At 41.0% G+C, this 115,343-nt stretch carries 84 protein-coding genes, 1 tRNA gene, 1 other RNA gene and 3 pseudogenes (2 of these 89 cut by a window edge); 38 read left to right on the plus strand and 51 right to left on the minus strand.

Going from position 1 to position 115,343, the window contains the following annotated elements:
* Both V7K32_RS26975 and V7K32_RS26980 read left to right on the plus strand, forming a co-directional pair.
* Window positions 1-1,244, plus strand: partial view of a glycoside hydrolase family 10 protein gene (locus V7K32_RS26975; protein ID WP_334997730.1) — the 3' portion only. 19 nt of this gene lie to the left of the window's left edge; the window shows 1,244 of its 1,263 coding nt (coding positions 20-1,263); its start codon lies off the left edge, out of view; it ends in the stop codon at window positions 1,242-1,244.
* A gap of 349 nt (window positions 1,245-1,593) precedes the next feature.
* Window positions 1,594-2,772: a hypothetical protein gene (locus tag V7K32_RS26980; RefSeq protein ID WP_334997732.1), complete on the plus strand. Its 1,179-nt coding sequence runs from the start codon at window positions 1,594-1,596 to the stop codon at window positions 2,770-2,772.
* A 419-nt stretch (window positions 2,773-3,191) separates the two neighbouring features.
* On the opposite strand, the gene V7K32_RS26985 is transcribed toward V7K32_RS26980, so the two are convergent.
* The 4 genes and pseudogenes from V7K32_RS26985 to V7K32_RS27000 form a co-directional block, all read right to left on the minus strand.
* On the minus strand, window positions 3,192-3,737 hold the full coding sequence (locus tag V7K32_RS26985; RefSeq protein ID WP_334997734.1) for an RNA 2'-phosphotransferase: 546 nt from the start codon (window positions 3,735-3,737) through the stop codon (window positions 3,192-3,194).
* A gap of 69 nt (window positions 3,738-3,806) precedes the next feature.
* On the minus strand, window positions 3,807-5,123 hold the full coding sequence (locus V7K32_RS26990; RefSeq protein WP_334997736.1) for an amino acid permease: 1,317 nt from the start codon (window positions 5,121-5,123) through the stop codon (window positions 3,807-3,809).
* Window positions 5,124-5,598: 475 nt separating this feature from the next.
* Entirely contained in the window at window positions 5,599-7,140 is a 1,542-nt protein-coding gene (locus V7K32_RS26995; RefSeq protein ID WP_334997738.1) for a hypothetical protein, read from the minus strand.
* A gap of 101 nt (window positions 7,141-7,241) precedes the next feature.
* A pseudogene (locus V7K32_RS27000) lies at window positions 7,242-8,218 on the minus strand (threo-3-hydroxy-L-aspartate ammonia-lyase).
* Between the two features lie 205 nt (window positions 8,219-8,423).
* Here V7K32_RS27000 and V7K32_RS27005 point away from each other — a divergent pair.
* Window positions 8,424-9,236 carry an SDR family NAD(P)-dependent oxidoreductase gene (locus V7K32_RS27005; RefSeq protein ID WP_334997740.1) on the plus strand — a complete coding sequence of 271 codons (813 nt, stop codon included), beginning with the start codon at window positions 8,424-8,426 and terminating at the stop codon, window positions 9,234-9,236.
* A 578-nt stretch (window positions 9,237-9,814) separates the two neighbouring features.
* Entirely contained in the window at window positions 9,815-10,015 is a 201-nt protein-coding gene (locus V7K32_RS27010; RefSeq protein ID WP_334997742.1) for a heavy-metal-associated domain-containing protein, read from the plus strand.
* Window positions 10,016-10,295: 280 nt separating this feature from the next.
* Here V7K32_RS27010 and aroF read toward each other — a convergent pair whose 3' ends face one another.
* The 17 genes from aroF to scyA all read right to left on the minus strand — a co-directional run bounded on the left by aroF (window position 10,296) and on the right by scyA (window position 34,021).
* Window positions 10,296-11,396, minus strand: coding sequence for a 3-deoxy-7-phosphoheptulonate synthase (gene aroF, locus V7K32_RS27015; RefSeq protein ID WP_334997744.1), 1,101 nt, complete (start codon window positions 11,394-11,396; stop codon window positions 10,296-10,298).
* Window positions 11,397-11,687: 291 nt separating this feature from the next.
* Window positions 11,688-12,779, minus strand: a complete 1,092-nt coding sequence (trpD, locus tag V7K32_RS27020; protein WP_334997940.1) for an anthranilate phosphoribosyltransferase — start codon at window positions 12,777-12,779, stop codon at window positions 11,688-11,690.
* A gap of 185 nt (window positions 12,780-12,964) precedes the next feature.
* Window positions 12,965-14,206 carry a tryptophan synthase subunit beta gene (gene trpB / locus V7K32_RS27025; protein WP_334997746.1) on the minus strand — a complete coding sequence of 414 codons (1,242 nt, stop codon included), beginning with the start codon at window positions 14,204-14,206 and terminating at the stop codon, window positions 12,965-12,967.
* A 50-nt stretch (window positions 14,207-14,256) separates the two neighbouring features.
* A complete protein-coding gene (locus V7K32_RS27030; protein ID WP_334997748.1) occupies window positions 14,257-15,510 on the minus strand; it encodes a tyrosinase family protein in 1,254 nt (417 codons plus the stop codon).
* A gap of 184 nt (window positions 15,511-15,694) precedes the next feature.
* Window positions 15,695-16,537: a tryptophan synthase subunit alpha gene (gene trpA / locus V7K32_RS27035; protein ID WP_334997750.1), complete on the minus strand. Its 843-nt coding sequence runs from the start codon at window positions 16,535-16,537 to the stop codon at window positions 15,695-15,697.
* Between the two features lie 415 nt (window positions 16,538-16,952).
* On the minus strand, window positions 16,953-17,786 hold the full coding sequence (gene trpC / locus V7K32_RS27040) for an indole-3-glycerol phosphate synthase TrpC (protein WP_334997752.1): 834 nt from the start codon (window positions 17,784-17,786) through the stop codon (window positions 16,953-16,955).
* 177 nt (window positions 17,787-17,963) lie between these two features.
* A complete protein-coding gene (locus V7K32_RS27045) occupies window positions 17,964-20,165 on the minus strand; it encodes an anthranilate synthase (protein ID WP_334997754.1) in 2,202 nt (733 codons plus the stop codon).
* Between the two features lie 385 nt (window positions 20,166-20,550).
* Entirely contained in the window at window positions 20,551-21,747 is a 1,197-nt protein-coding gene (locus V7K32_RS27050) for a 3-dehydroquinate synthase (RefSeq protein WP_334997756.1), read from the minus strand.
* An 8-nt stretch (window positions 21,748-21,755) separates the two neighbouring features.
* Entirely contained in the window at window positions 21,756-22,388 is a 633-nt protein-coding gene (locus V7K32_RS27055; protein WP_334997758.1) for a DsbA family oxidoreductase, read from the minus strand.
* A gap of 12 nt (window positions 22,389-22,400) precedes the next feature.
* Entirely contained in the window at window positions 22,401-23,480 is a 1,080-nt protein-coding gene (gene tyrA / locus V7K32_RS27060; RefSeq protein ID WP_334997760.1) for a bifunctional chorismate mutase/prephenate dehydrogenase, read from the minus strand.
* Window positions 23,481-23,490: 10 nt separating this feature from the next.
* Complete coding sequence (locus tag V7K32_RS27065) at window positions 23,491-24,843, minus strand: glycosyltransferase family 4 protein (RefSeq protein WP_334997762.1); 1,353 nt, start codon at window positions 24,841-24,843, stop codon at window positions 23,491-23,493.
* A gap of 574 nt (window positions 24,844-25,417) precedes the next feature.
* Window positions 25,418-26,614, minus strand: a complete 1,197-nt coding sequence (gene scyF, locus V7K32_RS27070; RefSeq protein WP_334997764.1) for a scytonemin biosynthesis PEP-CTERM protein ScyF — start codon at window positions 26,612-26,614, stop codon at window positions 25,418-25,420.
* Window positions 26,615-26,860: 246 nt separating this feature from the next.
* Complete coding sequence (locus tag V7K32_RS27075) at window positions 26,861-28,237, minus strand: ScyD/ScyE family protein (protein ID WP_334997766.1); 1,377 nt, start codon at window positions 28,235-28,237, stop codon at window positions 26,861-26,863.
* Between the two features lie 72 nt (window positions 28,238-28,309).
* Window positions 28,310-29,590 carry a ScyD/ScyE family protein gene (locus V7K32_RS27080; protein ID WP_334997768.1) on the minus strand — a complete coding sequence of 427 codons (1,281 nt, stop codon included), beginning with the start codon at window positions 29,588-29,590 and terminating at the stop codon, window positions 28,310-28,312.
* An 87-nt stretch (window positions 29,591-29,677) separates the two neighbouring features.
* Window positions 29,678-30,646: a scytonemin biosynthesis cyclase/decarboxylase ScyC gene (gene scyC / locus V7K32_RS27085; RefSeq protein ID WP_334997770.1), complete on the minus strand. Its 969-nt coding sequence runs from the start codon at window positions 30,644-30,646 to the stop codon at window positions 29,678-29,680.
* A 25-nt stretch (window positions 30,647-30,671) separates the two neighbouring features.
* Complete coding sequence (gene scyB, locus V7K32_RS27090; protein ID WP_334997771.1) at window positions 30,672-31,733, minus strand: tryptophan dehydrogenase ScyB; 1,062 nt, start codon at window positions 31,731-31,733, stop codon at window positions 30,672-30,674.
* 401 nt (window positions 31,734-32,134) lie between these two features.
* The gene (gene scyA / locus V7K32_RS27095; protein WP_334997773.1) at window positions 32,135-34,021 is read right to left on the minus strand and encodes a scytonemin biosynthesis protein ScyA; all 1,887 of its coding nucleotides are present in this window, start codon (window positions 34,019-34,021) and stop codon (window positions 32,135-32,137) included.
* A gap of 1,793 nt (window positions 34,022-35,814) precedes the next feature.
* On the opposite strand from scyA, the gene V7K32_RS27100 reads away from it, so the two are divergent.
* Complete coding sequence (locus tag V7K32_RS27100) at window positions 35,815-37,794, plus strand: scytonemin biosynthesis sensor histidine kinase (RefSeq protein WP_334997775.1); 1,980 nt, start codon at window positions 35,815-35,817, stop codon at window positions 37,792-37,794.
* A gap of 141 nt (window positions 37,795-37,935) precedes the next feature.
* Complete coding sequence (locus V7K32_RS27105; RefSeq protein WP_334997777.1) at window positions 37,936-38,835, plus strand: response regulator transcription factor; 900 nt, start codon at window positions 37,936-37,938, stop codon at window positions 38,833-38,835.
* Between the two features lie 98 nt (window positions 38,836-38,933).
* Here the strand turns inward: V7K32_RS27105 and V7K32_RS27110 are convergent, their stop codons facing one another.
* The 3 genes from V7K32_RS27110 to V7K32_RS27120 all read right to left on the minus strand — a co-directional run bounded on the left by V7K32_RS27110 (window position 38,934) and on the right by V7K32_RS27120 (window position 44,597).
* Window positions 38,934-40,136, minus strand: a complete 1,203-nt coding sequence (locus tag V7K32_RS27110) for an AAA family ATPase (RefSeq protein ID WP_334997779.1) — start codon at window positions 40,134-40,136, stop codon at window positions 38,934-38,936.
* 957 nt (window positions 40,137-41,093) lie between these two features.
* Entirely contained in the window at window positions 41,094-42,608 is a 1,515-nt protein-coding gene (locus V7K32_RS27115; protein ID WP_334997781.1) for a hybrid sensor histidine kinase/response regulator, read from the minus strand.
* Window positions 42,609-42,620: 12 nt separating this feature from the next.
* Window positions 42,621-44,597 carry a PAS domain S-box protein gene (locus V7K32_RS27120; RefSeq protein ID WP_334997783.1) on the minus strand — a complete coding sequence of 659 codons (1,977 nt, stop codon included), beginning with the start codon at window positions 44,595-44,597 and terminating at the stop codon, window positions 42,621-42,623.
* Window positions 44,598-46,405: 1,808 nt separating this feature from the next.
* On the opposite strand from V7K32_RS27120, the gene V7K32_RS28935 reads away from it, so the two are divergent.
* The gene (locus tag V7K32_RS28935) at window positions 46,406-47,260 is read left to right on the plus strand and encodes a WGxxGxxG family protein (protein ID WP_442938811.1); all 855 of its coding nucleotides are present in this window, start codon (window positions 46,406-46,408) and stop codon (window positions 47,258-47,260) included.
* A gap of 249 nt (window positions 47,261-47,509) precedes the next feature.
* Here the strand turns inward: V7K32_RS28935 and V7K32_RS27130 are convergent, their stop codons facing one another.
* On the minus strand, window positions 47,510-48,280 hold the full coding sequence (locus tag V7K32_RS27130) for a glucosamine-6-phosphate deaminase (RefSeq protein ID WP_334997785.1): 771 nt from the start codon (window positions 48,278-48,280) through the stop codon (window positions 47,510-47,512).
* A gap of 357 nt (window positions 48,281-48,637) precedes the next feature.
* Here V7K32_RS27130 and V7K32_RS27135 point away from each other — a divergent pair, with 357 nt between their 5' ends.
* Window positions 48,638-49,324, plus strand: coding sequence for an HAD family hydrolase (locus tag V7K32_RS27135; protein ID WP_334997787.1), 687 nt, complete (start codon window positions 48,638-48,640; stop codon window positions 49,322-49,324).
* A 56-nt stretch (window positions 49,325-49,380) separates the two neighbouring features.
* Here the strand turns inward: V7K32_RS27135 and V7K32_RS27140 are convergent, their stop codons facing one another.
* Window positions 49,381-50,004 (minus strand): PadR family transcriptional regulator, encoded by a 624-nt coding sequence (locus V7K32_RS27140; protein ID WP_334997789.1) that lies wholly within the window; start codon window positions 50,002-50,004, stop codon window positions 49,381-49,383.
* 162 nt (window positions 50,005-50,166) lie between these two features.
* Window positions 50,167-51,105, minus strand: a complete 939-nt coding sequence (locus V7K32_RS27145) for an AraC family transcriptional regulator (RefSeq protein ID WP_334997942.1) — start codon at window positions 51,103-51,105, stop codon at window positions 50,167-50,169.
* Window positions 51,106-51,268: 163 nt separating this feature from the next.
* Between V7K32_RS27145 and V7K32_RS27150 the strand changes: the two genes are divergently transcribed.
* Entirely contained in the window at window positions 51,269-52,003 is a 735-nt protein-coding gene (locus V7K32_RS27150; protein WP_334997791.1) for an SDR family oxidoreductase, read from the plus strand.
* 445 nt (window positions 52,004-52,448) lie between these two features.
* Entirely contained in the window at window positions 52,449-52,907 is a 459-nt protein-coding gene (locus tag V7K32_RS27155; protein WP_334997793.1) for a helix-turn-helix domain-containing protein, read from the plus strand.
* A 115-nt stretch (window positions 52,908-53,022) separates the two neighbouring features.
* Here the strand turns inward: V7K32_RS27155 and gatA are convergent, their stop codons facing one another.
* Window positions 53,023-54,483: an Asp-tRNA(Asn)/Glu-tRNA(Gln) amidotransferase subunit GatA gene (gatA, locus tag V7K32_RS27160; RefSeq protein ID WP_334997795.1), complete on the minus strand. Its 1,461-nt coding sequence runs from the start codon at window positions 54,481-54,483 to the stop codon at window positions 53,023-53,025.
* 158 nt (window positions 54,484-54,641) lie between these two features.
* Window positions 54,642-55,844, minus strand: coding sequence for an acyl-CoA dehydrogenase family protein (locus V7K32_RS27165; protein ID WP_334997797.1), 1,203 nt, complete (start codon window positions 55,842-55,844; stop codon window positions 54,642-54,644).
* Between the two features lie 555 nt (window positions 55,845-56,399).
* Here V7K32_RS27165 and V7K32_RS27170 point away from each other — a divergent pair.
* Window positions 56,400-56,531, plus strand: a complete 132-nt coding sequence (locus V7K32_RS27170) for a hypothetical protein (protein WP_334997800.1) — start codon at window positions 56,400-56,402, stop codon at window positions 56,529-56,531.
* Window positions 56,532-56,588: 57 nt separating this feature from the next.
* Here the strand turns inward: V7K32_RS27170 and V7K32_RS27175 are convergent.
* Window positions 56,589-56,662: transfer RNA gene (locus tag V7K32_RS27175), tRNA-Val, on the minus strand.
* A gap of 285 nt (window positions 56,663-56,947) precedes the next feature.
* Between V7K32_RS27175 and V7K32_RS27180 the strand changes: the two genes are divergently transcribed.
* A complete protein-coding gene (locus tag V7K32_RS27180) occupies window positions 56,948-57,364 on the plus strand; it encodes a DUF1636 domain-containing protein (RefSeq protein WP_334997802.1) in 417 nt (138 codons plus the stop codon).
* Between the two features lie 2 nt (window positions 57,365-57,366).
* Window positions 57,367-58,110, plus strand: coding sequence for a cobalt-precorrin-6A reductase (locus tag V7K32_RS27185; protein ID WP_334997944.1), 744 nt, complete (start codon window positions 57,367-57,369; stop codon window positions 58,108-58,110).
* A 241-nt stretch (window positions 58,111-58,351) separates the two neighbouring features.
* On the opposite strand, the gene V7K32_RS27190 is transcribed toward V7K32_RS27185, so the two are convergent.
* Window positions 58,352-59,494 carry a BMP family ABC transporter substrate-binding protein gene (locus V7K32_RS27190; protein ID WP_334997804.1) on the minus strand — a complete coding sequence of 381 codons (1,143 nt, stop codon included), beginning with the start codon at window positions 59,492-59,494 and terminating at the stop codon, window positions 58,352-58,354.
* A 407-nt stretch (window positions 59,495-59,901) separates the two neighbouring features.
* Between V7K32_RS27190 and V7K32_RS27195 the strand changes: the two genes are divergently transcribed.
* Both V7K32_RS27195 and V7K32_RS27200 read left to right on the plus strand, forming a co-directional pair.
* Window positions 59,902-60,483 (plus strand): DUF411 domain-containing protein, encoded by a 582-nt coding sequence (locus V7K32_RS27195; protein ID WP_334997806.1) that lies wholly within the window; start codon window positions 59,902-59,904, stop codon window positions 60,481-60,483.
* 395 nt (window positions 60,484-60,878) lie between these two features.
* Window positions 60,879-61,496 (plus strand): hypothetical protein, encoded by a 618-nt coding sequence (locus tag V7K32_RS27200; RefSeq protein ID WP_334997808.1) that lies wholly within the window; start codon window positions 60,879-60,881, stop codon window positions 61,494-61,496.
* A gap of 603 nt (window positions 61,497-62,099) precedes the next feature.
* Here the strand turns inward: V7K32_RS27200 and V7K32_RS27205 are convergent.
* A complete protein-coding gene (locus V7K32_RS27205) occupies window positions 62,100-64,634 on the minus strand; it encodes a CHAT domain-containing protein (protein ID WP_334997810.1) in 2,535 nt (844 codons plus the stop codon).
* A 735-nt stretch (window positions 64,635-65,369) separates the two neighbouring features.
* Between V7K32_RS27205 and V7K32_RS27210 the strand changes: the two are divergent.
* Window positions 65,370-66,032, plus strand: a pseudogene (locus V7K32_RS27210) (hypothetical protein); the annotation flags it as partial.
* Window positions 66,033-66,167: 135 nt separating this feature from the next.
* Here the strand turns inward: V7K32_RS27210 and V7K32_RS27215 are convergent.
* The 3 genes from V7K32_RS27215 to V7K32_RS27225 all read right to left on the minus strand — a co-directional run bounded on the left by V7K32_RS27215 (window position 66,168) and on the right by V7K32_RS27225 (window position 68,979).
* Window positions 66,168-66,863, minus strand: a complete 696-nt coding sequence (locus tag V7K32_RS27215; protein WP_334997812.1) for a pentapeptide repeat-containing protein — start codon at window positions 66,861-66,863, stop codon at window positions 66,168-66,170.
* A 225-nt stretch (window positions 66,864-67,088) separates the two neighbouring features.
* A complete protein-coding gene (locus tag V7K32_RS27220; protein WP_334876589.1) occupies window positions 67,089-67,271 on the minus strand; it encodes a hypothetical protein in 183 nt (60 codons plus the stop codon).
* A gap of 190 nt (window positions 67,272-67,461) precedes the next feature.
* Entirely contained in the window at window positions 67,462-68,979 is a 1,518-nt protein-coding gene (locus tag V7K32_RS27225) for an aminotransferase-like domain-containing protein (RefSeq protein ID WP_334997814.1), read from the minus strand.
* A 216-nt stretch (window positions 68,980-69,195) separates the two neighbouring features.
* On the opposite strand from V7K32_RS27225, the gene V7K32_RS27230 reads away from it, so the two are divergent.
* Window positions 69,196-69,411 (plus strand): hypothetical protein, encoded by a 216-nt coding sequence (locus tag V7K32_RS27230; protein WP_334997816.1) that lies wholly within the window; start codon window positions 69,196-69,198, stop codon window positions 69,409-69,411.
* A gap of 401 nt (window positions 69,412-69,812) precedes the next feature.
* Here V7K32_RS27230 and V7K32_RS27235 read toward each other — a convergent pair whose 3' ends face one another.
* Window positions 69,813-70,976, minus strand: a complete 1,164-nt coding sequence (locus tag V7K32_RS27235) for a choice-of-anchor tandem repeat GloVer-containing protein (protein WP_334997818.1) — start codon at window positions 70,974-70,976, stop codon at window positions 69,813-69,815.
* A gap of 1,276 nt (window positions 70,977-72,252) precedes the next feature.
* Here V7K32_RS27235 and argC point away from each other — a divergent pair.
* From argC to queF, 10 genes are all read left to right on the plus strand, one after another.
* Entirely contained in the window at window positions 72,253-73,245 is a 993-nt protein-coding gene (gene argC / locus V7K32_RS27240) for an N-acetyl-gamma-glutamyl-phosphate reductase (protein WP_334997946.1), read from the plus strand.
* Window positions 73,246-74,341: 1,096 nt separating this feature from the next.
* Window positions 74,342-74,983, plus strand: coding sequence for a hypothetical protein (locus V7K32_RS27245; protein WP_334997820.1), 642 nt, complete (start codon window positions 74,342-74,344; stop codon window positions 74,981-74,983).
* Window positions 74,984-74,993: 10 nt separating this feature from the next.
* A complete protein-coding gene (locus V7K32_RS27250) occupies window positions 74,994-75,800 on the plus strand; it encodes a pentapeptide repeat-containing protein (protein ID WP_334997822.1) in 807 nt (268 codons plus the stop codon).
* Between the two features lie 556 nt (window positions 75,801-76,356).
* Window positions 76,357-77,700 (plus strand): calcium-binding protein, encoded by a 1,344-nt coding sequence (locus tag V7K32_RS27255; RefSeq protein ID WP_334997824.1) that lies wholly within the window; start codon window positions 76,357-76,359, stop codon window positions 77,698-77,700.
* A 145-nt stretch (window positions 77,701-77,845) separates the two neighbouring features.
* On the plus strand, window positions 77,846-79,291 hold the full coding sequence (locus tag V7K32_RS27260) for a PQQ-dependent sugar dehydrogenase (protein WP_334997826.1): 1,446 nt from the start codon (window positions 77,846-77,848) through the stop codon (window positions 79,289-79,291).
* Between the two features lie 89 nt (window positions 79,292-79,380).
* Window positions 79,381-79,647, plus strand: a complete 267-nt coding sequence (locus V7K32_RS27265; RefSeq protein ID WP_334997828.1) for a YciI family protein — start codon at window positions 79,381-79,383, stop codon at window positions 79,645-79,647.
* Window positions 79,648-79,685: 38 nt separating this feature from the next.
* Window positions 79,686-79,782: signal recognition particle sRNA small type (gene ffs / locus V7K32_RS27270), an RNA gene on the plus strand.
* Window positions 79,783-79,807: 25 nt separating this feature from the next.
* Window positions 79,808-80,194 carry a phasin family protein gene (locus V7K32_RS27275; RefSeq protein ID WP_334878306.1) on the plus strand — a complete coding sequence of 129 codons (387 nt, stop codon included), beginning with the start codon at window positions 79,808-79,810 and terminating at the stop codon, window positions 80,192-80,194.
* Window positions 80,195-80,350: 156 nt separating this feature from the next.
* Window positions 80,351-80,749 carry a hypothetical protein gene (locus V7K32_RS27280; RefSeq protein ID WP_334997830.1) on the plus strand — a complete coding sequence of 133 codons (399 nt, stop codon included), beginning with the start codon at window positions 80,351-80,353 and terminating at the stop codon, window positions 80,747-80,749.
* A 97-nt stretch (window positions 80,750-80,846) separates the two neighbouring features.
* A complete protein-coding gene (gene queF, locus V7K32_RS27285) occupies window positions 80,847-81,260 on the plus strand; it encodes a preQ(1) synthase (RefSeq protein ID WP_334997832.1) in 414 nt (137 codons plus the stop codon).
* 405 nt (window positions 81,261-81,665) lie between these two features.
* On the opposite strand, the gene V7K32_RS27290 is transcribed toward queF, so the two are convergent.
* The 3 genes from V7K32_RS27290 to V7K32_RS27300 all read right to left on the minus strand — a co-directional run bounded on the left by V7K32_RS27290 (window position 81,666) and on the right by V7K32_RS27300 (window position 86,245).
* The gene (locus V7K32_RS27290) at window positions 81,666-83,846 is read right to left on the minus strand and encodes a choice-of-anchor Q domain-containing protein (RefSeq protein ID WP_334997834.1); all 2,181 of its coding nucleotides are present in this window, start codon (window positions 83,844-83,846) and stop codon (window positions 81,666-81,668) included.
* A gap of 230 nt (window positions 83,847-84,076) precedes the next feature.
* Window positions 84,077-85,474, minus strand: coding sequence for a cytochrome c biogenesis protein (locus V7K32_RS27295; RefSeq protein ID WP_334997837.1), 1,398 nt, complete (start codon window positions 85,472-85,474; stop codon window positions 84,077-84,079).
* A gap of 30 nt (window positions 85,475-85,504) precedes the next feature.
* Complete coding sequence (locus V7K32_RS27300; protein ID WP_334997839.1) at window positions 85,505-86,245, minus strand: cytochrome c biogenesis protein CcdA; 741 nt, start codon at window positions 86,243-86,245, stop codon at window positions 85,505-85,507.
* 181 nt (window positions 86,246-86,426) lie between these two features.
* Here V7K32_RS27300 and V7K32_RS27305 point away from each other — a divergent pair, with 181 nt between their 5' ends.
* The 4 genes from V7K32_RS27305 (at window position 86,427) to V7K32_RS27320 (ending at window position 94,078) form a co-directional block, all read left to right on the plus strand.
* A complete protein-coding gene (locus V7K32_RS27305) occupies window positions 86,427-86,792 on the plus strand; it encodes a hypothetical protein (RefSeq protein ID WP_334997841.1) in 366 nt (121 codons plus the stop codon).
* On the plus strand, window positions 86,731-90,027 hold the full coding sequence (locus tag V7K32_RS27310) for a GAF domain-containing protein (RefSeq protein WP_334997843.1): 3,297 nt from the start codon (window positions 86,731-86,733) through the stop codon (window positions 90,025-90,027). Before V7K32_RS27305 ends, V7K32_RS27310 begins: the two co-directional genes overlap by 62 nt.
* 586 nt (window positions 90,028-90,613) lie before the next feature.
* Window positions 90,614-93,196, plus strand: a complete 2,583-nt coding sequence (locus V7K32_RS27315; RefSeq protein ID WP_334997845.1) for a GAF domain-containing protein — start codon at window positions 90,614-90,616, stop codon at window positions 93,194-93,196.
* 390 nt (window positions 93,197-93,586) lie between these two features.
* The gene (locus V7K32_RS27320) at window positions 93,587-94,078 is read left to right on the plus strand and encodes a hypothetical protein (protein ID WP_334997847.1); all 492 of its coding nucleotides are present in this window, start codon (window positions 93,587-93,589) and stop codon (window positions 94,076-94,078) included.
* Between the two features lie 370 nt (window positions 94,079-94,448).
* Here V7K32_RS27320 and V7K32_RS28940 read toward each other — a convergent pair whose 3' ends face one another.
* Together V7K32_RS28940 and V7K32_RS27325 are read right to left on the minus strand one after the other, a co-directional pair.
* Window positions 94,449-94,718 (minus strand): transposase, encoded by a 270-nt coding sequence (locus tag V7K32_RS28940; protein ID WP_442938814.1) that lies wholly within the window; start codon window positions 94,716-94,718, stop codon window positions 94,449-94,451.
* A gap of 35 nt (window positions 94,719-94,753) precedes the next feature.
* The gene (locus V7K32_RS27325) at window positions 94,754-95,071 is read right to left on the minus strand and encodes a hypothetical protein (RefSeq protein ID WP_334997849.1); all 318 of its coding nucleotides are present in this window, start codon (window positions 95,069-95,071) and stop codon (window positions 94,754-94,756) included.
* Between the two features lie 1,287 nt (window positions 95,072-96,358).
* Here V7K32_RS27325 and V7K32_RS27330 point away from each other — a divergent pair.
* On the plus strand, window positions 96,359-97,441 hold the full coding sequence (locus tag V7K32_RS27330; RefSeq protein ID WP_334997851.1) for a response regulator: 1,083 nt from the start codon (window positions 96,359-96,361) through the stop codon (window positions 97,439-97,441).
* A 55-nt stretch (window positions 97,442-97,496) separates the two neighbouring features.
* On the opposite strand, the gene V7K32_RS27335 is transcribed toward V7K32_RS27330, so the two are convergent.
* Window positions 97,497-98,468, minus strand: a complete 972-nt coding sequence (locus tag V7K32_RS27335; protein ID WP_334997853.1) for an SGNH/GDSL hydrolase family protein — start codon at window positions 98,466-98,468, stop codon at window positions 97,497-97,499.
* A gap of 470 nt (window positions 98,469-98,938) precedes the next feature.
* Between V7K32_RS27335 and V7K32_RS27340 the strand changes: the two genes are divergently transcribed.
* Window positions 98,939-100,288, plus strand: coding sequence for a helix-hairpin-helix domain-containing protein (locus tag V7K32_RS27340; RefSeq protein ID WP_334997855.1), 1,350 nt, complete (start codon window positions 98,939-98,941; stop codon window positions 100,286-100,288).
* Between the two features lie 201 nt (window positions 100,289-100,489).
* Complete coding sequence (locus tag V7K32_RS27345; protein ID WP_334997857.1) at window positions 100,490-101,086, plus strand: hypothetical protein; 597 nt, start codon at window positions 100,490-100,492, stop codon at window positions 101,084-101,086.
* A 178-nt stretch (window positions 101,087-101,264) separates the two neighbouring features.
* On the opposite strand, the gene V7K32_RS27350 is transcribed toward V7K32_RS27345, so the two are convergent.
* The gene (locus V7K32_RS27350) at window positions 101,265-101,993 is read right to left on the minus strand and encodes a response regulator transcription factor (RefSeq protein WP_334997948.1); all 729 of its coding nucleotides are present in this window, start codon (window positions 101,991-101,993) and stop codon (window positions 101,265-101,267) included.
* Window positions 101,994-102,680: 687 nt separating this feature from the next.
* Here V7K32_RS27350 and V7K32_RS27355 point away from each other — a divergent pair.
* A pseudogene (locus V7K32_RS27355) lies at window positions 102,681-103,127 on the plus strand (rhodanese-like domain-containing protein); the annotation flags it as partial.
* Window positions 103,128-103,795: 668 nt separating this feature from the next.
* On the opposite strand, the gene V7K32_RS27360 reads toward V7K32_RS27355, so the two are convergent.
* The 4 genes from V7K32_RS27360 to trpB (V7K32_RS27375) all read right to left on the minus strand — a co-directional run bounded on the left by V7K32_RS27360 (window position 103,796) and on the right by trpB (V7K32_RS27375) (window position 107,852).
* Window positions 103,796-104,425, minus strand: coding sequence for a ribonuclease H-like domain-containing protein (locus V7K32_RS27360; RefSeq protein WP_334997859.1), 630 nt, complete (start codon window positions 104,423-104,425; stop codon window positions 103,796-103,798).
* A 93-nt stretch (window positions 104,426-104,518) separates the two neighbouring features.
* On the minus strand, window positions 104,519-105,073 hold the full coding sequence (locus tag V7K32_RS27365; protein ID WP_334997861.1) for a CAP domain-containing protein: 555 nt from the start codon (window positions 105,071-105,073) through the stop codon (window positions 104,519-104,521).
* A gap of 334 nt (window positions 105,074-105,407) precedes the next feature.
* Window positions 105,408-105,932, minus strand: a complete 525-nt coding sequence (locus V7K32_RS27370; protein WP_334997863.1) for a CAP domain-containing protein — start codon at window positions 105,930-105,932, stop codon at window positions 105,408-105,410.
* Between the two features lie 684 nt (window positions 105,933-106,616).
* Window positions 106,617-107,852: a tryptophan synthase subunit beta gene (gene trpB / locus V7K32_RS27375; protein ID WP_334997865.1), complete on the minus strand. Its 1,236-nt coding sequence runs from the start codon at window positions 107,850-107,852 to the stop codon at window positions 106,617-106,619.
* A gap of 346 nt (window positions 107,853-108,198) precedes the next feature.
* Here trpB (V7K32_RS27375) and V7K32_RS27380 point away from each other — a divergent pair, with 346 nt between their 5' ends.
* Together V7K32_RS27380 and V7K32_RS27385 are read left to right on the plus strand one after the other, a co-directional pair.
* Window positions 108,199-108,546, plus strand: coding sequence for a translation initiation factor (locus tag V7K32_RS27380; RefSeq protein ID WP_334997867.1), 348 nt, complete (start codon window positions 108,199-108,201; stop codon window positions 108,544-108,546).
* A gap of 141 nt (window positions 108,547-108,687) precedes the next feature.
* Window positions 108,688-108,846, plus strand: coding sequence for a YqaE/Pmp3 family membrane protein (locus V7K32_RS27385; protein WP_012410519.1), 159 nt, complete (start codon window positions 108,688-108,690; stop codon window positions 108,844-108,846).
* Between the two features lie 372 nt (window positions 108,847-109,218).
* Here V7K32_RS27385 and V7K32_RS27390 read toward each other — a convergent pair whose 3' ends face one another.
* The 4 genes from V7K32_RS27390 to lpdA form a co-directional block, all read right to left on the minus strand.
* Entirely contained in the window at window positions 109,219-109,887 is a 669-nt protein-coding gene (locus V7K32_RS27390; RefSeq protein WP_334997869.1) for a carbonic anhydrase, read from the minus strand.
* A 699-nt stretch (window positions 109,888-110,586) separates the two neighbouring features.
* Window positions 110,587-110,838 (minus strand): DUF5340 domain-containing protein, encoded by a 252-nt coding sequence (locus V7K32_RS27395; protein ID WP_334997950.1) that lies wholly within the window; start codon window positions 110,836-110,838, stop codon window positions 110,587-110,589.
* Between the two features lie 246 nt (window positions 110,839-111,084).
* The gene (gene trpC, locus V7K32_RS27400; protein ID WP_334997871.1) at window positions 111,085-111,975 is read right to left on the minus strand and encodes an indole-3-glycerol phosphate synthase TrpC; all 891 of its coding nucleotides are present in this window, start codon (window positions 111,973-111,975) and stop codon (window positions 111,085-111,087) included.
* A gap of 100 nt (window positions 111,976-112,075) precedes the next feature.
* Complete coding sequence (lpdA, locus tag V7K32_RS27405; RefSeq protein ID WP_334997873.1) at window positions 112,076-113,506, minus strand: dihydrolipoyl dehydrogenase; 1,431 nt, start codon at window positions 113,504-113,506, stop codon at window positions 112,076-112,078.
* 441 nt (window positions 113,507-113,947) lie between these two features.
* On the opposite strand from lpdA, the gene V7K32_RS27410 reads away from it, so the two are divergent.
* Window positions 113,948-115,343, plus strand: partial view of an SWIM zinc finger family protein gene (locus V7K32_RS27410; protein ID WP_334997875.1) — the 5' portion only. The gene runs 380 nt beyond the window's last position; 1,396 of the gene's 1,776 nt are visible here — the first part of the coding sequence; its start codon is at window positions 113,948-113,950; its stop codon lies off the right edge, out of view.

Here is a 115,343-nt window from a genome sequence, read left to right on the forward strand (position 1 = left end):
AGTGGTATGTTGAGTTTCATTGTTGGTTGAATATTCGTCAAAGCAAAAAGTCTCTTTTGTTTGCCGTTCTAGCTACCTTGAGTGTAGTTGCTACGGTGATGCTATCATTGCCTTTGAAGGCTCAAATTAATCTGCCGCAAACCCCAGCATCTGAGTTAAGAGGGGTGTGGTTAACAAATATTGATAGTGATGTGTTATTTGAGCGCGATCGCCTCAAGGGATCTTTGCAACGCCTCGATCAACTCAATTTTAACACCATATATCCGGCGGTTTGGAATTGGGGATATACATTGTATCCTAGCAAAGTTGCAGCCAAAGTTATCGGGCGATCCCTCGATCCCACACCCGGACTCAAAGGGCGAGATATCCTCAAAGAAATTATTGATGTGGGACATCAAAAAGGCTTAAAAGTGATTCCCTGGTTTGAATTTGGCTTCATGGTACCAGCAGATTCTCTATTAGCTAAAAATCGTCCCCAATGGCTCACCAGTCGCAGCGACGGAACTCGGATTCTCAAAGAAGGGATAGATAATCGCGTTTGGCTAAATCCCTTTCGCCCAGAAGCACAACAGTTTATTCAAGATTTAATCGTTGAAATTGTTAGAAACTACAATATTGATGGTATTCAATTTGATGACCATTTTGGCTTACCATCAGAATTAGGATACGATGCGTATACAGTGGCACTTTACAAAAAAGAACATGGTGGTAAAGCTCCCTCGAAAAACTTTCAAGATTCAGAATGGGTAAGCTGGAGAGCTAATAAAATCACCGAGTTTATGAAGCGGGTATTTACAGCCATTAAAGCTACTAAAAAAGATTGCCTCGTTTCCATTGCTCCTAATCCTCAACGTTTTTCCTACAATTTATTTTTAGCAGACTGGCAGAAGTGGGAACGGCTAGGAATCATCGAAGACTTAGTTTTGCAGATATATCGTGATGACTTGAATGTTTTTATCAGCGAATTAGAGTATCCAGAAGTGAAAGCGGCTAAGAGCCATATTCCAGTCAGTGTAGGCATTTTGGCTGGGTTGAAAAACCGATCTATACCGATGCAGCAGATTCAGACACAAGTGCAAAAAGTACGCGATCGCAATTTCGCTGGAGTCTCTTTCTTTTTCTATGAAACCCTCTGGAACATGAGCAAAGAAAAGCCTCAAGAGCGTCAAAAGGCCTTCTTGAAAATTTTCCCCACACCAACAGCTTACCCAAATTTACTTGCAGGTTGGAAACCGTTCAGTTAATTTTTGTAAAGTGACTTTTTATTGTCGCTATGCCAAATTAATGTCATCAAGGGTGTGAAGCTTGAGCTTTCTAGCCTTAAGCTTAGAATAGTACAAAAAAACTACAAAATGTATTAATAAGAATTGTTGCAAGCTTAAAGTAGGTAAGGCTTAACTTGATGAGACTAAATTATTTCAACGCCATTTAATTTGTCAGTGTACATTGGGTATTGAGCCTTGGGTGTTGGGCGTTGGGCGATAGCTCAGTTGGAAAAATTTTGTGATCTACTGATTATGTGCGCTTTTTATCGCGTGGCCTATAGTGATGTCAGGTTAAATCAAAAAACAATAAGAATATTGAGGGATAATAATGTTTAGTTATTCTAGCCCCGCAATCGCCACATATCTTAATATTTCTTCTCCAATAGCAGCTTGTGTAAACGGCAGCAAAGTTGCGGTCATTAATACTGAGGGTGTATGGGAAGTAGAAGCTGATGGGAGGAAAAAACTAATTCCAAACTCTTATCAGGATGCTCGTGACTGTGCAGCTATTGACGGCAAGACTTATATTCTCGCTGTTCCAACAGGATTAGTAAAAATAAAAACTGATGGAACTACCCAAAAAATAGTTGACAGTCCTGCATCATCAAAAACAAAAGTTAAGTTTTTAGATGGCTTGATTATTCACCAGTCTGTAAATACTCTATCAATATATGATACCAGCCTCAACTTCAAAGCTAAACGTAGCTTTGAAGTAACTGAGGTAATGGATTTTGAGTACAAAAATAAGTATCTCTACCTCAGTGGTTTTCAGCAACAAAAGCGGTCAGGCATTCCAGTACAAATTGCTTTTCTTTACCGAATGGGTTTTAATGGCACAAGTATATTTGGCTTGCCAAATTTGCTAGGAAATAACCAAGGTAAGCTTTGGGGTTACAATCCTGCCAGTCTTGTTGACAACATGGCAGATACCCGACTCAACAGATTATACATTTCTGGGGATAAACTTTACGTACTTGGTTCCGTCTATGGGGGTAATTCAATTTATAGGTGGAATGGTAAAGACCTCTTAACACAAACTTTGATCACTACAGATAAATATACTAATGCCGCCCAAACTCGTGATGAGACAAAAGTTTACACAGGAGTTGTTGATTTAACCTCATTCACTGTTGAACGTGGGCAACTAAGTCTTACAAGACTTCCTTCAACAGGAGGATTGGGAGACGGCAATAGCAATTTTCCTAAAACTATTTACTCAGATGGCACTGATATTTTTGTTGGATCTAGTGCTGCTTACGCAATTCCCAATAGAGATAGCCAAACATTTTTAGGTAAACCTATTCCACCTTACCGTGGCGATGCAAGTTTTTTAATTTTTCCGAATAATCTCAAGACTCGCAAAGCTTGGGTAACACCTGGAAATGGTGAAATATTGCTATTTAATAATAACTTTGCAGTGATAAAAACAGGCAATGTTAATGATTTGTCTACAAATTCTGGAACCGCCCAAAGCTTACCAACCAATACTTATTTTATTAAGTTTTAAAAGAGCGATCGCTTCCAGGGACGGTTACATAATCGCTTTTCCACACCTTCTTTTATGTTCCAACTTTGGATTGAGCGTTTGAGATATCTGGGGCAATTTCCGCAGATGCTCCCGCCTTCCTTGACTGACGGGTACGCTGCTTTAACGACGGCGGCGTTGCCTCATCATTGATATATGTTAATAAGTAGCAGCACTAGCTGAAAAGATCACGAGCATAAAGCTTACATTGCCTTCTAGGTTATTTGGCGCTTGGTGCGGGTAGCCGCACCATTGCTTGTGACAGTTGCGTAAGTCCTCTAAGTAAGTGGGCGCAAATAATCATCACTGGCTCGTAGTTGCGCTAAAGCGCAACTACGAGCCAAATACAGAGATTTTACTTTTCGTTACATAGTTTGGTTTGATCTTGCCTACCTACTTAATTAAATTTTTTGTAGATACTCAGGTGGCACACGATCCACTAACCAAACACCATTAGCAGAACAATAGAAAATGTAACCCGCCTGATACATTGCCCCAGTATGTACAGCAAAAACTACTGCTTTCCCATATCTTGCACCAACAGTTTGTGCTGTTGCAATATCCTTTGATAAATGGACATAATGTCGTGACATTTTGCAAAGTCCTGTTTGCAGAATTGACTCTACAGATTTACGCCCCGTGCCATGATAAAGCTCATCTGGGGGAACAACAGCTTCTAATTGTAAATCGACTTTTATACTATGTCCTTGGTTCGCACGAATCAGAGTACCTGTGGAATCAAAAGAAAAGCGTTGTTTATCGTTGGATTCAACTACCACCTCTAATTCTTGACGGGTAATCGGAAACTTGTTTTTAGCACAAGCAGTAAGTAGTTCATCAATAGCAACCCAACCACTGGGAGCAAGTTTAATTCCAATTGCATCCGGTGTGTGTCTCAGATATTTGCTAAGATATTTGCTGATTTTTACAAGGCGAGAATCACTCATTTGATGAAGTAGTCATTGGTTATTGGTCATTGGTCATTAATTTTGAATTCTGAATTGTTAATGATGGTTTTACTTTGTGTAAATTGACAAAATTTGTCTTACTATCATAGCTAATGCCGTTCCAACCATGACAATGAGTGTCACCTTTCCACCAGGAACGAGTGGTTGATTTATGCTATCTAAGTTTTCTTGTTTTTGACGTTGCTTCCAACTCATTAATGCCGGAATAATTCCGCCTAAAACTGAAATACTAAATGTTCCAGTGTAATCTAGGGCTGTAAAAAAGATGCTGGGATTGAGCATTCCCAGAGTCATTGGCGGGAAAAGAACTAGCGAATAGAGGGGGAAGCGACTAGAAAGTTTACCCTGTGCAATTAGGAAAATATCTTTTAATAAATCTAGCAATCCGTACACAAATCCAATGAATGATGTAACGATCGCAAACTCTGAAAAAATGGATACTAGCACTCCTAACCATTCCCCCGCACCACCTGCGCGGAGAATTTGCAGTGGATCAAAAACAGTTCTACCGTTAAATGTGCCATGTAGCATATCGGGGCTGACGCTTCCTAAAATTACGGTATTCCAGGCCAAGAACATAATTAGAGGAATCACAGAACCAATAAAGATAGACTGACGAATTTTGCAAGCATCTCCTTCGAGTTGCGTCACAACCAACGGCACAACGTTTTGGAAAAACAGTGCTACAGACATCACTGAAATCGCACTACCAAGGGCATTCCAGTTCTGAAATAACAGTTGGGTACTATCAATCTGTCCTCCTGCCAAAAACAATAGCCCCAAAAAGGAAATAATCACAATTCCGACAAAGGCGCTGTTTAATTTCTCAATAAACTTTTCTCGCCCAAGATACATAATCCCACCAAATAAGAGCGTGAAAGTCGTTGTGCCTACCCACTTCGGCAATATCTGCACACTCCAGATTTTTGCCGCCGCAGATCCTAAAATCTCTCCGCCTTCGGTGATGTATGCCACCAAGAGAGCATAGTGCATGAATAAATATGCCGCACCTGCAAGTCGCCCTCCCACCTTACCAAGGATCTTTTCAACAACTCCCAAAAAACCTATACTCGGATGCCCTTCAGTTCGTATCGTGTTTAAGGTAACCTCTGCAACCAGTAACCCTGAAACTAAAGCGTAGAGCCAAACAGCAATCAATCCAGATGTGGATGGCACAATCCCAGACGGCAGAGTAACGGCTGGTAAGGCGAGAATCCCAGCCCCAACGGTGGTTCCCGCAATTAATGCAGTACTCCCCAATACACTACCTGGTTGATGATTGAGTTTCTTTCCATCAAATTCGAGATGAGAAAACAACCGAGTGGCTTGCTCTGAATTTTGGAGAACAGTCTTTATGGGAACCATACTGGATATCTGTACTTAAACCAGAAAGACAATATTAACATGTGTAAATATTATTGACAAAAAGCCTGATATCCCTGCTTTTACAGGCAAATTGTTGTGGTAAATCAGCGATCGCTAGTTCAATATCAACACAACTTTAACCTACATTCTGCACCCTAACTGTCACAAACAGTAAACCAACTCAAGAATAAATAATAACTTGGGTAACGGAGATGCTCCAAATTGAACAAGCGGAATGGGGGGATGAAGATAAGAAGAGTTTTCGATTATTAAAGGACTGATGGGGAGTAGAATTTATGCAAGTGTTCTACCCCCATAAATGGTTACGATTAATAATAAAATGCCCCTCCGGCTGCTTCCACAATTAGAGCTAGCCCGTCTTCATCAGTTTAATAGAGTACCACCCAACAGCATCCATTGATACTCACGCCCCAAGCCGGGGGATAGCGCAGATCGACCAATTATAGCCTTTCTCTTAATTTATGGGTAAACCTATTGCAAAAGCCTCTTGGCCTATGAAATAAGTTATTGCATTTCCATTAGTATCTGTAAGCACGAGCACATTATTACTTTGTAAAGAGGCTGAATAAGAAATAGGTGTATTATCGCTGACATTAGATATTTGAGTTGTGGGAGCAAGAGCGATACCATCACTACCAATTGGATAATTGTCAACTTCAACAGTTTGAGGGTAAAGTTGTATTGTAGATCCATTTACAGTAAAGTTACCTCTTATAATGGTATCTGAACTTATAGAATACGAACTAATGCCAGTGCGATTAACTATTTTTGCCATTACATATGAACCATTAGAGAGAAAATCAATTTGATTGGGTCCTGATTGAGCAGCACCAACACCAATACCATCACCCCAAAAAGTATTTAGTAGTTGTGCTTGTAGTGTTCCAACAGGCGTGTTAGAAGGTTGTGATTGTACCTGTGGTGTCGCATTAAGATAAAAATCGTAATTAGTATTCCCAGCTTGAGGTTGAATGTCTAGATAATAAGTTCCTGCATTTAATGAAATGCTTAGGGATGGGTTGCCCGTAACACTACCATTTGAGTTATACACCCCACTATTTCTAGAATTTACAACCTGACCGTTACTGTTCAATATTTCCTCACCTACGCTTCTAGACAAGCCATAGTCATATATCGTAACAGTACTAGCTTGACTCAAATTAAATTGATAGTAGTCCGACGGTTCGGATGAGCCAACGTGTCCTAGTACAAAAGTATAATTGGACCCGATTGTAAGTTCGGGAGCAGTACTTAATGTGTTTCCTGCGTATTCACTAGCAGCTTGTCGTCCTTCAAATTCTCCATATTCATCAAAATGTTCAAGTAGATTGATGCCTTTCAAAGAAGCCAAATCAGAATTATTTGCTTTATAGAAGCCAGCATCAAAATAGGGGGAAGATTTACGCCCTTCATTTATCCCATAAGTTTCAAAGTGCTGCAACAACTGGCTGTTGTTCAAATTAGCTAAGTCTTGGTTGTTAGTACGATAGTAGTTGAAGTCAAAATAGGCTGAGAACTTACGCCCTTCGTTTATCCCATTGATTTCCAAATGGTTCAAAAGTTGAGAATTATTTAGATTTGCGAGATCAGAGTTAAGCGACTTATATTGCCCCAAACCGAAAAGCGGGTCAAAGGTACGTCCCTCAGAAATACCGTTGTTTTCCAGATGATTAAATAATTGCTCGTTGTTAAGGTTGGCAAGGTCACTGTTGTTAGCACGATAGTAGTTAAGGTCAACAAGTGGAGACAAAGTGCGTCCCTCAGCTACACCATAATTCTCCAGATGATCTAACAATTGGCTATTGTTAAGATTTTTTAGGTCAGAATTGCTAGCCCGATAGAAACTCAAATCCACAAGTGGGGAGAAGGAACGACCTTCGTTTAAACCATAAGCCTGGAAGTGGGATAAAGCTTGAGTATCATTTAAAGCAGCTAAGTCGGAATTTGCAGCACGATAAAAATTGGCATCAAACACGTTTGAGATACTTAGAGACATATTACAAAACCTTTAATTTAAATGTTTATACTCTTGATGTTGTTATTATCCAACCAAAGGATAGAGTGCGATCGCAGTTTATCAATTGAGAATTTAGGTTTTCAATCCAATCCCACAGCAAATAATTTACCAACTTGCGCCAAATCTACATTTCCACCGCTAACCATCGCACCAATCCTCGCCTGTGGTGCTGTCACCACACCTTCGAGTAAGGCTGCTGCTGCGAGTACTCCGGTAGGTTCAACGACAATTTTCAGACGTTCCCACAAAAAAACATGGTGCGAAGAATCGCTTCTTCGGATACCGTCACCATATCATCGACGTAATGCAGCACTAAGGGGAAAGTAATTTGACCAAGGCTAGGAGTCCGCGCACCATCGGCGATGGTATCAGGGTTTTTGACACTTTGCAGCGTTTTGCTGTGAAAAGAGCGGGTAGCATCGTCAGCAAGTGCTGGCTCTACCCCGATTACTTTACAATTGGGTAAAAGTGCTTTGGCTGCGATCGCACACCCAGAAAGTAATCCGCCACCGCCACAACAAACTAATAATAAGTCCAATTCACCAACTTCTTGAATTAGTTCTAAAGCAGTTGTCCCCTGTCCGGCGACTACATGAGGATGATCGTAAGGGGGAATCAGAGTCAGATTGCGATTGCTTGCTAAATTTTGGGCTAATTCTTCCCGGTTTGTTTCTTGGCAATTGTATAAAATTATCTCTGCACCATAACCACGAGTAGCAGTTTGTTTGACAAGGGGTGCATCATCAGGCATGACAATAGTGGTGGGAATGTTTAAGAGTTGTCCAGCTAAAGCGATCGCTTGGCCATGATTTCCCGATGAATAGGTGATAACGCCTGTTTGTTTTTGTGCTACCGATAATTGGGCTAGGGCATTGTAAGCACCTCTAAATTTAAATGCTCCTGTGCGTTGAAAGTTTTCGCATTTAAAAAACACTTGACTATTGGTGCGATCGTTAACGATTCTAGAAGTCAGTACAGGCGTGCGGTGGGCAATTCCTAAAATTCGCTCTTGTGCTGCTTGCACATCAGTTATACTAACGGAATTATGCTGTAGCATTGATAACGATATTAAATGTTCTTGCTCTTGTTTATATAGATACAGATTTTTATATTTGCGCCTAATATCCTTGATTGAAGCATACTGGTTTCAGGTGGATAGCATCATTTTTTCTGCATAAAAATAGCTACAGTAAATATTATATATTACTGTAGTTATTTTTATAAAAATTAAATTACTTAACTCACAGTTGCCATTTTTTAGCATGAATAAAATATCTGAAAGTCGGCACAAAAAAACTGCTCTAATTACAGGAGCGGCTAGTGGAATAGGCTATCAATTAACCCAGATTTTTGCTCGTCATAGTTATAATCTTGTCTTAGTGGATAAGAATGAACAAAAACTTAGTGAAATTCTAGATGAATTTCCGCAAAAGTTTGGCATTTTGGTGAAAATTTTTGCTCAGGATTTATCTATCCCAACATCTCCAGAAGAAATTTTCACAGAACTACAGCAAGCATCCATAAAAATTGATGTGCTGATTAACAATGCTGACTTTGGTACTTATGGAGCATTTAACGAAATAGACATCACCATTGAACTGAAAATGCTCCAGGTAAATATAGTGAGTCTGACTCATTTAACTAAGTTATTCCTCAAGGATATGGTAGAGCAAAACTATGGAAAAATATTAAATATAGCCTCATTTGCTGCTTTTCAACCAGGGCCTTTAATGGCAGTCTATTTTGCGACTAAAGCCTATGTTTTATCATTTTCAGAAGCGATCGCTAATGAATTAGAAGGCACAGGTGTTAGCGTGACTGTTCTTTGTCCTGGGCCAACAGCATCAGAATTTCAACAACCTGGTGCAATGGAAGATTCAAAGATTGCTAGCGTTAACAGAATGATGGCTACAGAAACCATTGCTAAGATTGGTTATCGCGGTTTAATGAAAAATAAAACTGTTATCGTTCCTGGGATGAGAAATAAGCTATTGACTGAAAGCGTCAGATTTACACCCAGAAATTTAGTAACAAAGGTTATGAGAAGTATACACGAACTGAAAAAAAATAGGTAGCCTTGGGGCAGGGGAGCAGGGGAGAGTTGTTGTACTTCTTTCCTCTCTGTCCCTCTGAAATCCTTACCCTGCCTACTATACGGCTTAACTTAGTGCCATTCTTATGAAGCTTATAGTAAATATATGCCACAAGATAGCTGCTTTTTGGATATATATATGCTACTAAAGTTGGGCAGAAGTAGCTGAAGAACCAAAATAATTAAAAACTACAGATAAAAAGGTTTCCTGACTTACGTATAGACGTTTGTATGTTCAGACGGTGCTGGCTGAACAACTATGTCAAACAAGAACGCCCATAGGATAATCTGCAATCTCTCGTGGAGTCTTCAGAATAAACAAAAAAGCGGGTTTTTAGAAGTGAGTAATACTAAGTGAATTTTCATAAATTACTTTATCTAGTTGGTATTTAATTTTGTTTTTTTATGTACAAACCGTCTCAATAACTATTTAAGTATAGCTATTATTTATTACTATCTTTGGATTCCTAATTCCCTCACCCTAGTAAGATGTGCTATCACTATCTGAAAGTTTATTATATTGATTAAATAGAAAATCGAGTTGATGTAAAGAGGTAAGTAATGGCAATTAAATTGAAAGTTCCAGATATCAAAGGTGATGAGTGCGCTAAGAAAATAACTAAATCTATTCTGACTATGGAATCTGATGCTAAAGTAGATGTAGACGTTAAAGCAAAAACCGTAACTGTAGAAGCTGGGGCTTCTGAAGAGACAATTAAACAGATAGTTCAATCTGCTGGTTATACTATCGAGGGCTATTAATTACATTTATAAATTTCTGAAGAGATTTAGAAATGTAATTTAGGCAGCACAATTGCTTAGTCATATATTCGCCTCAATACTGCGTAGGTTTTGCCTAAAAAACAACTCTAATGTAGGTTGGGGAGCCACTCAAGTACGGGGGTTTCAAGACTTGAGTCAAGTGGCGTTTGAGGAACCAAACCCAACATTTACGCTCTTTTGGGGCATGGTATTGCCATGCCCCAACGAGAAATCTATATGTATCAGGATTTTCGTGAATTGGGATCAGATTAGGCTTTATCTACTTTGATAGTTCTGGTGTGAAGAGAATGTGGTTTTCACCAACTCTATCAAATGCAGGTGTAGGCCAGCGATCGACTACTTTGCCCAGAATTGACATTTCTTGAACTAAGCGGTCAAATTTATCAGGGGTGAGAGATTGGGGTCCATCGGATAAAGCTTTTGCGGGATTGGGATGGACTTCAATCATTAAGGCATCTGTACCAGCTGCTATGGCAGCCATTGCCATAGATGGAACATATTCAGACCTACCAGTACCATGACTGGGATCAATCATAATCGGTAAATGGGTGAGCGATCGCAACACCGGAAGCACTGATAAATCTAAAGTATTCCGGGCATATTTGCCATCAAAGGTTCTGATTCCCCGCTCACAAAGAATCACATTGGGATTACCAGATGCCAAAATATATTCTGCCGCCATCAGCCACTCGTCAATTGTGGCAGACATCCCCCGCTTCAGCAGCACAGGTTTATCTTGAGCGCCTACCTTTTTGAGCAGCGAAAAGTTGTGCATATTCCTAGCTCCAATTTGGATTATGTCAGCGACTCTCCCCACTGCTGATAAATCGGCAGCATCCATAAGTTCTGTGACGATACCCAAACCAGTAGCTTCCCGCGCTGCTGCTAATAAATCTAAAGCGCTTTCACCATAACCTTGAAAGGCATAAGGTGAAGTGCGAGGTTTGTAGGCTCCGCCACGCAGAAACTGCGCTCCAGCTGCCTTCACCCGCTTTGCCGTTTCGACAATCATCGCTTCATTTTCAACGGAACAAGGCCCAGCTACGACTACGATGGGATGACGTTCGCCGAAATAGACATCACCGTTAGGTGTAGGTACAACAACCTCGCTGGCTTCTCCATGTCGAAATTCTCGACTTACCCGCTTGAAAGGTTGTTGCACCCGTAATACTTGCTCAATCCAAGGACTGAATTCCTGAACCTGTAATTTATCGATGCTGGAAGTATCACCAATTAGCCCTAAGACAATTTTATGAGTGCCAACGCTTTTTTCTACCGTGACTTTCCAAGTGTCACTCAGTTCTTGGCTGATGCGAGTAATTTCTTCAACAGGCGTACCGTTCTTAAGTATGATAATCATCTGTTTTTCCTTCCGTATAGTTTTTGGGTGTAATACAGTTAAAAGGGCGGTTAGAAACCGCGTCTACACAAGCAAAACCTACCTGCGTGGGTTTCAAACCTGCAATTTTTCTTAGACTTGGCTTGTGTAGCCGCGAATTCTATTCGCCAGGGCTGTGCCTCTTAGCAGTTAGGAACGTGGATTAAATAAAATGCTTCATCAATTATCTAGCTTCCCTCTCCTTATAAAGGAGAGGGATTGAGAGTGAGGTAAGCCAGGAACATAAATTGGCTCTTATTTAATTCTTATTCCTTAGTGCAAAAATTTTGCAAGTTGTTCTAGTTTGGTCCAAGCAGCGCCGCTTTGCAGAATTTCCTTAGCAAGGGCAATACCTTTAACACAACCTGCTAAAACATTAGTTTCTCCCTGAATGGCTTCACCAACTTGGAGTGCGAGGGCTGTATTTAAAGCGACTACATCTTGCTGCGCTTGAGTGCCTTTACCTTGCAAAACAGCCTTCAAGATTTCGGCATTTTCTTGGACATCTCCACCGCACAACGCCGCAGTCGGTGCAAAACTCAAACCAAGTTCTTGAGGATTGAGGGTTAGAGAACGGACTTTTTTATTTTGAAGTACAGCTAAGTCAGTGACATCTGCCAAACCAGCTTCATCTAAACGTTCCCGCCCGTGGAGTGCGATCGCTTGCTGACATCCCAATTGGGATAAAGCTTGAACAATCTCCTCTAGTAAAAGCGGATCGTTGACACCAATAATTTGCCCTGTCGGCCGCATGGGATTTACTAAAGGGCCCAGCAAATTAAAAACAGTCCGCACCTTCAAAGTTTTTCGCAAAGTAGCGATCGCTTTAAGTGCAGGATGCCAACCTGGAGCAAACAAAAACGTGATTCCGACTTCACCCACTGCGGCTTGCACTTTGTCAGGAGTGGCGTTGAGATTTATACCCAAAGCTTCCAACACATCAGCCGAACCAGTCTTGCTAGATGCGGAACGATTGCCATGTTTGGCAACTTTAACCCCGGCGGCGGCGGCTACAAAAGCAACAGCAGTGGAAATATTAAAAGTTGAAGCGCCATCTCCACCAGTTCCACAGGTGTCAATTAGGGGGACTGGGGATTGGGGACTGGGGACTGGGGATTGGGATTGTAAGACACTGGCCATCCCTACTAATTCTTCAGAGGATACGCCTTTAGCTTGGATTGCGGCTAAAATCGCTCCTGAGAGGACATCAGGAATGGCATCTGTGAGCCAACCTTGCATCAAATCCGCAGCTTGGGAAACCGTCAAAGATTGCCGATTCAGCAACTGATGCAATAAACCTGGCCAGTTGTAAAACTCAGAAGGGATAAAGATATTATCGGGTGGAGTTTGAGTTACAGCTATCATTTCGTTAAGAGTCAAAGGTAGCCCGGTAGGTAAAAATTTTGCTCAATCAATTCCTCCTTACTCTGTGTTCTCTGCGCCTAGTAAGGTTTAAAAGTAATTGATTTTTAAACCTTACTAGGCACAGAGAGCGCTGAGAAAAAACAATCTTATTTTACTAGTCTCTTAAATAGTCAATCAATTTAAGACTAATGAATAAGGACTTTGGCGACGGTTTGCACGTCTTTGTCACCTCTGCCGGAACAATTGATGACGATGCGGGGGTTGCCTTCTAATTGAGGACAAAGGGTTTCGAGATATGCGATCGCATGAGCAGTTTCTAAGGCTGGGATAATCCCTTCCAATTGCGAAAGCCTCTGAAAGGCTTCTAGTGCCTGTTTATCGGTAACACTGTAATATTCAGCGCGACCAAGATCCTTTAAATAACTATGCTCAGGGCCAACGCCGGGATAATCTAATCCGGCACTAATTGAATGGGCTTCGATTATTTGACCATCATCATCTTGCAGTAAATAGCTCATTGCACCGTGCAATACACCTATCTTGCCTTTTGTCAAGGTAGCAGCGTGTTTTTCTGTATCTACACCTTCACCCGCCGCTTCGACTCCGATTAGGCGCACCGAAGGTTCATGCACAAACTCATGAAACAAGCCGATCGCATTAGAACCTCCACCCACGCAAGCCAGTAGAATATCTGGTAATCCTCCCCATTTCTCCTGAGACTGAGTGCGAGTTTCTACACCGATTATGGCGTGGAAGTCACGGACAATCATCGGGTAGGGATGAGGTCCAGCAACAGAACCCAGGATGTAATGAGTTGTTTCTACATTCGTCACCCAATCTCGAATTGCTTCGGAAGTTGCATCCTTGAGAGTTCCCGTTCCTGCCTCAACTGGACGAACTTCTGCCCCCATTAACTTCATGCGGAACACGTTCAGGGCTTGGCGTTCCATATCCTGAACGCCCATGTAAATTACACATTTCAAACCAAACCTAGCACATACAGTTGCAGTCGCTACGCCGTGTTGTCCTGCACCTGTCTCTGCAATCACCCGTTGCTTACCCATGCGTTTAGCTAGCAACACCTGAGCTAAAGCATTATTAATTTTGTGAGCGCCTGTATGATTTAAATCCTCACGCTTTAAATAAATTTGCGGCCCCGTGCCATCTGGTCTGGCGTAGTTTGTTGTCAGGCGTTCAGCAAAATATAATGGGCTGGGTCGTCCTACATAATCGCGCAATAAGTTTTGCAGTTCTGCTTGGAAACTCGGCTCATTGCAATATTGATTAAATGCCGCTTCCAATTCAGTTAATGCAGGCATTAAGGTTTCGGGGACGTACTTACCGCCGAATTTTCCAAACCTGCCTAAAAGGTCAGGTAGCACAGGCGTAGTTGAAATTATAGCGTTGATATCTTGGATGCTTACCATAGTTGAAAATCCTTTTATGTTCAAGTATTTTTTACTCTCGTTCTAACTTTTTAGAACTTATTCCACTGATAAAATTCTCTTCGCGTTTCCTTTTCACGGGTTTCGTAGGTATAACCGAGTTCCCTGTGATTCAAAACGTCTATAGGGCGCACCAAATCTTTAGAGTCAAATTTTGGTAATAGGGATAGTAAATCTCCTAACGCCGTAGCTTTCGGGGTAGACATACCGCCATCCCAAGGCCACATTAGGTCTTTAAGATTGTGTCCGTAAGGCTGACTATGACCATCGGGAGGATAAAAGTCGCTACCTTGATGACCGTTTTCTTGCCATTGGGTCCAGAGGCGGTCTACGTTGGCATGATGCAACCAAAACACTGGGTCATAAGGCGAACTTGGTATATTGCTCATAGTACCCACACCCTTAAACTTTATAGGTCTTGTGCTTGCGTCTATCTGCACCCCACCAACTAAACCATGAATGTAGTTGTGGATGAATCCTCCTGGGGTGACTTTACCTTGCTCATCTACAGAGATAAATCCTTCCAAGGCAGGGCGAAATAGAGAATAGTTATTAAGACTCAGCGCCCGCTCAACATCTTTTTTAGGCACTGGGTAATCACTGGCTGGAGGTAGCCGGAGAAAGCGGACAAGTGATGTACCTAATGATGTGTTGGTATCTAGGTCAATGTTTAATGCTGGATTCATAACCCAGCCATTTGCAGCAGAAAAAGTCCCAGGCACAGGCCCGCCTGTAAAATTTCCCAGATTTGGAATTTTGATGGTTACTCCTTGACCGTTAGTACCAAGAAAGTCATCGTTAAAAACCACATCAAGTGATTTTGCATCTGTCCAATCCCAGTAGGGCAGAGTAACATTTGGGTCTACTGCTTGTAGAGCTTGTTCAAATCTGCGAATATATTCTCGATGCCAAGGGAAAAATGCGGCATTTTCATGAGCAAGTTCTTGAACGGAACCATCGGAATGTCGTTTATGGTTATGAATCAAGCGTGTTGCCCCTATATGTATGGCAACGAATTGGTCGTAAATACTTACCTTGCTACCTGCGGGAATTGTAGTTTTTAAGGTTTTGATAGCCTTGACAAAGGCTGTTTTCTCTGATGATGTCAGGTCAGTTACGTTTTTTCTTACAGATAAGTGATCGTATTGTCCTGGAAAATTATAATGCCAATGATATTTGTATTGTCCGTGGTCAATGCGATCGTGGGCGAAGACTGTAATAGCACAGGCGCTAACTAGAAGTAGGCTATAAATTAATATTTTGACAGATTTCAGCAGGAGTTTCATTATCTTAAGGGTTTTCAAGAAATAAATTATCCAAGAAAACGAACCACAGAGGCACAGAGGGCGCGGAGAAAGGAGGAAGAGAGGGGATTATTGGATGAAATTTTTCGATGCATTTTAAGTTGGAAGTCTTTTAATGGGAGCAAGAAGGCAGAAAGAGAATTAATTGATACTAATTGCCCACTCCCTATTCCCTATTCCCCACTCCTTGAAGAGATGGACTTTCGCGCCGACTTTCTGTAATGGCTGTTTTAAGTTCTTGACAGAGTTGTTCTACAGCTTGCAGTCCTTCTGTTGGGCTACCTTCAGCTAATCTTTTAACGAAGGCACTACCAACAATTACTGCGTCTGCACCCCATTCTTTTACTTGACGGGCTTGTTCTGGGCCGGAGATGCCAAAACCAACGCCGATGGGTTTATCGGTGACGCTTCGCAAATCTGTTAATAAATATTTTACGCGGTCTTGGATTTGAGCGCGGATACCTGTAACGCCTGTAACACTTACCAGGTAGATAAAACCCTGAGATTGATGAGCGATCGCTTCAATTCTATCTTGAGAACTGGTAGGAGCTACCAGTAAAATTACCTCAATTCCGAAAGATGCAGCAGTCTGGATTAATTCTTCTGCTTCTTCTAAGGGTAAGTCTGGTACTACCAACCCTTGCACGCCAGCAGCGGCAATTTTTCCTAAAAATGGCTTAATACCTCGGTACAAAATGGGATTGTAGTAAGTAAATAGAATTATCGGCGCTTTTAAGTTGGGACTCACCACCTGTAGCATCTCTAGCACTTGCTCTAATTTCGTGCCTTTTTGCAAAGCGCGGGTTGCTGCTGCTTGAATCACAGGCCCATCTGCGAGAGGATCGGAGTAGGGAACGCCCAACTCGATGAAGTCTGCACCATTGCGATCTAAGATACGTATTGCTTCGGCGGTGGTTTCTAAGTTAGGATCGCCTGCTGTGATAAATGGGATTAAAGCACACTGGTGGCGATCGCGTAAAGTTTGAAAGGTAGCTGAGATAGAAGTCATTCTAAAAAATGCTTAATGATTGGTTAATAGTTCTGGAATAATTTACACTTAGCAATTAGGGACTTCCAAATAAAAAAATACTCAACTACTTCTTGTGGGGTGGGCATCTTGCCCGCCTTTGTATATGGGCGGGCAAGATGCCCACCCCACAAGATTGGGTAATTTATTTGTTGGAAGTCCCTTAGCGATGCCGACTCTAGATTTTTTGTCGTCGAGTCTTTGATACTTGTGAACGAGTCTTTTAGCTCCGTTAAGGAATAAGGAAAGGGTTAAGGGGGAAGGGAAAAGGGAAGAATTATTTTCTTTTGCCCTTAAATGTCCCCTTTACCCGCCTTCTGCAAGAAGCCTATTTTCGCAAATCTCCCCGCACCCGCCTTAGAATGGCTTGCTCTAATTCCCTCCTTTTTAAGGGGGGTTAGGGAGGAGAAAGTCTTAGCATACTACGCACAGCTTGTTCTACATCGCTTTGTTTAACTAAAGATTCTCCTATTAAAACTGCACGCGCACCAGCAACAGCTACAAGAGATAAATCAGCAGGTGTATACAGTCCAGATTCGCTGACGACGGTAATATCCAAACTTTGTAATTGTTGTTGACGCTCTGCTAAAAGTTGCTGTGTTGTGCCTATATCAAGGGTAAAATCTTCTAAATTGCGATTGTTGATTCCTACTAAACGTAAGTCGTCAAGCTTTAGCACTCGATCTAGTTCAGCCAATGTATGAACTTCTACTAGCGCATTCATGCCTAAATCATGAATTAGTTGCAAAAAATCTTGAAGTTCTTGATCTGATAAAATGGCGGCAATCAACAAGACTGCATCTGCACCTGCTGTCCGTGCTAAATAAATTTGATAGGGGTTAATGATGAACTCCTTGCATAGTAGGGGTAATGCTACTTGCCTTCGCACTCTTCGCAGATTATCAAAACTGCCCTGAAAAAACTTATGATCAGTCAGGACTGATAAACAAGCTGCACCACCTCGTTCATAAGCTTGAGCAACAGCTACGGCATCGAAATCTGCGCGGATAATCCCCCGGCTAGGTGATGCCTTTTTTACTTCGGCAATTAAGCTAGGTTGGTTAGAATTTTCTTGCAAAGCATTCAAGAAATTTCGCACAGTTGGGGCTGCATTTAACTGTTGTCGCAAGGAAGTTAAAGGCAGTTCTTGCTGCATTTGTGCGACTTCTTGCCTTTTATGCAACACAATTTCTTCAAGAATATGGCGGGGAGGGGCAACTTGGTTAGTCATAATCTTTTAGCGGAGTGGGGAGGTAAATAGTTAGGAGTTAGGAGTTGTTAATTATGAGTCAATACGCTTGGGTTAAGGCTAAAACTCTTTATAAAAGTCAATTTTTTAACGAACAGCCAAGGACGCAAAGAGTTTGAGTTAAGAATTTCAGTTCTCCAAATTCCATATTCTCAACTCTCAACTCCTAACTCCTAACTCTTTCGTTGTTGTATATGCACGCACCACATTTTTAATGATTTCCAGACCGACTTCTCCAGCTAGAGTCATGATTGATTCTGGATGAAACTGAACGGCGGCGATGGGAAGTGTCTGATGTTCAATGCCCATAATTACGTCGTCATCAGAAATCGCTGTTACTTTGAGTTCTTTTGGCAAACGTTGCGGTAGGGCAAATAATGAGTGATATCTACCGACTGGAAAAGATTGTGGTAAATTTTTGAAGGTCACGCAATTAGGATCGGTGACGAAAATTCGTGAAGATTTACCATGTTGGGGATAGTTGAGGACACCCAATTCTCCATCAAAAGCTTCAACGATGCCTTGCAGCCCTAGACAAACTCCGAAAATAGGAATTTGGCGATGAAGAAGCGCCCCGACTGTCTGGCGAACCCTAAAATCACTTGGTCTACCAGGGCCAGGAGATAAAACAACTAAGTCAGGGCGTTCTGTATCGAATAGCGATTCTGAGAAACCATGACGGAGTGTGGTGACGATCGCACCAGTTTGGCGAATGTAATTGGCTAGGGTATGAACAAATGAGTCTTCATAGTCTATTAGTAAGATGCGTTTGCCAGCTTCTGCACTAGGTAGGATTTTAGTTAATTTTATGGAACTGGATTCATCAATTTTCTGACTGGTTTGCTTTACCCGCCGAATTGTCTCAAATAAAGCAGCAGCTTTGGTAATTGTTTCTTGTTCTTCTGCTTCGGGTATGGAGTCATAAAGGACAGTAGCACCAACTCGCACTTCGGCGATGCAGTCTTTTAATCGGATTGTCCGCAGAATTAATCCAGTATTTAAATTCCCATTGAAATTTAAATAGCCAACTGCTCCACCATACCAACGTCGGGCGCTACGTTCGTGCTTTTCAATAAAATCTATTGCGGCTCTTTTGGGTGCGCCGGTGACTGTAACCGCCCATGTATGCGAAAGAAAGGCATCTAAGGCATCAAATTGCGATCGCAGTGTTCCCTCAACATGATCTACTGTATGTATCAGGTGGCTGTATAATTCTATTTGACGACGACCAATAACTTGTACTGAACCAGGTTCGCAGATTCGGGATTTGTCATTGCGATCGACATCAGTACACATGGTCAACTCAGCTTCATCTTTGTGGGAGTTGAGTAACTGACGAATTTGCACGGCATCATCAATAGCATCTTGTCCCCGGCTAATAGTACCACTAATAGGGCAAGTTTCTACCCGCCTACCTTCAACCCGCACAAACATTTCTGGAGATGCGCCAATTAGATATTCTCCACCTAGATTAAAAATAAACCCATAAGGACTGGGATTTATTTCTTTTAAGGTGTTAAATAGTTTACTAGGTTCGTCTTCATAGCCTTCAAAAAAGTTTTGACTAGGAACGACTTCAAATAAATCGCCTCGGCGGAAATAATCGAGCGCACCCTCAACTTTTTTGGCATACTCGCCTACTTTATGGTCAGCAGTTTGATTAGGAAAAAGATGTTTGCCTCGATAATCTACCGATTCACCTGTTCGAGGCAAACCATTAGTACTGCCATCCGCTGTTTCAAATTCATATTGTAGACGAAATGCGCGTTGCTGATAGTAGTCAACAACTATCAAGTCATCAGGTAGATAAAGCACTAAATCCCGTTGATCATTAGGACGTTCCAGGCGTTGGCTAATTGGTTCAAACTGAAAAACTAAGTCATAACCAAAAGCACCATACAATCCTAAATGCTCGTCTTCTTGACTAGAAAAGGTGTGTAAAATTTCGCGGACAACTGTAAAAGCTGAAGGTTGTTTACTGCGTTCTTCTTCAGCAAATAGATTTTTTGTAGCTTTAACAAAGCCTACAACATTATTCTTATCTAAGCTAACTTTCTCAAGTTGTATTGAGTTGGATAAGCACTCTAAGAGTAGCGGCAAAAGAACCTGACCGCGTTCATTCAACGCTATCAAAGTAAAAGCATTTTCGTGTGTAGTCAATTCCAATGGTGGATTGACAAATCCGATCGCCCATCTTTTGTATCTGCCTGGATATTCGTAGCTGCTCCTTAACAAACCTCCACGCTGAGAATTTAAGTGGAATAGAATATCTTCTAGAGCAGTGTCCATCTTAACTTCTGTGATGGAGCGAGAAACGCTTACACCACCAAGGGTTTTGTAGGAACGGTAATTAAAAATCATGGAAAATTTCTCTGGAAGACTTATTTAGTCAAGAACCATTAATCATTATTGATAACTATCTTTAAATTAAAAACAAATCCAGATAATCCGATGTCAATTTAATTCAAACTATCTAAATCTGCATATTCTTTTTCAAAGATGCAATAAAAAACCCTTTGCTTCTTATTTAAGAATACTACATATCAAGCAGATAATTCATTGAATAATTTTTCGATTAGGTGTCAAATTATTCGCTTTTTATACTGCTTTACTAGTACATTCTCTTGTATAATTTTTTAAAATTTTTTGCCTCCCTCAAAAGTAGTACATCCTCTCACAACCTCCCATCAAACCTCAGCATACCTCCGCGCTTCCCTCAGCGTACCTTTGCGTTTAAAATCCAATCCTAAAACTCCCGCAACAGCGATATTGCTTGCCTATACAAAAACAAATCCACCTCATGAACCTCAATTCCTTTTCCAATCCTCTGTAACAGCATCAAAGTCAACTCTCCCCCCAAATGTTCCCGGAACTCAGTTAAACCCCGAAACAAACAATCAGGATGTTCCAATTGTGATAACTTCTGGGCCATTTCTGGCACATACAAAGTGAAACCCAACGCCGATAAAGTGCTTAATATCCGTTGCCATTCTGAACAATCGAGCAATCCCACTAAATAGGAATAAGTGGTATCTAAAGCGATACCGATCGCAACCGCTTCACCATGACGCAAGCGATAATTAGTCAAATGCTCCAGTTTATGAGCCGCCCAATGTCCAAAATCCAGGGGACGAGACGAACCCATTTCAAAAGGATCACCGCTATTGGCAATATGTTCTAGGTGCAACTGGGCGCAACGATAAATAACTTGTTGCATAGTATCCATGTCTCGCTGCATAAGGGCTGCGCTGTGCAAATGGATAAAATAAAAAAACCTAGCATCTTTAATCAGCGCCACTTTGATTGCTTCTGCGATTCCAGAACGCCAATCGCGATCGTCTAATGTTGTCAAAAAGGCAGAATCATTTATAACTGCATAAGGTGGCGCAAATGTGCCGAGAAAGTTCTTTTTCCCAAAAGCATTGATGCCGTTTTTTACGCCAACCCCAGAATCATTTTGTGCTAACACCGTCGTCGGAATCCGAATTAGACGAATTCCCCGGTGAGCGGTTGCGGCTGCATATCCTACCAAATCCAACACAGCCCCGCCCCCTATAGCTAACACATAGCAATGGCGACATAATCCGGCTGCTTCAATCTGTTGGTGGATTTGCTCTACTAAAGTGCGATCGTTTTTAGCAGCTTCTCCTCCCGAAATTATCATCGGTTCGGCTGCGATCGCTACTATCTCTGCATAAAACTTGATATACCCTACTAATTGCTTAACCAATTCCGGGTGATGCTGCAATATTCCTGCGTCTATTATCGCTACAACTTTCTTCGGTTTTGTCTCCCCATCTGCTGTAATTACTTGGGCTAAGGTGGGGTTTTTCAACTCAAATAAGTTTTTGGTGAAGTAAACCTCATAGTTGAAAGTAACCGAAACACGTTGATGAATTGGTTGCAGATTGAATCTACTTTTTTGCTTAATGTCAACTACCATGTTTTTGCTTATATATTTACAAGTGCGGCACGATTCAAAGCTTGAAGGAACATTTCTACCGAATGAGAACCATTTATCTTGAGTTTATTATTGATAATAAAGAACGGCACACTATTAATGCCATTGGGGCGAGTAAATATTGATTCAGCCACAAAAGCTTTAACCGCAACATCATCAGTCAATTGCAGCCGTAATTCCCTATAATCCATTTGGTAAGTTCTACCTATGGCAATCAGAACTTCAATATCTCCGATGTTCAAACCGTCTTCAAAGTAAGCTTTATAAATGGCTTCTACGACATCGTTTTTTACCTTTGCTGGTGCGAGTGTAATCAGTCGGTGCGAAAGCTTAGTATTGACAGCTAAACGGATTTTATCAAAATTTAGCTTGACTCCAGCCGCCTCACCTGCATATTGCGTTGAATCAAACAGATATTGCAGTTCATGGGCTTTTATGCCTTTTCTATTCTGCATAAACCGGTGAAATTCGTATCCCTCAGCAGGAACGGTATTATCGAGAATAAAGGGATGCCAACGAATATCTACTTCTTTTTCTGGCCATTGTGCCAGTGCATCAAACAGATGCTTTTTCCCTATTCTACACCAGGGACAAACGGGATCGTGAAAGATATCTATCAGCATAGTTTTTATTCTTCAAATGCTAATATTTGTATGAATCTGGGGCTTGAAATCTCGTTTAAGAGGCGTTGTATTTAAAGGCTGTAAAAAAGCGTTTATTTTCTCTTCAAAAAAGCTTTGGGTATTTTCAAATTCTTGAATTAATGCGTCTCGATCTTTTCTTGCTACCAGTTTGGCTAAACGACTGTAAGTTTTAGCTAAAAAGCTAATTGCATTACACCTTTCTTCTGTAGCTAGCATAATATCGACACATAAATTAGGATTTTGAGAAAACAAACGTTTAACAATGTCAATTTCTTGACGATAATTAGGTGTTGACATTGTTAAGCTTTGTTCTATGTCTACTTTTACTTGTGCTAAGAAAACACCAAGACTAAATCTACAAAAATGCTGGGTTGCTTGAACGATCACCATCATTTGGTCGTGTTCTTCAGGCGTACAAACAATTAATTCTCCACCTTGACTTTTGATAAAGTCTAATAACCACTGAAATGAATCATCGTTTCGGACTGGACATACTACCACTTTTTGTCCTAAAAACGATTTGATGTTTGGCCCAAACATTGGATGTAAACCCATGACTGGGCCAGAATGATGTTCGAGCATTGCCTGAGTTGGCTGAGTTTTTACGCTCGTGATATCACACAAAGCTATATTTTGGCTAAGGTATTTCGCTGCTCGTTTGATAATATCAACTGTATGTTCAATGGGAACGCTTACTAATACTAATTCTGCCTGATTTAACAGTTTATCTGCGTATTCCCAATCATCGTGTTCGAGAACGCTAACATTGTGGCCTACTAGAGAAAGCTGCTCTTTAAATAATCTTCCCATCCTGCCGCGTCCACCGATGATGGTAATTTGTCGGGGACTGACATGATTTGTTGCAGATTTAGGAATCAGAGTCGCATGGCAACTATTTATTACACTTGCCCAAACAGACTCAGGAATACCAGCTTGGGCGAGTAGGGGAGCCACATCAGCCAGTTGTTCATCTAAAGAAGGTTGTTCTGATGCTGCTAATAATGATATGCGATCGCTCAGTAGGGCGATCAAGCTTTGGTCAGTTTTTTTAAGCTGATCTAAATTTGTCATTTGTCATTTGTCATTTGTCATTTGTTATTTGTCCTTGAGAGACTACGCGCACAAGGGACGTGGTATGTACTAAAAAATCTTTATCAACAAGTGATTTATTAGAACTCAATTCGGGTAAGATATCCAAAGGTGTTGCGCGTTGGGAAATCACATCAGTAAATAACTCTTCATACCGATCTAGCGCTTGCTCAAAGGAATAGTTTTCTATGGCAAACTTTCTTCCTTTGCGCCCTAATTGTGCTGCTAATTCTGGCTGGTTATATAATTCTAATACTGCACTTGCTAAAGCATCTGCTGACTCTGGTTCAACGATAATGCCGCCACCACTTTCTTTGATGGCTTTGGCAGCAGTCCCAGTGGCGGGAACTGAACCGACAATTGGGCGGCCACTGGCTAACAGCAGTGGTATTTTAGAAGGCATATTGAAAGAAATCACATTGCGCTTTTGCACAATCAAGCCGACATCTGCGGCTGCTAACATTTGCGGGAGTTTTTCTCGCGGTTGCAATGGTAGCAGCAAAACGTTATCTGCACCACAAGCAAGACAATGTTTTTGCAACCTTTCGAGAGCTTGAGATTCACCTGCGATCGCAAAGACAATATCATTAATATGACGCAACCGAGATGCTGCTTCTATTACTGTCTCCAAACCTTGCGTCAGAGCAATATTACCTGAATAAAGCACTACAAATTTATCATCGAGTTGATGAGTAGCTCTCCAAGAGTTATTCTTCGGTAAAGGGCGGATAAAATTTAGATTCACCCAATTGGGAATACAGGCAATTTTATTAGCCGGTACACCTTTATTTATTAAATTATCTACAAAGCCATCGGCAATCACGCTAATGGTCTGTGCAGTTCGGTAGGCAAATTTCTCTAAAGCTTCCAAAGCTTGAATCATCAACTTATTTTTAATTAGCCCAACACGCACAGCAGCTTCCGGGAGGATATCTTGCACGTTCAGCACTACTGGGCAATTATATAGCCAAGCTATTAAGGTTGCAGGTAAACAAACTAGTAGCGGCGGCACTGTTAAAAGAATTACATCAGGTCTTTCGCCCTTAAGGGCTTGTGGCAAGCTCGTAAAAACAAAGCTCAACTCTAGTAGTAGCCTGTCTACAAGGTTAGGTTTAGACTTAATCCGTAAGTAACTACGCTGAATCTTGACACCATTTTTATGTTCAGTAACGTATAGCTTACCCCGATAGCGATCGTAAATCTGACGTTGAGGATAGTTAGGCATACCTGTGATTACCCGCACTTGATGTCCTCGCTTCACCAGCCCTTCTGCTAGTTCAGTCATCAAAGGTGCAATACCAATTGGCTCTGGATGATAATTGTATGAATAAATCAGAATTTGCATGAACTGTTAATATCCTGAAAGCACCTTCATAATGTTGGCTTTATTAGTGTTATCCAGTTTTTATCTCCCTTGTTCCAGATTTAATGACCTGAAATTTTCGTAGGATGTGTTACCGCCAAGAGCATAATGCACCCTACGAAGCAGAAGTTTTAGATTTTGTTTAATCCACTTCAGCCTCTGAACTGGGAACTTCGACCTCTGAACTGGGAACTTCGACCTCTGAACTGGGAACTTCGACCTCTGAACTCGGAACTTCGACCTCTGAACTCGGAACTTCAGCCTCTGAACTGGGAACTTCGACCTCTGAACTGGGAACTTCGACCTCTGAACTCGGAACTTCGACCTCTGAACTCGGAACTTCAACCTCTGAACTCGGAACTTCGACCTCTGAACTCGGAACTTCGACCTCTGAACTCGGATTTTGGTCACTTTAGGGACTTCAAAAAATACTCAACTACTTCTTGTGGAGTGGACATCTTGTCCGCCCTTGGCTACGGGCGGGCGAGACGCCCACCCCACAAGATTGGATAATTTATTTGTTGAAAGTCCCTTACTGCTACTCAATCATGAGAACTCAGCACTGTTTTTGCAACGTCTTCTCTAAACTGAAGACTGGCTTTTGTTGTCCACGTTTCCGCAATGTGACGGTAACAGCCCCAAGCCCAAGCAATATTAAACCCAATGCTGAACTAGGCTCAGGTACTTGAGTTATACCTCCTACGTTTAACACTTGAACGCGACCTTGGAAGAAATCGCCCACATACAACTTGCCATTTTTGAGGGTTGTACCACCCGTCCAGTTAAATCTGCCTGGAGTGAGGTCAAGGGGATTGCCAAAGGGACCGTCAGTTAATCCTGGAGGTGGGACTGGTTTGCCTGATTTATCTAGGGCTGGTTGACCGTAGTTCGTCAAGAACTTACCATTTTTATCAAATACCTGAACGCGGCTGTTGATAGAATCAGCTACATAAACATTCTCTTGGTCGTCCACTTCGATGCCAATTGGCTGAAGAAGCTGTCCAGCTTTGCTACCTGTTGAACCAAATGCCAACAGAGGCTTACCATTTGGATCGAGTACTTGAACGCGGTTGTTATACTGGTCAGCTACAAAGATATTTCCACTAACTGGGGAAATTCTTACACCTGCTACACCTTGGAATTGCCCAAGTGCAGTGCCATTAGTGCCACCAATAACACCAATTTGCTTTCCATCAGGTGTGAATTTAAGAATTCTTTCGCCGTTAAAATCACCTACGTAAACGTTGCCAGCTTTGTCAAATGTCACACCAGATGGCCCAAAGAAAAACCTACCTGGTATAAGACCGGTAAAATCTCCATTTGCAAAGGATCTAATAAACTTACCCTGAGGATCGAATTGATTGATGCGGTTGTTGTAAACATCACCTGCATACAAATCCCCTGTTACGGGATTAAAGTCTACAGTTGTTGGCTCGTCAAACTGTCCGGGTCCTTTGCCGCCGGAGCCAATTGCTCCAATATACTGACCGCTTGGACTAAATTTTTCAATTTTGTCACCCAGGTTGTAGTTACGACTACCATCTGGGTTAACACCGCGTCCGTTAGCTATGTAGGTATTCCCTGAATCATCTACCGTTATGCCTTGGGGAACAAACAGCTGCCCAGGGCCGAAGCCAGGACTGCCGATACTTGTATCATAATTTAATGTTACAGCCTTAGCTTGGGCTGCTGCTGCCAACACCATGAATCCAGTACCGAGAATGCCGATTGATAAATTTTTGATTAATCCCATGAGTTTGAAGTCCTGGTTGTATGAGTGTATACTCTTTCCTAGACTAATTTTGTTCCCAGCCCCAGTTTGGGAACTCTAAAATTCGGGCTGCTTGCCTCTTGTTGGAAATGCAACTTTCTGTGTGAGGCAGCAGCCTATTCTGTAGGCTTTACCTGACACTAGTGGTCTGTCCCATTAATTTTGCAGGGCATCTGAACACCACGAACCTCTGAAAACTTTTGGGACAGACCACTAGGTAAAGAGGGATTAGGCAGTCTCTGCTTTGACTAGTAACTCTTCATCCAACTTTTCTTTTCGTTTGCGCTTGGCGAAAGCAGCAGTTGCGCCTACACCAGCAAGTGCTAGTAAGCCGACTACTGAACCAGGTTCGGGGACTGTTTGTGTAACAATACCATCCACCCGAACAACCTCCCCTCGTCTTGGGCCGACACCGCGATTGGTAATATAAATCTTGCCGTCAGGGCCAATAGTAATTCCATCAGCCGAATCTAGCCCTTGACCTGCTGCAACAAGTGTTGTACGAGTGCCGTCAGGAGCAACTTGGATCAGAGAACCGGGTAGATTTGTGATGTCACCCCCTAACTGGGATTTGTCGCTGAACTGTAAGACGAGCAAATCGCCTTTTTTATCAAAGGTTAGGTCTGTGATGTGCGTAAATCCATCCAGAAAAACTTCTGGTTTCATATCTTTGCCAATGCGGAAAATCTTCGACTTACCTGCTGGATAAGGAAAACCCGTATATTCGCCAACGTATAAAGCTCCATCAGGGCCAATTGCGCCACCTGTGGGTACTGCTTGAATTGCTATTTTTCCTCCTGGAAGCTCATCTAATAGTCCAGGAGGTAGTTTTAATCCTGGTGGTAAGGCGGAGTTACTAATGATGGTTTTAGGAATTGCAATTACCTGTGACTGACTTCCGTCAAGTTTAATTTTGTAAGCAGTGTTCCCACCCCCGTCAACCACATAAGCATTATCGCCACTAATAGCCAGGTCATAGGGATTGGTAACTACATCCCCTTTGTCTGGATTTTTGGTGATTTCATACTTGGCAAAGTCAAAAATACTCTTGAGAGATCCCGTCTTCAAGTCAGCTTTGTACAGTTGTCCTAGTAGCGGGGTATTTAAAACTTTATCGGGCGTTGATGGCGGGAAAGTTGCAAGTTGCTGTTGTGGGAGGGGGGATTGAGAACCAAGCTTAAGTGTTGCTAGATCGCGGTTTCCTGGATAACCAGCAAACCCTGTCAGCAGATAAGCATTCCCTTGAGAATCGAATTGTACGTCTTCAATACCAGCGCCTTGGTTGCCGGTGGGTTGTTCTGCTAAAGACTCAAAGTTATTAAGTAGCCGCTGTTCGGTGCCATCTGGTGCAACTTTGACTAGTGAACTAGTATTACCTGCACAGATAGGCTGAAACAGGGTACTTGGAGATGGTTGACAATTTCCGTTGCCGCCGATACCTGGCTCTGCTACGTAGAGACTACCGTCAGGGCCGAAGCTAACACCCCGTGCATTACTGACTCCATCGACAATTGTGGTTAGCGTTGCAGCTTGTGCAGCTGAGGTTCCACAAATAGCAGCAAAACAAAATGTAACAGATTTAAGAGCAAATGACTTGAGTTTCATACCTTTAGAGATTGAGAGTTAAATAAGTGGAAAACTTTGTTTTTGAGGAACGCAGGATTGGTTTGAAACTCTTTACTTGAGCGCCACGGCTCCATTTATGGGAGGTTTAGTAGCTCTCTTTTTGTGCAAGCAACCAACGCCGAAGGCTGCGATCGCTAATACGCCAAAAGCAGAATCAGGTTCAGGAACAGATTTGATATTTTCAATTCTGAGAACTTGTCCAGTTCCAGGGCGATCGCCTCGATTTGTGACGTATATTGCACCATCAGCCCCAATTGTCAAGGCGCTAGGCGACTCTAATCCATTCCCACTCAGAAGAGTTGTGCGTGTCCCATCGGGAGCTATTTTGATGACAGAACCATCAAGATTACCCTTCCAGGCTGACTGATTGGCGTACTGCAAAGCATACAAATTCCCCTCAGTATCAAATTCCAAACCTGTGAGTTGGGTAAAACCATCTGCATATACTGTTGGCTTGCCATCAGCACCGACTCGATAGATTTTTGCCCCACCTTCTGGGAAGGGAAAACCAGTAAATTGGCTGATATAATAAGCGCCATCAGGGCCTTTTGTCACACTTGAGGGTACTGCTTGGGTTGCAAACTGCGATCGCGCCGCTTCACCTTTAGATGGCACCTGTGCCGGTTCATTGGATGGTGTACCGGAAGGTGGAAAGACTGGATTAGTCAATATGTCTTTAGGGAATGTGCTAATAGTTTGCAAATGTTTGCCATCAGTATTAACGCTGAGAAAGTCGTTTGCACCTGCATCAACAGCAAGCAACTTTTTGCCATCTATTACAAAACCCAAGGGATTGCTATCGACATCACCACCATCGGGATTGTTGGCGAGTTCATAGTTAGCTAAATCAGCAACACTCGTCCAGGAATTGGTCTTAAAGTTAGGAGCGATGATTTTACCGAGGTCAGTGTTACCTAAATTGCGATCGCGAAAGGCTGGATTAGCGCCATACCCAATCAGAACATAAGGTTTACCTTGAGCATCAAATTTGATATCACGAGGGCCAGCTGCTCCAGTGCCATCTGGTAATGCTAAGGAAGGAAGTCCTGTAAGTATGCGTTCGGTTTTACCATTCTCAATTTTGCTAACTGCCCCACTTGTGCCATAGCATAATGAATCGCCTTGACCGCTTGCTGGTGGAACACAAGCTCCACTTCCCCCTATTCCCGCCTCTGTAACATAGAGATTACCATCAGGGCTAAAGCTTAGTCCGCCGGCGTTATATAGACCGTCGGCGATTACTGAAAAGGACGCAGCTGAGGCAGCTTTGATTCCAGAAAAAGCGGCAACACAAAAAGTTAGGAAGGTAATGGTAAGTTGTTTGAGTTTCATGTGTTGCAAGACTGCTTATTGTGAAGTTACGGGATGAGTTTTAAACGCAGAGGGACGCTGAGGGAAGCGCTGAGGGACGCTGAGGTTTTAGTTGGTAACTAGTGATTCTGGGGTTTTTGGTAGATAGCTCATTCCTCGGTCAAATGATTTGAGGTTTCCAGCTTTGGCTTCGAGTAAACGTTTGATGTTCATGCTCTCAGCGCCAAAGTCTTCAATTTGAAGTTTGCCGTGGCTGACGGTTCCATCTGTTTTCCAAAATGTGATTCGATGCAGGATGAAACCTGAAGCTTCGGGGTCAGCGAATGAGTATGCGGTTGGGATCAGTAAGGCTACAGAACGCTGATAATATTCGTAGTCTGGATAAAAATGTTCTTGTTCAAGCAAGTAGTATTTACTCAAACTATGAACCCGCACGGAAACTTTTACTTTCTGGTCATATTCATCTTTGAATTCACCTGATTCAGAATTAATATCACCGTTGGGTCGCAGTAAATGCGCCCACTCATCTACATTTTTTAGGTCTTTTAAGTATTCAATGCCGATTTCAATTGGGGCATCAACATAGATGGTGTCTGTATCGATAAAGTGGCTTCCTTTGGCTGCTGAGGTCAGACCAGCTTTGCGTTCTAAATTACCTTTGAGAGAACGACATTCGGAAGTATGTACTGTATGAATTCCCTGCATAATCATCTGAGTTTGTCGTTTGGGATCGACAAAGCTCAACCAATGAAAGTATACGCCTTTTTCATCTGTTCCCGGCTCGATGTAATCGGTGGGAAATAACAAAACAGGGTAAACCTGAAAATATTTCTGATACTCTAATCCACAGTGCCACTCAATGCCGTAGAAAAGCGGATTTTCTAATTTTTTAACGTGATAATAAAGGTTTTTGTGATAACCAGACGCAGTTCCAAGCCAGGTATCTTCGTCAATTTGCTCTTTCATCCGGCTATAAAGCGTCCATTCATCTAAGTTTTTTAAACTACAAAGATACTCAAAGGCGCTCTTTGGTGAAGTAGCAATGTAAGCTGATGTTGCAAAGGTATTTTTTTCCACTTTTAACTCCTTAAGATAATAACAATTAAGCTGCGATCGCTTTAGTCATGTTTTGCTTAACGCTCTGAATGCGGTCTTCTGCTAATCGTTTAGCAGCATCGTTTGTAGTAATTGCCTGCTGTTTAGAAATATTAAAAATTGCTAGTAGTGTGTCATAAATGTTATGCACTTGCTTAAAAGCTTTTTCTTCGTCATAGCCAATCATTTCGTTGTAAACGTTGATTAGCCCTCCAGCATTAATTACATAGTCAGGGCTGTAAATAATCCCTTTTTTGGCAAGCATTTGACTATGTAGTTGCTCATTCTCTAACTGATTATTAGCTGCACCTGCAATAATGGCAGCTTTTAAGAAAGGAATTGTATGACTATTAAGAATTCCTCCTAAAGCGCAAGGAGCAAATATATCTACATCAAGAGAATAAATCTCGCCGGGTTCTACAATAGTTGCGCCAAAAAGCCGTTTTACTTCTTCCGCTTTTACTGGATCTACATCACTAACAAAAAGCTTGACATCATGCTCATGTAAGTGCTTGCAGAGGTTTTTACCTACATTTCCTAAACCTTGAACTGCAACTCTCATACCATCAAGTCTTTTGCTTTGCCAACGAGACTCTACAGCAGCTTTAATTCCGAGAAAAACTCCTAGTGATGTTATGGGAGCAGGCCCGCCAGACTTTTCTGATACCCCAACAACATGTTTTGTTTCTTGGCTGATTGTTCGGACATCGCCGGGGGTAATATTAACATCTTGTCCGGTAATAAAACGCCCATTCAGACTATCAACAAAACGTCCATAAGCTCTCAACAGATCATCTGTTTTATTTTCAGGATTAGCAATAATAACTGCTTTTCCACCACCAGCCGGAATGTTGGCACAGGCGGCTTTATATGTCATTCCCCGACTCAGACGAAGGGCATCTTTTAAAGCAGCTTCTTCGTTGACATAAGGTAAGAGTCTTGTGGCTCCCATCGCTGGGCCTAAAGTTGTGTCATGGATAGCAATTATCGCTTTAATTTCGGGATTTTTACCATGACAAAAGAGAACTTGTTCGTGACCCATTTCTCTAACAGTTTCAAATAGCAGCATTTTCACTCCTCGATATTGTTTTATATTGGTTAGAGAAAGTAATTTGCATTACAAAATGTAAAGATATAGACACGAAACCCCTCTGAAATATTAAGATTGAGTGAAGAAAATGACTTTATAATTCCAGTTTCGTGAGTGTAATTTTTGGCTGGAATAAAAGAATGAGGAAACGAACCGCGAAGGGCGCAAAGAGCGCAAAGGTAAGAGAGTTGTAAAGGGTTTTTGCATCGGTAGTGGGAATTTTTTAAAGATTGGGATGCTTCCCTGTTTTACTGCCTTCTTGCCATATAATTACTTATCTCTTGGTTTGCATCCTTTGCGGTTCGTAAAAAATTAGGTATTTTTGCAGCCGGAAGAGAGTAGTGTCTGTAAGAATCGAATCAGATTGGCAGCTTTTAAAGTTAAACCATTGGAAATGAAACTTGGTTGGTTGCATTTTTCGCGGGACTTGATTTGATTCCTTGTGCTGCTAAACTTTTATTACGTCCTCCAGATGGTGCTGGTCGATCGGCGTCAATGACTACATCGATCAGAAAGGGAACATTTGATGCGATCGCTTGTTCTAATGCTGCTTCAATATCTGACTCTCTAACGACTACGATCGCTTCTGCTCCCATACCACGAGCAATCATGGCGAAGTTTGTTGGTGGGATTGTTGCATCTGCGCCCTTTAATCCCAAGATTTTCATCCCTTGATGGCACATGTTGTAACGCGCATCGTTGAGGACAATCCAGATTGCGGGAATTTTGTATTTCACGGCTGTGCTGATTTCGTTATTCATCAGCATTGCTCCATCGCCGACAATCGCTACAGCCTTACTATTGCTCGCCAGCGCTGCACCCAATACTCCGGTGACGGCGTGACCCATTGCGCCAACTCCGGTGCTGACTCGGTAACGATTGGCTTCGGAAAATTGCAGTAGATGAGTTGACCAAGTAAAGGAGTTACCACACTCCGCCATGACTACCGCATCGCTATCTTCAACAATTATCTTTTGAATTGCTGCCATCAATACTTCTGGCCGCACTGGATAATCTACATCTGGAGCCGGTTCAATTGCTTTTTGTTGTGGACGAGGTAAGGACAAAGTTGTGGAATCAGGAGCATCTGGTAATTGCTGCAATAACTCTTCCACAAAAGCTTTGATATCAGACCGAACCCCGAAAGTTTCAACGTGGGGATAGGCGACACCTGGCACTTCTGGGTCAATATCTACATGGACAAAACCTCGTTCTGGAACTAGCGCCGAACTCCAAAAGGAAGTCGGTTCACCAAGGCGGGTTCCTAATACGAGTGTGCGGAGTGGAGGTTGCTGTTCCATATAAGTTAAGACCGAAGCATGACCCCCTAAACCTGTGACACCCACAAACTGCGGATGATCTTCGGGGAAGATACCTTTACCACGGGGTGAACACATAACCGCTGCTCCAGTTTTTTCTGCGAGTTCAATGATTTCCTCTGCTGCGTCACGCGCACCGAAACCAACCCAGATGGCAAAAGGGCCAGATGATAATAACTCTACAGATTTAGCGATCGCTTGTTTTGAAGCAGTCATCGGAAACGGAGTAACATCTAGTTGAGGTAAGGATATATTCTCAACTAAACTTGTCTGCACTGCGGTGGGAATGCTCAAATGGGCAACAAATCCGCCTGGTTGTGCCATAGCCAAAGCAAGTTTGCGGAAAATCTGCGGTAGTTGAGCCGCAGATTCAATGGTGATTGCATAGTTGAATAACGCTCCTGGGGTAAAAATTCCCCCACTGGGCAATGTGTAAGTGCTAGTTTCTTGAATTGCCCAACGTCCACGCTGCGGTGCTGAGGTACAAGCTGACAACAAAATTACCTTTGCACCTTCACCACGAGCCGCAAATAAGCCGGTGAGGGCGTTAGTGATCCCCGGCCCTGCTGTAGTAAAAACTACAGCAGGGCGATTATTGGCAAAGTAGGCTTCGGTCGCTGCAAATGCTGCTCCTGCTTCATGGCGGAAGTTTAACACGTCGATGCTGCTATTTGACAGCGCCCCCCAAAGGCTTGCCATCGCACCACCTGCTACACCAAAAGCATAGCTTACTCCCAAACTTTCCAACATCTGAGCGATCGCATCGGCAACTGAGAGGGTTGCGGGTGTTTCGTCATTTAAAAAAGGCTCAATTTCCTGATTATTCTCCGATTCATCAACCTGACGAGAACCGTCAGACACAGACTCTACATATCTATTTGCTGCAAATTCCTTGTATGGCTCAGTGGTGATGAGAGGAGAGTTTGAACCAGTATAGTTTTGACTCATTAGTTTCACGCTATTACATAAAATTACACAAATGCTTTCTAGTTTACAATCACAGTGATGGCAATTTTTAATACAAACCACTCTGTTGCTTTTACAGCTATGACCTAGCTTGGTTGTTTGTAGAAACGGTTAATCGCTGCTGATTGATGCTTGTGATAGCACTACCAAAAATTTTTACCAAAAGCATACAGCAATCAATACTGTGCTTCTTGTGACCAGAATAAGGGACATAAAGACTGTTGTGCAATCAAAAATCCTTTGATGAAGATGTCAAATTATTCGTTTTTACTATGATGATTACAGTGTTTAAGTAGGTTGGCGGGGAAAAACTAAACCATATAAAGGTATATAAATTAGCAAATAACCTTAACTGAAGCGTTTCTCATAAACTTTATAAAAATCAATATAGTTAAGTTTAATAACACTGCTTTAATTAATAAGCCACTTGCAGAGGTACTTATCTGGTGATGCCTACTATGAGAAAAAAATATCTGCAATGAAAAATCTTTTGATCGATTTGTCAATTCTTTCGCTTGTATGATGATTGTGACATTTCCAACTTAGTCATTTTGAAAACTGCGTAGGCGTAGCCCGCCGTAGGCATCGCACTCAAGACAAATTACCAAATGTACAATAGAAAATCTTTTTATCTGGTTGTCAATTCTTTTGCTTCTATATTTCCCCTAACCTATGCCACTTTCTCTAACCGGGATAACCTTAAAAGTCCTCTATTAAAAGGGCTTGGGGGATCTCTTGTGCGTAAGTCCTAGTTTTGGAGCCTCACCCCGAAGCAGTCAACAGTCCAGAAAAAAGCTTGATTATTCACTATTTAACTCGCTTTTACAAATTATCCGAATTAAAATCAGCCTAACTACAACAGTTTGGCGGCCTTTATATTGCCACTAACAACTTATTGATGCAATTATTTGTAACGATAAATACATAATTATTTAACTTTTGTCTTTCCTTTGAGAGATGGTTAAATACTAAATAGATAGGTAATCTTTGATAAAATTTATTATTTTTAACCTATAATCTATCCTCAAACCGTACTACATCAACATAAATGTTTGATATGTAACAATAAACTACAAAATACACTGAATATTTCTAATACAAACGTATTTCTAAGGACGGATGACTAAGAATATGCTTTTATAGTTAAATCCCTGAGAGAGTAAGTTAAGATAATTTAAGAAAATAAGTTGATGAGTAAAATTGTTCATTTAAGCCAAGCCCAACACTGCAAATTTATTTATGTTGATAATCAAGCGACTCTACACCAATAGTTCGTCAAAGCGCTTGGTTGGTGAACCATAAACCTAAGTAGGCTCTAGTAGCGCAAGGCAAAAGTCACGAATTCACGCATAATTGTATTCCGAGCTTTTGCGCCATTTGAAGTGGTATGTTTATTTCCGCACCTGCTCTACTAGCTTAAATGTAAAATATTTATTTTTTGTACTTTATAGATTAAGAGTGTTGAACTCTTATCTTATAAAGCTTATTGACTAATCTGGATTTGATTCGTCTATATTTTGTGTTGCAATAAAAAGCTGCTTGGAACAGGAATAAATTTTAAATTAAATATTTAGTTTTTTTTAGGGAACTTTGGTTTAAGAATTCGCTTTTTATTGGTATGATAAGTTTTATTAACAAGATTAGTAATATTTTTTAATTTACTAACTAATCTGATTTTTGAACAGCCTAACGGTGCGCCAAAGATTTTAGTAAGTTATGACTATTAACTCATTAATGGCTATGGTACTGATTGATTACCAGGAGGAAATAGGAATATGAATTCTGGCGATTATACATTAGCTAAATCAAATAATCAATGGGTGCTACAACCAGAAGTAGAGATGAAGTTTGCTCACTTCCTAATAAATCACGCTGTAGATGCAGCCTTCTGTTTAGGAGAAAACGCCCAGTTTCTCTACGTCAACGATGCCACTTGTCGGATGACTGAGTATTCCCGTGAGGAATTACTTTCCATGAGGCTGCATGATATAGATGTAGATTTTTCTCTACACAATTGGTCAGATATTAGCTCACAGAATTCTCTTACCTTTAAATCTCGCTACCGGACAAAAAGAGGTAGGATCTTTCTGGTAGAAATATCTATTAGCCATGTCAAACAACAAAATATAGAATTTGGCTGTGCTTTTGCTCGTGAGATAAGTGACGAAATAGTAGAACTAAGCGTGCAAAAGTGGACTGATGAATTAAGAGATGCCAAAGACAATTTACAACAAGAATTTTCTCAACTCAAAGCCAAAGAAGTAGAACTAGAAACATCTCTTTCTTTGCTTCGTTCTACTCTCGAATCTACTGCCATTGGTATTGTTGCAGTTAACTTTGAGGGAGATATTCTGAGCTTGAATCAGAAATTTGTGGAGATGTGGCAGATCCCACAGTCCCTAATACTATCTAAAAAATGCCCTCAATGCAAAGCCTTTTTTGAGAACCAACTTAAAGATCCCCAAGCCTTTAGTCGGCTGATTTGGGAAGTGTCTAGCCAATCTGATTTCGAGAGCTACGACATTCTGGAGTTGAAGGATGGAAGAGTTTTTGCCCACTATTCTAAGCCTCAGTGGCTCGAAGGCAAAATTATTGGTAGAGTCTGGAGCATTTGGGACATTACTGAATCGAAACAGACTGAAGAAGCATTACGATTGAACGCAGCTAGATTTCGCACTTTAGCAGAGACAACAGATGTTAGCACTTTTCTGATGCAAGGCACGCGACTTTGTTACATAAATCCAGCAGTGGAGAAACTCACTGGTTACACTGAAGAGGAACTGCTTACAGGTTTTGAACTGCGCCGACTGATTAAAAGCAAAAAACGTAGACAGGTACGCAACCAGGCTGAGGCAGGTAATTTTGAATACCAGGAGATAAATATTTTGACAAAAAACGGCACAGAGCGCTGGCTAGCTTGTGCGGTTGCCATGCTGGATGGAGTGCTAGATTTTGGGGGAAAACAAGTCGAACTGATTGCAGGCATCGATATTACTGATTACAAATATGCAGAATTTGGTCTAAACCTTGCTTTAGAACAAGCAAAACAACTTAGCGAACTCAGAGCGCGTTTTCTTTCTATGGTTTGCCATCAATTCCGTACACCACTGAATATTGTTTCATTTTCTAATAGCTTACTAAAGGAAGAAGTAGACAAACGTACACAGAAGAAAATACAACCACTACTAGATCACATTCAAAAAGCTACCGAACAACTCAGTCAGATGTTGGATGATATTTTGTTCTTCTCTAAGGCAGAAGCAGCAAAAATAAACTGTGAACCAAAACCACTGGAGTTAGTTGAGTTTTGTAATGATTTAGTTGCCCAAATGCAGATGAGCGTTAGCCAAATTCCGATTAATTTTGCAAGTCAAGATAACTCTTTAACAGCCTCTATAGATAAAAAACTGTTAGAGCCAATTTTGAAGAATTTACTCGACAATGCAATCAAGTATTCTCCTTCTCACATTGCAATTGAGTTGAAACTTTCTTGTAAAAATGAAAAAGTAATTTTTCAGGTCAAAGATAGGGGGATTGGTATTTCAGTAGCAGATCAAGAACGAATATTTGAGCCATTTTACCGTGGTAGTAATATTGATAGTATACCTGGTACTGGATTAGGGCTATCAATTCTTAAAACCCTTGTAGATTTACATCACGGTCAAGTCTCTGTAGAAAGTCAAATGGGTGTAGGTACTACGTTTACTGTCATTTTGCCATTAATCAAATCAGAGTTTAGTAGTTCCGAGTTATGAATGTTGAAATTAAGAGAATTCTTAATTAACAGCTTAACAATCATAACTCTCGGAGCGAAGTAATTAATCTCATGCGTATTTACATACTTATCAAAGAGTATAGTAAGCAGCTTTTGCAAAAAGTTATGGTAACACAAAATTATGCAAGAATCACCAAAGAAAATTCTCGTTATTGAAGATGATAATGTTACCCGCAATCTTTATTTAATGGGTCTTGAGGCTAAAGGTTTTGATACCATAGGTGCTAACAACGGTCTTGCTGGTATCCAACAAGCACAAGAACATATACCCGATTTAGTAATTTGCGATATCACAATGCCTGATATGGATGGTTATAGCGTTTTAAATACGCTACGCCAAGATCCTGTTACAGCAATTATTCCTTTCATTTTTCTGACTGGTAGTAGTACTAAAGCAGATGTTCGCAAAGCTATGGAATTGGGGGCAGACGACTATCTTACCAAACCCTCTACACTAGACGAATTACTCAGAGCGATCGCTATTCGCTTGCAAAAGCAAGCTACTCTCCAATACTGGTGGGCGATGAAATTGGAAAAAGCTCAACCATCATTATTTGCAGATAATACTACAGCGATCGCTGAAGGTGTTAGCGTTGGCAAAGCCTCTGGTACAGAAGCCCCTGATACAGAAATCATGATGCCTCCTAAGTCAATTTTTCCTTACATTCCCCAATTAAAAGAAGTTTTTGACTTTATCGAAGCCCATTATCATCAAGGAATTACTTTGTGTGACGTGGCTGTTGCTGTTGGTTACTCACCTGCTTACTTAACTAACCGAGTAGCAAAACAGACGGGCGAAACTGTAAACTGCTGGATTGTCAAACGCCGGATGGCAGGAGCACGTTTTCTACTCCAAAATAACGATCAGACAGTCGAGAAGATAGCGAAAGCATTGGGCTATCAAGATGTGTCTCATTTCTCCCGCCAGTTTCGCCAACATCACGGTTTACCTCCCCAAGCTTGGCGCAAAGAGCATCAACTTGTATCGCAAAAACAAGTAAAACTTTGGCAAAATTGCTAAAGCATAAATACAGCAATTTTCAGGTACTTAGATTACGACTGAAAGGGGGAGGGGGGAGAAATCAATTCAAAATTGAAGAACTCCTACCCCCTGCGTCTTCAAATAAATAATTGCGTAAACTCATATATTAAATCCACCCTGCCCTTACGTAACATGGCTGGATCTAATCTTTCAGTAGTGTTGCAAGTCATCAAGACAACTAAGCGTTGCTGTATCTGAATACCAGACTCATCAATTACACTCTGATACAAAGTGCCATCCAGCAAACTCAGAATGTGTTCGGTTTTGTTATTGTATTGCGCTACCTCGGAAGCACGATTTTGCGCTAGATTATCAGCTTCGTTAATAACGATACAGATACGCTCTATGTAAGTCGGTGGGACAAAGTTAGCGATCGCATCATGATCTAAAATAAAAATTACATACCCCAAAGGTACAAGAATTTCTTTTGCTACTGCTTGTGTCCAAACTGTCTTACCTGTGCCTGGTTGCCCATGTACAACAACCGCTAACTGGTTTTGATTTAAAATCGCTTGCTGTACAGAATCAGTAAAATTTTGGATATCTGCTGGAAATGTGCGAATATTAAATTGACTGTGAACCTTGCCTACACGACTTTGATATCCACTCAGCATAACTGCTAAGTCGTAAGTCGCTTTGTTAATTAGTGGCGCGAGATTTTTCGCCATTAAAGTATATTGTCGTCGCCCGCGATCGTAGGGATCAATTTGTAACCAAATGTCATACTTTCCCCAGTAAGCATAAACAGTATTGATAACATCTAAGCGTTCCCAGCTAACAAATTTATCTATAGGAAAATAAAAATCTCTTTCTGAGTAATACTGGGTAATAATGTCAGGATTACCCAACACACCTAAAACTCGCAGTACAGTAATTTCTTGCAGTCGATTAAGAACATAATCAATAGGGATACTACTACGACTGACAAATTGAACTATGGGCGTTTCCGTACTCAAAACGTCTTTGTAGCGATGATCTGGTGATTGCGGATCTGGGGTGATGTAATTCCAAAACTTTTCAACTTCGTAGCGGGTATTTTCAGATACAATATTTAATAAATTAGCCCACCAAGCATAATTATTTCGTCCCAAAACATCAGCAAGATTACTCGCTAAATTTAAACTTTTTTGACTTAATTCGCGGGAGTCACTATACAACAGTTGCCACAAAAACCCCCAGTCTAATTCTCGGTTAAATGGTCGCCAACCGCTAGCAAGCAAACTTTGCCGGTTATTATTTGTAGGAGTGCCTTCATTACTTCTAAAATAGTCAAAATCCATATTTATTAGTTATGCAGCGTTAATCGAGTTATTTTGTGTGAAGTATGATATTTTGAAAAACTTTTCTCGTAAGATTAACTAATTGAGTACAAATGGCAATTTTCTTTTCACCGTGCTGTACTGGCTAGGAAGCCTTTTTAATCTAACTCATTCTTAGTGTAATATAGCATATTACATATTAACTACTTGCGTCAAGTTTTTTGACCAAGCAATTAGTTCTTAATCTAGCTGCACCATTTATCCATCTCTAGATGAGGACTAATATCATCACCGTGCAATTGCCCATAATATAAAGCATATAACTGCACTTTTTACAGATGTCAAAGTTTTCTCATTGCTGGCTGGGCTACTCACACAAGTAGGAAAACCTCATCCAAGCTTGAATCTGGTAGGGTGCGTTAGGGCTAATGTCGATAACGCACCCTCTGAAAAATCGCAACCCCATACAGTTGCAGAGGCTTCGCCCCCCAACCCCTTGGAGGCTAAAATTCTAATTCACCACTTTTTAAGGCTTGTCATTTACCAACATTTTTTAAATCTTGGGCTTCTTTACCATTCCCGCCTCGGAATAAATTCTTCTTACTTGTAGCTAAAGTCCTCTCAAGAGGACTAAACCAAATCTTAGTTGAGAACCGTAGTTTTCACCCTCTCCCTAAATCCCTCTCCCAAATCTGGGAGAGGGAGTTTGAAATTCTGGCTCCCCGAATCCCAGATTTGGGATTCGGAGTTGGGGGATGAGGGCAAATCCTTTTCATCATGGAAGAACTATAGGTTTCAAGATAGACGTGGTTTAAATACAAAATTTTTAGCCATGTATAAGGCTATCTTATATAAAAGGCAAAATTTCAGTCCCCTAAGCGTGAACTTTAGCTATCAGCCCAAAACTTAAGTTCTGGGCGGGATATCGGGTAAGCGCGACACTTTGACTTTTCTAAAATTTTAAAAGAAGCTAAAAACCTATAAATCAGTTAATGTGATACTAAATGTTGTCCATCCGTTACTACTTTCTACTTGAATGTTTCCTTGCAGTTGTTCGACTAATTTCTGTACTATAGATAAACCTAATCCCGAACCACCTTGATTCCAGATGTCTGCATTGGGAACCCGATAAAATTTCTCAAATATTCGTGGTAATTCTGTTACCGGAATTCCTGCGGAATTACTGATAGTAATAATAGTTTTTGCGGGCGCTTCCAAGGAATTGGAACGTACACTTAAGACAATTTCACCACTCGCAGGTGTGTATTTACAGGCATTATTGATCAATTCTACTAAAATTCGTTCCAAGCTAATGCCATCTGAGAACAATGGCGGGAGATTTGAAGGGAGATTTATCTGTAGAGTTTGCTGATGTTCTTGAACACGGATTTGAAACGGCTCAATAACCCAAGATAACCACTGTTGTAAAACCAAGCAATCAGGTGTCATCACTGCATAAGATGAGCTTTCCAGCCGTTGTAAGTCTAGTAGATCGTTAATTAATCGTAGCTCGCGATCGCACTCGCCTTCTATCAGTTCTAGATAGCGTTGAGCTTCCCTAGTACCAGGAGACGTTTGTATCATTTGAATCATTAATTTTATATTACTCAGAGGCGATCGCAGTTCATGGGAAACTAAATTCAAAAAGTCATTTTTGAGTTGATTTATTTCCTCCCATTGCACCACAAGTTGCTCTTGCTCAATTTGCTTTTTACGCGCCTCAATGGCTTGTTTGCGCTCAGTTATATCTCGAAAAACTAACACAGCCCCTCTAATATTATCTTGCTCGTCTTTAATTGGTGCAGCACTGTCATCAATTGGTATTTCTTCACCGTCTTTAGTAATCAGAATAGTTTCTGCTGGTAGACTGACGATAATACCATCTTGAAGGACTTTTACGATAGGACTTTCAATAAAGTTATGAGTTTCTGCATTAGCAATCTTGAATATTTCTGATGAATTTCTGCCCCTAGCTTCTTCTTGTTTCCATCCGGTTAGATTTTCAGCAACCGGATTCATAAAAGTTACCAATTCTTGCATGTCGCTAGCAATCACACCATCACTGATACTTTTTAAAAGTGCATCTAGCCATTTTTTGTTTACCTTTAATTGCCTTTCTAAACTATGTTTAGTCAGAGTTATTTCAATATTTGTTTGTAGCTCTCTTTCTTTAAAAGGTTTAATTAGGTAGGCAAAAGGCTCAGTTATTTTAGCTCGTTCTAATGTATTTTCATCTGCATAAGCAGTCAAATAAATTACTGGAATATCCAAACGCTTATAGATTTCTTCGGCAGCTTCTATCCCGTCCATTGACCCTTTTAGCTTAATATCCATTAGCACTAAATCGGGAGATATTTCTACTGCTTTATTAATTGCTTCTTCTCCCGAAGAAGCGATCGCAGGAACCGTATAACCGAATTTTATTAGTCGATGCTGTAAATCTTTGGCAACAATTGCTTCATCTTCCACAACTAAAATTTTTGCATTGGTCATATTTTAGTCATTTTATATTAATGTAAATTTTATTTGACATTCTACTCCCATAGCACCTTGAATATCGATATTACCTGCTATTTGATTGGTTAAAGCATCTACTAATTGCCAGCCTAAAGATGCCATCTTTTTAAAATTGAAATTTGATGGTAAACCAATTCCATCATCACTAACTATCAGTGTAACTTGAGAGTCAGTATTTTTACTAATTTCGATATACATTGTACCATTTCTACCTGCTGGGAATGCATATTTTAAAGAATTAGATACAAGCTCATGGATAATTAAGCTACAAGGAATTGCTGTATCCAAGCCGAGAAATATTTGCTCATCGATATTTATTCTCAGAGCGATCGCATCTTCTTTCACTTCATAAGCACTAAATAAACTTGCTACCAAATCTCGAATATATTCACCAAAATTAATCCTTGCTAAGTCTTGAGACTCATACAATTTTTCGTGAACTAAAGCCATTGATGCAATTCGCTGTTGGCTTTGTTTGAATATTACCAAATCGTCTGGATCTTTGATATAAGCAGATTGCAAGCTTAACAGACTGGAAATAACCTGTAAATTATTTTTGACCCGATGGTAAATTTCTTTTAATAACACCTCTTTTTCTAAAAGTGATGCTTGGATTTGCTGCTCCCACTGCTTGCTTTCGCGCTGCGCGGCAATTCTTTTGCTAATGTCTTCGACCACAGAAATAAAATACTTTGGCTCCCCACTCGCTTCGCGCATTAAAGATACCGTGAGATTAACCCAAACTATAGAACTATCTTTGCAGAAATAGCGCTTTTCTATCGAATAAGTTTGAATATTATCTGCTAAAATCTGGTCAACATATTTCAGATCGGTGTTAAGATCATCTGGGTGGGTAATATCTTGGAAAGTTAGCAACTCTAGTTCTTCGAGTGTATAACCGACAATATCGCAAAGCCTCTGGTTAACTAACAACCATCTTCCATCTATAGCTACATGGGCGATGCCAACAGCAGCTTGATGGAATGCAGCCCGGAATCGCTGTTCGCTTTCTCGCAATGCTTGTTCTATTCGCTGGCGCTCAGTAATTTCTGCCTGTAGTGATTGATTAATTCTTGTTAACTCTGCTGTGCGTAGCTCAACCTTGCTTTCTAGTTGGTTAAGTAGGCTATTTAGTGCCTCCTCTGCTTGCTTGCGCTCAGTGATGTCAGTATGTGAGCCTACCATCCGCACTGCGTTACCATCTTCATCCCACAGTGCTTGACCTCGATCCAAAATCCATTTGTAAGTGCCATCTTTACATAAAGCTCGATACTCGATAGTGTAAAATAGTGTTTTATGAGCAAAATGGTCTTGAACTGTTTGTCTCACGCTGTCCAGATCATCAGGATGCACTCGTGTCAGGGATTCATCTAAATAGTTAGAAATTTGCTCGTCTTCGTAACCGAGTATTTCCCTCCAGCGAGGCGAGAAGAACACTTGATTGGTTTTAACATTCCAGTCCCAAATTGCATCATTATTGCCGCGCAAAGCTAATTGCCAACGTTGTTCACTTTCCCTCAAAACCTCCTCAGTCCGTATGCGTTCAGCAATTTCCTTTGCTAGTTGGGAGTTTGCAGCCTCTAGTTGAGCATGACTCGGTAGAGCGAGTGCCTGGGGTAGTAATGGCACGAGTTTTATGGCTGTTAATACTGAGACAAAAGCGGTGATAGCTTTAATTAACCCTGATAGCCAATAGGTAGGGTGCCAAAGCGTCCACACATCCATTAAATGAGTTGTGCCACAAGCAATGATGAATGTGCCAAACATTAGGAACATCCAGCCGAAAGGCATATCTCGCCGTTTACGGACAAAATAAACCAACATCATTGGAATTGAATAATAAGCAACTCCAATTAACACATCTGCAACCAGATGCAACCATACCAATTCTGGTTTCCAGAGGTAGCAATGTCCGTGAGGAATAAACTGGCTAGTAGACAAAAAATTATTTAAAAATTCCATCATAAAAACCTATACACTGCACAAGTTTTCACCAAAGTCCGAAGAGTGTATACAGAGGTTTTGAGCCTAAGACCTCTGTATACACACGGGCGTTAAGAAGTGTCCTTTTGTCCTCTAAAGAATAACACCTTCGGCGTTTATCAGAGCTTTTCCATACTAGTAGTCTGTCTATTCAACTTTGACGAGTAGATAAATTTTTCAATTTCCTTCTTTCCTTCTTCCTTCGTGTACTTCGCGTCTTCATGGTTCGTTCCTTTACCGATCAATTTCAACTTGACAGACTACTAGCTTTAGGCTGATACAGAATAGCAGTTAGGGCTTCTACATCCTGAATTTGCCATCCTTTCTAAGCTTTTTAAGCTGATAATGTAAGGTTTATTCAAATAAAACTACGCGATCGCTTTGATTTTTGTTACCGTAGATTCTCTGAAATGAACTTTTTATATATATAAATGAAATGCCTTCAAAAAAACACGGTAATATTTCGCTTATCTAAAATAACTATTATGGTATTTTTAAGTATATTTTCGGATTAGTGTTTTTAAAATCAATACCTAAACACTAAGTAAAAATTATCAAAATTCGGTTCCCGGTGATTCACACCATACGGTGATACCTGCTTTTGACTTAGTGATAGTAGGGACACGGGATTGCCGTATCCTTACCCAGTAGCCATTAGAATGAGAATTGCGAGAACAAACTAACCGATCATAAAAATATTCCTTAAGTCTAATGTAAGACACACCTAGAGTATGAAGTTATAAGCTCTCAGGTGAAATAGAATTGTAGAGTATTGTTAATCTAGTCTCAACCTTTGGCAGCATCTGTCTGCTGAAAATTTCTAGTTTATTGATACCCCAACTAACAAAAAGTGATTTATTGATGTCAAAATTATCTTTAACTTAGCGATCTTTTGTATTTATTGAGTAGTCCGGTGTGAGTAATTAAAAGGTTTGTAGTTTACCCTATGCGTACAAGCTACACATTATGTATTCTATAATATGGCTCTAACCGTTATAAAGAGCTACTTTTATTAGTTATACATTCTTGTGTAACATAGTTTTATTTATTCTTGCCTACTTAGTTAATGCATCTAAATAAGTGACTAAAAAATCCTTAGATTCATTATCATTGGTAGGAAATTTTATGTTTAAAGATTTTGTTTTTTGTCTACAAGAAGCAGTTTTATACTTTAGATTAAAAAACTCTCCAACACAAAAAGATTATTCTGAATGTTTTGTCAATCCTCCCTGTGGATGTAGCAATCCAGGGCAAAATATCCAGTGTGAAGATTGTGCTTATCTTGAAGCCTGCTTATCTAATTGCAAGCTCCAAAAAGTTTAATTATCTTCAGGTTCATACAACTAACTTTAATGCCAACCAAATTAATTCCTGCGATAGAATTAACTTTACTCTTATGGTAGAAGCCCTAGAAAAAACTAGCAGCTATCCTGAATAGGAACAACAAAAGAATTCACAATAAGTAATTAAAAATTATGATACAAGTGAATGTAGTTTTATGAAAAATAAATATTATTATTCCTTGTCGTTGTGAACAAGCACCTTTGTTACTCGATTCACAATTATATCATAAAGTAGTAATTACTGATTATGAATTAGTTTGAATCTGACGAATACTTAAGTTGTTGTGTGTGGGAGCTTAAAATGCTTTCAAATTTCCAAAAGAAACTAGGTTAAAGACTCCTCAATCTCTCTTGTGAAAAATTCCTTAATTTAGCAGTGGATTGAGTAGACAATATCGGTTTTGAAAATCAATCAAAGAAATCTAGAACATAAAAGGAACCATAAGCATGAAACCTTTTGATTTATCTAAAGCTGTTTTGGCTACTGTCTTTGCCATCAGTTTCGCTTCTTTGTCCTTACCTCCTTCTGTTTATGCCCAAAGCTCCGGCTCTGGCAGCGGAGGATCGAGTGCTGGCAGTAGCTCAGGTAGCGGTACAGGTACTGGCACTACAGGCGGTGGTATAGGTAGTGGTACAGGCACTGGCACTACAGGTACTGGTAGTGGTATAGGTAGTGGTAGCACAGGCACTGGAACTACAGGTACTGGTTCAACAGGCGGTGGTATAGGTAGTGGTACAGGTAGTGGTAGCACAGGCACTGGAACTACAGGTACTGGTTCAACAGGCGGTGGTATAGGTAGTGGTACAGCTAGTGGTAGCACAGGCACTGGAACTACAGGTACTGGTTCAACAGGCGGTGGTACAGGTAGTGGTAGCACAGGCACTGGAACTACAGGTACTGGTTCAACAGGCAGTGGTATAGGTAGTGGTAGCACAGGGACTGGAACTACAGGTACTGGTACAGGTAGTGATTCTACAGGTGGCGGCGCAACAGGTAGTGATGCTACAGGCACTGGCACAACAGGTAGTGATGCTACAGGTGGTAGTACAACAGGCACTGGCACAACAGGTAGTGATGCTACAGGTGGTAGTACAACAGGCGCTGGCACAACAGGTAGTGATGCTACAGGTACTAGTAGGAATGCAGGTGTCGCAGCTTCCGAAAGAACTAGCGATCGCGGTTTCGATTGGGGTTGGCTAGGTTTACTTGGTCTAGCAGGTTTAGCAGGTCTGGCTCGTAATCGTGAAAAAGTCCGGGCTTATAGCGATCCTAATGAAGCAACAGGTACTCGTTCTAGATAGTTTCACCAGACTATAAGAGCCGTCAACTGTCGTTTGTTTCAAGTTCAGGCTATTACTAGTCGTTAAACTAAATGTGTAGGGGAGCAATATATTGATATTGCTCCCCTACGATGACAGCTTAGTTTGCTCAAGTCTAGCTACTGCCTTGCCCAACAAAGATTACAGATGAAGCTGGTGTGTAACTGAAAATGTGGCGAGTTGTAAGAATTAAGGCAAAAGACCATGCCCCCAATCTCCAGTTCCCAATCCCTACGGCAGAAAACTAGCAGAATTGACATCCAAAAATAACGTTGCTTGGGGTTGTTGACGGAGAATAGAAGCTGGACAGTCTGTACTTATAGCTCCTTGCAACATCTTTTTTACCACATTCGCTTTACGTTTTTCTGGAGCCAGACAGAGAATTTTTTTAGCTGAACAAATCATCGAGATGGTGACAGTAAAAGCATACTGTGGGACAGTTTCTAGATTCGGAAAGTGACCTGTGCTTACTTGTTGCTGACGGTTGACTGTATCTAGTTTCACTAGTTTCACGCTGTAAGGATCTCGGAAATTTGCTACTGCTGGATCGTTAAAAGCTAAATGTCCATTTTCGCCAACACCAAGACAGCATAAGTCAATTGGTTGTGCAAGGAGTAGTTTAGTGTAGCGATCGCACTCTGCTACTGGTTGCAATGTATCACCTTCTATATAGTGAAATTGCTTAGGAATAACCCGCTTCTCTACACCTTCTCGCATATAGCGCCGGAAACTTGCAGAATGGTCAGCAGTAATTCCCAAATATTCATCTAGATGGAACAGAATAATGCGTGACCAATCTACACTACCCAATGCAATCAAAGCATCGAGAAATTTGAGTTGGGAGTTACCTGTTGCTAACAATACAGCAGCTGTCTCCTGAAGATTAAGAACTTGCTGTAAATGCTTTTGCGCGATTTTGGCAACGTCCTGGGCCATTTCGACTTCAGAGTTGTAAATCTGCACTAGTAAATCATCAAACCGCTTCGTGGAGTCATTAGTCATTAGTTATTAGTCCAAGGAAACCACGTCCCTTGTAGGTGTGGTTTGAATTAGTCCAATATAAGAAAGTTTTTTTCGCCCAAAAGGAGCGAGGTATGTACCAAAAACTCTTTATCAACCCGAAAAGAGTTTGTCGCAGCTAGCATTTGCTTACATAGAAGGTTATCAATTTTACGGCAATTTGTTGATAGTCTCTATCTGTGTGCGCTTATATGCCCTATCCAGTATAGATTTTAGGATTTAGCAGATTAATCTGTGACTTTTTGCCCTGTATTGACCAAAGAACAATCACTCAGAGCAAAAAAACAATGTAAACTATTTAAATTAAGTTAACAATTATTTATATTTTACCCAAAAACCATGCTAGCTGCAATTCTCTTTGACCTAGACGGCACTATTGTCAACACTGACCCCATACACTACCGAGCTTGGCAGGAAATGCTGTTAAATTACAGCATAGAAATTGACGAAACATTTTATAAATCCCGAATAAGTGGGCGGCTAAATCCAGAGATTGTTAAGGACATTCTGCCACAATTATCAACAGCAGAAGGGCAAAAATTTGCAGACGAAAAAGAGGCGCTTTTTCGCAAACTCGCCCCGGATCTAAAACCGTTGAGTGGATTTTGTGAACTACTAGCATGGACAGAAACACATCAGTTAAAACGCGCATTAGTAACTAACGCCCCTAGATTAAATGCAGAATTTATGCTAGAAGTTTTGGGAATCAAAGAAGCTTTTCATACAATTGTTGTAGCGGATGATTGTATTGCAGGTAAACCCGACCCAGCCCCTTACCAAGTCGCGCTGAATAAGTTGGCAATTACAGCAGAGGAAGCGATCGCTTTAGAAGACTCTCCCTCTGGTATTCGGGCGGCGGTGGGCGCAGATATCCGCACCATTGGCATCGCCTCCACCCACGATACCCAAGCTTTGCAGGAAGTCGGCGCATTTATGGCAATTCCAGATTTTACTGATTTGCAGTTGTGGACATTGCTCAACTCACTCATTGAACCAGATTTAAGTGCGATCGCTTCTAACTTGTAAGCGCAAAATCTTAGAACATCAACAGTAGAGACGCGAATTTGCTAACGCGTCTCTACTTATTTTTGGGCCAGAATCGCGTAAATTTCCCGTTTAACTTGCTCTAAAAGCTCACGCACCTGATTTATGCGCTCCATATTGCCACTGCGAGCAACCTGCACCACAACAGCAGCTAATTCTGTTGCAGCATTCCGCAAATCAATAAACTCTTGGGGCTTACCTTTGACAAAACTTTTGAAGGTATCCCAAGGAGAATCTGAAGTTTCTTGTTGGGCGCGTTCTGCCAATAATTGTCTACCTTCGTCGGTAATCGTGTAAATCCGCTTTCCACCTTCCTGTGCGCTCTTGAGATAGCCACCTTCCTCCAACAATTGGAGTGTTGGATATACTGAGCCAGGACTGAGGCGACGGAAACCACCATAGCGAGTTTCCGCATCTTTAATCAAGTCGTAACCATGACTAGGATGCTCGGATAACAATTCCAGTAGGATGAACTTGATATCACCCCGACGAGTCCGATATTCATCTCCCCAACCACGACCAAACATTTCATTGCCAAACTGTTTGTCATGATTACCATGATGCTTGCTATGACCAAACCAAGACCTGACAAGCAATGAATCGTCTTCATTAACTCCTGCCCATGCAGGTGCGCCAAAACGTGACCGAAAGTGTCTAAACATAAATGAATCTCAAATCAACTTTCTCTAATATACGATATATCGGAATATATCGGAATAGAATTTTGATGAAGATTTTTGGAGTAAGCAATTTTGCCAACATTACAAGCGATGCCTGTGGCGGGCTGCGCCAACGCAAACGATCAAGGCTGGGACAGTCTACGCTTAGGCTGTGCGTAAACGTTCAATATCCCTCATCGGCGGCGCACCGAACATGCGGGAATATTCGCGGCTGAACTGTGATTGGCTCTCATAACCCACCTGATAGGCAGCAGTGGCCGCATCGGAGTTTTCGGCAAGCATCAGACGACGTGCTTCTAATAGTCTTAATTGCTTTTGATATTGAAGCGGACTCATTGATGTCACTGACTTAAAATGGTGATGGAAAGATGAAGGAGACATACTTGCTTGACCAGCTAGCTTCTCAACCCGCATCGGCTTTGTAAAATCAGCCTTGATGAGTTTTATCACCTCGGCGATGCGCTGCATGTTGCTGCCAGATGTCGCAATTTGGCGGACAGCTTCGCCCTGTTCACCCATTAAAAGGCGATAATAGATTTCGCGGATAATCATCGGCGCAAGGATCGGGATATCTTGGGGTGTATCCAAAAGCCGTGTCAGTCTCATAGCGCAATCGAGCAACGGTGCATCAACGGTGCTGACAAATAAGCCTCTGACAGAGTTCTTCTTCTCACCCTCAATCACATTGGTTTGAGCAGTAATAATGTCGCAGAGTTGACGTGGATCTAGATTCAGCTTGAATCCTAAATAGGGTTGGTCTGGGGTTGCCTCAACAATAAACGCGCTCAATGGCAAATCAACTGAGACGACCAGATATTGAGCCGCGACATAACGATAAGTTTCCTCACCCAGCAACGCTTCCTTTTTGCCCTGAACAAGGATAGCGAGGATAGGTTCGCAGACACCCTGTAGTGTGGTGGAAACAGAAGATTCTCGCTGAAATTCCAGCTGCTCAATAGCTGTTTTATGAAAACCGTTCCCTTTGCCATCGGTGTGACGAGTGACTAGTGCCGCCAATTCTTGACATTGATGAGCGATCGCACTTTGGTTTATGACTTGGTTGATGATTTTGATCGTCACAATGTTCTTCGGTTAATTTAATCATCCTCTTTTAAGCATTGTAGAACATCGATTTGGAGAATTAGGCAATAAAGCGCGAGGACTGTGTATTCCAAACCTTTGTACTTTACTCATACGATGAACACATCCCAAATTCAAATCAACCTCAACAGAAGAGAAAATAACCATGTTTTACGTAGAAAAAAAAGTCATTGCGATTACTGGAGCCAGTAGCGGTATCGGTGAAGCCACCGCTAAGTTACTCGCTAAAAACGGTGCAAAAGTTGTTCTAGGGGCACGGCGCACCCAAAAGCTAGAAAAGATTATCGAAGAGATCCGTAACCAGGGTTACATAGCGGAATTCAAAGCAGTGGATGTTGCGAATCGTGAGGATATGAAAGCGTTCATTCAGTTCGCCAAAGATAAGTTTGGTCGTGTCGATGTCATCTTTAACAATGCAGGTGTGATGCCCCTATCGCCAATGAATGCCCTGAAAGTCCAGGAATGGGACAACATGATTAATGTGAACATCCACGGCGTATTGAATGGTATTGCTGCTGGTCTACCAATCATGGAAGGGCAAGGCGGTGGACAGTTTATCAATACCGCGTCCATCGCCGCGCATACGGTAGGCCCTACCAGCGCGGTTTATTCCGCGACAAAATATGCTGTTTGGGCGATATCTGATGGATTGCGGCAAGAATCGAAAAATATTCGCGTTACAATAATATCCCCTGGCGTGGTTGAGACTGAACTCGGCTCTGATATCACAGATGAATCAGCAACAGGCTTCTTGAAAGAATTACGTAAAACCGCACTCAACCCGGATGCGATCGCTAGAGCCGTTTTGTATGCTGTGTCCCAGCCGGATGATGTCGATGTCAATGAAATAATTGTCCGCCCGACAGCAAGCGCATTCTAACGCTGGAGAATATCCATAATAAATAGACATATCGCACATTGAAGGAGAAGTGGGTACTGTCAATTGGGCATTGAAAAGAGGCACAGAGGCGCGGTGCTGCTCTTGCTGATGGGAAAACTCTTCTCCCTTGCTCCCTGCCCCCTGCCCCCTCTCTTTTGGTAACGGCGATCGCTGCAATTATCCCAGCCCAGAGGAGCAGTTGGGAAAATACTTGTATTATAAATTGCAGTTTATTAACTTTCATGCCCTAACTTTTTAATGAATATAAAGTGTTTATATTAACAAAAAAATTACTTAGTATAAGCAGCTTCAGCATTTTCCAATCTAGATTTCAATCATTCTTAAAAAATTTCTCCTAAAAATCAATTATCCAGTAAAAATACGTATGCGTGTTTAAGTCTTCTGACTATATGAATAGTAGGATTAGCCTATACAGGAGAAGACAGTGACGCTCTTAAATCAAGCTCAAGTAGAGCAGCTAAAGGAAATAACTACACACTTGCGACAAGTAAGACAACAAAAATCTATATGCATAGAAGAGATAGCTGCAAGAACACTTATTAGAGCAGGTGTTTTGCAAGCTTTAGAAGAAGAACGATTTGAAGAATTGCCTGAACCTATTTTTGTTCAAGGATTCATCCGTCGCTATGGAGATGCTTTAGGACTGGATGGAAATGCTTTATCACATACTCTTATAAGCAATATAGTCTGCCAAGACTCCACGAATGATCGTAAGAATTCAGACAACAAATCAAATACGTATATACCTCTTCTTGTTACCTACATTCTCTTATTAGTAGCTGCATCTGCTGGTCTTTTATATACACTTAACCCAGCACAAATTACATCTGAATCCCCGACTCCAGAAGTTAATAGTCAACAGTCAATGGTTAGTAATCAGTGAGTGGGGAGTGGGGAGTGGGGGGGATCAGGGGGATGAGGGAGGAGGGGGAAATCAATTCACGCATTCAAACATTTTAGAACTCTGCCTCCTGCCTCCTCTTTCCTAATTCCCATTTTTAAGATATTTGCGGTTTACGCAGATGCCAAGTAGTGGATTGCTCATAAGCGTAAGCTACTTGAAACAGTAGCTCTTCTCGCAGGACATTGCTAATTAGCTGTAATCCTATCGGTAGCCCCTGATCGTCAAAACCACATGGCAAACTTAAACTAGGTAAACCAGCAAGATTCACAGGAATAGTCATCAAGTCAGTTAAATACATGCTCAAGGGGTCAGTAGTTTTTTCCCCTGCTTTGAATGCTGTAGTGGGAGATGTGGGACAAACTAACACATCAACTAAGCCAAAAGCCTTTTCAAAGTCTTGCTTAATCAGGGTGCGGACTTTTTGCGCTTTTAGATAGTAAGCGTCATAATAGCCAGCCGAAAGTGCGTAAGTGCCGATCATAATCCGGCGTTTGACTTCTGTACCAAAACCAGTGGCACGGGTACGAGTGTACATCGATAGCAAATTATCGGCATCAGGGGCGCGGTAACCATATTTAACGCCATCGTAACGAGCTAGGTTTGCTGATGCTTCTGATGGGGCGATGATGTAGTAGGTCGGTAAGCCATAACGAAAGGTGGGACAGGAAATTATATGAATTTCCGCTCCCAAACTTTGTAGTTGCTCTACTGCTTTGGTAACAGCTTGTTCCACTACAGGGTCTAAACCTTCACCAAAAGTTTCTTTGATGATCCCAATTCTTAGCTGACCTCTGGGTTTTAAGTCTGGTTTTAAGCTGGCGGCGTAGTTGGGAATGGCAACTTTGAGACTGGTAGAGTCTTTTGGATCGTGACCTGCGATCGCACTTAATAATATAGCCGCATCTTCCACTGTTTTTCCAAATGGCCCAATTTGATCCAAAGACGAAGCGTAAGCCACCAAACCATAACGCGAAACCAAACCATAAGTCGGTTTCATCCCCACCACTCCGCAAAAAGATGCAGGTTGCCGAATCGAACCCCCAGTATCAGAACCGAGAGCAACCACACATTCTTGAGCCGCCACCGCCGCCGCAGAACCCCCGGAAGAACCACCAGGAACTCGTGACAAATCCCAAGGATTAGCCGTGACTTGGTAGGCAGAGTTTTCTGTGGAACTACCCATTGCAAACTCATCTAAGTTGGTTTTGCCTACCATTACCGCCCCGGCATCTGCCAGTTTTTGCGTCGCCGTTGATTCATAAGGCGGCACGAAATTTTCTAAAATCCGGGAGGCGCAGGTGGTAGGAATTCCCTTAGTACATAAATTGTCCTTAATCCCAACAGGAATGCCTGCTAGCAGCCCAATTTCTTCTCCCGCAGCAATTTTAGCATCCACAGCACCCGCTTGCTCTAATGCCCGTTCTGCGGTCACATATAAAAAGCTGTGCAATTTCGGCTCTAACGCTTGAATGCGCTCTAAAGCTTCTTGGGTAATTTCAACGGCAGAACGTTCTTTCTTAACCAGCTGTTGGTGCAACTCGCGGATGGATGCCATGATTGCTCTCTTTGTGACTCAAGTCATTGATTTTAGTACATATTGGCCGATATTGGGTATTGGGTATTGGGTATGAAGAAAAGGCAGACGCGCTCTTAGAAGGATGCAGATGAGAGGAATTTTCCCCCTGCCCCCTGCCCCCCACTCCCCACTCCCACTCACTTTTCTTTCAATACAGACTTCCCTAAAGACTGGCAAATAACATCATTTTGCGGTGTATGAATACGGCTGCACAGAACGTCGCGGTAGTGTCGCTCTAAAGGATTCTTTTTTGACAGACCAGGATTACCGATTAGTTCCAAGGCAATCTCTACAGCACGAATCGAGTTAGCTGTGGTGAGATATTTAACAGCTTGTGCCTGTAATCCTACGGTAGCCTGATACTCGCCCTTATCAATATCTTGAGCCAAGCTATAAATCAATCTATTGTTAGCAAACAGCAGTGCTTCTATCTCACCCACAGCAGTTTGGAAACGTGGCAGAGTTGCCAGTGGCTCTTTTAGATTAGAAGGCGATCGCTCCCAAAGATATTTTACAAGCCAGTCTCGCGCACTAGTAGCAACACCAAGATATAAAGCACTCAATGTCAAACTGTTCCAAGTAGAAATCAGAGGATCAAAGGATGGCGCAGCAGATATGGGATTGATATTCAAAGCATACTCTCTTGGGATTAATACATTCTCCAAAATGAGATCGTGGCTGCCTGTAGCTCTCATCCCCAAGTGATCCCAGGTTTCGACAATTTGCAAACCGGGCAGATCGCGCCGAACCAGAAAACTGCCAACTTGTGGTTCATCCTCAGTTGTCCGCGCCCAAACAATAAAGTAACTGAGGATGGGACTACCTGTGGTATATTTCTTGTGACCCGTTAAACGCCAACCCTCTGTTGTGCGCTCGGCAATTGTGGCAGGCAATCCGCCTCTAGCTGGCGTTCCTAACTCAGGTTCGACACGAGCAGCATTGAGCAGGGCAATACCTTCAATCGATTCACGACACAGCCGTTTATATACTTCTGGATGCCAGCGACGGTTATAGGCCGCATGGGCATGTTGGAGATAGTGCATTGTCAGTACTAGCGCCGTCGAAGCATCGCCACGGGCTATCCCTTCAATCACTCGGCAGATAGTTGACAGCCCTAAACCCTGTCCCCCTAATTCACGGGGAATGGTGAGGCTGAGTAATCCTGCTTCATGCAAAGCTATAAAATTCTCGAAGGGAAAGGAACCGTCTTTGTCATGTACTCCTGCACGGGTGGCAAAATCCCTAGACAAAGCCTCAACCTGGTCGAATATATTATTGGGGAGAGTTTCCTTCGCTTTGGCTACAAAGGTGTCTGGTACTGCTTGCTCCAACTGTGACATAAATACTCCTTTAAAACTCACTTTACTCCCATTCTGCGAAAAATTTATGTTCCTGCAAACTTTAGATGCTTCCATCGGAGTTAAGCGATCGCAACTACTTGTAGCCTAAACCCTACTTTCTTTTCTTCTTCAGCATCTGACCTCAAATTCAGGTCTTTTAGTGATTTTTAAATACTACTTAAAATCTTTCGCAATACAGTAATTAAAAATTATCACACAAACAGCTTTCTAATAGCAAGCCAACCATCCGAATTTACGTTTTATTTTGACTTGGCTTAATTGGATTTAAGTAGGTAGCCAAGATAAAACCAAACTATATATATAACGAAAAGTAAAATCTCTGTATTTGGCTGGTAGTTGCACGCACTTACTTATGCGTTGTTCATTCTTTGACAATCGTTCAAACATTTGTATTAACGATGAATCTCGCGCCCGCTTTTCAAACAAGTTACTCAGTCGCTAATTGAAGCCGTCAAATTACAATTACACCAACTAGAAAACTGGCGGGATAAGGAATCTACAAGAGCCACAATTAAGAGTTTTATTTATGATTACTTGTACAGCGAAGACACAGGTTTACCTCTAAATGCTTATGATGATAGCCATGTAGACAACCTGAGTAATATAGTATTTCTCCATATTTATCAGCAGTATAAAATTGCTAATAAGCATCCTTATGCAGCCTAATAATACTTCATATTACTTGCTAAAGCCTTAATTAACGAACTAATCAAACAATAAAAATGGACGTAACTGGATTCGAACCAGTGACCTCTACGATGTCAACGTAGCGCTCTAACCAACTGAGCTATACGTCCTTAACCACACAGTTATCAATAATAACACATAATTTCTTGATAAAGCAAGATAAAAGTGTAAATCCATCTTATAAGGAAAGTACCATTCGACTAGGGTGTATGATCGATAAGGTTATTCGCTTCTGGTGGGAGTCAACTACTGGAGGTAACTTTAAAGTTCGGTGCAAATCCGGCACTTGGGAGCAATTGTAAACCAATTTGAGATGTAATCTAAAATCCCAAATAGAGTGAGTCAAAATGCCCGCCAAAATAGATTTATCAGTTCCACATATCTGCGAGGTACAGATGACTACTACTGTAAATATTTCCCCGACTAGTCCCTTGGGTGTTGCTGACCATACTTTATTTGTTTGCAAAACTTGTGCTAGCGTTTGGCAAGATGGAAAACGCTTAGGTGAAAGTGGCGGTCAAAAACTTCTATCTCAGCTTCAGCAGCTTGCACAAGATTGGGACTTACGAGATCAATTCTCAATTCAAGAAGTTGAATGCATGAGTGCTTGTAATCGTTCCTGTGTAGTTGCTTTTGCTGCCAAAGGCAAATTAACATATTTATTTGGTGATTTAGCTGTTGATGAGTGTGCATCTGCGGTACTAGAATGTGCTAGTCAATACTATGTCAAAGCAGATGGTTTACTGCCTTGGTCAGAGCGTCCAGAAGCGCTGAAAAAGGGCATTTTGGCAAAAATTCCACCTTTATCTTAATGATGCGCCTTTTGATTCTGGGTGGGACGGGAGATGCCGCAGAACTAGCTGCCAAAGTGGCGACTATTCAAGGGTTAGAAGCAATCACGTCTCTAGCTGGGCGCACCCGTGAACCATCAGTACCGTTAGGCGGTTTACGGGTTGGAGGCTTCGGTGGTGCGGCTGGATTGACTAGCTATTTGCGAGTAATGCAAATCGACTTATTAATTGATGCAACCCATCCTTTTGCGACTCAGATTTCTTTCAATGCGGCTGATGCTGCAACCGAAGTCGGAGTACCCCGTCTGATGTTAATACGCCCCCCTTGGGAAAAAGCAAGTGGCGATCGCTGGATTGAAGTTAACAGTGTTGAAGCCGCCGCCGCATCTTTGGAAAACCAGGCACAGCGAGTATTTTTGACAGTTGGTAGGCAAGAACTCGCCGCCTTTGCTAACTGCGAGAAAATTTGGTTTTTGATGCGGATGATTGACCCTCCTAGTGATGATGCTTTAGTGCCAGCAGGAATGATATTGTGCGATCGCGGGCCTTTTACCCTCAATAATGAAAGGCAAATCCTGATTCATCACAAGATTGATATCATAGTGAGTAAAAATAGCGGTGGCGATGCAACAAAGGCCAAGATTATTGCAGCGCGAGAACTGGGCGTAAACGTTGTTATGGTAAATCGTCCAGCCATACCGCCAGGGGAGCAGGTTACTGATGTTGATAATGCTTTGGAATGGCTATTTGACAAGTTGCACGACTAATTCAAGAACGAAAAAGCCGCCGAGCAGAATCAAAGCTCCTTCTCCCTATCCAGCATCGAAAATTCAAAAAAAAATCCTAGTATTGTGTCAATGAAATAACGAACCGCAGAGGCACAGAGAAGCCAGTGCGCCCTTGCTGGTTCCCCGACTTAAAGCAACTGGCGCGACACAGAGAGAAAGAGAGAAAATTCTAAAACTTGGTTTACTCAGCAAAATTGGGTTGGTCGAGTGTTTAGCAGTGCTAAGATTTACCCTTTGGAATTGACCCTTCAATTCCCTCAACATACCAATCCATCGCCAGTTGTTTTTGATCATCCAAAACCTTACCCTTTGGCACTCGCACCAACCCTTTTTGGTCTTTCACTGGGCCATCAAAAGGATGTGCAGTACCCTGAATAAATTCATCGCGTTTCGCATTCACCAGTTGTTGCACATCTTCTGGAATCGCCTCATTCATCGGGGAAATATCCACCATTCCTTGACCAATACCATCCCAAACCTCTTGAGATTTCCAAGTATTACTCATTAAAGCCTTGGCTTTATCTGTATAGAATTTGCCCCATTTGTTAATAGCTGATGTCAGGTGGGCTTTTTGACCAAATTTACTCATATCAGTGTTGTAGCCAAAAGCATAAATGCCTTTTTCTTGTGCCAATTGGACAACAGCACCAGAGTCGGTATGCTGCGTCAGTACATCCGCACCTAAATTTACCAAAGCTTGAGCCGCTTCTCTTTCTTTAGCTGGATTGTACCAACTTTGTACCCAAAGTACCTTAACTTTTGCTTGGGGATTTGTTAATCTTACTCCTTGAGTGAATGCACTGATTCCCCGAATTACTTCTGGAATTGGGTATGCGCCAATAAAACCAACTACATTTGATTTTGTCATCTTGCCAGCAATCATGCCGGTTAAGTAACGCGGTTCTTCAAAGCGTCCCAAATAAGTGCCGACATTGGCAGCACGTTTGTATCCTCTACAGTTTTCAAAGGCAACATCACCAAAGTCGTTGGCAACTTTAATTGTTGGGTTCATGTACCCGAAGGAAGTCGTAAAAATCAACTTATTACCATCTAATGCGAGTTGGCGAATCACCCTTTGGGCTTCAGCAGCTTCGTTGACATTTTCCACAAAGGTAATTTTTACCTTATCTTGAAGATTGGCTTCCATGTCTCTGCGGCCTAAATCATGGGCATAAGTCCAGCCAAAATCACCCACAAAATCGGCATAAACAAATCCCACCTTGAGAGGTTCATTTACCGCCACAGGCGAGGCCAAGGGAGATACCTTACCCTGTGATTTGGAATTTTTGCCTTGAACACAACTAGTTAAGGTAAAGGTAGATCCTGCTAAAGTGACATACTTTAAAAAATTTCGACGATCCATATTTTATTAATAGGTTTACCTGTTAATAAGATTTTTCTGACTGCTGGTAATGGTAGACACGGTTTAGATTACCTATTTACTTAATTTTAACTTTTTATTTCTGCGGTCAACTTACTTGAGAAAGAAGGCAATTAATGGTAATATTATAGACAATGCCAAAAAGTTTCAAAAAATAGATATTAAAAGCTAGCTTTTTGATAAAAAAATTGCGATCGCAGACCAATAAAGTTTGATTAGCTGGCAAGCAGAAGTGAATATCACAAAAAAAGGCAGAGAGCAGCAATAAACTGACCCAAAGCTTCTCCTGCAAAAAATATAGCAGACCCCCCTGAATGCTTACCCCCAAGTCTTTTTGAAGAGAATTTGTTACAACAAATTTATGTAATATTGTACTTAGGAAGTCTCAGATGTCGGACAAAAAATTTATTTATTGGTGGCAAAAATGCTTACCTTCTATCTTGGTAAGTGTTGCTGTACGTGCAGTAGTAATAATCTGTCTAACAGTAGGGGTATTGGGCATATTGGGAAGCACTGCTTCTATGAGTAATGCTCAACCGGTAAGTACCATTAAGGGTATCCAAGATAAACAGACACCATTAAAATCAACAGCGTTAAATGCCACTGTATATCACAGCCCTGATTGTAATTGTTGTGGTGGGTGGATTGACCACTTAAAAGCACAAGGTTTTCAAATCACAGACTTTTCCACGGCTGACATCGAAACAGTTAAACAAAAGTATAATGTGCCAGATAACTTGTCATCTTGCCACACCGCAATTGTTAATGGATATGTTATCGAAGGACACGTTCCAGCAGACGACATCAAACGTTTGCTTCGAGAAAAGCCAAATGTTGTTGGTTTATCTGTTCCTCAAATGCCCGTAGGCACTCCTGGGATGGAGATGGGGGATCGAAAAGACCCGTTTTATGTGCTTTCTTTTGATCGCAAGGATTCAGTTGCAGTATTCAATAAATATCCATCCTATTGATGTAATCTCGCTGTATTCTGAGCAGGGCTATTTCATTCTAAAATGTCACGTTTTATGCTTACCGGCTAATTTCAGTAAACCAAAAAGTTTTTCCGAAGGGCGATCGCAAAAGGATAGTTGAAAGATTTCGCTTTTAAGCCCTGAAAAGCATATCTGCTATTTGGGCTTTTCTGTCAATAGACATCTCCAGAAATTAAATATGCGTAACCTAAAACCCTTGTAGAGACGCGAAATTTCGCGTCTCTACATTCTTTTTCGGAGATGTCTTTTGCAGTATGGGAATAATCCACGCTTTACTCGCTTGCCTGATGACTTCCAACATACGGGTTTTTTACCATGTTTTGGTAGACTCAATCTAATGTACAGTCTTTCGTAAGTGATATTGAGGAAAAAACGTGGAATTTCAGAAGTTATTGTATATTTTTACTATAGTAAAGATTGCTACGTTCGCTCTGAGTGTACCTGTATTTGCTCAAATCACACAGACTCCCTCCAATTCTTCACAGTCGAGTTGTCGTGCAACTAAAGTAGATACTCCAATTTTCAAAGAACCTTCAACATCATCTAACGCTATCAGAATATTGCCGGCAAAAACAAATATTTTTTTAGCATATATACCAGCTAATGGAGATAGATTTGTCAGAATTAAATCTCCGACTTCAGGGTTTATTCAAACGGCTGTGCTGAAATTTTGTCAGACGAATAACAACGTTCAAAACCTATGGAGTCAACCTACTATTGGTAGTGTATGTCGGCAAATTGTACAACCTGAAACTATCCGTCGCCAACCAAGTACAAAAGGAGCTTTTATTACAACAATTAATCCAAACACAATTGTGTTTGTGAACTTGGTTACAGGTAATATAGTTAATTCATACAAATCTGAAAATTACATTTGGGTAGAAATCGACCTTTCCAGAAGTTTCCCTGGAGAGTTATCCGGTAATGGTTGGATAGCTAATACTGACTTAGTAAATACTCCTACATTAAGCAGCCTGGCTTATTGTAGTTAATAGTTTATTTCGCTCAATATCTCCATCCGCTATGATTTTGTCCATCTTCATCATCGCTGATGATAATCGAACAACATGACAACTATTTACAGTATTTTTTGAGAAGAGATACAGCTAGTTCATAACTATTAGCTTGAGTTCGTACGTAAGCCGGCGCAAATAATTATCACTGGTTTGTAGTTGCGCTTTAGCGCAAAACAGCGCAACTACGAGCTAAATACAGAGATTTTACTTTTCGTTGCATAGGTTGGTTTTTTCTCGCCGACCTACTTACTGCATAGGTTTCTCTTTCTAAATCTTGCCTGCTGTTAGCCACCCTGACAATTCAGGTTATGTGGAAAAGCTAACCATTAACCTAACCCCCTAGCCCCTTCGCTACGCTCTAAGGGGAAAATTCAAAGTCTCTGATGCCACTTGGCTGTCGGGCTTTGCCGCAAGGGCGCAGTGGCTCCTCCTTAAAGGAAGAGAGAAATTTCCAGATGACCTGAATTGTCAGGTTAGCCACCATCCCTCCATAAATTTAGTTCGCCATAAACATGGTTTAATCTCCATTAGCATGTTTGATATCAAATAACTAAAAAGTGTAATGAAAGTAGAAAAAATTTAACTCCCCTTAGTTTTCTGCCAATCCTCAAATGCACTAATGACAAAACTAGCAGCAGGATGATTAAGCAATTGCTCCAAAGCTTGAACGCCATCAGTTTTTAAAGCACTAGTTACCAGTTCTCCTATCATTGAATTATTTTCAATAGCCTTAATGGTTTCAGCCGCTATTTGCATTTTTCCCAAAGTCGTATCAGTAGGATAAGATTGAGCTAAGTGTTCTAAAAGCTTTTGAATTTCAGCAGCAGCTGAGGCAAGGTTTTGTTGTTTACTAGTGGCGTAGTAATTCCCTTGAATGTAATTACCTTCAATACGGTCGTTATAATTGCCACTACCACTCATATTAGATTTTGACTGGTTGTTAAAAAATAGAGTTTTAGAGTTATTTCGGATTTTGATTTTTGGAGTTGAAGACTCTGGTAGACCAAGAATGTCAATATTATTACAGCCAAATTGAAAACTTTCAGCATAACTTCTTCCAGCACCAAGAGCGTCATAAAATGCTAGTGAGAAATTAATTAGAGTCTTATCTGTGACAGCACCTTCCATACCAATTACACAATCAATATGGTGGTGAATGGTTTCAGCTTGTATTTCTGAATAACAGGCATTAAGCAAAACACACTCAACTTTATCTTTAAAAAGTTTAAACAGGTTGGCTAAAGATTCCGTACTAACCAATTGCGACTCGCCAGAGATATTCTCTAACGTTATGCCATCATCTCCTGCACCGTGTCCCGAAAAATGCACAATTTCAGGTTCATAATCCAATAATGCACGACGTAAATCATCGGTACGAACTGCCCATCTAGTAATAATTTCAAAGTTATCTCGGTTTTGAGAACGTTCCAAACCTGCCTGAATTTCTCGCACTTCGTGATCCAGACGTAACCTATCAGTGTTTTTCGGATTAGCTGATAAAATTAAAATATTTTTTTTGATATTCTTAAAATCATACTGAGGCTGTTGGCTGATAAATGCCTGTTGATTATATTTAGATAGTGTTAACTCTGCATTAGTTGAACTTTTGGAGTTAGCTAACTTGAGTGAATCAACAGTAATCTTCTTGTGTTCAGTATTGGGAATGGGATTAGTTCGCACCATCAAACGCACAGCCGGATCTCCAATAATTGCGTAATTACGGCTATCATTTTTCGCTGTCCACAAACTAGCTATCTTCCAATCATCAACAGATGTGTTGGGCTTTATTTGCTCTAACTCCACATTGAGGTCACAAGCGAGTTCTGCATAACGCTGATTAAAAAATTCTACTGCTGAACCCACTGGATGACCTTCCATCAGGCGTTTGAAAGCCGACTGAAAAGTTTCCAGTTGTTCTCCCAACTGCTTCCACACAAAAGAACATCCCCAAGCTCGTTCAATATGCCCAACTACAGCTAAAGCACCTCGACTCAGTAGACGTTTGGGAAGTTGAGCCACGAAAGCATGAGGTGCAATATCTGTCTTTTGAGTCCCATTTTGCACACTAAAGTCATCCACTTTAGGGGTTCCAGCACTATAACAAGCAAAGTGAAACGTAATTAACCCTAGTAAATTTGCATCATTACCAATATCGTCTGCACAAAAGTAATGTGTTTGCGGATGTAGTTCTCCTTTCCATTGGGATGGGCCTGGCCAGTCTTGGCACAGAAGCGCCCCTTGGTGGAGTAACTGAAGTGGATGATTGTTCGGAAAGCCGACACCATGAGTAGCAGTAAACAACAAAGCAGGTGTTTGTACCTCACTCATCAATTGGCTCAATCTTGCTTTAGTTGCTGATTCCCCCACAACCGTCTGCACCGACCAATTTGGCTGGTCATGAGTTATCCATTGTGATAAAGGTTTGATCAGATGCTCGGCACTCAGTTGGGTAGCTTGGTCATCTTGATTCTGTGTTCCAAACAAATAAATCTTTTGGGGTAAAATTATTTCACCAGTTTCAGCTTTGACTACACTGTGTGCATACTGAGCATATTCTTCTAAAGTATCAAAGTAAATTCTGCCAACTGCATACTGCACATCCAACTGATACTGGAAGTGATAAGGAATACTTTGGGGATCACCAACAATCAGTAAATAGTAGGGCATTTTCTCTGGGTTGACAGGCCCTGGGCCGACTCGATGGCGTTCCAAAAACTGCTGCTTTGATTCCTGAGTGCGGTATGCTTTTTGCCCTATGTACTCCTGGTAATAACGGTTGTCTATCTGTGTTGCTTGTTGGCGGCGATGCTTTAGTAATTCACTGAGGGCAACTCTTAGAGCCTCTGCTTGATAACCAGAACTATCTTTATATTCATAGGCGAAAATAATTCCCCAGCCCGTCTGCGCTAAGTTTTTTGGGTCTTTACCTTCTACCAGTCCCCTAGATTTTTCTGGAGATTTCTGATATTGCTGTTGCAGTTGGATTAAATCAGGTGGGTCATTAAACTGTTTACCTTGGGCGATTTGAGCAATTTGTTTAAAACTACGTGGAGACGGGAAGTATTCTCCCGTTGCGCCATTAATTCCATTGAAATATAAAAATTGTTCAGTCATTTATATTTATAAAAACTATATATCTTTACAATATAGCTTTCATCCAAAATTGGTATTACTATTTCTCTATTGAGAACTCTGATTAATAGTAAAGTTCACGATAGCCAAGCGTCTGACTTGGAGGAAATTAAAACGGCTCGCTACTAGAACTTTTTGAAGTTTTCAGTTATAGCAAAGTGCTGAGTGCTGAGTAAAACCCGATTTCTTTCAAGCCTTTGAGCAATCAACACTACCCTAACCTATGTGAGGCTATAATGATGGGCTTGGTCAAAGTAAGCCAAAGTTTGTATAAAAAATACGCATATAAAATTTTACTTAAGTTTTGTAAAAATAGATAAGTAAGTGGGTCAAATTAAATATAAAACCTCACCCTGCCTCCGGCTTCCCTCTTTGATGCTTTGGAGAGGGATTGAGGGTGAGGTTTGATCTTATATTTAATTATGCCTACCTACTTATTAGTATTTGCATGAGTTTTTAAATCTGTATTGATTAAAATATATGAGATTTATAGATTTTGTATTTAATAAAAACTATTTAATATTGAATAGATAAAAAAGTTCACTTGTAAAATTTATGTCTACATAAAATATAGTCTAAAATCCTTGCTATTTCGAGATTTCACGGCTTAATCGGAAAAATCAGATACTTAATGCGGTTACTGCTGAAGTTGAATTTTTGATTTCAGAAGGATAAATTTTCACAGGCGAATATCACTGTTAAGACAGCAAAGGAGTTATGATGCAAACTGTAAAATTGAGTTTCAAAGAGTGCAATCTTCTTCTAGTAAAGAATGCAGTAAAACTGAAACAGTATTGGCACAAACGCCTAGCACAGGAATGCCCAGAGGAAAGTGCAACTACCAGAGAGAGTATTGTTCGTTGGCTTTTGGGAAGAGATTTAAAACGGTTTGAACTACTTGAACCATTAGAGATGAATATTGTCAAGCAACTAATGGAGTATCGCTGGAAAATTTTACGCAAACGCTACTTAGGGAGCGGTAGAGAACGAGCTTATGGCAACTTAATCATCCGATTGGGGAGTTTAGTTTCTTTACGCAGCCAGATTCAAACTTGGGTAGGTTCCAGCCGCGATCGCCAATCCAGTGTTATGGATATATTGCAAGAAGTTATCCAAGAATTACTGCAAAACGATAGTTATATGCAACAGCAAATGGCTTGCATCGCCGAATTTACTAAGGATAGACAACTGCAAGATAAACTACTGTTTGCCAGTATAGAAGAGTATGCTTTGCGACCAGTGGATAATCAACCGTTGGTAATGTATCGTTTTGTCAATTACTTGCATCTAAATCACCGAAGTGACTTAACCCAAGTCTCAGCAGTAAGTGACTTGGTGAAACTACTTTCGCCAGAAATTCTTACCAATGACAGTAATAATTGCACCCAAAGTCGCATTAAAACATGATACACCCACACGTTTTATGAACAGCGATCGCACCCTCACAACCCCTAACTTGCACAAACCAGGAAAGACTGTGCAACCACAAGCCGATCGCTTCGCTACAAGGCGCGATTATTGTCTAGCAAAAGCCAAGTCACTCTCAATTAACTTGGCACCTATTAGGTTAGCTCCACTCAAATTGCATTCGTAAAAATTTGCCCCTCTTAAATCTGCTAGTGCTAGATTGGCTCCTGTTAAATCTGCACCAGTGAGGTTAACTTCAGTTAAGTTAGCACTACTTAGGTTAGCCCCCTGAAGCGAAGCTTGTTGCAGGTCTGCCCCGCTTAGGTTTGCCCTCATTAGGTTTGTCTTGGTTAAGTCAGTTCCACTTAAATTAGCTTGGCTTAGGTCTGCTGCTGTTAAATCAGCATAACTTAGATTGGCTTGACTTAGGTCTGCCCAACTCAGGTTTGCATAACTTAGGTTAATTTCACTCAGCTTCAGTGATGTAAGTACTGCACACCTCAAATTAGCATTAACAAAATTTCTTTCTCTTATTGCATAACGGCGTAAAATTTCATCAGTTGCTACTCTGTCTAAAACAGCTTTGGATGCGCCTTGATAACACCATGTAGCTATCGTAAGTTTGGCAGCAGTATTAACAGCTACCTCATCACATTTAGCCATGATTACACCATTGCAGCCATCCCAGTCACCGTTAAGCATTAAGGCAATCTCGCTAGCGGCAGCAGTTGAGTCAAATAGTAAAACAGATTCTTTGTGCGGTTTTAACCACTTATTCCAAACAATTGAGATAATATTTTTCATTTCTATAAGTTTTGCCACTCTAAAACGATTACGGCTCTAGCTTGCAGATATTAATCAACTCTGCCAGTCACCAGCACAAAAGACTCGGCTTCATTTTTCAAGACTACCTACTTTGTGACAGAGTGCTGCACAAAGACCTACAAAACGCTTTGCAGCCCATGTACAGCCCCCAATCACAAAATAGTTACAATCGGCTTAAGTACAAATGTCTGCAAGAACTAAGTTCTAAACAGCTGAATTTGAGCGTTCTATTTGCTGCCGAATCGTATCAATAGAAGCATTAATGCCAGCCAGTTTGGACTCTAAATCATCTCGCATCCAAATCAAGAATTTTAATTTCCGCTCTAAGCTAGCTTTGTGCGAAATCGGTTCGCTTCCATAACAGACATTACCCCAAAAAGGAAACATAGTTTACCTCTGTATTTAGCTTTTGTAACAGTGCAATAGATTGCACTATTACATTCTGACTAATAACAATCAGACTGGTGTGTGTAACAACCGACCATTATTGGACGTGCTTAACGAACACTTACTAAAAGTTGTTTCTTAAAATGGTGGAGGGATTTGACCAGAAGTAGATTAGGACATCTCTGCTAACCTACATGTGAACAAGCGGTTGATAATTGGATATGTGATGTTTGATGAGAAGCCGCTCTCTATCTACACATCCTCTGGAGATATACTTTTTCAGCAACTTACCCACAATCGAAATACCTTGCTCAATCTCCTCTGGTGAGAGACAGAAAGTCAGACGCATCGCTGGGTAACCCTGCTTATCTGGGAAAAATGCCGAACCACACGCTAGGTAGACATTTTGTGTAAAGGCTTCCTTACGAATTGTCCCAATCGGAATATCATCTGGTAACTGTACCCAGAGAAATAATCCACCCGTGGGAACTGTCCACCGGATCTCTTCAGGAAAATAACGCTCTAAAGCTTGCAGCATAGTATTACGACTTTGCAGATTATCTGTGCGAAGTCGGCTGAGGTGACGGCGGTAATGTCCTGAAGCGAGATATTCGCTAACTATTGTTTGCGAAATACTGGATGTGTGCAAGTCATGGAGCAACTTCCGCTCAATAATTGCTTGATAATGCTTACCTGTAACTACCATATAGCCCACTCGTAAACCAGGCATTAAAGTTTTAGAAAAAGTGCTTAAATAAGTCACCAAATTATTTTTATCTAAAGCTTTAATTGGTGCTGGTACAGCATCAAAATTTATGCCTTCATAAGCATTATCTTCTAAAATGGGGCATTCATATTTTTCGGCTAATGCTAATAATTGTTGACGATGACCTTGTGTTGTCGTCAATTCTGTCGGATTGTGAAAGGTACTAATCGTATAAATTAATTTCGGACGGTGGCTGTGTAGATATTGTTCTAATAAATCTAAATTCATTCCCTCCGCAGTCATGGGAATGCCAATAATCTTAGCTCCCAAGTTTTCTAAGATAGAAATTGCACCATAATAGGTGGGAGCTTCGACAATCACCCAATCACCAGGTTGTACATAATAATTCATCGCTAATGACAACCCTTGCTGAGAGCCATTAGTAATAATTAAATCTTCTGGAAAAACCTCTAATCCTTGATGTACTAGCATCTGGGCAATTTGTCTGCACAAAGTTAGTTGTCCTTGAGGCATTTCATGGGGAAAGAAAATATCAGCATCATCTTGTCTTAATGCTCGTCTGGCAATCAGGTTAATATCTTTTGGTGGACGAGGATAACCGTAGCCAAAATTAATCATTTCTGGCTGTGTCTGTGCTTGCACCAGTGGAGTATACATTTCATAAAAAGAACACTTTCCTGGTTTTGTAATTATGACATTTTGGGCTGGAGCAAATTTAGATTCTAAGTTGGCGCTTTTAAGAGAAATGCTGCTGACAAAATATCCTGAACCTTGACGAGCAGAAACAATTCCATCTGCTTCTAAAACGTTATATGCTTCAATAATCGTGAGTTTGTTAACTTGTAAACTTTCTGCCAAAGAGCGGATAGAAGGAAGGCGATCGCCACTTTTGAGTGCGCCAGATTTAATCAGACGACTGATGCGATCGCGGATCTGCAAATAAATCGGTTTGCTTGACTGCCGTTCTAATAAAATGTTCATTTTGCCGCACTCGTCAATGACTAAATAATCATCAATACTGGCAATATAAACTATTTTTAGCAAGTTTACCTAGTACAGTTGCGAGATTTTTTACTATACCAGTTCAGATAGCCCTTAACTGTACTAGATCAAATCTGCCAAAACTGTACCTTATCAGTTGAAAATTATTACGTGAAAGTAAAAGTAATAGTTCACTATTGATCGGGTGCTTTCACTATGAATAAATTTAATATTTTGTTAAATTTACGAAAATATTGGCAACATTTTACCACCTGGATGGCTAGTAGTTCTGATCTCCAAGTGTGGCAGGAATCAGACTGGCATGGTCACATTTCTTGTTGGCGTGCCTACGATCCAATCACAGGGCGTTCTGCCTGTTTTGGTTCTGAAGAAGAAATGCGAATTTGGATTGATAAATGTTATTACAGATAAAATCTTTTGCCCATCAATCTGAGATATATAGGACTATGATTTGATTTTTTAAAAAACTCCGTACACATCAAAAAGTGTTCTTTACTACTCCCCACTCCCAGCCTACGCAAATAATTTCAGTAATCAAACCGGATTCCTATAGACAGTTCGGAACAATCATCATGAAGATATTTGGTTGTTTGCGAATATCTTTTTCACTTTCAGATAAGTAGGTAGACGTAATTAAACATAAGAAAAAACCTCACCCTCAATCCCTCTTTGATGCTTTGGAGAGGGAAGCCGGAGGCAGGGTGAGGTTTTATATTTAATTTGACCCACTTACTTAGCCAGTAAACGTAACTATCTGAAAGTGGAAAAATCTACGTTCTACTAATTATTTGGTAGGTAGATTGTATTTGAGGCTATGGTGTAAATTTAAACACGGTTCCTTGTGCAGAAGCGCCACCAGTAGAGGTGGTACCGTAAAATGCACCATTAGCAAGTTGAATTAGCGTAGACTCTGGCGTTGCCCCATTCGTGCCATTAAAACTAAATAACAAAGTGATGGTTCCTCCAGTCAACCGATAGATGGCTCCTTTATTATTTGCACCACCTGTAGAAGTCGTACCGTAGAAGTTACCGTCACTTCCTTTTGTGAGTGCAGCTGTGGGGTTAGCCCCATTGGTGCCATTAAAACTGGCAACTAAAACCGGTGTACCGCCACCGAGGGGAACCTTGAATATAGCTCCTTTATTACTGGCTCCACCTAGAGAAGTCGTGCCATAGATAAATTTATCAGATTCAATTAATCCAGCCTGAGGACTTTGCCCATTAGCACCACTAAAGCTATATGAAGTTATTACTCCTGCGGGAGTTAACTTAAATGCCACACCTTTATTACTTGCTCCACCTGCTGAGGCGGTGCCATAGTAGTTTTTGTCACTAGCTAATTGCAACCTTGCTAATGGAGTTGCTCCATTAGTACCGTTAAAGTTAACTACGACAGTGGGGACACCACCAGTTAGCGGAATCTTGAATACAGTTCCTTTATTGTTTACCCCACCGGCAGAAGTTATCCCCACCAAGCTGCCATCGCTACCTGAAATCAATCTACCTGTAGGGTTGGCTCCACCAGTACCATTGAAATTCAAAAGAGTTGTCAAGTTTGTAAAAGTTGTTTTTTTCAACTGAAACAACGTACCTAAGTTATTTGTACCGCCTGTAAAGGTCGCACCATATAGATTGCCATCACTTGCCTGAAATAATCTAGCAACAGGGTTAGTTCCATTGGTTCCAGTGAAGTTAACTAGTGTAGTCAGAGTATTAAAAGTAGAACCAGTTAATTTGAATGCTGTTCCTTTACTTTGCGAACCACCTGCGGAAGTGGTTCCATAAAGATTGCCATCCTTGCCTGCAAGCACACCTGCATTTGGGTTAGCTCCATTAGTACCGTTGAAATTTACAATGGTCGTTAATGTTTCTGCAAAAGCTTGTTGTAAGGGCAATACTAATGGAGACGCCAACACAGCCAGAGAAGTTAAAATCAATACGCTATTTTTGCTTTGACGTTGTTTGTACAGTTTCATCTTGTTCACTTAACTCCTACAAAAATTTACTCAGACACGAACCCGAAATCCCAGCATCCCAAATGTGCCATTCCCTTGATAGCCCTCATCCCCTAACCCCGAATCCGATATGATGGGATTCGGGGAACTAGAATTATGTCTCCCCTCTCCCCATTCCGGGAGAGGGGCTGAGGGAAAAGATTTAAGCCAAAATTGGGATGCTCCCCCCGAAATAAGTCTTCAGCCTACTTTTTAAGAACTGCTCTGCCGAAGGTGGTTTCACTCTGGGCATAGTCGCTGATTCGTTTTAATAAGGCTGGAGATTTATTTTTATGCCTCTCTCTCAGACTGGAGATAGCAATTATTGTATGGATGCAATCCACTATGGGGTGCAAAACTTTGCACTCCTCAACAGATATGTATTCCATACAAGTGAAAACAGCTAGAATGGCTTGAACTAACGGATTTTGTAGTACTTGATATCACAACTAATTTGTGAAATCAGGTACTATAAATTCGTTATTTAAACTAGCTTTTAGTGAAAACTCAGCAGAAACTTTGGTATATCTTGGCCAGGAAGAATTTATAAATTCTCTGGCCGCCTATACCACAATGAGTGTATTCACACTTAAGTTAATTGCTGAAAATGAGAGCATTTATGATGTCGCTCAGTAACATAACATACTGATTATTTTTTAGATGTCGTGATCAACACAAAAAATTTCAATTTAACTTTTACCTCTGCTATCAGCAATCCGATTTTATTTTTGAAAAAAAATAAGGGAGAATACCAGTTTGGGTGATACAATCAATTTTTGGTGTTTTCTAAAAATATTTGTTTTGACTTATAAAACTAACCCTTTCAAGATGGGTAAAAGTTCTTGAAAATAAATACCTCTCTAACCTCTTATCTCTGTGTTGTCTGTGCCTAATAAGGTTAAATAAATTACTTTTAAACCGCAGAGGCACAGAGAGCGCTGAGAAAAAACAATTTTATTTTACGAGTCACCTTGAAAGGGCTACTTATAAAACTTACGCCTTGACAAGAAATACTAAATATGAATAAGTTGAAAAACCACATCTTTCGTAAAGGCACAGCATTGTTAGTTCAGCATGGTGTATTTACGATCGCAGCATAATTAACAAAAGTCTGAAATAACCTATTTTAGTTAATGCACATCACGATACATTTGTATACTGCGTAAGTCCTAACTTAATATAATTTATTTACTAGAGGTCAAGTAAGTATTAATCGGTCAAAATAATACTACTCACAAAGCGGGATGCTGGACGCATGATTACTAAACCTAAGATTTTTATTGATGGGGAATCGGGAACCACAGGCTTACATATTTACTCACGCCTCAATCAACGGGATGATATCGAGTTAGTTAGCATTGAAGCATCTAAACGTAAAGATGCAACTGAGCGAGCTAAACTAATTAATGCCGTCGATGTTGTCATTCTCTGCCTACCTGATGATGCAGCCCGCGAAGCTGTTAGCTTAGTAAGTAGTACTACGGTTAAGATCCTTGATGCTAGTAGCGCCCATCGCACAGCTAATAACTGGGTATATGGTTTTCCTGAACTAAATCCAGGACAGCGAGAGAAAATCGCCCGCGCTCAGTATGTCAGCAATCCCGGCTGTTATCCCACAGGATTTTTAGCCTGTATCCGTCCGTTGATTGCCAAGGGAATTTTAAAGAGTAATTTTCCCATCACCGTTAATGCAGTGTCAGGTTACTCTGGTGGCGGAAAGAATCTGATCAAACAATACCATACCTTTCACGAACAGGAAACTGGAGCAGAGTCGCTTTATCCTTATGGTATCTACGGTTTGCAGTTTGGACATAAGCACGTCAAGGAAATGCATTATTACTCAGAATTAGCATCGCCGCCGCTATTCGTACCCGCAGTAGGAGATTTTGAGCAAGGAATGCTGGTTCAGGTGCCTTTGCCGTTGGGGACTTTGAATAATCCACCATCAGGTGAGGTTATTCATCAAGTAATTGTTAACTATTACAAAAGTGAAAAATTCGTGCAGGTTGCTCCATACCAAGATTCTACACTACTGCGAGACGGAATATTTTTGGATGCGATGTCTACGACGGGCTCCGCCTACGCAATCAACGGCACTAATATTGTTCAAGTTTTTGTATTCGCCAATGACACCACCAAAGAAGCATTGCTAGTTGCTCGTCTCGACAACTTGGGTAAAGGCGCATCGGGAGCCGCAATCCAAAACCTAAACATCATGCTAGGCTTTCCAGAAGAGTTGGGATTGTTATGAAAGAGCGTTAAGCAATAAGGAAAAAAGCAGTAGGGCTTTACTCCATGCTTAATGACTAATGGCTTGTACAAGACAGCAATAACTTATTATGAGTGTGTAAATTGCTCATTTGAAAAAGCAAAAAGGCAAATTGAGAAAGCAATCTGCCTTTTTGCTTGCTGAATCCACCGAAATGAATGCGCGATATACCGAAATGAGAAAGCAATCTGCCTTTTTGCTTGCTAAATCTACCGAAATGAATGCGCGATATACTGAAATGAGAAAGCAATCAAGCATTTTGAGAAAGTAATATGTCTTTTTGCTTGCTGAATCTACCGAAAAGAGAAAGCAATTAGGCATTTTGAGAAAGCAATATGCCTAATTGCTTATTGAAATCGACTTAAGCACAATAGAAGAAAGGCATCAGGAGAAACTGCCGTTAAGAATTCAGCTTAGGAAACCGTCGTCAAATTGTCGTAGGAAAATATGGTGGAGCGATCGCAACTGAGTTTATGATTACCCTGCCAGTCAAAGTTAATTAGCAAATAGTCTGTTATTTGCTTGTTTCCACTTAAACCACTTATTGCCCACTTTGTCAATGTGTAAATCTTAGTACTGTGAGTTTGATTAGCTGCGATTTTGGCAGCATTTTGAAGATATCGCCAGAAGTCCAGTGGATTTTTCCCACTTCAATTTAGCTATCGAACTTTTTTGTAACATCAACTTTATCAGTAAATCAAGATCAGTTGGGCATTGCAGACAGCGATTTGTGTGTAATAAAGCTTGTACAATTGTCAAGGCGGTTTTTCCTGCCAGAATACTTCTCAGGCGTAAAATTTATCGACAGCAAAATTTTTCTACTTTGTGTTTTTCCATGCTTCACTTGTGGCAAAACTGACAATTCAGGTTATATGGAAAAGCCCACGAAAACCTAACCCCCTAACCCCTTCCCTACACGGGAAGGGGGAAAATTCAAAGTCTCTCTCCTAAAAGGAAAAGAGAAATAGAAGTGAGGTTTTCCCGATACCGTGAAAAGTCAGGTAGCAAAAATGCCCCAACTTAGGCGTTCATATCTTGCAATAGATAACTTTTACCCTTATGACTGGAGAGCAAAATCTTGGGAATAGAACTACGCAGTTTCGTATTTCTCGACAGCCTGCAACCTCAACATGCAGCATATATGGGAACAGTAGCTCAAGGCTTCTTACCATTACCAGGGGATACATCACTGTGGATTGAAATCTCTCCTGGTATCGAAATTAATAAAATTACCGATATAGCCCTGAAAGCTGCCTCTGTCCGTCCGGGAGTACAGATAGTTGAACGACTGTACGGACTATTAGAAGTTCATTCTAGCTCCCAAGGGGAAACGCGAGCTGCTGGGCAAGCAATTTTGGCTGCATTGGGAGTCCGAAAAGACGAATGTCTCAAACCGCGTGTTGTTTCTAGCCAAATTATCCGCAACATCGATGCTTACCAAACACAACTTATTAATCGCACACGACGGGGACAGCTATTACTAGCAGGGCAAACGCTGTATGTATTAGAAGTGGAACCTGCTGCTTACGCTGCACTGGCTGCGAATGAAGCTGAGAAAGCAGCATCGATTAACATCCTTGAGGTTCAAGCCGTAGGTAGTTTTGGACGGCTTTACTTAGGTGGACATGAAAGAGATATTCTAGCAGGTGCGGCAGGAGCATTAACGGCAATAGAAAGTGTAGCAGGTCGGGCAAATCCTCTGGGTATGCGTCAGGAGTAAAGGAGAGAAAATGGCAAATCGAGAGCATCTAGCTTTACTCAAAGCAGGTGCAGTTACATGGATTGAGTGGAGAGAGAAAAATCCTCAGATTGAACCAGACCTCAGCGCCGCAAACCTGCAAGGGGATAACCTCAGAGGCGCAAATCTCCAGGGGGTAAATTTGAGCAAGGTAGATTTGCGTAATGCTTTACTTGTGCGAGCAAACCTCAGTGGTGCTGACCTGAGTAGTGCCAACCTCTACAAAGCCTTGCTCATTGAAGCTAACTTGAGTGATGCTAACTTCAGTGTTGCTAACTTGAGTGGTGCTATACTTACGCAGGCAGATTTGAGTCATGCTAATTTTATTGGTGCTGACTTGAGTGAGGCGAATCTTAGAGGCGCTGCGATCGCTCATGCTAATCTAATTGGAACCGACTTAAGAGGCGCTAACTTAATAGATGCCGATTTAGGTGCAGCGAAGCTAATGCGGACTAATCTCTCTTTTGCCAACCTCATTGAAGCTAACTTGATTGCGGCTGACCTGTGCGAGGCGAATTTGTACGAGGCGGAAGTGTTGGGGGCTTATCTTTACAAAACTAAACTCTACAAAGCTAATCTAAATAAGGCTCACCTAAGTGGTGCTTATCTGTTGCGGGCTAACTTAAGTGAAGCTAACTTAAGTGAAGCTGACTTGAGTTGGACTAACCTCAGAGGCGCGAATCTCACAGGAGCAAATCTCAGAGGAGCAAACCTCAGAGGAGCCGACATTAGGGGAGCTAACCTCAACGGCGTAAATCTTCAGGAGGTAATTATGCCTGACGCTTCAAAGCACCATTAATTAACAAAAAAAGTAATTTTGACGTAAGGATTCATTTTTCGGAGTCTAAACTAGTTCGCGGTGAAAAATTACCCAGCACTGCTGAGTTAATTAGGTTCATTAGACATAAGTAAAACGGCGGAAATAATTAAAGGTTTGTAGTAAGGACTTCAGTCCTTATGACGGACTAAAGTCCTTACTACGAACTCGATTACAATAATTTTACATTACTAAAATTTATAACCCTTTTTAACAGTATTAGAAATCTAAAAGATTATATTTTTAATATTTGGTAAATCAGTTGACGTAATTTGTAGTTCATGGTAATTAAATAATTACAGGTAAGTTAAAAAATATGGGAAAAATAATCAAAATAAATTTTGACCCAATTACTTAACCATTTGCATAATCAACTAACCAAATCAATAATTAATATTATCTAAGTAATATTGGTGTTCATTAGGTTAAGAAAAGCATCTGTCTTTATGAGAGTTTTAAGTAATCTATATTGAACTTATAAAAAGTTCTGTGACTGAGGCCGAAGTTAGGCATTATTTAGAAATTCAGGAAAAATAATATGGCAGTTATTTTCGGCACTACAGATCCTGACACCAGAAATGGGACATCGGGAGATGATACGATATATGGTTGGGCTAATGGTGGCAATGGCAATAGTTTGTCTGGTAACGATACCCTGAATGGTGCAGATGGTAATGATAATCTATTTGGCGGGACGGGAAACGACAGTTTAATCGGTGGAGTTGGCAATGACACACTTGATGGCGGCTTAGGTACTGACAGCTTGAATGGGGGAGTAGGCGATGATACTTACGTCATTGACAGCGCTACCGACACCATTACCGAGGCTACTAATTCAGGCATAGATACCGTCCGGTCTTCTGTCCTCTACACACTAGGTGCCAATCTGGAAAATCTGAGACTGAGGGAAGGTAGCGCCATCAACGGGACAGGTAACAGTCTTAATAACATAGTATTTGGTAATACTGCTAACAACACTCTGAATGGGAAAGCAGGCGATGACACGCTAGATGGTAATAATGGCAATGATACCCTCAATGGTGACGACGGCAATGATAGTCTACAGGGCGGACCTGGCAATGACTTACTTAATGGGGGGTCTGGAAATGACATCCTCATCGGTGTTTTCCCTGCTAGTCCCCTTCAACCTGGATTAGGGGAGACTGATACCTTAACTGGCGGCGTTGGGCTAGATAGATTTGTCCTTGGGGACGCGATAAATGTCTACTACGACGATAAAAACACTACGAATGCTGGTTTTGTGGACTTAGCTACTATTACTGACTTCAACCCTAGTGAAGATAGAATAGAACTTAAAGGTTCCCCAAATAACTACCGCTTGCAATCTGTTGGAGCCAATACACAAATATTTTTAGACAAACCTGGAGCAGAACCAGATGAGATCATAGGTATTGTGCAGGGGCTAGTAAATCTTAGACTTGATAGTAACGATTTCCTTTTTTATGAGGGGGAAAATGCTGGAAAAGCTACAAACAATACACTAGCCAGCGCTGAAAGACTAGGTTCTTTATCATCAGGCTCAGACGTTAATCTCTCAGGTGAGTTAGTAACAGTTCAACCGGGGGACAATCCCGATTTCGACTTTTTTACATTTTCTCTAGCAAATCCAGCAACTGCCACTATCACTGCGGCGACAACCGATGATACAGTTATCGGACTGTTTAACAATGCTGGGACTTTACTGCAAAGTGATGACGATAGTGGGACTGACTTTGGGTCATTAATCACCGGTTCATTGGGTGCTGGAACCTACTCAATTTCAGTGAGTAAATATGCTTTCTTCCCCCAAGATGGCGGAACTTTCTCTGGCTCTAGTGATAGCAACCCTGCTCCTTATACGCTAAAAGTAAGTTTGGCATAAAAACGTAAGTTTTTTGGCGCTAACCCAAGCGTATTGATTTATAACCTAGTACCCATTGCTGATTTCAACCCAGAATCTCTAAAATTGTTTCCTTTCTCAAGAAGATTTAGCAACAAAATCATCTGATTATTTTATGAACGCAATAATGAATAGCATTAACTCATCCAACCAAAAGCAACACAGATTTATTGGTAAGTTCGCTCTCAAAAGCTACTTTGTCGCCGCTAAAACGCTGTTATTTACAATAGCTCTATTAAATTATGGCCCTACTGGAGTAAATGCTGCGCCTATTGCCCTGCGTCCTGGTATTCAGATTCGCAATATTACGAATACCTTATCAGTCTCTCCTTCTGTTCGGATTGTAAAAGATCCACGAAACAATACCCTTTATTACCTCAAAGAAAATGGTGATATTTATCAAGTTAATTTAAGCTTGTCTAATAGTAAACTTGTATACACCTCTAGCGATCATAATCTAGGTGAGACTCAAGGTATGGCCATTGGCCCTAACGGCACAATTTATTTGGTTGGTAATGCAGACCTTGTGAATAACCAGACCAAAGGAATTATTGTTAAAGGCGAAATTAACTCGGTTACCCAACAGCGCGTCTGGTCTATCTTAGCTAAGAGTGCAGGCTATCCCAAAAGTAAAACAGCCTATGACCATCGCTTCAACGGCGTAGTTGTTAGCCCGGATGGTAACTTTATCTATGTAAATAGCGGTTCTCGTACCGATCATGGTGAAGTTCAGTCTGTTAATGGGCTATATCCTAATACTCGTGAAGTAGGATTAACCGCTTGTATACTCCGTCTTCCTACTAATGGCAAAAATCTTTTTCTTGCAAACAATCGAGCAGCTTTAAAGACAGCTGGCTATATTTTTGCAGAAGGAACACGTAATACTTTCGATATGGCCTTTGCGCCCAATGGGGATTTATTTGGTACAGAAAATGGCCCAGATCGCGACATGTCAGAAGAATTAAATTGGCTCCGTCCAGGTGGTAATTACGGCTTTCCCTGGCGGATTGGCGGGGCAGACAATCCACAACAATTTCCTAATTACGATCCGGCCAAAGACCTTTTGTTAAACCCCAAATTTAACGCCGTTCAAAGGGGCTACTTTCGTAACGATCCAACCTTTCCTGCTCGGCCTGAAAACTTAATTGAACCAATTCCTAATTTTGGCCCAGACGCCGACAATTTCCGCGATCCTCAAGATGGAAAAGTCAAAGATGCCAGTGTTATTGGGCAAAGTTTGAGTACTTTTACAGCACACCGTTCTCCTTTGGGCTTAGTTTTTGATACACAAGGAGTAATGAGTGCAGAATTCAACAGAGATGGATTCATGCTGAGTTTTACAACAGGCGATCCCACTGGCGAAACACTACCAGGGCCTTTTAAAGATTCCGGCCAAGACCTACTGCATTTAAAGTTAACTAAAGTAGGAAATACCAGCTATAAATTGAATGCTACCCGCATTGTTGAAGGTTTTACTAATCCCATTGACGCTGCGATTATCGGCAATAAAATTTATGTTATAGAATATGGTGGAAATCAAGGAATTTGGGAAATCACTATGCCAACTAAATAAATCATGCTGAGTATTACAGTCTTACTTTTCTAGTTCCACCCGAACGTTGTTGAGGCAGAAAATCCTTAGAAATGGGAGATAACAAGTAGATGCCTTGGTTTGTAAAAATTGAAGAAGGGAAAGTCGATAAACCTACTTTTGACGAATATGTACCTGCCCACAAAGCCTACATTCAAGACTTGATTGCTAAAGGACACAAAGCGCGAACAGGCTATTGGGCAGAAGAAAGAGGCGGGATGTTGCTGTTTGAGGCAGCCTCAAAGGAAGAAGCAGAAGCAATTGTAGCTGATGACCCCTTGGTGCAACACGGCTGCGTCAACTATCAGCTTTATGAATGGCGGATTGTTATGGAATAACACACACATTACTGACTTTTAATGTTATGCTTATAGAAGACCTGGATCTATGCGATCGCAACACCCAAATCTTGTCAGAACCGGAAGGTAGCAGCAACACGGGAGGCTTGTGGTAGGCGTAGTCTCCGGGTCGCCCTATTTGTAGGAGCGGTCAGGGAAAATGGCTGGTTTTGGAGATATTGTTCAAAAAGCTTTTTACCTCGGTGTTGGATTAGCTTCTTACGCAGGTGAGAAAGCAGGGGGAAAATTAGCCGAAGTGCGATCGCAAGTCCAAAAACTGGCAGATGAAATGGTCGCAAAGGGCGAAATGAACACAGAAGAAGCCCGCCGCTTCGTTGAAGAGATGATGAAGCAAGCCCAACAGCCCCAAGCATCTGGTGAAACCTCTGAAAAAACACCTCCTTCGGAACCTCGGCGCATTGAAATTTTAGAGGAAGATGAAGAACCAACTGTGAAAGAAGGATCAAATGATCAGAACACAGAAAAATTACGCCAAGAAGTGCTAGAACTGCAAAACGAGTTAAAAAGATTGCAACGCGATCAATAAAAAGCATTCTTGGAACGAAATATTAGTAAGAAGTGGCAGTTGGACATGGCACTTCAGATAGAAACTTGATAAGATACATTGCTTAGTGTGTATTCTAGTATTTTAAGCCAGATAACACAAAGCGTCCTGTTTATAGCCTGCAAAGGTGTCAAGTTTATGGAACAGTGGCAAAAAGATTTAGTAGAAATCGCTGAAACAGTGGCTGACGAAGTAGAGCGTTTCTTCCTGGGAATGAGTGAAATGGTAGACGCTTTTTTTGAGCTAACGGAAGAAATCACCGAGCAAGTCCCTAACATTGCCCTTGAAGTCGATCACTATTTACAGGATTTGACTGAACCAATGTTTGAAGCTTACTGGGAACTGGAAGACATTGTAGCAGATGTAGATCCAGGTTTTCCTTATTCAGTTGAACCCACAGCCGAAAAAAATCCCGCCTGTATCGGTTGTACTCACTACCACGGTCAAGTTTATAGTGGTAATTTGTTAGTTTGTGCCATGCATCCCCACGGTTGTGAAGATGAGAATTGTCCAGATTGGGAGAAGGAAGAGTATTGAGTTGGGAGTTAGGAGTATTGAGTTAGGAGTTAGGAGTTAGGAGTTAGGAATAAAATTACTAAAAGGACGCAAAGATAAGTAAAATGACAAATGACAAATGACAACTGAGAAATTACCTGAAAGTGTAACCCCGGCAAGCCAAGAAATGAAGTATGGCGAACGCGACATTGCCGAAGGTAAACTAATTACCTTTCCGAATCCGCGTGTAGGGAGGCGATATGACATTAATATTACTTTACCGGAATTTACCTGTAAATGTCCATTTTCTGGCTATCCTGATTTTGCGACAATTTACGTTAGCTATGTGCCTGATGAGCGAGTAGTGGAATTAAAGGCACTTAAACTTTATATTAATAGTTACCGCGATCGCTACATTTCTCACGAAGAATCTGCTAATCAAATTTTGGATGATTTTGTAGCTGCTTGCAATCCGTTAGAAGTCACTGTAAAAGCAGATTTCACGCCTCGCGGTAATGTACATACCGTGGTTGAAGTACGTCATCAAAAGTAGGGCTACACTCTGCATAATCTGATTGCTAATAGAAAAAAACGGCATAACTGAAGCCAATAGACCTCTTGCACGAATGCAAAACTAGCCCTCATCCCCCAACCCCTTCTGCCAGTTTTGGGAGAAGGGAGACAATTTTAAAGTACCTCTCCCAAGCTTGCTAGGGTGTACACACAAGTCCTAAAAACCTTCCTTGATAAAAAAAAAACTAAGCAAGGTTTTAAAAGCGGCATCCAATAACGGCAGTCGCTACAACTCTTGGAACCCCCGCAACGTGCCGCCTCGCCAATGTAATGAGTTTTCTATTCCCTAATGGCTACGAATAGAATTGGCGATCTCTTCAACATTTCTTTCAAGGCTACTGATAAAATAACGAGTTCCAACTGTTGTTTTACCATTTAATTAACTTCAGGCAACAATTGTAAAGTCAGCCGTTGTCAAGGTGGGAATATTAAGCAGATTGATAAATTCGGCTCCAGTTCCTAAGCCTGCTGCATTGCCATTTTGGTTATAGTACAGACTGCCACTACTGCGACTGTAAACCAGGAAAGCATTACTGGTTGCAGCTAAATCATCATCGTCTACAGTCGTAAAATTAGAAGCTTGACTCAACCCATTACCCACAATACTACTCAAAGCAGTAAAAGTCTTTTTACTCAACACCAACTTATCGCTTCCAGAGGTAAAATCAGTCAGCATATCGCTACCGAAATCGCTACTAATAAAAGCTCGTCCGCTACTATACAAAAAGCGATCGCTATCTGCTCCACCTGTAAGAATATCATTTCCAGACCCACCAATTAAAGTATCAGCCCCACTTCCACCTGTCAAGACATCATTATCAGTCCCCCCATTCAGGGTATTATTGAGGCTATTGCCAATCAAGCGATCGCTACCATTACCACCAACCACATTTTCAATTACATTATTAGCTGATAGGGTCAATTTCAAGTTACTATTGACTGTCTGGGTGGTAATAATGCCTAAATTCATTTGTATATCTGTACTAGTACCAATAAAACTTAACGAATCATTCCCACCTGTGGTAGTTTCTTGAATGCGATCGCTACCTAATGGGGTGGAAGCATTGAATGCGTAAGTATCATTCCCCACGCCACCAGCGAGGATATTATTGCCACTATTACCTGTCAATATATTATTGCCACTATTGCCAGTGCCGTTAATATTGCTGGTTCCAGTCAGAGTTAAATTTTCGACACCAGCAGCTAAGGTTGTTGTGGTACTAGCTTGTAAGGTGTTAGTGATGGGGACAGTTCCAGTGGCTGATTGTACTTCAAATGCGCCAATATCAACTTTAGCGCCAACAAGCCGCGTCAAGCCGCGTTGGTCGTAGGGAATGGGTTCTAAAGTGTTGCCATCGCCGTCAAGGTCTTCTGTATCAGCAGGAATCAAGTTGTTGTTGCCGGCGTTAATGGCTCGACTACCAGGAAGCAGCGCATGAGTAAGGGTGAGTCCGCCATTATTTTGTAAGGGGCCTAATTTGGCGTTAGGGTTGACAATATCTGTAGCAGTTCCTACAGTACCTTTAGCACCAGTTAAGCTACCAATTAGGTTGTTATTGTTACCATTAAATATTGCTGAACTCAAAAAAGAAGAGAGAAGATCGGGAGCATTACTATTTATATTCCCAGCCACAATCGTGTTTTTGAGGTTAACTGTGCCACTAAGACTATAAATGCCGCCGCCACCCTCGCCGAATTCGGTGCTTAGGGCAGTATTATTAGTAACAGTGCTGTTGATCAAATTGAATACTCCATCAGTGGAAGCATATATGCCCCCACCCTTAGAATTTGCACTATTGCCACTAACTGTAGTATTGAGTAAAGCAACTGAAGTGCCATTACTTTTTATGCCGCCACCATATCCCGCGCTATTGCCACTAACAGTAGTATTGATCAGAGTCACCGATCCGTTGATGGTGGAGATACCGCCACCGTAAACTCCCTCTGCTTTGTTGTTACTAATTGTAGAATTAGTTGCAATCAGTGTACCGTTGGAGTAGATGCCGCCGCCTTCAGAACCAGCGATATTATTACTAACTGTGCTGCCGTTGCGTAAGTTGACGACACCACTGTTGTAGATGCCGCCTCCATTATCAGAACCGGACGCTTTGTTGCCTGTAACTGTCGAATTATACAAATCGAGATAGCCATTATCATCAACCCTAATACCTCCACCATCATTAGAGATATTGCCGCCTGTAACCACTACATTCTGTAAGCTTAATTTTCCTCCGGTTAATTCTTCTCCAGTTGGTTTAAGTACATCAAAGACGCGATCGCTGTTTAATAAATTTGAAGCATCAATAGTTGCTTTTTGTCCACCAACTGCCCTAATATAAAGTACATTACTACGACTTGTAATATCTAAATCTCCGGTGAGGGCATTATCTTCATTAATCCCGTTCGATGTGAGGTTGTAAGTTGCTCCTCCTGTTAACTGAATTTCATAGTCAGTCTTCGTGTTTTTATTGGCAATTATGATCGCATCCCGCAGAGATAAACCATTACCACGAAGGCCATCATTTTGATCGGCTGTGGTATTGACTGTCAAAATTGTACGAGCCATTTTACATTTCCTTGATTTATTATAAAAATTATCTCATCCAGATTACATTCTTGAAGAAGAATTCAGGAGTCAGAATCAAGACGCGACGCTCCTTCTCTGCGAGACGCTGCGCGAACGTCGCTAACACTCCGCTATCCGCTTTTTCGGTCAAAATTCATTCTGAATTCTGACTCCTGAATTCTGTTTGATAAAATCCTTTTGTTGACATGATGCGTTTGCCCTGCCTGCGTTTAAACTTCAATTGCCGTCTCTTTCTCCTCACCTTTTGGCTGTGAAGTCAGCCGATCTAAAATCTCTAAAACCTCTTGTTCAAAAGCAACTTGGGCGCGATTAGTTTTGCCACCAACATACAAGCGATCGCCTTTTTGTAATGCCCATATTTGTGAATGAGAAAAGTAACTCATCACCACACCCAGCATTAGTAAACCAAACCCTGAGTAAACAATTGGTATACCTGGATCGGCTTTAATTTGTAAGCCAGTGCTACCAATGACATCCAGAATTTTCAGCTTCACGCCATTAACTTGAGTAGACATCCCAGCGCGGACAGTATCAACGAGTTTGCCTGTAGGATCATAAATTAATACCATCCCTTGCAAATCTTTGGCTAGCAAAGAGACACCCTCACTCAAATCCGGTTTTGTAGGAACCCACGTTCCCCAAATACGCCCTTGTCCCTTGGTGTTCAATAGCGCCATTGGTAGCTGAAAAATCGGGCTGTTGTTAAATTGGACGCGAACACCTGCAATTCCCCAATCAGTTTGATAGAAAGTGATGCCATGATAGCGCAGAGGCTCGTTGACAAAAATCTTTTTGTGGTCAATTTCCTCCCCTTGCTTATTCAAGACAGACATATCAGAATAAAATTGATCAATGCCGCCAGATGGTGTGTAGTCAATCCAAAAACGATTGACGCGCACAGACCAATCTTTCGAGATTTTGGCGGCTATTGGGCCAGCATCGACAATATTTGTCACTTGAAATGTATCGCCACTAGCAACTATTTCCTGAGCCAAAAAACCAGTCATCGCCCCCCAAATTCCCCCGAGCAGAATAGCGACGATGCCAATATGAACGATAATTGGGCCGATGCGTCCGACTATTCCTTTACGGGCGTAAAGAAGATTTTCTTTTTCTGGATCTGGAAAGATTTTATAGCGGCGTTTCTGTAATATTTGGCTGAGAGAATTTAAGGAACCACTATCTAGTTCTGCACTTAAAGCTAACTTTTGAAATTGCCGTGGTTCGTCGTAATATTTCCAACGCTGGGCAGTTTTTAAGGCTGGTAACTGTCGGGTAAATGAACAAGCAGTTAAGCTAGTGCCAAATAAAATTAGTAATGCTAAAAACCACCAAGTACGATATACGTGGTCTAATCCAACTACCTGAATTACCTTCCAAGTTAAGAAACCAAATAAAGCTGGATGTTCTGGATAGTTGGCTTGGTAAAATGCAGGTGACTGGCCTTGCTCAATTACAGTACCAGTGGAGCTAAAGATTGCAATCAATAGCAGTAGTGCGATCGCTAGTCGTAAGTTAGTTAGTACTGGCAAAAGCTCTTGGCGTAAGAACTGCCCAGGTACTGCCCACCATTTTAATTCTTTCGACGCTGAATCTTCTAAAGTCATTATCTGTAAAATATTACAAAAGTATTGATATTAAAAACTGCCAAGGGGAATTCGAGAAATTAAGGAAAATACACCGAATCCTACTAACAGCGCCCCGCTAACTGGATTAATCCAACCAGACCAGCGACGCAATTCTAGTAACTTTTTAATTGAAGCTGTAAAAGTACCCGCCAAAATCAATGGTGCTACATAACCTGCTGTGTAAGAAAGTAGCAAAACTGCCCCTAAAATTAAGTCTTGTGTATTGGCAATCCAACCCAACAAACTAGCTAAGACAGGTGTGCTACAAGGGGATGCGACTAAGCCGAAAGTCAGCCCCAGCAAATAAGAACGCAATCCGGCTGGTAAATCTGGCGATATCCAATTGGTTTCGCCCAAGGATGGAAATTGCAGAGGTAGTGCTTCTAATAAGTTCAGCCCCATGAGAATGGCGATAATGCTGACGATAATCGGCAAACCAATTCCTACTTGACCGTAGACTTTTCCGACAATACCTGCTATAATACCTAGCCCTGCTAATGTAGTTGCTAATCCTAAAGCAAACCAAGTTGATTGGGTAGCTGCTTGTAAGCGGCTTTTAGCTTCGTAACCGCCGATGTAACCAATGGTAATTGGCAGCATAGAAAGCATACAGGGTGTAAGACTGGTAAGCAACCCAGCAGCAAAAATGATACCAACACTCACCACGTTAAGGTGTGTCAGTTGGTTAGAAACAAGGCTGTTGGCAAATTGTTCTAGTTGGTAAACTTGGGTTTGCAGGTTATCAAGCATGAGGAGTTTCTGAGCGGGAAATGCTTACTCTGCTTGAATTTTAGCTTATTTTTTGTTTGTGAGTCAGTAAAAGTAATTATCTGAACCTGATATCATCTAAATTTCATCTGCCGAAGGAAATGTATTTAAAATATAATTAAGCTCGAATTATATTTGAAGAAGCACGGCTGGAGTGTTTGGCATGATGATTCCATTACCCAGATTTCAAATTGTCACTTTATTAAAAGCAGGGGTAAAAGCAGTCATATACTGTGGAATTAGGGTTAAAGATCAGTGTCCGGTAATTATTAAAGGGCTGCGTCCAGAACAGTGTACACCGAATAATATTGAACAACTCAAACATGAGTATGCGATCGCTGGCAGGTTAAACACCGCAGTAGCAGTTAAAGCTTATGCCTTAGAGATGCACCAGGGAATCCCTTATTTAATTATGGAGGATTTTCAGGCGCGATCGCTCGTGTTTGGGGTGACATTCCCTGATACAAATGAGGAAGTACCTCGAAGAATCTTACCCTCAGCTATTGCCACAACAACAGATGATCTCTAACGGAACGTTTTTCAGCACAGGTGAACACCTAGACTATATATCGGTTGTTAAAGCGTCTCAAACCATATCTAGTGAAATTTTGTTTTCGCGGTTGTTGAAAACATTAATGCAGATTGTCATTGAGCAAGCAGGAGCAGAAATTGGTTATTTGTTGCTTGAATACGAGCAAAATTTGGTAATCGAAGTAGAAGCGAAATTTAATCACCAAGCCGAAAAATTCAATCTTTATCAGCCTGTATTAGAAGGTGAAATTTCACAGGTTATTCCGCAATCAATACTGAATTATGTTCAGCGAACTCAAGAAATAGTGATTTTGCACAACGCCACTGAGCAAAATCTGTTTTCGGGAGATGAGTATGTAATTCAAAAACAACCTAAATCTGTACTTTGTTTACCGATTGCGCTTCAGTCGAAATTACTTGGTATTTTATATTTAGAAAATAATCTAATCTCCAGTGCCTTTACACAAGACAAACTTTCGGTACTAAAAATATTGACAGTTAAAATTGCCATTTCTCTGGAAAATGCTCGTCTTTATCAAGGTTTAGAAGACAGCCAAGCACAACTTAATTTAGCGTTAAAATCTGCCCAAATCGGTGTTTGGAGTTGGGATATTGCCAACGAGCGCTTTGACTGGGATGAACAGATTTATCAATTATTTGGGTTAACACCTGAAACCTTTGCTAGCACTCCTGAAGCAATTTTAACTCGTCTGCATCCAGATGATCGAGCATTGCTGGCTCAATCGTTGAGTCGAGCGATTAACGAAGGCGTGGAGCATGATTTAGAATATCGAATTATTCGAGATGACAGCAGTATTCGCTACGTAGCTTGCCGAGGAAAAGCCTTTTTCAACGAAGCAGGTAAAGCAACACACATGAGTGGTGTTGTGCTTGATATTACAGATCGCAAACAATCTGAAGCCGAACGTATGCAACTGATTCAAGAGCAAACCGCCCGACAAGAAGCAGAAGCCGATCAACAACGGGCAGCGTTTTTGGCTCAAATCAGTGCAATACTCGCCTCTTCCCTCGATTACCAAAGGACGCTAACAAGTGTGGCAAACCTGGCTGTGCCTTACTTTGCCGATTGGTGTGGCGTTGATCTGCTACAAGATAACCAATCAATTAATCGGGTAGCAGTTGCTCACCGCGATCCAGAGAAAGTTAGGCTCGGTTGGGAACTTCATCAGCGTTATCCCAGAGGGTTGGATGCAGATGAAGGTGTGCCGAAAGTGGTACGTACAGGAGTTGCAGAAATGGTAACAGAAATTTCAGATGCAGCCCTAGCAGCAGCTATCCAAGATCCAGAACATCTGCGTATTCTGCGTGAACTTGGCTTAAATTCATGTATAATATTGCCCTTGATGGCACGCGAAAGAATTTTTGGTGCAATTTCCTTTGTGACTGCTGAATCAGAACGTCGTTACAGCACGGCTGACTTGTCATTAGCAAAAGATGTTGCTCATCGAGCCGCGATCGCCATCGATAATGCCCGTCTTTACCAAGAAGCGCAGCAAGCCCAAAAAATAGCAGAACGAGCATTGGAGCGCATTGCCCGTCTTCAATCCATCACAGCTGCCCTTTCCGAATCCTTGACACCAGCCCAAGTATCTGAAGTCATTGTAGAGCAAAGCATGGCTGCCTTGGGAGCCAGTTCTGCTCTTGTCGCTTTAGTGAATGAAAGTAAAACTGAACTAGAAATTGTGCGTGCGGTTGGCTATAACCAAGATTTACTAGACACTTGGCGGCATTTTTCTATTGATTTACCCTCTGCCTTAGCAGAAGCTGTGCGGACTGGACAACCTATTTGGGCTGAATCGAGACAAAATAGAATAGCTCGTTACCCTCATCTAGCTGAAGCTTACGCCCAGTATGATATTGATGCCTGGATTTCTATTCCATTGATGGTAGAAGGTTGGGCAGTTGGCGGTATAACTTTAGGATTTGCCCAGCCTCAAGAACTGAGTGGAGAAGATCAAGCGTTTTTGTTGGCCATTGCTCAACAATGCGCCCAAGCGATCGCTCGCGCCCATCTTTACGAAGCCGAACTAATGGCGCGAAACGCTGCAGAATCAGCAAACCGCATCAAAGATGAATTTTTAGCTGTCCTCTCCCATGAATTGAGAACACCGCTTAACCCGATTCTGGGTTGGACAAAATTGATGCGAACCCGCAAACTCGATCAAGTAACAAGCGATCGCGCCCTCGAAACCATTGAGCGCAACGCCAAGTTACAAACCCAATTGATTGAAGATTTACTTGATGTTTCCCGCATCCTTCAGGGTAAACTTAGCCTCAACTTCAGCCCGATTAATTTGATATCAGTCATTGAAGCTGCGATCGAGACAGTGCGTTTATCAGCACAGGCTAAGTCCATCGAGATTCAGACAATTATTGAATCTAGTCTGGGGCCAGTTTTAGGCGATCCCAATCGATTGCAACAAGTTTTTTGGAATATCCTTTCTAATGCCATTAAGTTTACTCCCACTGGGGGAGAAGTAAAAATTAAATTAGAGCAAATTGGCTCACAGGTACAAATCTCCGTCACTGACACAGGGAAGGGGATTCTACCTGAGTTTTTACCTTATGTCTTTGATTATTTCCGTCAAGCAGATAGTGCTACAACTCGAAAATTTGGCGGTTTAGGTTTAGGATTAGCGATCGTCCGCCATCTTGTAGAACTTCACGGGGGAACTGTTCAAGCACAAAGCCTGGGCGAAGAACAAGGAGCAACTTTCACCGTCAAAATTCCATGCTTACAGCAAGAAAGCAAAGGAATCAAGGATGTAAAAGATAACTCCTCACTTGTGGAACAGCCCTTACCCTTATCTGGCTTAGATATTCTTGTGGTGGATGATGACGCAGATATGCGAGAATTTTTGCCTTTCATGCTGGAGCAATATGGTGCAACTGTGACTGCTGTAGCCTCAGGCATTGAAGCTTTAACTGCACTGAGTCAATCCCAGCCAAATTTGCTCATTAGCGATATCGGGATGCCAGAAATGGATGGTTATATGCTGATGCGACAAATAAGGAGTTTGCAACCAGAGCAAGGCGGGACAATTACCGCGATCGCTTTAACTGCTTATGCTGGTGAGATAGATCATCAGCAAGCGATCGCTGTGGGATTTCAACGGCATATTTCCAAACCTGTAGATCCAGAAGAATTGGTGAAGGCGATCGCATTATTAGACTTATTGAAACAGAATAAAGGCGTCAGTTGTCACAATTGAGCATAAATTCTCTACGAGTCGGGGATCTGAATCCCCCACGAAGACTAATTCTCAGGGCTATTTCGTTCTAAACAGAAACCGCCCAGAACTTCAGTTGTGCGGCTCATAACTAAGAGGATGAATGAACAAGTTTTGGGCGAATATAATAGAGCCTCCGGCACGCTGACACGAACCGGAGGCTCTATTATAATCGCCAGGACTGTGGTATTAAATTAGACTTGTTCATTTAACCTCTAAAGTCCATTTTAACGGACTATAACCTTTTCTTAGTCGCTATAAGAGAGGTGAATTCATTCTGAGGCGGACTAGAAGAGAATGAAATAGCCCTACTTGATTCTGACTTCTTGAATACAAAATTGACGATCCCCAGAAGACTTTGTAAACAGTAGCAAGGGTTCTGAGTATTACTGCATCTGTACTGTAGTCATAAGTAATTGACTTCCACCTTGCTTCCCAGGATGACGCTAGCCAAACAAGCGATTAAACTATGGATAACATTAAGCAATTGTTGTTTTTAGCACCACTTACATAAATTTAATTGCATTGTTACATCTAAAATCTCATCCTGTTATATAAAAAACCTATTATGTCAGTGTATCAAGATTGTGGGGAGACCACCGATTTGATTATTGGTGTTCACAACCAAGAAAACCTCGAATTACAAGCAAATTCTGCTCCTGTGGGTGCTCTTGCCACAAGACAAGGAAATTTTTCTACGTTTCTTGCTCCCCTAACTCAGGATACTTTTAAGCAAGTCGTTCAGGATGTCGAGCAAAAATTACAGATTGTTCATCAAACCCTGTCAATGCTGGATTCTCAGGGATTTGAAACTCTTCTGCAAGAAATGTTGCATTCGATTACCTTGAAAACCGGGGAATTACTGGGGGCAGACCGGACGACAATATTTTTATTGGATCAAGAAAAGCAGGAACTCTGGTCAATTCTAGCTGAGGGGGAGGGAGATCGCTCTTTAGAAATTCGCATCCCCGCCGATAAAGGCATTGCTGGGGAAGTCGCCACTTTCAAGCGAGTTATTAATATTCCCTTTGATTTTTATAACGATCCGCGATCGCATTTTGCCCAAGAACAAGAAAAAAGAACTGGCTACCGCACCTACACCATGCTGGCTTTGCCATTATTGAATGAACATGGACATTTAGTTGCAGTAGCGCAATTATTGAATAAATTAAAATCTGGGAATAATCCCGATGCTCGACTAGCAGAGCGCATTGATACCAAAGGTTTTATCCGGGCTGACGAACAATTATTTCAAGAATTTGCCCCTTCGATTAGCCTGATTTTAGAATCTTCGCGCTCTTTTTATGTAGCCACTCAAAAACAAAGAGCATTGGCGGCGCTGATGAAGGCGATCAAGTCTCTATCTCAAAGCAGTCTCGACTTAGAAGATACCCTAAAGCGGGTGATGGATGAAGCCAAGGAACTGATGAATGCCGATCGCAGTACACTATGGTTAATAGACCGCGATCGCCATGAATTGTGGACGAAAATCACCCAGGATGATGGTTCAACTAAGGAGTTACGAGTCCCCGTAGGTAAAGGCTTCGCTGGTCTAGTAGCAGTTTCTGGTAAGAAATTGAATATTGCCTTTGATTTGTATTACCATCCTGACTCTGATACTGCCAAAAAACTCGATCAGCAAAATGGCTATCGCACCTGTAGCTTGCTTTGTATGCCAGTATTTAACGCCGATCAACAACTGATTGGCGTTACCCAACTAGTAAATAAAAAGAAAAATGGTGATTTTCCACCTTATAATCCAGCTGATTGGCCCAAAGCTCCCGACTGCTTCCAAGCTAGCTTTGACCGCAACGATGAAGAGTTCATGGAAGCTTTTAATATTCAAGCGGGAGTAGCGCTGCAAAATGCTCAGTTGTTTGCCACAGTTAAACAACAAGAACAAATGCAACGGGATATTTTGCGTAGTCTTTCTAATGGAGTAGTTTCCACTGATAAAACTGGGTTAATTATCGCTGCCAATGAAAGTGCCAAACGTTTGCTAGGACTGGGGCCAGAAGACCGTTTAGAAGGTAAATTAGTGACTGATGCGATCGCCATCAAAGAAGGTGACTTTAGCAAGTGGTATCAGGATGCTTTACATGCAGTTGACTTAAAAGGCCGCCAGCAATATTACCCCGATCGCACTCTTTTAACTACTGGTACAGAACAGCATAGTATCAATTTATCGATTAACACAATAGCTGATGCTAGCGACCAAGAGCAAGTCCGGGGGGCGCTGGTAGTCATGGAAGATATCAGTGATGAAAAGCGGCTCAAGAGTACGATGTACCGCTACATGACTCAGGAATTAGCCGAAGAATTGCTGAAATTAGATGACGCTAAACTAGGAGGCGATCGTAAAGAAGTTTCGATTTTATTTTCAGATATTCGCGGCTACACCACTTTAACGGAAAACTTACAAGCAGAAGAAGTGGTGAGTATGCTCAATGAATATTTTGAATCAATGGTGGAGGCAGTCTTTAAACATAAAGGCACTCTTGATAAATACATCGGCGATGCCATCATGGCTGTCTTTGGTTCTCCCCTACCATTGCAAGAACACGCTTGGATGGCAGTGCAAACATCCTTAGAAATGCGCGAACGTCTCCACGAATTTAATCAACGTCGTTATGCAGATGATAAGCCTAGAATCAAGATCGGCATTGGTATCAATTCTGATACCGTAATTAGTGGGAATATCGGCTCTAGTAAACGGATGGAATTTACCGCCATTGGCGATGGCGTTAATCTTGGCTCTCGATTAGAAAGTGTCAGTAAGCAATATGGTTGCGACATTATTATTAGCCATAACACTTTTAAACCATGCCAAGATCAGATTTGGGCTAGGGAACTAGATTACATTCGTGTCAAGGGCAGAAACGAACCAGTAGCCATATACGAATTGCTGGGTTTGCGTTCCAATCCTATTGAAAGCGAAAAATTGCAAGTGATTGAGCATTATCACAAAGGGCGCGAGTATTACCTCAAGCGCCAGTTTTCCCTTGCTAGAGCCGAGTTTGCCAAAGTTTTGGCAGCAGATAGCCATGATAAAGCTGCTATGTTGCATCTGTTGCGTTGTCAGCATTGGTTACAGTCACCCCCAACAGAATCAGATTGGGATGAAGGAGTCTGGACGTTTCAGGAAAAATAAGTGCGATTTCTGACGCTCCATTCTTGTGAAAGAATCGCCCTCAACAACAGTGAGTGCTATTGCCAAAAATAACTTAAATGTAGCGGATGCACCAGAGGGCTTCAGCCCTCACCAGAAACCTTTAATTATTATTTTTTAGTTGAAGTATCTGTTTTAACATCCGATATTACTTGAGTAGTTACTTTCTATCTAAAAAAATTGAGTATTTTTAAGAGATAAAATCTATGTAAATTAATTTTTAAAAATCTTAATATTTCTCAATTAAGTTTAAAAAATCTTGGGATTTAGTTAATAATTTAAGAGCGATCGCTTTGTAAAGCTTAGTTGATATCTCTTGTCAAACTGCTGGTAAAGTTACAAACTAAGAAATACAACCCACGCAATTATTTTATGACTGCTATTTCTAACTTTGAATTCAAGCGACCAATTTGGCAAACCAGCATCATCTTGACTTTGGGCTTTTGGCTCAGTGCTAGTCTAGTTTTAGACTGGGTAATTATGCCTAGCCTTTATCTTTCTGGCATGATGAGTCAAGCTGGTTTTACGACAGCAGGCTATACGATTTTTTGGAACTTCAATCGGATGGAATTATTATCTGCTGCTGTAGTTCTGACTGGAGCGCTAGCTTTGAGCAAAACCCGATATCACTGGAGTATTGGCAGTATTGTTTTATCTGTGCTGCTCCTAACTATAGCCATGCTTGACACCTATTTCTTAACTCCGCAAATGTGCGCCATCGGAGTTCAACTCAACCTATTTGAAGCTGCGGCTGCTATTCCATCGACAATGAATATACTGCACGGCAGTTATTGGATATTAGAAATAGTTAAGCTGGTGGCTGGTGGCACACTTTTAAGCTGGTGCTGGCGGGAGCAATTTTAAGTAGATGGAGAACTATAACGGTGAGAATTTCCACTTCTAAATCTCACACCAAAGACGCAAAGAAATTCTTTGCGTCTTTTTGATAATACAGGCTGCAAAGTTTACTTAATAATATAGCCTTTTTGGAGCTAATCTTGCCACGCCGTGGTCTCTTAATACTTAGCTCAATACCTTCGCCAAAATATGAGGGGTAAAAATGCTTTCAACCTTCTTATTTAGTCTCCCACAATTTGGGTATGTTTATTTACGCCGACCTGGACTTTAAAGCGTGTCATCTAGCCATTCTAGCTATAGTTATATGGATAGATAAGTGTTTGTGGCTGTTCACAGCAGAAGCCTGTTTTTGTTACTACCGCTAAGGTTACAGCATTTACGGCTGTTGTGAGGTACAGTAGCAGCAACTAGGAAACCAGTTTCTTAAATGTTGAGGATTTATTAAGTCGAGTGCAACTGAGATTAGTTTATCAACCATTTCTGTTGTAGTTGGAGTGAAACTGCGTAAAAAAGATTTAAGTTGCGACCACCATAATTCAATTGGATTAAAATCGGGAGAGTATGAGGATAAACAAATAACTTTTGCACCTACCGCTTCAATCATTGGCACAATTGAATCTAGTTTATGTGCGGATAAATTATCAATTCATGTCCACTGCTCCTGACCATATATAGATAGCTTTACCAAGTTTTTTCAAGCTTCAAACTTCCATACAAAATAGTAATTTGAAAAATATCTGTATGAAAGAGTGCAGGTTGCAAGTAATTTTCATTACCTAATAAAAAATCAATTATATCTGCTTCTGCGTCACAGGCATCTTCGGGAAAGTGTACAATCCATTTAATTTCTTGGCAATCGGAAAAAACAAAACGATAAGACAACCGATCATCAGGGTCATACACACAATCAATAAATACTTCCTTGCCCCATAAGGTAACTTGCACATTTGTAATCAAAGAAGTAGAATTTCCTAAGCCGAGTAAAGCTAAGTCATCCATAACGTAACTCTTTATTTGACACGTTTACTATAAATTAAAAAGCATTATATTTTAATCTAGTGTACCTCATAACAGACGCAAGTGCTGTATAATCCGAACGCTTGCACCTACTCACTCGATAACCACTATAAACATATAAAATTATCTTCAACTGTACATTCTCAGCCTTCCCGGACATCCGATAAAATAAATACTAAAAAATAATATTAAATTAGTTTTCATGTTTCCTTTACGGATTTATCATGAAGTTTATATATTTCTGATAACTTTTTTTGAAAATTATAGTAATCTTAATTTTAGTGGTTACTTACTTGTTATCTACCATCTAGCTAAAAAGAGCTATTTTGCAGGTATGTACTACCAATCAAGAATTTCGCTGCAAGTTCTTGAATTTGTCACTTCAAATCATGCAGGGTGACTATTTAGCCCCACACAACATTAGAAACCGTTTCCAGTAATTATGAAGAGATTCCCTTCTGCTGATTTGGTTGCCTGTTGCATCTCACCACACACCATCATGGCGGCAATTACCAGCTAACTCATTTTGGTTGGAGGTTTACCATTCTTGTTGTGCAAGTGATAATTTTGCCCAATCCCAACTTTAAGGGCTGCTCTACAATCACAAATCTAAGTAAGGCATCTAATTTTTTGGAATGCTTAGTTTCTAATAATACGTTTTCTCTTGAAGAAGTTATCCTCAAGAATAAACTTCTAGCAAAAGTATCCGATGACTTTCGTCACGACTACAAAAACATAGTTCGTCAACGCGGATTTAATGCTCAAAAGCCTTGACGGAGAGATGTTTTCATCTACATTACAGTAAGTTTTGGTCGCTTTCGACTTTAGCATCAGGGGCAAAAAACTTTGGCACAAGAACTAAAGTATCGACAATTTTAGGCTGCTAAATACGGATAACAATGATGTTTTTGTGACTGATGGGCGAGAGCCAATGGTCTATGCGTTGAACTTGAGTTACTGTTAGATTGGCTAGATTAGCGAAAGATACAGAAAACCAATCTAATTTTTGAAATACTATATTCTGGCAACCAGTCAAGCCCTTTTGCTATTGGGCAATAACATAGATTGGTTTATTTGTAACTCGTGCTTTATAGCTTAACAGAGATTGGTGAATTAAGAGTTGGGGGGTGTGGAATCTCTGTACTAACTCAAATGTTACCGCTATATTTATCTCAACAGTGCTTCCAACAAAGTCGCGGTGAATTCTGAAAAGGTAATTCACTAATTTTACCTGCAAACAAATGTTAATTTTATTCCAGAGCCATTCCAATGAAGACACTTCCGATTAGTAGATACAGATTTTTCCAAAAGCTCCAGCCTTTATCTTTGTTGAAAAAAATCACTGGTAAGTCGGTTACTGGTTGTTTGCAGGTATTTAGCACATCAGGCTCTTGGTTAATATACGTAGACGAAGGTAAACTAATTTATGCCTGCTACTCAGAGAAAATGTTTGAGCCGCTTTACAGAAATTTGCAACGCTTGAGTCAGCAGATTTCTACTCTCCCTCGTGAAATTCACGAACAGTTGCGGGCGATATTTGAGACTGGAATTGAAAATCAGGCAATACCGAACCCAGATTATTTGGCTATTTGCTGGTTAGTCAATCAGAAATATATCACTCCCTCTCAAGCGGCGATACTGATAGAGCAATTGGCGTTAGAAGTTATCGAGTCATTTCTGAACTTAGACGAGGGGAGTTATGAATTTATTCCTGAAAGCTTTCTAGATGACATGCCAAAGTTTTGTCATCTGAATCTCCGCTTACTAGTTGAACGATGTCAAACACCCCAAAGGGAAGCGGCTTATCATCAGACATGGCCAACTTCTCAATCAAACCCTTCAGAATTGTTCAAAATAAATGAGCTAAAATCTAAAAGCAAAAGTACACCAAACTCGTCTAGAACAAACAGCTATAAACCACCGACCTACTCTATTAATACTAATGAACATAGGGGTCAGCGAATTACCCAACCGCCTGCTGACAAAAAAATCTACACAATCTTTTGTATTGATGATAGTCCTACGGTATTGAATACTATTAAAAGTTATTTAGATGAGCAAATATTTTCTTTTGTGGGAGTCACTGATTCTTTAAAGGCTTTAATGCAGATTGTTCACACTAAACCCGATATCATTTTGTTGGATATTTCAATGCCTAATTTAGATGGATATGAACTCTACTCTTTGCTGCGTAAACACTCAAATTTTAAAAACACACCTGTGATTATGGTATCAGAAAAATTAGGGTTTCTAGATAGAGCTAAAGCTAAAATATTAAGAGCATCAGGTTATTTAACTAAGCCTTTTACACAAGGTGATTTATTAAAAGTAATTTTTCAACATATTGTTTAATTTACTAAGCTAAAAAATAACTTTACAAAAACTAACATATTTTTTGGAAATTTCATTAGTAGCTTTGAGGAAGTGGTATCTCCCTTAAAATTTCTAAAAGCGATCGCTCGATAATTTCACTGACAAATTGATTACCTTGTAAGTTAAGGTGAATGTGGTCGTGATACAAAGCTTGCGGGTTGGTAATTGAATTGAATATCGGTAAAAAGTCTATATAGTTAATTTGTTGGGCTTTAGTATAATCGTTCAAGCGCTGGCGTGCAATAATTTCGTAATCGCGGGGGCCTGGTTCACCAATTTCTCGCAGTAAGGGAGTCATGACTAGGAGAAATTGGCTGTTGGTTGGGCTAGTCAGGGCTTGAATTTTGCCGATCGCCTCCAAATTAATCGCCACGCGATCGCCTGGTTCATTTTGCACTGCATTAATTTCGGGAATTGGCTGTTGCTTAACGATATAACGTTGCCACACTTCCACCAATGCTAAGGGAGGTTTACTATTAGGATAGTTGCGATCGCGTCCTACTGGTAAAGAAGTGGGAGCAGTAGCAAACAAATCATCGGTATTAATTAATAACACTACTCCTTGCGCGTTGAAAATGCTAAACTTCTCTAAATAAGCTAGCTCGTTCCTTGGCCCCCAAGAGTTAGCTGAAGCATTCAGCACTTCTACTTCCTGATAATTACTATTAGTGGATGATGCCAAAGAACGCATCATCATCGTGGATATTGTATTAGTTTGATCTGTCCACCAGCCACCATTAGCAATAGAATCCCCTAACAGTAAAATTCGCAGCCCAAAAGGTGCAGGTGTCTTCTTGAGTGGACTACCTCGCATAGAATACTCATTAATTTCAATGCGATTACCAAAACGACGGGTACGCTGGTTAGGAGCCAATAAATAACCAATCTGCTCATCGCTAATGTAAATCAGGGGATTACCAAAGCCAAAGAGCGATCGCAGTCCGACCTCGATTATCACAAACAATCCCACAACCACCACCAAAAGTACGATCAAGGCCACTTTCACCTACCTACACCCTCTTATACTGAGTTGCTTTTAAACGATAGTAACCGACGCATTGGGCATTGGATAGAGGCTCTTGAGGAAAGAGGGTTAATGTTGAGCAATTGTTTTCTCAAGAACAGCTTCTATTCTCACCCTACCCCCTGCCTCAACCAAGAAATTCCTTAACCGAACGGTATTGGAATGTACAAGCTAAAACTTTTCTTCCCAGCTAAGATATCCCCTCCTTCTTTAGGCATCTGAGTAAGCGCATTAATATGTATTGGAACGGTTTAATAAGCTTTAAAACAGCTATTGTATAGCTGTTAACTGTCTATTTAATGCTTTACCAAAAGTTTGATATATTTAGGGTATTTTTATGTAAGAGTATAGCAGTGTTTTATAGTGATATAATTTTTTGTTATGGTATTACAATAATTACAATTGTCATCATTTTATCAATTTGGCAAAAACTTTTTCCGGGGTAGGGTAGGATGATTAAAATAGTCACACGGAAATATTTAGGCACACAAAATGTCTATGATATTGGGGTTGAGCATGACCATAATTTTGCGATAAAAAATGGGTTAGTAGCTTCCAATTGTTTCAATAAATCCCATTCGACTGCCTATGGTTACGTAACTTATCAAACAGCATATTTAAAAGCTAATTACCCATTAGAATATATGGCCGCGCTGTTAACGGCTAACAGTGGCGATACCGATAAGGTACAGAGATATATTACTAACTGTACAAATATGGGTATTTCCATAGATCCACCAGATATTAATCGTTCTGGTGTTGATTTTACGCCAACGGCAGGAAAGATTCTGTTTGGATTTTCAGCTGTGCGGAACGTAGGACAGAGTGCGATCGCTTGTATTTTGGAGGCGAGAAATGAAACAGGATTTAAATCCCTCGCTGATTTTTGCGATCGCGTGGATTTACGTGCTGTTAACCGCCGGACTATGGAATCGCTGATTTACTGTGGAGCCTTTGACAAAATTGAACCCAACCGTCAACAGTTAATTAACGACCTAGAATTAGTGTATGATTGGGCGCAATCTCGCGCTAAAGATAGAGCTAGTGGTCAAGGAAATCTCTTAGATTTATTAGGCGACGGATTTTCTTCTACTTTGAATAAAAGAGCAAAGAATGCCTTTGAAAGTGCTCCTAAATCTAAACCTGTGATGGATTTACCCCCGCAGAAAAAGTTACAGATGGAGAAAGAATTATTAGGATTTTATGTATCAGATCATCCACTTAAATCCTTACGGCAAATAGCACCACTTTTGACTCCGATTAATCTTTCACAACTGGGAGAGCAAAGGGAAGAAACAAGAGTTTGTGCAGTTGTAATGTTGAATAACGTCAAAAAAGTGGTTACTAAAAAAGGCGAACAAATGGCAATTTTGCAAATAGAAGACCTCACTATACAATCAGAAGCTGTAGTCTTTCCCAAAACCTATGAACGCATTAGTACCCTACTCCAAGTTGACACTAGATTGATTATTTGGGGAAAAGTAGATCGGCGCGACGAGCAAACTCAATTTATTCTTGAAGATGCAGAACCAGTGGAAACAGTACAAATGGTAATGGTGGAGTTAAATCCCCAGCAAGCAGGTAATATGGATTACCTACATCGCTTGAAAACAATTTTGCAAGACCACTCAGTAGACAAAGAAAAAGCAAAAATGCCAGTGATCGGAATTATACAAACTGAAAATTCTCGGAAACTTGTTCGCTTGGGTTGGCAATATTGCGTACAAGATTCTAGAATAACCGTTCAAGCTTTGCAAAATGCCAGTTTTCCTGCTCATATCAAATCGCTGACTGGTATCTGAAGCCAGAAGTGAAAAGTCCACCAATACTGAAAAGCAGCTTAATAATGAGTTTTACTGAACTGTCAACAGTAAATTGGCTTAACTATTCAGTGTTTTAATCGTTTTTTTAGTTACTTATGCGGATGATGATTTCCTTAGGACGATGGTATATTTTTATGCTAAGACCTTAAGGCTGCGACCGGGGGAAGGAGTTAGAACTTGATGATCGTAAACGAGCTACATAAATTTGTTTCATACTGTAAAATCATTCAACCGCAAACTCAGGAGGATATTAAAAAATTTTTTGAAGGAGTTATCTTGTTTCCTTATGATAAGGAACTTTTATTGCAAGCTTATTTATTTCTGAATATTAAAGACTTGTTTCCCTCGTGCGCTGAATTACTGTTATTTGAAAAATCTCCAATTTCAGATTATACAGATTTAGGAAAGTGTGATTTTGTCTACCAGACTTTTAAAGGGAGCCTGTTTTTAATAGAAACTAAGTTTATTGATACAGAAGCAACAGGAGCTACTGAAAGAAAAAGAAGAAATAAACACAGAAATAAGGTATTTGAGCAAGTTATCACTTTGAAAGGCCGATTTAGTGAATATTGGAATATAAGGCTAGATCAATTAGAATGCGGGGTTTTCACAACAGATGCAGAAGTTGCTTGGCGAGGAAATGGCCTGAACGTCATATCTAAATCAATATCTATAGAGCATCTGGAAAAATGGCGAAGAAGCTATCACACTAGTGAAAAATTTTTATCTCGTCAAGATGGGTCAAAGCTTGAGGGGAAGGTGAATTTGAAAGGTTGAGCCAAAACCCAGGTATACTTTTTACGGTGATTTGCCCCCCGTAACCTTGTACAATTTGGGGAGCTATACCTGCGGTTTTTGCTAAACTGTTGCAAGTCACAGTCTACCGCCCCTTCAGGCGAGATCGAATAGTATCTACACGCCCATCCCCGATGGAGGAACGGTTAAATTGGGTGGGCTATGGATTAAATTCGCTAGTATTTTCGTCGGGTGCTTCAAACTTATAACCATAGCCCCGCACAGTTTTAATAAACTCCGGTATGCTAGCATCGACTTCCATCTTCTTGCGAAGCTGACCAATATGCACATCAACCACTCGGCCATCTCCCACGTAGTCGCAACCCCAGATTTTTTGGATTAGCTGTGGGCGACTCCAAGCCTGATTAGGATGACTTGCCAAAAAATGTAAGATATTAAATTCCAGCGCTGTTAAAGCAAGAGGTTTATCGTTGAGTGTTACCTCCCGACCCTCTGGGTTAATTGCTAACTGCTTAAAAATGACCCGTTGTGTTGGGGAGGGGTTGATGTAGCGTATCCGTCTCAAAAGAGCTTCCACTCTAACTTCAACTTCTGCAAGACTAAATGGTTTAGTCATGAAATCATCAGCACCTGCGCTTAAAATTTTAATTTTATCAGCCTCGTCAGTCCTACTAGTCAGTATCAGCACTAAAACATTAGTACGGCTCTGCATTTCTTGGCAGAGGCTATAACCATTAAGATCCGGCAGATTCCAATCCAGAATCACTAAAGCTGGGTTGAATTGCTCAAACAACGATAACGCAGTCTTACCATCTGCTGCGGATTCTATTTGATATTTCCGGCTTAAAAAACGATAGATGAGATTTCTAACACTGAAGTCGTCATCGACGATCAGAATTTTGGGAGTAGTAGCGGGAACCATAACCATAATGCTGCCTATTGTAGATTGGGCGATTCGCTCTTGCGCCAGTTTTGCAATACGTGTTTCTGTTGATAGTGTATTCACATGCGTCTCTACTGAGTACGATCGCTACTGTAGTACTTGTTTACAATCAATCTTCAATGAATATCAAAACTTTAGCCATTGTAATGCTAATAAATTGTATAAATATTGTATGAAGTTTCTATAATTTTGGATTTTTATTGTATAATTATATAATTTTATACTCAAAATCAGTATAATTTAAGACCATTTCTATAACCACAAATATTTTAGAGAGACATAAGACGCCACGGCAGTAGTTTATTTAACCGCAGAGGCACAGAGAAAAGAGAAAGAAGAGGTTAGTGTCTGAGCCTCTTATTCTTAGCGATCGCAGATATCTAAAATGGACGTAATTCCTGTACTACTAGCTAAATATTTGAAATTATTTCCAATCTGTTTTAATAATTAAATTTAACAAAGATAAACTTAAAATATATTTAATAAAATTAATAAAACATCTTTTTTAATAGTCTAATCTGACTACATTTGCAATGGATTAAATGGTAGAAAATATTACAATTAGCTACTCTATCTCAGGAGAGATTTTAAGTAAATTCAGCCCATAGAAAGAGTAATTTAATATATTTAGTCCGTTAAATTGCTATTACTATCGTCAACTCAAGGATATTTATGGTTAACAATTTAGTCGGCGGCATCATTCCCCCACAACCACCAATAGAAGCACAATCTGATGTTCATACATTGAAGTCTCGTCTAGAATGGGGCGAACCAGCTTTTACAATACTGGATGTGCGCGATCGCAACACCTACAACGAAGGTCACATTATGGGAGCTATGCCAATGCCAATAGATGAATTGGTACAGCGTGCAGTAGCTTCTTTAGATAAAAGCCGTGATATTTACATTTACGGTGCTAACGAACAAGAAGCTGCCCAAGCCTCACAACAGCTGCGTTCTAATGGATTTGAGCATGTCTCGCAACTCAAAGGTGGTCTTGGTGCATGGAAGGCTATCGGTGGCCCAACAGAAGGCATTATTGAATCAACAACTCCCCCAGGTGCAGATGAGTACAATGTTGTAGATCGGCTAAAAACTCACCAAGAAAATCTGCCAAAGGGAGGCCCTACCGCGACGGAAGCCATTAAACAAGGAGCTAGTAACCTCAAGGAAAGTATTCAAGAAGGAGCCAGCAATCTCAAAGAAGGTATTCAAGAGGGAGCCAGTAATCTCAAAGAAGGTATTCAAGAGGGAGCCAGCAATGTCAAAGAAGGTATTCAAGAGGGAGCCAGCAATGTCAAGGAAGGCATTCGTGAATCTAATACTCCTAAAGGGGAATGATGATTCCAATGTTGGCTCTTAGGTGAAAAATAACTTAGAAAATTAGCAATAGACCTCTTGGATAAATTAATCATAAAACCCACGCTCTAACTTTGGCTTACATTAAAGTCTGTTCTCTTTGCTTGCGAGGATAGGTTAGGGGTGTTAGGGAATTTTTCAAGAGGTCTAATCTTAATTTATCATGCATTTATCATGCCAGAGAAATCAGCCCCAACTCTTGGAGACTGGAGACGCACTCGCGTTCGGGTAAGTCACGCATTCACGCATTCACGCATTCAAAAATTTATTAAGCTTATACTTCGACTACGCTCAGTAAGCATAAATAAATTTAGTTGCTCTGTACCTTTTTAATTCTGGTGACAATTGAGAAATCAAAAGATAGAATATCTCCTCAAGTAATGCTTATACTCCAGAGCAAAAACTTTTGCAAGAGGTTTATTCTTGGATCAATGTTCAAACAAATCTTTAAACTGCAATAAATCCAAGGAAACTATTGTTGGCAGAAATTCAAAACAATCTTGAGCAATTTGCCAACGTTCTTCTCGTTTAAGCATTTCTGTTAGCTTGTGCTGCACACTAAGTAAGTAGCGCACATCATTGGCTGCATAACTGAGTTGAGCTTCAGATAAACTAGCGGCGTTACCCCAATCAGAACTTTGAGAGCTTTTATCAAGTTCTACTTTTTCTAACTCTTGCACCACATCTTTAAGTCCGTGGCGATTTGTGTAAGTACGGGCTAATTTACTAGCAATTTTGGTGCAAAAAACAGGTGTAACCTGAATCCCTAGATTAGCTCGCAAAGTGGCAAGGTCAAAGCGAGCAAAGTGAAACACTTTTACGACATTCGCCGCTTCCAAGAGTTTTTTTAAGTTTGGCGCATCAGCTTGTCCTTTGGCTATGCGGATTGCAGTCACTTTACCGAGTTGGTTGCACAATTGGACAAGACACAACCTATCGCGCTGTGGCAATAATCCCATCGTTTCTGTATCCACTGCGATAGCTGTAGATTCTAAATACTCTACTAGGGCTGCGTCGCCCAGATCGCGATCGCTCACCTGAAAATCTTCTAATATCATGAATTGTTCAAAAATAATATGAGTGTCCAGCAGATAAAAGTCTTGTCAGACACTACATTATTATTGTGCAAAATAATCAAAAATAAAATCTACCTAGTGCGAACTAGTGCGAAAGAAAAGCTGTGTCAGGTAGACTTCGCCTTGATTATTAGTAGCAACGCCAATTCCAGTGAGGTTGTAATTTCCTTTAAGGTTCCTTAGATGTCCGGGGCTGTTGATCCAACCAGTAACAGCTTCATCCACAGGGTTACTATATCCCCGATTGAAAGCAACATTTTCCGCCGCACTGCTGTAGCGAATAGGGATAGCATTGACTCGCCGTTCAAATCCCTGATGGCTAAATGGTATTTTACCTTTAGCCATATTCTGACTATGAATTCTAGCCTGTCGAGTGATACTTGCATTTAGGGTCAACTTTGGCAGTCCTTTAGAAGCCCTATATCGATTAATTTTGTCAAAAACGGATTTTTCTAGTTCCGTAGTCTTAAAAGTAGGAGTCGATATTGCAACCTGACTGGAAAAAAGCGACAACAGCTTATTACGGGTGGATGTATTCGTAGAAGGATTATTTGGTATCGGAACAGTCGTTAACCCACTAGCAAGGACAAGCGCACTTAAAGCGATGCCAAAAGCAGTTTGTCGGAACATGGAGAATTACGTAATTATGTAGAGATATAAGACTTATACTCTACCCTATTGTTCCAACGATATATACCACGATACTATTAAGGATTGATGAATTTTGGCAATCTGGCTACATCCTTGTATAGGAAGTACAAAAAATCATTTCCAATTGTCAATACTTGAATGGGTCAGCATCATAAAATCAGGGTTATTTTTGCTGAAAATTTAGGATTTTCATGAATTAGTAAAAAATAATGTAGTATTCAGCAGATAAAGGTCATTGAAACTACATTATTCAGCTTGCTAGCAGGCTCAACTCTGGGGAATTTCAGAAAAAACCCAAATTCTACCACATCTATCAGCGAAGGAAAATTTGTGTGAAGTAGATTTCGCCTCTACTGTTGCTAACGACACCAATCCCCGTTTTATTAAAATTACCTCTGATATTGGCTAGATGCCCTGGACTTTTGAGCCAGCCTTGAACAGCTATCGTCGCAGGATCGCTATATCCCTGGTTGTAAGCGACATTTTCACCAGCTGATCTGTAAGGAATACCGATTGCCTTAACACGTTCTGGAAATCCAGTATGTCCAAAGGGAACTTTACCATTAGCCATATTCTGACTGTGAATCCTGGCTTGATTATCCATCGCAGAATTACTAGTCAGCTTTGCTAGCCCTTGGGAAGCTCTGTAATCATTAATTTTGTTAAAAACCGACTGTTCTAGAGCAGCAGTATTGATGCTAGCTGCAATATAACCAGTATCAGTTAATACATGCGAAGATTCTGGCATAGAAGCTGGATTTGTTACAGGAGTAGCGATCGCTCCACTACTGATAATTAGAGTGCCTAAAGCAACGCTGTAAAATATTGATTTAATCATTTGCCTAAAGTAAACTTTTAGACAATGTAACTAACTAATATCAATGTGACAAATGGCTTATAGGTCTATATAGCTCTATTTATACGCTTCTATGTTCAAAAACTACCAGTAAACGTTTAAACTCACAATCTTACAAACAAATAGTCCTGTTTAATGGCTAATTGCCTTCTACCATTAGTATGATTGTTTTTATATAACTACGTACCACACTTACGCTCTTTTTCAGTGTAATTACTACTATAATTATTTTTTTAGTTCTAAATTATGCTTATTTTTCTTCAAAGTACAGCTATTCTACTGTTTTTAAGTATATTCAATAGCTTTTTTTCTGTTTAAAAAGTAGTAAAAACCGCTTATAACAGTTGAGGGTGTAGAATGTAAGATATAAATTGCACGGATTTATTCAGTAAAATCTCTGCGTTATTTCAACTAGCCTTGGTTAAGGGTTTGTAACTTTTGCTGCACCAGGCGCAACACCGGTGCATATCAATTCTCCCAAAATAAGACTACACACAAAAAAAGTAAACCCAGATATAGCGGTTATCAGTTGAGTAGGTACTGAACCCCATCCCCAACTCCCTCTCCGCAAGCGAGGAGGGAGATATGATCTACTCATTTGATTAGGAAAAGCTATAAAGTCTGACTTTCTCAATTACAAATTACGAATTACGTTAGCGAATATGTTTACGCATCATTTAAGAACTTGGCTACTGTTTGTACATCCTTATCGCCACGTCCAGAGCAGTTAATTACAATCCGGGGACTGTCGGTTAGTTGGGGACATAGGGTTTCGAGGTAGGCGATCGCATGGGCTGTTTCTAATGCTGGGATAATCCCTTCCAATTTTGACAATCGCTGAAATGCTGCTAAAGCTTCTGCATCCGTCACACTATAGTATTCAGCGCGACCGATATCTTTCAAATAGCTATGTTCTGGCCCCACACCGGGATAATCTAAACCTGCACTAATTGAGTGTGCCTCAATGATTTGCCCATCCTCATCTTGCAAAAGATAGCTCATTGCTCCGTGCAATACACCAACTCGTCCTTTTGTCAAGGTTGCCGCGTGTTTTTCGGTATTGACACCTTCTCCTGCTGCCTCAATCCCAATGAACCGTATAGAAGACTCATTCATAAACTCATAGAATAGTCCCATAGCATTGGAACCACCACCCACGCAAGCCAAGAGAATATCAGGCAATACACCCCACTTTTCGATTGCTTGGGCGCGAGTTTCTTGGCCGATTACTGCATGAAAATCACGTACCATCATCGGGTAAGGATGAGGCCCTGCTACCGAACCGAGAATGTAGTGAGTTGTTTCTACATTTGTCACCCAATCGCGGATTGCTTCAGAAGTGGCATCTTTCAGGGTTCCAGTTCCCGCTTCCACCGGACGCACTTCTGCCCCCATCAACCGCATTCTGAACACATTTAAAGATTGGCGTTCCATGTCATGAACGCCCATGTAAATTATGCATTCCAGCCCAAAACGAGCGCAAACTGTAGCTGTGGCAACTCCGTGTTGTCCAGCGCCTGTTTCGGCAATAATCCGTTGTTTACCCATGCGCTTTGCCAATAATACCTGACCAAGGGCATTATTAATTTTGTGAGCGCCAGTATGATTTAAATCTTCGCGTTTTAAGTAAATTTGCGGACCGGTGCGATCGGGTCGGGCATAATGAGCAGTCAGACGTTCAGCGAAATATAATGGTGTGGCACGTCCTACATAGTCCCGTAACAACTGCTGTAGTTCTGCTTGAAAATCAGGGTCATTGCGGTATTGCTGATAAGCTGTTTCTAGTTCAGTAAGAGCAGGCATCAGTGTTTCAGGTACATACTTACCGCCGAAGCGTCCAAAGCGACCTAGCGTATCTGGAACCTGAGCAGTTGAATTTGGAGATAAGGGAGTAGTAGTCACGGGCTGTTTTTAATGACGGGAATGACTTAATTATTATAGAAAGTTTGGGGCATATCCAGGTTATATCTGAGGACTGGAAACTAAATTTTTCATCGATACTCAATGCCCCTCAAGAGTCCTGAGTAATGAGTGCTGTTAGCGGATAGCTATGGTTTAGCCCTTGCTGAGTGGGGAGAATCTCACTTATTTACTCGGAACTCGCAAAAGAGGAACTGTTTTGCCCTACGCCCAATTAGTTTGAATCCCTCGCAATGGATTTGTGATGTTAGCCTAGAAATTGATATCCCAGCAGAATGGTTGCGTAGAAGTTTCCACTGCCTTTGAAATTTTCTTAAATATTGATTTTATGTCTTCTTCAAATCCCAAATCTTCCGATAAAGGCTTTGTCTACCGCGAATTTGGCAACGACAACTTTGCCGCCACAGAAAGACCAATTCCAGAACTCCCTGCACAACAACAAAATCTCAAAGTACAAGCTTCGCGCAAAGGACGCAAAGGCAAAACTGTTACAGTCATTAGCGGTTTTCAAGCTAAACCAGAAACCTTGGCTGATTTGGTGAAGCAGTTGAAAACCCAGTGCGGCACAGGTGGGACACTTAAAGATAACGAAATTGAAATTCAAGGCGAACACAAGCAGAAAATTGTCGAGATTTTGACCAAACTAGGTTACAAAGCTAAAGTTAGCGGTGGCTAATCTTGAGTGCGGTTTACCGCATCTTAACCGTGACCTAGATTGAGAGAGGAAATGTTATCTTTGAAAGGTACAAATATGCTTGAACAGTGGTAAATCAGTTTGCCAACAAGCTGTTTTTTGTGAGATAAATAGGAGGTTTAAATGGATTTAGTTCGGATTTTGTGTGCCATTTTCGTGCCGCCTTTGGGAGTTTTTTTGCAAGTAGGTTTTGGTATAGATTTTTGGATTAATATAGTTTTGACACTTTTTGGTTACATTCCTGGGATTATTCACGCAGTATGGATAATTGCTAAGAAATAATTCTTTGTAGGGGTAGGTTTGAGGCTCTGCATAAGTAAAACGGCGTAAAAAATTAAAGGTTTGTAGTGAGTTAGTCGCTCAGAGGGGTTTATCCCATGAGCGACTAACAAACCCGTTGGGTAAGAACTTTAGTCTGAAAAGAAGGGCTGAAGTCCTTACTAGGAACTCGATTATAATGATTTTACATTAGAAAACACATAGTTCGATTTATTCGCACCGACTTACTTACAGTGATAAATTGAGTCAGAGCCTCAATGAATACATTTCTATGCAGGGTATGAAAAGAGGAAAATAAATTACCTGCAAGGTGACTACCTTGGGTAAAAGTTTGTAATTTAAAGATGTTGGCTTTTGTTTGTCGATAATACCGAATTAAGTCTCATTTTTTAACATAGCATAGAGTCTAAACTCTAGAAGCAAGGGGCAAATGTGCAATTGCCATTGCACAGTTGAGACGTTCAAATCTTTGATTAAGCCAGTGCTGATATCTAGTACCCAGCCATGAACCATAGGCGCTTTTCGCTCATAGAGTACCTGACGCATGATGGAAGTTTGGTAAAGATTTTTTACTTGCGCTACAACGTTCATTTCTGCCAAACGATTCAAACGTTCTTCTCTTGTTGGCAAGGCATCAATTTCTTCTTGTTTTTGTAAATACAGTTCCCGAATCGGATTTACCCAGTTATCAAGAATTCCGATGGTTCTCCCCTCTAAAGCCGCTTTAATTCCTCCGCAATCGTAGTGACCACAAACGATAATGTGTTCCACTTGAAGATGTAAAATTGCGTATTCTAAAACCGCTAAAAAGTTTATATCCGTTAGAGAAATCTGATTGGCAATATTACGGTGTACAAATAACTCTCCTGGTTCTGTACGAGTAAAGCTTGTTAATGCGAGACGACTATCAGAACACCCAATGTATAGAAAAGGTGGTGTTTGTCCGCCTGATAAGTCTTGAAAGTAAGTTGGGTCTATAGCTAGTTTTTCGGCAACCCAAGCCTGATTATTTCTGAATAGTTCATCAATGCTGTTATATTTCATCTTTCGTCAAATTCGAGAGAGAATCTCATAAATATTTTAGCTGATCTACAGTTTCTTATAAATCAATATGAACTTTTCCCGTTCTAAAATTTTTATAAAGCTGACATTTTTTATCCGGTATTAATAAAATTATTGTATAAATTGTAAGCAATTGAGTGAAATGTTAGAGGCAAAATAACTATAGCAGTTCTCATTTACATGAAGTAAATTTTTAAACCTCACCCCCAACCCCTCTCCGATGCTTTGGAGAGGGGAGTATTTGCGTAAGCAGATACCGGGTGAGGTTCAGATTGTATTACACCTAAGTTAAAACTGTTATATGTATAACTTTAGAAAAGTAGCTAAATAAAGTAAAATTTTTATCAAATATAATCTAAGCATTCAGACTGACTACCGATTTCAAATCCTCATCTAGCATTTCTAGATATTTTTACAAAGCAGAATTATTTTAAATCACACCCCAAACTGTGCATTTGAGTCAAGTAAGCGCGGCGAAAGTTTTGAATACTGATTCTTTCAATAGACATCTCCGACAATGAATGTAGAGACGCGAAATTTCGCGTCTCTACAAGGGTTAGGGTTTCAGGTTACGCATATTTAATTTCTGGAGATGTCTAATACACAGAGACACTTTCTGATGGTGGTAAGCTAACTTAACAAAGATGCGAAATTTGAGGTTGAGATATTAAGTTATCAGCTTCAATCGGGGGCAACAATTTTATTATCGTGATGATGGTTGATTGACCAACGGTGATCGACAGTCATAGAGGAAAACTCGCAAATTTCTTCTAGGCGTTTTTGCTGGACGGCAGCTTTACGCAGAGTAATAATTAGTTGATTTACCTGATGCCGTAAATCTGGGTTATCATTTACAGCTAACATAGTTTGTCTTTCTAAAAGTTGAAGTATAAGTTCGTAGTGAATCGGAGAAGGTAGAGGAATTTGCTCCATGAAGTTAACTTTTGATTTCATATTTGAGATTTTGTATGAGTCAGAGTTTGGCTTTTGTCAACAGATTGTTACATAAGAAATAACTAGTTGCTTATGGCTTTGATTTGATTAGCAATGAAGATTTGGCAAAGATATGATGATATTTGATGGCAATGTGCTGCGTGTCCACGCATAGTGTACCCAATTGACCGACTATTGTATGCAGTTAGTTGCCCCATGCTAAGAGGCATAGGGGAGGTGTTTATTTCAGAAATTTCTCGGCAATATATGGGCGATCGCAGCGCCGGGATCTGGTTGTTTTACTAAAGATTCTCCAATGAGTACAGCAGATGCACCTGCTGTCAGCACCAAGCTCAAATCATCTGGGTTGTATAGTCCTGACTCGCTGACAACAAGGATGTTTTTCTCCTGCAATTGGCTACCCCTTGCAGCTAAAAGTTGGCAAGTAGTTTGCAGGTCAACAGAGAAATCTTCCAAATTGCGATTATTGATTCCTACTAAGGAAACGCCATCTAAGGCTAACACACGGTCAAGTTCTGCCAAACTATGGATTTCAACCAAGGTTGCCATTTTTAGGTTGTTAGCAATTTTAAGGAAGTATTTCAAATCTTGATCGCTCAAAATAGCCGCAATCAACAAAATCGCATCTGCACCCTGAACCCGCGCCAAGTATATCTGGTAAGCATAAACGATAAACTCTTTGCACAGTAGGGGCAAATCTACGGCAGCCCGAATTTTGGCTAAGTTCTCAAAACTACCTTGAAAGAACTTGACATCCGTTAGCACAGAAAGACAACTAGCGCCACCTTGCTGATAAGACAGGGCGATCGCTACTGGGTCAAAATCTTCTCGGAAAACGCCTTTGCTAGGTGAAGCTTTTTTAACTTCGGCAATCAATGCTGGCTTTGTCTTACCTTGACGCAAAGCGGCAACAAAATCACGGGTTGGCGGTGCAGTCAGTACCCGCTTCCGTAATTCTTGCAAAGGAACTTTTTCCCGCATTTGGTCATATTCTACTTCTTTCTGCCAGACAATTTCCTCCAAAATGTTGTTTGGCGCTGCATCAGGTACGACAGCCTGATAACGCAATATCGATACATCAATAGCTGGGTTAGGGGAACGGCGACGGATTTGCATAATTAGTGCTGAGTTAGGAGTTAGGAGTTAGGAGTTGGGAGTTAGGAGTTAGGAGTTAGGAGTTATTAATTCGTCACTCCTAACTTTTCACTTCTAACTTTTAGATGGCGATCGCTCGTTTATAAGCTTCGTCCAGCACTTCTGAAAGTGTCGGGTGGGCATGAACTAGATGTGCGAGATTTTGGACAGATTGACGGTTTGCGATCGCAGCTGAGGCTTCATGAATTAAGTCTGAGGCGTGCAGTCCGAAAATGTGAACGCCCAAGACTTCTCCGGTGTCTTTCCGATATATCACTTTGGCAATACCGTCGGCTTCATTTTCTGCCAACGCTTTGGAATTCCCTTTGTAGTAACTCCGACTTGTGGCAATTTCAAACCCTTCGGTTTGTCCTAACTCTTTAGCTGCGGTTTCTGTTAAACCCACATAGCTAACTTCTGGGTGGGTAAACGCCGCCGCCGGGATGCTGCGATAGTCTACTATTCTTTCCCTCCCAACTATATTTTCTACGGCGATGATGCCTTGAGCAGAAGCCGCATGTGCCAACATCATCTTTCCATTAGCGTCGCCAATTGCCCACAAATGCGGTACTACTTCACCGGCTGATAGCACTGCCATGCGATCGTCAACTGGGATAAAATTCCGCCGATCCAATTCTACGCCCACAGATTCCAAACCAAGATTTTTGGTCGCTGGGATGCGTCCTGTAGCCACCAAGCAAGCATCTACTTCGATGACTTCTACATCTTCTTTGGTTTTGAAATCTGCTAACTCAATCACCACTGGTGAACCAGGGATGACTTTTTTAGCGTATATCCCCACTTTCGTTTCAATATCGCGGGGAGTAATCAGTACCCGTTCGGCAAGTTTGGCAATATCTCGGTCAAATCCTGGCATTAACTCATCTAAGGCTTCAATCAAGGTGATTTCGCAACCTAAAGCTGAGTAAATATCAGAAAATTCTAAGCCGATGTAACCACTGCCAATAATTGCCACCCAATCTGGTAGCGACTCCAATTTAACGCCTTGATCGCTGGTAAAGACAGTTTTTCCGTCTACTTCAATCCCTGGAGGCACAAAAGGAATTGAACCAGGGGAAAGGATGATGTCTTTGGCTGTGATGGTTTTTTCGCCACCGTCTCCGGTAATAGAGACTTTTTGCGCCCCAGCGATTTTTCCCCAACCGTTGATAATATCGACTTTTAGACGTTTGAGGCTGTTGGTTAAGTCGCCTTGAATTTTCGAGACGAGATTATTAGCATGATTAGCGATCGCTTGGCGATCGAATTCCACGCTACCAATTTGAATTCCCAATGACTTCAGGTGGTGGGCATTACGTAACTCGCGCACACGTCCAGATGCTGCCAGCAACGCCTTAGAAGGAATACAGCCCCGATTAACACAGGTTCCTCCCATATCAGCAGCTTCAATAATCGCTGTTTTCAAACCGCAACTTACGGCGTGTAAGGCTGCGCCATGTCCGCCTACACCAGCGCCGATAATTACTAAATCGTAATCAAATCCTTGACTCACGTTAGTTTCCCCGTGTGCTTCGCCTATTTATTCTCAACTTGACCGACAATCAGCGCAACCCTTTTAACAGTTATCAGTTATCAGTTATCAGTTATCAGTTTTCTTGCTTGACTTTAAATCCCTCACCATAGACGATCAAAACTGTTCACTGTTGACTGTTTACTAATTTCAGGTTGGGGGTTGCTTCAAATTATGATTCACTCGCTTTTGACGAAGATATGGATGTTTCCAGTAATTATAGTCAAATCTATATAGCTACAGTTCTGTATAGTCAAATGAAGTTCAAGTGCCGATTTTCGTTGAAACTTCAGATTCTAATTCTCCCCTGCCCAATGCCCTGTTTGGCCAATGCTCATAACTTTGAATTTCTTTACAGCGCGTTAGCCTAACACTAAGCTGGATTTAGGATTCATCCAAAAGATTTACGCAGGCGATCGCTCGATGTCCATTCCCCAAATTAGCGAATTTACTATCCGCCGTCATGCCAACGCCAAATCTTTCCAACGGGGCGAGGCATACTATGAGGCTGGTGCTGTCAATACAGTTACCCAACGTGGCGATCTGCTTCAGGCAGATGTTGTCGGCAGTGAAGCCAAAGTTTATCATGTCAATCTGAGTTTCGATAGCAGTGGGTTAACCTCAGCAAACTGTACCTGTGCCTATAATTTTGACGGGTGGTGCAAACACATTGTAGCGACGATGCTTGTCTGTGCGCGTCACCCAGAAAACATTGAGCAGCGCCCCACCCTAGAAGAACTACTTAATCGCCTGGACTATATCGAAACTCAAAGACTGCTGCAAGAGTTGGTAACAGAACATCCACCACTAATTGAGGCGATTGATCGCCATGTAAGTTGGATGACTAATCCTGCTACCCAGCAAACAACCACAAAACCCTTGCTCTACATTACTATTGATCCGGCTCCCTTTCGGCGGCAAGTGCGGCAGATTCTCAAAGATACCGTGCGCTACTTTGAGGAAGGGTGCGAAGAAGACCCAATTGGTGAAGAATTGTTGAGTGTAGTCCAAACTGCGGTAGATTTTAGCGAACGGGGAGAGGGTGAAAATGCGATCGCTATTTTAGAAGCGATTACCTCTACCTGTGTGGAAAATTGGGATGATGTTGCAGAATACGGTGCCGAAAACGATCAACTTATCGAAGAATTAAATAATGCTTGGTGTGAAGCAATTCTCAGTGCAGAACTCACCCCAGAAGAAAAAGTTGATATTCAAATAAATTTAGAAGCTTGGCAAGATGAGTGGAATGTTGATTTTGGCATGATTATGGAGGCTTTACGCCAAGGTTGGGATTATCCCCCACTGGTACAAGTTCTCCAAGGTAATATTACCGAAAGGGGAGCTTGGGAAGAAGACGTGCCAGATTATGCGGATGATTTGGCACTAATTCGGCTAAAAATCCTCGAACGTCAAGAACGTTACCAAGAATACTTATATTTAGCAGAAGCGGAAGGCCAAACCCAGCATTATCTGACAATGCTAGGGCGTTTAGGCAGGGTAGAAGAAGCAATTGATGCTGCTCAAACCCAGATGAACTCAATGGAAGAGGCTTTTGCCCTAGCGAAAACACTAAGCTCTCAAGGGGCATTACAGCAAGCATTAGATATAGCCCAGAGTGGATTAAATTTACCGGGTAATTGTCAGTACGAATTGGGAATTTGGACAAGTGATTTGGCTATTGAGTTGGGTAATAGTGAAGCTGCTTTATTAGCAATCAAGGCGGCTTTTCAAGTGAAACCCTCTTTTGTTGACTACCAAAAGATGGCAGAATTGGCTGGGGAAAATTGGCAAAGTGTGAAAACAGACTTGCTGAGAATTA

The organism is Nostoc sp., from assembly GCF_036917635.1.
Taxonomy (GTDB): Bacteria; Cyanobacteriota; Cyanobacteriia; order Cyanobacteriales; family Nostocaceae; genus Nostoc.

Coding starts and splice junctions, on each gene's coding strand:
- V7K32_RS26980 (WP_334997732.1), top strand. CDS start 1,594: ATGTTTAGTTATTCTAGCCCCGCAATCGCCACATATCTTAATATTTCT.
- trpC (WP_334997871.1), bottom strand. CDS start 111,975: ATGCAAATCCGTCGCCGTTCCCCTAACCCAGCTATTGATGTATCGATA.
- V7K32_RS27275 (WP_334878306.1), top strand. CDS start 79,808: ATGGCTGGTTTTGGAGATATTGTTCAAAAAGCTTTTTACCTCGGTGTT.
- V7K32_RS27115 (WP_334997781.1), bottom strand. CDS start 42,608: ATGACCAATGCAAAAATTTTAGTTGTGGAAGATGAAGCAATTGTTGCC.
- V7K32_RS26995 (WP_334997738.1), bottom strand. CDS start 7,140: ATGTCTCTAAGTATCTCAAACGTGTTTGATGCCAATTTTTATCGTGCT.
- V7K32_RS27205 (WP_334997810.1), bottom strand. CDS start 64,634: ATGACTGAACAATTTTTATATTTCAATGGAATTAATGGCGCAACGGGA.
- V7K32_RS27140 (WP_334997789.1), bottom strand. CDS start 50,004: ATGTTTAGACACTTTCGGTCACGTTTTGGCGCACCTGCATGGGCAGGA.
- V7K32_RS27305 (WP_334997841.1), top strand. CDS start 86,427: ATGATGATTCCATTACCCAGATTTCAAATTGTCACTTTATTAAAAGCA.
- V7K32_RS27295 (WP_334997837.1), bottom strand. CDS start 85,474: ATGACTTTAGAAGATTCAGCGTCGAAAGAATTAAAATGGTGGGCAGTA.
- V7K32_RS27235 (WP_334997818.1), bottom strand. CDS start 70,976: ATGAAACTGTACAAACAACGTCAAAGCAAAAATAGCGTATTGATTTTA.
- V7K32_RS27350 (WP_334997948.1), bottom strand. CDS start 101,993: ATGGTTATGGTTCCCGCTACTACTCCCAAAATTCTGATCGTCGATGAC.
- V7K32_RS27150 (WP_334997791.1), top strand. CDS start 51,269: ATGTTTTACGTAGAAAAAAAAGTCATTGCGATTACTGGAGCCAGTAGC.
- V7K32_RS27190 (WP_334997804.1), bottom strand. CDS start 59,494: ATGGATCGTCGAAATTTTTTAAAGTATGTCACTTTAGCAGGATCTACC.
- V7K32_RS27255 (WP_334997824.1), top strand. CDS start 76,357: ATGGCAGTTATTTTCGGCACTACAGATCCTGACACCAGAAATGGGACA.
- V7K32_RS27315 (WP_334997845.1), top strand. CDS start 90,614: ATGTCAGTGTATCAAGATTGTGGGGAGACCACCGATTTGATTATTGGT.
- V7K32_RS27010 (WP_334997742.1), top strand. CDS start 9,815: ATGGCAATTAAATTGAAAGTTCCAGATATCAAAGGTGATGAGTGCGCT.
- V7K32_RS27310 (WP_334997843.1), top strand. CDS start 86,731: ATGAGGAAGTACCTCGAAGAATCTTACCCTCAGCTATTGCCACAACAA.
- V7K32_RS27280 (WP_334997830.1), top strand. CDS start 80,351: ATGGAACAGTGGCAAAAAGATTTAGTAGAAATCGCTGAAACAGTGGCT.
- V7K32_RS27135 (WP_334997787.1), top strand. CDS start 48,638: ATGCTAGCTGCAATTCTCTTTGACCTAGACGGCACTATTGTCAACACT.
- V7K32_RS27215 (WP_334997812.1), bottom strand. CDS start 66,863: ATGAAAAATATTATCTCAATTGTTTGGAATAAGTGGTTAAAACCGCAC.
- queF (WP_334997832.1), top strand. CDS start 80,847: ATGACAACTGAGAAATTACCTGAAAGTGTAACCCCGGCAAGCCAAGAA.
- V7K32_RS27300 (WP_334997839.1), bottom strand. CDS start 86,245: ATGCTTGATAACCTGCAAACCCAAGTTTACCAACTAGAACAATTTGCC.
- V7K32_RS27330 (WP_334997851.1), top strand. CDS start 96,359: ATGAAGACACTTCCGATTAGTAGATACAGATTTTTCCAAAAGCTCCAG.
- V7K32_RS27100 (WP_334997775.1), top strand. CDS start 35,815: ATGAATTCTGGCGATTATACATTAGCTAAATCAAATAATCAATGGGTG.
- V7K32_RS28935 (WP_442938811.1), top strand. CDS start 46,406: ATGAAACCTTTTGATTTATCTAAAGCTGTTTTGGCTACTGTCTTTGCC.
- V7K32_RS27005 (WP_334997740.1), top strand. CDS start 8,424: ATGAATAAAATATCTGAAAGTCGGCACAAAAAAACTGCTCTAATTACA.
- V7K32_RS27075 (WP_334997766.1), bottom strand. CDS start 28,237: ATGAAACTCAAGTCATTTGCTCTTAAATCTGTTACATTTTGTTTTGCT.
- V7K32_RS27030 (WP_334997748.1), bottom strand. CDS start 15,510: ATGAAACTCCTGCTGAAATCTGTCAAAATATTAATTTATAGCCTACTT.
- V7K32_RS27180 (WP_334997802.1), top strand. CDS start 56,948: ATGACTACTACTGTAAATATTTCCCCGACTAGTCCCTTGGGTGTTGCT.
- trpD (WP_334997940.1), bottom strand. CDS start 12,779: ATGATAGCTGTAACTCAAACTCCACCCGATAATATCTTTATCCCTTCT.
- V7K32_RS27290 (WP_334997834.1), bottom strand. CDS start 83,846: ATGGCTCGTACAATTTTGACAGTCAATACCACAGCCGATCAAAATGAT.
- V7K32_RS27225 (WP_334997814.1), bottom strand. CDS start 68,979: ATGAACATTTTATTAGAACGGCAGTCAAGCAAACCGATTTATTTGCAG.
- V7K32_RS27220 (WP_334876589.1), bottom strand. CDS start 67,271: ATGTTTCCTTTTTGGGGTAATGTCTGTTATGGAAGCGAACCGATTTCG.
- V7K32_RS27065 (WP_334997762.1), bottom strand. CDS start 24,843: ATGCAAATTCTGATTTATTCATACAATTATCATCCAGAGCCAATTGGT.
- scyB (WP_334997771.1), bottom strand. CDS start 31,733: ATGCTGCTATTTGAAACTGTTAGAGAAATGGGTCACGAACAAGTTCTC.
- V7K32_RS27110 (WP_334997779.1), bottom strand. CDS start 40,136: ATGGATTTTGACTATTTTAGAAGTAATGAAGGCACTCCTACAAATAAT.
- V7K32_RS27340 (WP_334997855.1), top strand. CDS start 98,939: ATGATTAAAATAGTCACACGGAAATATTTAGGCACACAAAATGTCTAT.
- V7K32_RS26985 (WP_334997734.1), bottom strand. CDS start 3,737: ATGAGTGATTCTCGCCTTGTAAAAATCAGCAAATATCTTAGCAAATAT.
- scyF (WP_334997764.1), bottom strand. CDS start 26,614: ATGGGATTAATCAAAAATTTATCAATCGGCATTCTCGGTACTGGATTC.
- V7K32_RS27320 (WP_334997847.1), top strand. CDS start 93,587: ATGACTGCTATTTCTAACTTTGAATTCAAGCGACCAATTTGGCAAACC.
- scyA (WP_334997773.1), bottom strand. CDS start 34,021: ATGAGTCAAAACTATACTGGTTCAAACTCTCCTCTCATCACCACTGAG.
- V7K32_RS27080 (WP_334997768.1), bottom strand. CDS start 29,590: ATGAAACTCAAACAACTTACCATTACCTTCCTAACTTTTTGTGTTGCC.
- V7K32_RS27395 (WP_334997950.1), bottom strand. CDS start 110,838: ATGGAGCAAATTCCTCTACCTTCTCCGATTCACTACGAACTTATACTT.
- V7K32_RS27265 (WP_334997828.1), top strand. CDS start 79,381: ATGCCTTGGTTTGTAAAAATTGAAGAAGGGAAAGTCGATAAACCTACT.
- V7K32_RS27380 (WP_334997867.1), top strand. CDS start 108,199: ATGTCTTCTTCAAATCCCAAATCTTCCGATAAAGGCTTTGTCTACCGC.
- V7K32_RS27360 (WP_334997859.1), bottom strand. CDS start 104,425: ATGATATTAGAAGATTTTCAGGTGAGCGATCGCGATCTGGGCGACGCA.
- V7K32_RS27370 (WP_334997863.1), bottom strand. CDS start 105,932: ATGATTAAATCAATATTTTACAGCGTTGCTTTAGGCACTCTAATTATC.
- V7K32_RS27260 (WP_334997826.1), top strand. CDS start 77,846: ATGAATAGCATTAACTCATCCAACCAAAAGCAACACAGATTTATTGGT.
- V7K32_RS27390 (WP_334997869.1), bottom strand. CDS start 109,887: ATGAAATATAACAGCATTGATGAACTATTCAGAAATAATCAGGCTTGG.
- V7K32_RS27345 (WP_334997857.1), top strand. CDS start 100,490: ATGATCGTAAACGAGCTACATAAATTTGTTTCATACTGTAAAATCATT.
- V7K32_RS26990 (WP_334997736.1), bottom strand. CDS start 5,123: ATGGTTCCCATAAAGACTGTTCTCCAAAATTCAGAGCAAGCCACTCGG.
- V7K32_RS27230 (WP_334997816.1), top strand. CDS start 69,196: ATGAATAAATTTAATATTTTGTTAAATTTACGAAAATATTGGCAACAT.
- V7K32_RS27120 (WP_334997783.1), bottom strand. CDS start 44,597: ATGATGGAATTTTTAAATAATTTTTTGTCTACTAGCCAGTTTATTCCT.
- tyrA (WP_334997760.1), bottom strand. CDS start 23,480: ATGACAAATTTAGATCAGCTTAAAAAAACTGACCAAAGCTTGATCGCC.
- V7K32_RS27045 (WP_334997754.1), bottom strand. CDS start 20,165: ATGATTTTTAATTACCGTTCCTACAAAACCCTTGGTGGTGTAAGCGTT.
- aroF (WP_334997744.1), bottom strand. CDS start 11,396: ATGATTATCATACTTAAGAACGGTACGCCTGTTGAAGAAATTACTCGC.
- gatA (WP_334997795.1), bottom strand. CDS start 54,483: ATGGCATCCATCCGCGAGTTGCACCAACAGCTGGTTAAGAAAGAACGT.
- V7K32_RS27365 (WP_334997861.1), bottom strand. CDS start 105,073: ATGTTCCGACAAACTGCTTTTGGCATCGCTTTAAGTGCGCTTGTCCTT.
- trpA (WP_334997750.1), bottom strand. CDS start 16,537: ATGACTTCTATCTCAGCTACCTTTCAAACTTTACGCGATCGCCACCAG.
- V7K32_RS27055 (WP_334997758.1), bottom strand. CDS start 22,388: ATGCTGATAGATATCTTTCACGATCCCGTTTGTCCCTGGTGTAGAATA.
- V7K32_RS27105 (WP_334997777.1), top strand. CDS start 37,936: ATGCAAGAATCACCAAAGAAAATTCTCGTTATTGAAGATGATAATGTT.
- V7K32_RS27325 (WP_334997849.1), bottom strand. CDS start 95,071: ATGGATGACTTAGCTTTACTCGGCTTAGGAAATTCTACTTCTTTGATT.
- trpB (WP_334997746.1), bottom strand. CDS start 14,206: ATGGTAAGCATCCAAGATATCAACGCTATAATTTCAACTACGCCTGTG.
- V7K32_RS27385 (WP_012410519.1), top strand. CDS start 108,688: ATGGATTTAGTTCGGATTTTGTGTGCCATTTTCGTGCCGCCTTTGGGA.
- V7K32_RS27130 (WP_334997785.1), bottom strand. CDS start 48,280: ATGACTAATGACTCCACGAAGCGGTTTGATGATTTACTAGTGCAGATT.
- trpC (WP_334997752.1), bottom strand. CDS start 17,786: ATGACTAACCAAGTTGCCCCTCCCCGCCATATTCTTGAAGAAATTGTG.
- V7K32_RS27195 (WP_334997806.1), top strand. CDS start 59,902: ATGTCGGACAAAAAATTTATTTATTGGTGGCAAAAATGCTTACCTTCT.
- V7K32_RS27250 (WP_334997822.1), top strand. CDS start 74,994: ATGGCAAATCGAGAGCATCTAGCTTTACTCAAAGCAGGTGCAGTTACA.
- V7K32_RS27050 (WP_334997756.1), bottom strand. CDS start 21,747: ATGGTAGTTGACATTAAGCAAAAAAGTAGATTCAATCTGCAACCAATT.
- V7K32_RS27165 (WP_334997797.1), bottom strand. CDS start 55,844: ATGTCACAGTTGGAGCAAGCAGTACCAGACACCTTTGTAGCCAAAGCG.
- V7K32_RS27185 (WP_334997944.1), top strand. CDS start 57,367: ATGCGCCTTTTGATTCTGGGTGGGACGGGAGATGCCGCAGAACTAGCT.